Source organism: Paenibacillus sp. FSL P4-0176 (assembly GCF_037975265.1).
GTDB classification, from domain to species: domain Bacteria; phylum Bacillota; class Bacilli; order Paenibacillales; family Paenibacillaceae; genus Paenibacillus; species Paenibacillus amylolyticus.
Map to the genome: position 1 here is coordinate 6,743,211 of NZ_CP150242.1, position 115,343 is coordinate 6,858,553.

The 115,343-nt window shown below is 46.9% G+C and carries 104 protein-coding genes (2 of these 104 cut by a window edge); 44 read left to right on the plus strand and 60 right to left on the minus strand.

The features are described from left to right. From MKY95_RS30800 to MKY95_RS30855, 12 genes are all read right to left on the minus strand, one after another. A protein-coding gene (locus MKY95_RS30800) for an endospore germination permease (RefSeq protein ID WP_339195926.1) crosses the window boundary here: on the minus strand, positions 1-1,030 show its 5' portion. 173 nt of this gene lie to the left of the window's left edge; 1,030 of the gene's 1,203 nt are visible here — the first part of the coding sequence; the start codon lies at positions 1,028-1,030; its stop codon lies beyond the left edge, outside the window. 56 nt (positions 1,031-1,086) lie between these two features. After that, the gene (locus MKY95_RS30805) at positions 1,087-1,320 is read right to left on the minus strand and encodes a hypothetical protein (RefSeq protein WP_339195928.1); all 234 of its coding nucleotides are present in this window, start codon (positions 1,318-1,320) and stop codon (positions 1,087-1,089) included. Continuing rightward, on the minus strand, positions 1,301-2,500 hold the full coding sequence (locus tag MKY95_RS30810; RefSeq protein WP_051449524.1) for a Ger(x)C family spore germination protein: 1,200 nt from the start codon (positions 2,498-2,500) through the stop codon (positions 1,301-1,303). Before MKY95_RS30810 ends, MKY95_RS30805 begins: the two co-directional genes overlap by 20 nt. A gap of 4 nt (positions 2,501-2,504) precedes the next feature. Further along, positions 2,505-4,100 (minus strand): spore germination protein, encoded by a 1,596-nt coding sequence (locus MKY95_RS30815; protein ID WP_339195930.1) that lies wholly within the window; start codon positions 4,098-4,100, stop codon positions 2,505-2,507. A gap of 174 nt (positions 4,101-4,274) precedes the next feature. Beyond that, positions 4,275-4,610, minus strand: coding sequence for a hypothetical protein (locus MKY95_RS30820; RefSeq protein ID WP_036612792.1), 336 nt, complete (start codon positions 4,608-4,610; stop codon positions 4,275-4,277). A 48-nt stretch (positions 4,611-4,658) separates the two neighbouring features. Beyond that, on the minus strand, positions 4,659-5,360 hold the full coding sequence (locus MKY95_RS30825; protein ID WP_339195932.1) for a pirin family protein: 702 nt from the start codon (positions 5,358-5,360) through the stop codon (positions 4,659-4,661). A 295-nt stretch (positions 5,361-5,655) separates the two neighbouring features. After that, a complete protein-coding gene (locus tag MKY95_RS30830) occupies positions 5,656-6,069 on the minus strand; it encodes a DoxX family protein (protein WP_100528505.1) in 414 nt (137 codons plus the stop codon). A gap of 50 nt (positions 6,070-6,119) precedes the next feature. Continuing rightward, the gene (locus tag MKY95_RS30835) at positions 6,120-6,980 is read right to left on the minus strand and encodes a M56 family metallopeptidase (protein WP_339195934.1); all 861 of its coding nucleotides are present in this window, start codon (positions 6,978-6,980) and stop codon (positions 6,120-6,122) included. A 1-nt stretch (position 6,981) separates the two neighbouring features. Then, on the minus strand, positions 6,982-7,398 hold the full coding sequence (locus tag MKY95_RS30840) for a BlaI/MecI/CopY family transcriptional regulator (protein WP_017691824.1): 417 nt from the start codon (positions 7,396-7,398) through the stop codon (positions 6,982-6,984). A 208-nt stretch (positions 7,399-7,606) separates the two neighbouring features. Continuing rightward, positions 7,607-9,070: a catalase gene (locus MKY95_RS30845; RefSeq protein ID WP_047840780.1), complete on the minus strand. Its 1,464-nt coding sequence runs from the start codon at positions 9,068-9,070 to the stop codon at positions 7,607-7,609. 288 nt (positions 9,071-9,358) lie between these two features. Continuing rightward, the gene (locus MKY95_RS30850; RefSeq protein ID WP_036612804.1) at positions 9,359-10,165 is read right to left on the minus strand and encodes a winged-helix domain-containing protein; all 807 of its coding nucleotides are present in this window, start codon (positions 10,163-10,165) and stop codon (positions 9,359-9,361) included. Further along, positions 10,141-10,536: a transcriptional repressor gene (locus MKY95_RS30855; RefSeq protein WP_036612807.1), complete on the minus strand. Its 396-nt coding sequence runs from the start codon at positions 10,534-10,536 to the stop codon at positions 10,141-10,143. Before MKY95_RS30855 ends, MKY95_RS30850 begins: the two co-directional genes overlap by 25 nt. A gap of 272 nt (positions 10,537-10,808) precedes the next feature. Here MKY95_RS30855 and MKY95_RS30860 point away from each other — a divergent pair, with 272 nt between their 5' ends. Beyond that, positions 10,809-11,921: a diguanylate cyclase gene (locus MKY95_RS30860; protein WP_076319286.1), complete on the plus strand. Its 1,113-nt coding sequence runs from the start codon at positions 10,809-10,811 to the stop codon at positions 11,919-11,921. Positions 11,922-12,047: 126 nt separating this feature from the next. Here MKY95_RS30860 and MKY95_RS30865 read toward each other — a convergent pair whose 3' ends face one another. Continuing rightward, entirely contained in the window at positions 12,048-12,986 is a 939-nt protein-coding gene (locus MKY95_RS30865; protein ID WP_047840782.1) for an aldo/keto reductase family protein, read from the minus strand. 153 nt (positions 12,987-13,139) lie between these two features. Further along, on the minus strand, positions 13,140-14,777 hold the full coding sequence (locus MKY95_RS30870; protein WP_339195937.1) for a histidine kinase dimerization/phospho-acceptor domain-containing protein: 1,638 nt from the start codon (positions 14,775-14,777) through the stop codon (positions 13,140-13,142). A gap of 480 nt (positions 14,778-15,257) precedes the next feature. Between MKY95_RS30870 and MKY95_RS30875 the strand changes: the two genes are divergently transcribed. The 3 genes from MKY95_RS30875 (at position 15,258) to MKY95_RS30885 (ending at position 18,780) form a co-directional block, all read left to right on the plus strand. Then, positions 15,258-17,219: an anaerobic ribonucleoside triphosphate reductase gene (locus MKY95_RS30875; protein ID WP_339195939.1), complete on the plus strand. Its 1,962-nt coding sequence runs from the start codon at positions 15,258-15,260 to the stop codon at positions 17,217-17,219. After that, complete coding sequence (nrdG, locus tag MKY95_RS30880) at positions 17,216-17,725, plus strand: anaerobic ribonucleoside-triphosphate reductase activating protein (protein WP_339195941.1); 510 nt, start codon at positions 17,216-17,218, stop codon at positions 17,723-17,725. Before MKY95_RS30875 ends, nrdG begins: the two co-directional genes overlap by 4 nt. A 215-nt stretch (positions 17,726-17,940) precedes the next feature. Beyond that, entirely contained in the window at positions 17,941-18,780 is an 840-nt protein-coding gene (locus MKY95_RS30885) for a methyl-accepting chemotaxis protein (RefSeq protein WP_036612816.1), read from the plus strand. Between the two features lie 151 nt (positions 18,781-18,931). Here MKY95_RS30885 and MKY95_RS30890 read toward each other — a convergent pair whose 3' ends face one another. Then, positions 18,932-21,754, minus strand: a complete 2,823-nt coding sequence (locus MKY95_RS30890) for a glycoside hydrolase family 3 C-terminal domain-containing protein (protein WP_339195944.1) — start codon at positions 21,752-21,754, stop codon at positions 18,932-18,934. A 369-nt stretch (positions 21,755-22,123) separates the two neighbouring features. On the opposite strand from MKY95_RS30890, the gene MKY95_RS30895 reads away from it, so the two are divergent. From MKY95_RS30895 to MKY95_RS30915, 5 genes are all read left to right on the plus strand, one after another. Next, positions 22,124-23,668: an FAD-dependent oxidoreductase gene (locus tag MKY95_RS30895; protein ID WP_339195946.1), complete on the plus strand. Its 1,545-nt coding sequence runs from the start codon at positions 22,124-22,126 to the stop codon at positions 23,666-23,668. 295 nt (positions 23,669-23,963) lie between these two features. Beyond that, positions 23,964-24,293: a PadR family transcriptional regulator gene (locus tag MKY95_RS30900; protein WP_036612821.1), complete on the plus strand. Its 330-nt coding sequence runs from the start codon at positions 23,964-23,966 to the stop codon at positions 24,291-24,293. After that, positions 24,286-24,879, plus strand: a complete 594-nt coding sequence (locus MKY95_RS30905) for a DUF1700 domain-containing protein (RefSeq protein ID WP_253503882.1) — start codon at positions 24,286-24,288, stop codon at positions 24,877-24,879. The genes MKY95_RS30900 and MKY95_RS30905 overlap by 8 nt, the downstream gene beginning before the upstream one ends. Further along, positions 24,876-25,775, plus strand: a complete 900-nt coding sequence (locus MKY95_RS30910) for a DUF4097 family beta strand repeat-containing protein (RefSeq protein WP_036667854.1) — start codon at positions 24,876-24,878, stop codon at positions 25,773-25,775. The genes MKY95_RS30905 and MKY95_RS30910 overlap by 4 nt, the downstream gene beginning before the upstream one ends. A gap of 78 nt (positions 25,776-25,853) precedes the next feature. Next, positions 25,854-26,573 carry a 3-ketoacyl-ACP reductase gene (locus MKY95_RS30915; protein WP_036612827.1) on the plus strand — a complete coding sequence of 240 codons (720 nt, stop codon included), beginning with the start codon at positions 25,854-25,856 and terminating at the stop codon, positions 26,571-26,573. A gap of 292 nt (positions 26,574-26,865) precedes the next feature. Here the strand turns inward: MKY95_RS30915 and MKY95_RS30920 are convergent, their stop codons facing one another. Then, positions 26,866-27,405: an XRE family transcriptional regulator gene (locus tag MKY95_RS30920; RefSeq protein ID WP_339195950.1), complete on the minus strand. Its 540-nt coding sequence runs from the start codon at positions 27,403-27,405 to the stop codon at positions 26,866-26,868. Positions 27,406-27,468: 63 nt separating this feature from the next. Beyond that, positions 27,469-27,834, minus strand: coding sequence for a glyoxalase superfamily protein (locus MKY95_RS30925; protein WP_339195952.1), 366 nt, complete (start codon positions 27,832-27,834; stop codon positions 27,469-27,471). A 228-nt stretch (positions 27,835-28,062) separates the two neighbouring features. Between MKY95_RS30925 and MKY95_RS30930 the strand changes: the two genes are divergently transcribed. The 6 genes from MKY95_RS30930 to MKY95_RS30955 all read left to right on the plus strand — a co-directional run bounded on the left by MKY95_RS30930 (position 28,063) and on the right by MKY95_RS30955 (position 33,396). Beyond that, positions 28,063-28,737 carry an alpha/beta hydrolase-fold protein gene (locus tag MKY95_RS30930; RefSeq protein WP_339195954.1) on the plus strand — a complete coding sequence of 225 codons (675 nt, stop codon included), beginning with the start codon at positions 28,063-28,065 and terminating at the stop codon, positions 28,735-28,737. Then, positions 28,737-29,507 carry a class III extradiol ring-cleavage dioxygenase gene (locus tag MKY95_RS30935; RefSeq protein WP_339195956.1) on the plus strand — a complete coding sequence of 257 codons (771 nt, stop codon included), beginning with the start codon at positions 28,737-28,739 and terminating at the stop codon, positions 29,505-29,507. The genes MKY95_RS30930 and MKY95_RS30935 overlap by 1 nt, the downstream gene beginning before the upstream one ends. A gap of 324 nt (positions 29,508-29,831) precedes the next feature. Further along, positions 29,832-30,428, plus strand: coding sequence for an SMI1/KNR4 family protein (locus MKY95_RS30940; protein WP_339195958.1), 597 nt, complete (start codon positions 29,832-29,834; stop codon positions 30,426-30,428). 144 nt (positions 30,429-30,572) lie between these two features. Then, positions 30,573-31,574 carry a cation diffusion facilitator family transporter gene (locus MKY95_RS30945; protein ID WP_101313527.1) on the plus strand — a complete coding sequence of 334 codons (1,002 nt, stop codon included), beginning with the start codon at positions 30,573-30,575 and terminating at the stop codon, positions 31,572-31,574. Between the two features lie 172 nt (positions 31,575-31,746). Further along, a complete protein-coding gene (locus MKY95_RS30950; RefSeq protein ID WP_339195961.1) occupies positions 31,747-32,643 on the plus strand; it encodes an Abi family protein in 897 nt (298 codons plus the stop codon). Between the two features lie 252 nt (positions 32,644-32,895). Further along, on the plus strand, positions 32,896-33,396 hold the full coding sequence (locus MKY95_RS30955) for a hypothetical protein (RefSeq protein WP_036667859.1): 501 nt from the start codon (positions 32,896-32,898) through the stop codon (positions 33,394-33,396). A 375-nt stretch (positions 33,397-33,771) separates the two neighbouring features. On the opposite strand, the gene MKY95_RS30960 is transcribed toward MKY95_RS30955, so the two are convergent. The 4 genes from MKY95_RS30960 to MKY95_RS30975 are packed head-to-tail and all read right to left on the minus strand — an operon-like array spanning position 33,772 to position 37,558. After that, entirely contained in the window at positions 33,772-34,845 is a 1,074-nt protein-coding gene (locus tag MKY95_RS30960) for an ABC transporter substrate-binding protein (RefSeq protein ID WP_047840792.1), read from the minus strand. Continuing rightward, a complete protein-coding gene (locus MKY95_RS30965) occupies positions 34,842-35,651 on the minus strand; it encodes an ABC transporter permease (RefSeq protein WP_036612847.1) in 810 nt (269 codons plus the stop codon). The genes MKY95_RS30960 and MKY95_RS30965 overlap by 4 nt, the downstream gene beginning before the upstream one ends. Then, positions 35,626-36,459, minus strand: a complete 834-nt coding sequence (locus MKY95_RS30970) for an ABC transporter permease (protein WP_017691799.1) — start codon at positions 36,457-36,459, stop codon at positions 35,626-35,628. Before MKY95_RS30970 ends, MKY95_RS30965 begins: the two co-directional genes overlap by 26 nt. Continuing rightward, on the minus strand, positions 36,449-37,558 hold the full coding sequence (locus tag MKY95_RS30975; protein WP_036612848.1) for an ABC transporter ATP-binding protein: 1,110 nt from the start codon (positions 37,556-37,558) through the stop codon (positions 36,449-36,451). Before MKY95_RS30975 ends, MKY95_RS30970 begins: the two co-directional genes overlap by 11 nt. A gap of 255 nt (positions 37,559-37,813) precedes the next feature. Here MKY95_RS30975 and MKY95_RS30980 point away from each other — a divergent pair, with 255 nt between their 5' ends. Further along, entirely contained in the window at positions 37,814-39,172 is a 1,359-nt protein-coding gene (locus MKY95_RS30980; RefSeq protein WP_036612850.1) for an MFS transporter, read from the plus strand. 49 nt (positions 39,173-39,221) lie between these two features. Here the strand turns inward: MKY95_RS30980 and MKY95_RS30985 are convergent, their stop codons facing one another. From MKY95_RS30985 to MKY95_RS30995, 3 genes are all read right to left on the minus strand, one after another. After that, complete coding sequence (locus MKY95_RS30985) at positions 39,222-40,433, minus strand: nitric oxide synthase oxygenase (protein ID WP_036612852.1); 1,212 nt, start codon at positions 40,431-40,433, stop codon at positions 39,222-39,224. A 127-nt stretch (positions 40,434-40,560) separates the two neighbouring features. Continuing rightward, positions 40,561-41,040, minus strand: coding sequence for a Dps family protein (locus tag MKY95_RS30990; protein ID WP_179088680.1), 480 nt, complete (start codon positions 41,038-41,040; stop codon positions 40,561-40,563). Between the two features lie 382 nt (positions 41,041-41,422). Next, the gene (locus tag MKY95_RS30995; protein WP_339195964.1) at positions 41,423-42,160 is read right to left on the minus strand and encodes an HAD family hydrolase; all 738 of its coding nucleotides are present in this window, start codon (positions 42,158-42,160) and stop codon (positions 41,423-41,425) included. A 232-nt stretch (positions 42,161-42,392) separates the two neighbouring features. On the opposite strand from MKY95_RS30995, the gene MKY95_RS31000 reads away from it, so the two are divergent. Beyond that, on the plus strand, positions 42,393-42,578 hold the full coding sequence (locus tag MKY95_RS31000; RefSeq protein WP_047840795.1) for a hypothetical protein: 186 nt from the start codon (positions 42,393-42,395) through the stop codon (positions 42,576-42,578). 122 nt (positions 42,579-42,700) lie between these two features. On the opposite strand, the gene MKY95_RS31005 is transcribed toward MKY95_RS31000, so the two are convergent. The 7 genes from MKY95_RS31005 to MKY95_RS31035 form a co-directional block, all read right to left on the minus strand. Further along, positions 42,701-44,440 carry an adenine deaminase C-terminal domain-containing protein gene (locus MKY95_RS31005; RefSeq protein WP_339195967.1) on the minus strand — a complete coding sequence of 580 codons (1,740 nt, stop codon included), beginning with the start codon at positions 44,438-44,440 and terminating at the stop codon, positions 42,701-42,703. Between the two features lie 174 nt (positions 44,441-44,614). Then, complete coding sequence (locus MKY95_RS31010) at positions 44,615-45,673, minus strand: ABC transporter ATP-binding protein (protein ID WP_036612866.1); 1,059 nt, start codon at positions 45,671-45,673, stop codon at positions 44,615-44,617. Between the two features lie 18 nt (positions 45,674-45,691). Further along, positions 45,692-46,483, minus strand: coding sequence for an ABC transporter permease (locus MKY95_RS31015; protein WP_017691790.1), 792 nt, complete (start codon positions 46,481-46,483; stop codon positions 45,692-45,694). A 4-nt stretch (positions 46,484-46,487) separates the two neighbouring features. Continuing rightward, the gene (locus MKY95_RS31020) at positions 46,488-47,309 is read right to left on the minus strand and encodes an ABC transporter permease (protein ID WP_036612869.1); all 822 of its coding nucleotides are present in this window, start codon (positions 47,307-47,309) and stop codon (positions 46,488-46,490) included. Positions 47,310-47,513: 204 nt separating this feature from the next. Beyond that, positions 47,514-48,452, minus strand: coding sequence for a nucleoside hydrolase (locus MKY95_RS31025; protein WP_339195970.1), 939 nt, complete (start codon positions 48,450-48,452; stop codon positions 47,514-47,516). A gap of 305 nt (positions 48,453-48,757) precedes the next feature. Continuing rightward, entirely contained in the window at positions 48,758-49,828 is a 1,071-nt protein-coding gene (locus tag MKY95_RS31030; RefSeq protein ID WP_036613093.1) for an ABC transporter substrate-binding protein, read from the minus strand. Between the two features lie 249 nt (positions 49,829-50,077). Next, positions 50,078-50,422 (minus strand): Na-translocating system protein MpsC family protein, encoded by a 345-nt coding sequence (locus tag MKY95_RS31035; protein ID WP_017691786.1) that lies wholly within the window; start codon positions 50,420-50,422, stop codon positions 50,078-50,080. A 375-nt stretch (positions 50,423-50,797) separates the two neighbouring features. Here MKY95_RS31035 and MKY95_RS31040 point away from each other — a divergent pair, with 375 nt between their 5' ends. The 3 genes from MKY95_RS31040 to MKY95_RS31050 all read left to right on the plus strand — a co-directional run bounded on the left by MKY95_RS31040 (position 50,798) and on the right by MKY95_RS31050 (position 54,906). Beyond that, positions 50,798-51,715, plus strand: a complete 918-nt coding sequence (locus MKY95_RS31040) for a hypothetical protein (protein WP_338588991.1) — start codon at positions 50,798-50,800, stop codon at positions 51,713-51,715. A gap of 467 nt (positions 51,716-52,182) precedes the next feature. After that, positions 52,183-52,914 (plus strand): DUF3105 domain-containing protein, encoded by a 732-nt coding sequence (locus MKY95_RS31045; protein WP_339195972.1) that lies wholly within the window; start codon positions 52,183-52,185, stop codon positions 52,912-52,914. A 273-nt stretch (positions 52,915-53,187) separates the two neighbouring features. Continuing rightward, positions 53,188-54,906, plus strand: coding sequence for a methyl-accepting chemotaxis protein (locus MKY95_RS31050; RefSeq protein ID WP_339195974.1), 1,719 nt, complete (start codon positions 53,188-53,190; stop codon positions 54,904-54,906). 226 nt (positions 54,907-55,132) lie between these two features. Here the strand turns inward: MKY95_RS31050 and MKY95_RS31055 are convergent, their stop codons facing one another. Next, positions 55,133-56,086, minus strand: coding sequence for a nucleoside hydrolase (locus MKY95_RS31055; protein ID WP_017691781.1), 954 nt, complete (start codon positions 56,084-56,086; stop codon positions 55,133-55,135). Positions 56,087-56,355: 269 nt separating this feature from the next. Next, positions 56,356-58,587, minus strand: coding sequence for an MMPL family transporter (locus MKY95_RS31060; RefSeq protein ID WP_339195976.1), 2,232 nt, complete (start codon positions 58,585-58,587; stop codon positions 56,356-56,358). Positions 58,588-58,765: 178 nt separating this feature from the next. Between MKY95_RS31060 and MKY95_RS31065 the strand changes: the two genes are divergently transcribed. Next, positions 58,766-59,392: a TetR/AcrR family transcriptional regulator gene (locus MKY95_RS31065; protein ID WP_339195978.1), complete on the plus strand. Its 627-nt coding sequence runs from the start codon at positions 58,766-58,768 to the stop codon at positions 59,390-59,392. A gap of 154 nt (positions 59,393-59,546) precedes the next feature. On the opposite strand, the gene MKY95_RS31070 is transcribed toward MKY95_RS31065, so the two are convergent. Continuing rightward, on the minus strand, positions 59,547-60,344 hold the full coding sequence (locus MKY95_RS31070) for a hypothetical protein (protein WP_339195980.1): 798 nt from the start codon (positions 60,342-60,344) through the stop codon (positions 59,547-59,549). Positions 60,345-60,673: 329 nt separating this feature from the next. On the opposite strand from MKY95_RS31070, the gene MKY95_RS31075 reads away from it, so the two are divergent. Next, positions 60,674-61,279, plus strand: coding sequence for a GNAT family protein (locus tag MKY95_RS31075; protein ID WP_339195982.1), 606 nt, complete (start codon positions 60,674-60,676; stop codon positions 61,277-61,279). A gap of 23 nt (positions 61,280-61,302) precedes the next feature. Here the strand turns inward: MKY95_RS31075 and MKY95_RS31080 are convergent, their stop codons facing one another. After that, entirely contained in the window at positions 61,303-62,199 is an 897-nt protein-coding gene (locus MKY95_RS31080) for a diacylglycerol kinase family protein (protein WP_339195984.1), read from the minus strand. Positions 62,200-62,707: 508 nt separating this feature from the next. Between MKY95_RS31080 and MKY95_RS31085 the strand changes: the two genes are divergently transcribed. Further along, positions 62,708-63,301 (plus strand): YcjF family protein, encoded by a 594-nt coding sequence (locus MKY95_RS31085; protein WP_253503935.1) that lies wholly within the window; start codon positions 62,708-62,710, stop codon positions 63,299-63,301. Between the two features lie 648 nt (positions 63,302-63,949). On the opposite strand, the gene MKY95_RS31090 is transcribed toward MKY95_RS31085, so the two are convergent. The 4 genes from MKY95_RS31090 to uxaC form a co-directional block, all read right to left on the minus strand. Next, on the minus strand, positions 63,950-65,827 hold the full coding sequence (locus tag MKY95_RS31090) for an ABC transporter ATP-binding protein (protein ID WP_076319302.1): 1,878 nt from the start codon (positions 65,825-65,827) through the stop codon (positions 63,950-63,952). Further along, on the minus strand, positions 65,824-67,551 hold the full coding sequence (locus MKY95_RS31095; protein ID WP_036667885.1) for an ABC transporter ATP-binding protein: 1,728 nt from the start codon (positions 67,549-67,551) through the stop codon (positions 65,824-65,826). Before MKY95_RS31095 ends, MKY95_RS31090 begins: the two co-directional genes overlap by 4 nt. After that, positions 67,548-68,090, minus strand: a complete 543-nt coding sequence (locus tag MKY95_RS31100; protein ID WP_036612904.1) for a MarR family transcriptional regulator — start codon at positions 68,088-68,090, stop codon at positions 67,548-67,550. Before MKY95_RS31100 ends, MKY95_RS31095 begins: the two co-directional genes overlap by 4 nt. Before the next feature lie 399 nt (positions 68,091-68,489). Next, positions 68,490-69,932, minus strand: coding sequence for a glucuronate isomerase (uxaC, locus tag MKY95_RS31105; protein ID WP_076319303.1), 1,443 nt, complete (start codon positions 69,930-69,932; stop codon positions 68,490-68,492). A gap of 203 nt (positions 69,933-70,135) precedes the next feature. Between uxaC and MKY95_RS31110 the strand changes: the two genes are divergently transcribed. Both MKY95_RS31110 and MKY95_RS31115 read left to right on the plus strand, forming a co-directional pair. Then, positions 70,136-70,879: an MBL fold metallo-hydrolase gene (locus MKY95_RS31110; protein WP_076319304.1), complete on the plus strand. Its 744-nt coding sequence runs from the start codon at positions 70,136-70,138 to the stop codon at positions 70,877-70,879. Positions 70,880-70,942: 63 nt separating this feature from the next. After that, positions 70,943-71,221, plus strand: coding sequence for a hypothetical protein (locus tag MKY95_RS31115; RefSeq protein ID WP_036612914.1), 279 nt, complete (start codon positions 70,943-70,945; stop codon positions 71,219-71,221). Between the two features lie 78 nt (positions 71,222-71,299). On the opposite strand, the gene MKY95_RS31120 is transcribed toward MKY95_RS31115, so the two are convergent. The 3 genes from MKY95_RS31120 to MKY95_RS31130 form a co-directional block, all read right to left on the minus strand. Then, the gene (locus tag MKY95_RS31120; protein WP_036612917.1) at positions 71,300-71,932 is read right to left on the minus strand and encodes a hypothetical protein; all 633 of its coding nucleotides are present in this window, start codon (positions 71,930-71,932) and stop codon (positions 71,300-71,302) included. Between the two features lie 539 nt (positions 71,933-72,471). Further along, positions 72,472-73,953, minus strand: coding sequence for an alpha-amylase (locus MKY95_RS31125; protein WP_339195988.1), 1,482 nt, complete (start codon positions 73,951-73,953; stop codon positions 72,472-72,474). 365 nt (positions 73,954-74,318) lie between these two features. Then, positions 74,319-76,631, minus strand: coding sequence for an ATP-dependent DNA helicase (locus MKY95_RS31130; RefSeq protein WP_076253721.1), 2,313 nt, complete (start codon positions 76,629-76,631; stop codon positions 74,319-74,321). Positions 76,632-76,800: 169 nt separating this feature from the next. Here MKY95_RS31130 and MKY95_RS31135 point away from each other — a divergent pair, with 169 nt between their 5' ends. From MKY95_RS31135 to MKY95_RS31150, 4 genes are all read left to right on the plus strand, one after another. Beyond that, entirely contained in the window at positions 76,801-77,013 is a 213-nt protein-coding gene (locus MKY95_RS31135) for a helix-turn-helix transcriptional regulator (RefSeq protein WP_036612923.1), read from the plus strand. Next, entirely contained in the window at positions 77,003-77,317 is a 315-nt protein-coding gene (locus tag MKY95_RS31140; protein ID WP_051447287.1) for a hypothetical protein, read from the plus strand. The genes MKY95_RS31135 and MKY95_RS31140 overlap by 11 nt, the downstream gene beginning before the upstream one ends. Positions 77,318-77,408: 91 nt before the next feature. Beyond that, complete coding sequence (locus tag MKY95_RS31145; protein WP_076319306.1) at positions 77,409-77,906, plus strand: antibiotic biosynthesis monooxygenase; 498 nt, start codon at positions 77,409-77,411, stop codon at positions 77,904-77,906. Between the two features lie 171 nt (positions 77,907-78,077). Then, positions 78,078-80,060 (plus strand): LTA synthase family protein, encoded by a 1,983-nt coding sequence (locus MKY95_RS31150; protein WP_256721321.1) that lies wholly within the window; start codon positions 78,078-78,080, stop codon positions 80,058-80,060. Between the two features lie 184 nt (positions 80,061-80,244). Here MKY95_RS31150 and MKY95_RS31155 read toward each other — a convergent pair whose 3' ends face one another. Next, entirely contained in the window at positions 80,245-81,192 is a 948-nt protein-coding gene (locus tag MKY95_RS31155; RefSeq protein WP_338707249.1) for a LysR family transcriptional regulator, read from the minus strand. Between the two features lie 112 nt (positions 81,193-81,304). On the opposite strand from MKY95_RS31155, the gene MKY95_RS31160 reads away from it, so the two are divergent. After that, positions 81,305-82,162: an alpha/beta hydrolase gene (locus tag MKY95_RS31160; RefSeq protein WP_076319308.1), complete on the plus strand. Its 858-nt coding sequence runs from the start codon at positions 81,305-81,307 to the stop codon at positions 82,160-82,162. A gap of 159 nt (positions 82,163-82,321) precedes the next feature. On the opposite strand, the gene MKY95_RS31165 is transcribed toward MKY95_RS31160, so the two are convergent. From MKY95_RS31165 to MKY95_RS31180, 4 genes are all read right to left on the minus strand, one after another. Then, entirely contained in the window at positions 82,322-82,993 is a 672-nt protein-coding gene (locus tag MKY95_RS31165; protein WP_047840815.1) for a hypothetical protein, read from the minus strand. A gap of 46 nt (positions 82,994-83,039) precedes the next feature. Further along, complete coding sequence (locus tag MKY95_RS31170) at positions 83,040-83,714, minus strand: GNAT family N-acetyltransferase (RefSeq protein WP_036612936.1); 675 nt, start codon at positions 83,712-83,714, stop codon at positions 83,040-83,042. 254 nt (positions 83,715-83,968) lie between these two features. Next, the gene (locus tag MKY95_RS31175; RefSeq protein ID WP_036612939.1) at positions 83,969-84,826 is read right to left on the minus strand and encodes a carbon-nitrogen hydrolase family protein; all 858 of its coding nucleotides are present in this window, start codon (positions 84,824-84,826) and stop codon (positions 83,969-83,971) included. Positions 84,827-84,938: 112 nt separating this feature from the next. Further along, positions 84,939-85,823 (minus strand): LysR family transcriptional regulator, encoded by an 885-nt coding sequence (locus MKY95_RS31180; RefSeq protein ID WP_036612948.1) that lies wholly within the window; start codon positions 85,821-85,823, stop codon positions 84,939-84,941. A gap of 161 nt (positions 85,824-85,984) precedes the next feature. Here MKY95_RS31180 and MKY95_RS31185 point away from each other — a divergent pair, with 161 nt between their 5' ends. The 5 genes from MKY95_RS31185 to MKY95_RS31205 all read left to right on the plus strand — a co-directional run bounded on the left by MKY95_RS31185 (position 85,985) and on the right by MKY95_RS31205 (position 89,397). Further along, entirely contained in the window at positions 85,985-86,356 is a 372-nt protein-coding gene (locus tag MKY95_RS31185; RefSeq protein ID WP_017691758.1) for a CidA/LrgA family holin-like protein, read from the plus strand. Continuing rightward, positions 86,353-87,033 (plus strand): CidB/LrgB family autolysis modulator, encoded by a 681-nt coding sequence (locus MKY95_RS31190; protein ID WP_076251772.1) that lies wholly within the window; start codon positions 86,353-86,355, stop codon positions 87,031-87,033. The genes MKY95_RS31185 and MKY95_RS31190 overlap by 4 nt, the downstream gene beginning before the upstream one ends. Before the next feature lie 105 nt (positions 87,034-87,138). After that, a complete protein-coding gene (locus MKY95_RS31195; RefSeq protein WP_036612972.1) occupies positions 87,139-87,657 on the plus strand; it encodes an AbrB/MazE/SpoVT family DNA-binding domain-containing protein in 519 nt (172 codons plus the stop codon). 127 nt (positions 87,658-87,784) lie between these two features. Continuing rightward, positions 87,785-88,480, plus strand: coding sequence for a Crp/Fnr family transcriptional regulator (locus tag MKY95_RS31200; protein ID WP_076320317.1), 696 nt, complete (start codon positions 87,785-87,787; stop codon positions 88,478-88,480). A 77-nt stretch (positions 88,481-88,557) separates the two neighbouring features. After that, the gene (locus MKY95_RS31205) at positions 88,558-89,397 is read left to right on the plus strand and encodes a DNA alkylation repair protein (RefSeq protein ID WP_339195995.1); all 840 of its coding nucleotides are present in this window, start codon (positions 88,558-88,560) and stop codon (positions 89,395-89,397) included. A 125-nt stretch (positions 89,398-89,522) separates the two neighbouring features. Here the strand turns inward: MKY95_RS31205 and MKY95_RS31210 are convergent, their stop codons facing one another. Beyond that, positions 89,523-89,903 carry a DoxX family protein gene (locus tag MKY95_RS31210; protein ID WP_051447288.1) on the minus strand — a complete coding sequence of 127 codons (381 nt, stop codon included), beginning with the start codon at positions 89,901-89,903 and terminating at the stop codon, positions 89,523-89,525. Positions 89,904-90,326: 423 nt separating this feature from the next. Between MKY95_RS31210 and MKY95_RS31215 the strand changes: the two genes are divergently transcribed. Further along, positions 90,327-90,626 carry a helix-turn-helix domain-containing protein gene (locus MKY95_RS31215; protein ID WP_026081419.1) on the plus strand — a complete coding sequence of 100 codons (300 nt, stop codon included), beginning with the start codon at positions 90,327-90,329 and terminating at the stop codon, positions 90,624-90,626. A 104-nt stretch (positions 90,627-90,730) separates the two neighbouring features. Here MKY95_RS31215 and MKY95_RS31220 read toward each other — a convergent pair whose 3' ends face one another. The 5 genes from MKY95_RS31220 to MKY95_RS31240 all read right to left on the minus strand — a co-directional run bounded on the left by MKY95_RS31220 (position 90,731) and on the right by MKY95_RS31240 (position 96,904). Continuing rightward, positions 90,731-91,735 carry a Gfo/Idh/MocA family oxidoreductase gene (locus MKY95_RS31220; protein WP_076320318.1) on the minus strand — a complete coding sequence of 335 codons (1,005 nt, stop codon included), beginning with the start codon at positions 91,733-91,735 and terminating at the stop codon, positions 90,731-90,733. Between the two features lie 68 nt (positions 91,736-91,803). Further along, positions 91,804-93,462: an FAD-dependent oxidoreductase gene (locus MKY95_RS31225; protein ID WP_076320319.1), complete on the minus strand. Its 1,659-nt coding sequence runs from the start codon at positions 93,460-93,462 to the stop codon at positions 91,804-91,806. A 396-nt stretch (positions 93,463-93,858) separates the two neighbouring features. Beyond that, positions 93,859-95,346, minus strand: coding sequence for a glycerol kinase GlpK (glpK, locus tag MKY95_RS31230; RefSeq protein WP_036667919.1), 1,488 nt, complete (start codon positions 95,344-95,346; stop codon positions 93,859-93,861). Positions 95,347-95,374: 28 nt separating this feature from the next. Beyond that, entirely contained in the window at positions 95,375-95,944 is a 570-nt protein-coding gene (locus MKY95_RS31235; protein ID WP_076320321.1) for a glycerol-3-phosphate responsive antiterminator, read from the minus strand. A 192-nt stretch (positions 95,945-96,136) separates the two neighbouring features. Then, the gene (locus tag MKY95_RS31240; protein WP_076209656.1) at positions 96,137-96,904 is read right to left on the minus strand and encodes a GTP cyclohydrolase II; all 768 of its coding nucleotides are present in this window, start codon (positions 96,902-96,904) and stop codon (positions 96,137-96,139) included. Between the two features lie 362 nt (positions 96,905-97,266). Here MKY95_RS31240 and MKY95_RS31245 point away from each other — a divergent pair, with 362 nt between their 5' ends. The 4 genes from MKY95_RS31245 to gntK all read left to right on the plus strand — a co-directional run bounded on the left by MKY95_RS31245 (position 97,267) and on the right by gntK (position 102,161). Continuing rightward, positions 97,267-98,502: an ABC transporter substrate-binding protein gene (locus tag MKY95_RS31245; protein ID WP_047841063.1), complete on the plus strand. Its 1,236-nt coding sequence runs from the start codon at positions 97,267-97,269 to the stop codon at positions 98,500-98,502. A gap of 128 nt (positions 98,503-98,630) precedes the next feature. Further along, on the plus strand, positions 98,631-99,497 hold the full coding sequence (locus tag MKY95_RS31250) for a sugar ABC transporter permease (RefSeq protein WP_076320340.1): 867 nt from the start codon (positions 98,631-98,633) through the stop codon (positions 99,495-99,497). A gap of 20 nt (positions 99,498-99,517) precedes the next feature. After that, positions 99,518-100,345, plus strand: coding sequence for a carbohydrate ABC transporter permease (locus MKY95_RS31255; protein WP_036612996.1), 828 nt, complete (start codon positions 99,518-99,520; stop codon positions 100,343-100,345). Between the two features lie 265 nt (positions 100,346-100,610). After that, positions 100,611-102,161 carry a gluconokinase gene (gene gntK / locus MKY95_RS31260; RefSeq protein WP_339195999.1) on the plus strand — a complete coding sequence of 517 codons (1,551 nt, stop codon included), beginning with the start codon at positions 100,611-100,613 and terminating at the stop codon, positions 102,159-102,161. 394 nt (positions 102,162-102,555) lie between these two features. Here the strand turns inward: gntK and MKY95_RS31265 are convergent, their stop codons facing one another. Both MKY95_RS31265 and MKY95_RS31270 read right to left on the minus strand, forming a co-directional pair. Continuing rightward, the gene (locus tag MKY95_RS31265; RefSeq protein ID WP_076252204.1) at positions 102,556-103,050 is read right to left on the minus strand and encodes a hypothetical protein; all 495 of its coding nucleotides are present in this window, start codon (positions 103,048-103,050) and stop codon (positions 102,556-102,558) included. Positions 103,051-103,274: 224 nt separating this feature from the next. Further along, positions 103,275-103,664 (minus strand): nuclear transport factor 2 family protein, encoded by a 390-nt coding sequence (locus MKY95_RS31270; protein WP_076320325.1) that lies wholly within the window; start codon positions 103,662-103,664, stop codon positions 103,275-103,277. 392 nt (positions 103,665-104,056) lie between these two features. Between MKY95_RS31270 and MKY95_RS31275 the strand changes: the two genes are divergently transcribed. The 3 genes from MKY95_RS31275 (at position 104,057) to MKY95_RS31285 (ending at position 106,337) form a co-directional block, all read left to right on the plus strand. Further along, positions 104,057-104,374, plus strand: a complete 318-nt coding sequence (locus tag MKY95_RS31275) for a metalloregulator ArsR/SmtB family transcription factor (protein ID WP_047840829.1) — start codon at positions 104,057-104,059, stop codon at positions 104,372-104,374. A 69-nt stretch (positions 104,375-104,443) separates the two neighbouring features. Beyond that, entirely contained in the window at positions 104,444-105,256 is an 813-nt protein-coding gene (locus MKY95_RS31280; protein ID WP_076320326.1) for a hypothetical protein, read from the plus strand. Between the two features lie 121 nt (positions 105,257-105,377). Continuing rightward, entirely contained in the window at positions 105,378-106,337 is a 960-nt protein-coding gene (locus MKY95_RS31285; RefSeq protein WP_036613004.1) for an MraY family glycosyltransferase, read from the plus strand. Between the two features lie 121 nt (positions 106,338-106,458). Here the strand turns inward: MKY95_RS31285 and MKY95_RS31290 are convergent, their stop codons facing one another. The 3 genes from MKY95_RS31290 to MKY95_RS31300 form a co-directional block, all read right to left on the minus strand. Further along, positions 106,459-107,277 (minus strand): carbohydrate ABC transporter permease, encoded by an 819-nt coding sequence (locus tag MKY95_RS31290; RefSeq protein ID WP_036667927.1) that lies wholly within the window; start codon positions 107,275-107,277, stop codon positions 106,459-106,461. Further along, complete coding sequence (locus tag MKY95_RS31295) at positions 107,277-108,170, minus strand: sugar ABC transporter permease (RefSeq protein ID WP_076320327.1); 894 nt, start codon at positions 108,168-108,170, stop codon at positions 107,277-107,279. The genes MKY95_RS31290 and MKY95_RS31295 overlap by 1 nt, the downstream gene beginning before the upstream one ends. Positions 108,171-108,308: 138 nt before the next feature. After that, entirely contained in the window at positions 108,309-109,652 is a 1,344-nt protein-coding gene (locus MKY95_RS31300; protein WP_076320328.1) for an extracellular solute-binding protein, read from the minus strand. A 489-nt stretch (positions 109,653-110,141) separates the two neighbouring features. Between MKY95_RS31300 and MKY95_RS31305 the strand changes: the two genes are divergently transcribed. Then, positions 110,142-111,173 (plus strand): LacI family DNA-binding transcriptional regulator, encoded by a 1,032-nt coding sequence (locus MKY95_RS31305; protein ID WP_076320341.1) that lies wholly within the window; start codon positions 110,142-110,144, stop codon positions 111,171-111,173. 447 nt (positions 111,174-111,620) lie between these two features. Here the strand turns inward: MKY95_RS31305 and cydC are convergent, their stop codons facing one another. Continuing rightward, positions 111,621-113,558, minus strand: a complete 1,938-nt coding sequence (gene cydC, locus MKY95_RS31310) for a thiol reductant ABC exporter subunit CydC (RefSeq protein ID WP_076320329.1) — start codon at positions 113,556-113,558, stop codon at positions 111,621-111,623. 1 nt (position 113,559) lies between these two features. Beyond that, on the minus strand, positions 113,560-115,343 hold the 3' portion of the coding sequence (gene cydD / locus MKY95_RS31315; protein ID WP_076320330.1) for a thiol reductant ABC exporter subunit CydD. It continues 133 nt past the right edge of the window; the window shows 1,784 of its 1,917 coding nt (coding positions 134-1,917); its start codon lies beyond the right edge, outside the window; its stop codon occupies positions 113,560-113,562.

A 115,343-nucleotide genomic window follows, 5' to 3' on the forward strand; every position in this document is an offset into this window, starting at 1 on the left:
GTACGATAGGGAACAGTACTTCAAAAACAATGGCAATCCATGTCCATTCCCGAGTAAAACGATTGAGCTGAATGGCATTTCGGAAGAACCAGAATGCACAGACAAATCCGACGAGGGCAATCGGGCCTGTCAACACCTTTCCCGATACGTTCGGAATGATTCGCTTCAATCCCCAGCAGACAAAGTACAGGTCAAATGCAATCTTCGTGATCATAGTAGGCAAGGTTGCCGCTGCCAGCGCAAGGTCAAACCGATCCAAGAAATCACTGATTTGCAATTGTCTTGCCAGTTCATAGGAGGGATACACCAACCTTGAAGCGATAGGAACTCCAATGGAGGTAATGGTCTCCACAAGGATTAGCATCATCAGGAGTGCAGAGAGGATAATACCTGACACAACCGATTTATATCGAAAATCACTGCCTTTGATAACAAAAGGCAATGCAATCATCTCTCCGTAAAACGAAAATATGTACCAACTCCCCTTGCCCACTCCCGTAACATCAACGTGAAAATACGGCATCAAATTATCCATATTGATCTGTTGAATGAGCATGAAAGGCACAATCACGGAGTTTAAGAGAAACAATGTCACATACAACTCCGACATACCGATTAAGGAGCCGAGCCCACCTCTGACGATAAAAACTCCCATAACGATCAATGATAACACAATGATGGAGATGGGCGTGGTCTCTAACAAAGTTATGCTGATATAATCCCCCGTTAACCGGATATCCCTCGCAAACACAAAGAAAAAAAACAAAATGTACATCAATCCTGCGAGCCTTCCCAAAAAGGGGAATCGCCCAGCAAGGGCTTGAAATAGATCCTGATCCGGAAATCTCCGCTGGACCCGACTTAACATCCACATGGATACAAGCATCACTACGACTACAGGTATATACGAGAGATAAGCGTGTTGTTCCGCATAGTAGATAGCTTGCGCGTGAGGCTGAATTAACGTTCCTGAAATACTGAGCAGCAGCACGAGCAGGATCATCTGACGGTGTGTCACTCTCTGATTCATGATATACCTCCTTTCCCTCTCGCGATCTCGCAAACTTAATGCATCCTGTCCACAACCTAGGGCAGTGGCAGTAAGCGCTGGATAACGTGGCTTATCCATACCGACACAAATAAGGTTTTGCTTAGATTAGTCACATAGAACCAAATGCCTGTAGCCACTACTATCAAACTATAGGATAGCCAGCGATTAATGGCAGCTGCCTGTTTTAAATGTCTGAAATCCATCAAAATGACCACGATTACCATGGCCAGGAAGGTAAATAAGAGTGGTTTAATCATGTACAACTTCATCCTCTCCGACGCCAATTGGTTTATTGCTCACCCCAACGTTTTCAATAATGACATGGGGAGTAACCGTCACCTCGACTTCAGGGTATATGTCATCCCAGCGATCCTTCATCGTGTCCCACTTGGCCGGCAGATGTTGATGAATGGATCGACCGATTCCAAGAATGTCCGCATGATATTTCCCCTGAACCAACCGGACACCTTCCTCGATATCCAATTTTATTTTCTCGTGAATGGCTTCATTTATCTTCTGAATCTCATTCTCACGTCGGTCACCATAATTGGATTCGTTATCTACGAGAACTCCCTTGGCATATAATTCAATATTCACGGTGACCTTATCAGCCTTGATACTGGGATGTAGTGAAGCGTTGTTCTCGTTCAACTTGATGAACATATCTCCATCTCCGCCAGGAGCTTTAACCATAATCTCCGGCGCATTGGCTTCGCCCATAGCAAGAATGAGGGCATCAGCTGGAGCTTTGTCGATCATGCCAACCAGTTTATCTTTTTTGAAGATGGCCAATCCATCCAGCTTGATGTTTGTTTTGGCGTCCTTCCACCCTTTTGGAACATTGGTCACTTTCGAAGCCACCGGCAGGAATGGATCCACACCTTCACTAAGAATGGCATCTATAAACGTTTTAAGTGAACGTGGATTACGCATATTGAGGAAACACAGTTCCCGCACCATCTCGGATGGAAACTTCTCTATAGGTGCATCCGTATCCATGACCTCATATGCAGCACCTTTTGTGACCACTGGCAATGCAGAAAATCTGTTCAGCGGATACCGCGTAAACAGATCAAGCATGGAGGCCACACCATCCCGGGCAAGCTCCTCACCAATAAGCATCGTACGGCGATGCGCATAATAGATTCTTCGTGAGAGTTCCTTTTGACCTTCAATAGATGTACCATGCAATGATTTGGCTGTATTGGATAACATAAACCAGGATTTATCCCCACTCGTGCCGCCTCCGCCTCCTTCACTACCGGAAGAACCGGATTGTCCCGGCAGAGCAATCTGAAGACTGGATCTGTAATTGTCCCCCTCCTTATCAACAGCAATACCAATCACAAAGGCAACATCGTTAATCTCCTTACGATCCCAGCAACCTGAAATAAAAGTGGTACATAACAACAGCGCTATCACTGCCCGGTACTTATATATGAACTGCATGGGTTCACCACCCTTCCTCAGCTTCAGGGGAACCGTTGATCTTTTCGGTCATCCGTTTCTGATCCCGATGTACCGTAGAAGGACGATTGATCATTTTCCACCATGGCACACGAATGAGAATGTCTTTGGTATCTGTTTTACTGTACGGGCTAAGACCGGAAAGATATGGGACACCGAACGAAGTCATCTGTGTCAGATGCACCGAAATCAGGACCAAACCGATTACAATCCCGTATAGTCCGAGCATACCTGCCAGTAACATGATCGGAAATCGCAGCAGACGCACCGTAATCGCGAAGTTAAATCGCGGAATCGTGAAGGAAGCTATACCTGTCATGGATACGATAATAACCATCGGTGCGGATACAATCCCCGCTTGAACTGCGGCCTGTCCGATCACGAGTGCACCGAGGATACTGACAGCCTGACCCACTGTCTTGGGTAACCTGACCCCCGCTTCCCGGAGAGCTTCGAACGACAGCTCCATGATGAGGGCTTCCACCAAAGCCGGAAAAGGTATAGCCTCCCGTGCACCCGCAATACTCAGAATCAGCGTAGTTGGTAGCATGTCCTGATGAAATGTTGTAATAGAGATATACAAGGCTGGCAGGAACAGAGCGATGGCTACGAATAGGAAGCGAATCCACCGCACCAGATTACTGATGAAGAATCGCTCGTAATAATCCTCGCTGGCTTGCAGCATCTGCCACATCGTGACTGGAGCAATCAGCGAGAATGGGGTTCCATCTACCATAATGGCAAAGCGTCCTTCCAACAGATTGCCTGCAACGGTATCCGGCCGCTCCGAGTAGTGCATCTGAGGAAAAGGGGAATACGGATGATCTTCAATCAGTTCCTCGATATAACCCGTCTCCAGGATGCCATCAATATTGATTTTTTCCAGACGTTTCTTGACATCTTGAATCGTTTTTGGGTCAGCAATACCTTCCAGGTAGGTCAGCACAATATCTGTCTTGGTATCTGTGCCAAGAGTCATACTCACCATCTTGAGAGCAGGTGTTTTCAGCTTGAACCGCAATAAGGCCGTATTCACACGGAGCGTTTCGGTAAATCCCTCCCGCGGACCCCGAATGACGGATTCTGTCTGCGGTTCCTCCACACCACGTCTGACGCCACCTTTGACATTGAACATCCAGGCTTTGTTACTTCCATCGACCACCAGAAGGGCAGAGGATGCCAGCACCCCTTCTGTCGCAGCAGCCCAGGTATCCACTCGCTTCACCTGTGTTAGCTCAACGGTTGTATCATCCAGTGGAACATCAGGTTCATCTGTACGTTGCTGCACCAGCCCTCGAATAATCGGTCGCAGCATGTGTTCCTGGATATCAGCCGAATTGACAATACCTTCAATATAGACGAGAAGTCCTTTCACTTCAGGCGTAATCATGACGTTGCGAAAAACCACATCAGAACAATCGGAGAATATCTCCTTTACCGCCTTAATCTGAGTTTCATGTACTGCACTAATTGGCTGCCGAAGAAAAGGCGGGGACGGCAGTCCCAAAGGAATATGTTTTTTTTCTTCTGAAGCTCGTCCCGGTTGTCCGAACTTGTCTTTCCCAGATGTTTTGTCTGCCATATGCCGCCCCTCCGTTCTTGTTTTTATACAAGGTAGCTTGTGCCAGACAGCGGGGAATTATGTGGTCTTTTTTGCAAAATTACGATTAAATTCTCTGAGTTTTCAGACAGCAAAAAGGCCTCTGTATTTAACAGAGACCTCTGGGATGTTCCAAGTTCTATAGTTACTTATAAGTTAATCCGCAAAATAATCTTCAGGCACATAACGAATCTCCGACTTCGCATAGATGCTTAGCGTGTGACTCTCCCTGTCGTATACTACCCGTTCACCATCTACGTAGTACCAGTGTTTCAAAAGGGGCTGATCCTTGCGTTGGACGAATCGAAATACGTTCAGTTCCTGTCTAAGCTCCATAATCTGTTCCACAATCTGCTCGTCCAGACCCGTAACGGTAAATATGAAACTTGTACCCTCCTGTTGGAACCGATAGGACAGGGAATCTGTTTTGCTATTAGCTAATCCTCGTCCGGTCACCGCATGTTTGACCATAAACCATTCCTGTTGCGCCATACGTGTATATCCTCCTTCATCTTGGAGTTCATTCATTTCATCAGCCATCTACGGCAAATCAATAATCATATAGAACGTATCTTCGTTTCCTTGCAGTTCGATTGAATCCTGCTGTCCCACACGAGCCGTGTCGCCTTCGTTCAACAGGTACTCTCCATCCAATCCCAGCTTGCCTTCGATGGAGAAAATGTACATTCGGCGGCCTGCCTCCTGATTGAAGGTTAACGTTTCGTCTTTGGCTAATCGGCCAAGGTAGATCGTCATATCCTGATGAATGGTCGCAACTCTTGGTCCCCCATCTGGGGATACAATCGGCACGAGTGCTCCTGCCAATGCCGCTGGATCAAATGATGTCGTCTCATAGGAGGGCTCCAACCCTTTTGTCTGTGGCATGAACCAGAGCTGAAGCAAACGTACTTCTTCGGTATCGGATGCATTATGTTCGGTATGAATCATGCCACTGCCTGCTGACATCCGCTGGATACCGCCAAAGCCTGTAACGGCTACATTGCCCAGATTATCTTCATGTCGCAACTTGCCGTTCAGTACGATCGATACAATCTCCATATCACTATGCGGGTGAGCTCCAAAACCGCGACCAGGCGCAATCACATCGTCGTTCGCTACCCGCATCGGTCCAAACGCCGTATTCTCCGGGTCTTGGTATTCTCCGAAAGAAAAGCTGTGACTACCACGGAGCCAGCCTCGATCGAAGCTGGAGCGGGCATCGGATGGAATGACGTTAATCATAAAATGCATCCTCCTTATTTTTTCTTAGTAGCATACTTATTCTCATTGTAACAAACCATAGGCATGTCGTCCAAACAAGGTGAAACGGCTGTCGCGTCCTCTAGCGGCTCAGCGTGTTTCATTCCGAAGAAATATAGAGAAGGATGGTGAAATAACATAACTCCCTATATTTCGAAAAAAGTTCTCTACTGATCAGCCCGGTTCGCAAATCAATTCCCGAACCGGCTTGGCCAATAAAGAACCTCGTTACAGGACTCATCCTGCACTTCATTATTTTTAGCAATCGTTAGTCAATTCAAGCACTCACATTCTGGCGAGCATTCCCCTGTCTGGAGAACAGATAATCCACGGCCAGGAGGCGGCTTCCTGTGAAGAGCAGTGTCAGGGAACCCGCAAGCAGCAGGTAATCTAACTCGGTACCACTCAGGAACGGCTCACCCACTTTGGCTGTAAACAGAACGCCAACCATCACGATGGCAAACAGGGCAGCAAACACACGTGTTCCCAGACCCAGAATCATCGCTGCACCACCTACCAACTCAATGATGGCTACAACGGATGCAAGAAATCCGGGAATACCAATACTTTCGAAAAAACCTACCGTACCACTGATTCCACCTTCGAATTTACTCCAGCCGTGCAATACAAAGATCAAACCGATCATAATCCTTGAGAAAAGTAATCCAATCTCTACACTTTTATTATTCATGTTCATCTTCCTTCCTCATTATATTCGACTTCACATGTAGCCCAATTAATCTATCCGATGGACCAAACAAACAAGATAGACAGCAATAGAAAAACAGTAGCCGACATCAGAACAGCATAACGTGGCAACCTCAGCGTCACGTCCTGATCCGGGTCCAGCAGACGTGAAATGCGGACATTCACCGACGTATCCGCAAATGAGGATTGAACGGTCAGTTCTTTGGCCCCCCAAGGTTCAGGACAAGCACGGAGCAGCTTGAGCAAAGCACTGCCAATGCCTGCCACATTGCCTGTACGCTCTATGGCCTCATTGTCTGCCAGAATTTCTCTAACAATATTGTAATGTTTCGAAGTATGCTTCAATACAGGAATATACGGCATCATGATTGCAAATACCGATAACAGTGTTGTCTTCAGTGGGTCACGGTGCCACAGATGATGAACTTCGTGGTACACAACTGCAGTCTCCTCTTCTGCATCCAGCATCGTCAGAAGTCCCGTGGAGAGTACGATGCAAGGTCTCCATAAACCAATTGTAAATGCAACCGGAGAATGCTTGTCCACCACAATGAATCCCGGCTGTCCGAGATGGTGATACTTGGACTCCAGTTCACGAGACAATGCACGCACTTCCATGGAGCGAAGCTTACGTACGGCTGCTCTGGTTTTCATCATACGCACCATTAACAACCAACCTGTTCCCGCAAATGTCAGCAATACCAGTGCCAGCAGGAAATGTCCCACAGATAACCATCCCAGTCGACTCATCCAATGATTGCAGAGCCAGAGCAGGTTAAACGGGATATCCCAGCCAAAAATTTTGTACATCGCGTACATGAACATCTGCATGAACACGAGTAACGGAATGCCAAACCCGACGGCAAACAAAAGTTTCGAGCGGGTCTTCCACATCTTAATCGCTATCCTTTTTCCATTGTTTGATCTTCTGTTCCAAGCGTTCAATCAGACCCGCATCTGCTTCATCCAGCGCATCCAGCATATGATTCAATGCCAAAGCTCCGAATTCATCTACCAACTCATGTGACAGTTCCTTGGATTGGTCGTTCATAAACTCCTCCTTGCTCTGTACCGGTTGGTACAAAGATGTTCTGCCCTTTTGTGACTTTCCGAGAAGTCCCTTGTCTACGAGCCGGTTCATCACGGTCATGACTGTATTAAAATTGACGTCTTTGTCTTGTTCAAGTGCGGTCTGCACTTCACGGATGCTGCTGCCAGGACGAGCCCATAAAATGTCCATGATCTTGGCCTCCAGCGGACCGAAAAATCGGTTGAGCCCACGCTCACCCACTTTGAAATTGTGTATTCTCATTTTCTGACACCCCTCACACTACCCATTGTAGTGCCATCAAATGAGAAGTCAACCTCTATGTCAGCTATTTTATGTAAATTATTTGTAAATTTGTTTTCCATTTCAGTAAAAAAGGCCAAAGACCGGGAGTTCCGCACGTTCGCGGTTCTGCCCGGTCTTCAACGAATATTAGTCCGTATGATGTTGTAGAACATGGTCAAACTGTACTTTATTTTCCATCCTGTGACGGCATATGTGCAGAAATATCCACGCCGAGTCCATGAGCCAAACGTCCGCCAAGCTGTCCATCCGCTCGGAAGAAGTGGCACAGGGCACGCATTTGAATATCAACAGATACGCCCTTAAGGTCATTGATCAGATTATCAAGCAAATGCTGCTGCTCTACAGGAGTAAATGAACGGAAAAGCTCCCCTGACTGCGTATAATCATCCGTCTTCTCGATTTTCTCTCTTGTAACATGCCCTTGCAACGGAACCTGACTGTCCCGGTATGCCGGATCTTCTTGCGGGCTGTTTCCTGAACTGTTGGGTTCATAGTTCACCGGAGATGGGTCCTGATTCACATTCATGAGTCCATCACGCTGATGATTACGAACGGGTGCGTACGGGCAATTCACCGGAATTTGCAAATAGTTCGGTCCAAGCCGGTGACGCTGTGTATCTGGATAGGAGAATAGGCGTCCTTGCAACAATTTGTCTTCGGAAGGCTCAATTCCGGGTACAAGCGCACTAGGAGAAAAGGCCGCCTGCTCCACTTCAGCAAAGAAGTTTTGTGGATTCCGATTCAGGGTCATGGTCCCTACCGTATGGAACGGCAATACATCTTCAGGCCAAGTTTTGGTTGGGTCGAGTGGATCAAAAGCAAAATCATCCATTTGCTCCGGCTTCAAGAGCTGTACCTGAAGCTTCCACTGCGGGTATTGCCCGTTCTTGATATGTTCATGCAGGTCCCGGGTAGCATGATTAAAGTCCTGTCCTTGTACCTCGGCAGCTTCCTGACGAGAGAAGCCTCGCACGCCTTGTGCAGACTCCCATTTGTATTTCACATAGTGGACCTGTCCCTGTGCATTAATCCATTTGAAAGCATGTACGCTGAAACCATCCATCTCCCGATAACTTGCTGGTGTGCCCAGATCAGAGAACAACCAGGTCATCATATGTGTTGATTCCGGTGAGAGGGTCATAAAGTCCCAATATCGGGCAGGTTCCTGAATGTTTGTATCCGGAGCCGGCTTCAAGGAATGCACCATATCAGGGAACTTCATCGCATCACGAATGAAGAAAACGGGCAGATGATTACCGACAATATCATAGTTGCCTTCCCGTGTGTAGAATTTGACGGAAAATCCACGTGGATCTCGTGCAGTCTCTGGTGATCCCGTACCATGAATAACGGTTGAAAAACGAACCAGCACATCCGTCTCCGTACCTGGATCTTGTAGGAAGTCAGCTGTTGTATAAGCCTTCATACTCTGCTCCAGCGTGAATACACCATGAGCTCCGGCACCTCTCGCATGTACGACTCTTTCGGGAATACGTTCACGGTCAAAGTGGGCTATTTTCTCAATGAGATGGTAGTCTTCAAGCAGTGTCGGCCCTCTTCTGCCTGCTGTGCGGGAATTCTGGTTGTCACCTACAGGTGCTCCCTGATTCGTTGTCATACGTTCTGTCATCATGTCGTCCTCCTCTAATGGGTCTCACGGCTGTTATATATCTACTATTAAAATCATATTCGGCTTCGGTTTAAATATACATTTAGACTTGATCTAACTGTTAAATTGATTCTAACATGTCCCACTCTACTCTTGCATGAGGTTCACATGAGATTAAGATGAGGTTCTTCAACATTCATGAATGAACTATGAACATGTTTTAAGGGAATGATTCTGATCTGCCTCTCTATTAGGTAGTACCCGAAAAAGCATGAAGTGAAAGATAAAATTTGGGCAAAAAAAAGCGGACTAATCCGCAAGGCGGTAGCCCACTCCTCTTACTGTTACAATATATTGCGGCGAAGACGCATTATCGCCCAATTTTTTGCGCAAGCTTTTGATATGAACATCGACCACATTACTTCCACCCGTAAAGTCCGTCTCCCAGATATCGCTGAGCATTTCCTCACGGGAAATGACTGCACCTTTGGCATCAATCAGCTTGAGTAACAGATCATATTCGGTCTTGGTTAGATGAATCCGGTTATTATCGCGCTGTACACTCATCCGTTCACGATCGAGCCACAGATCTTTGAATCCGATACGGTGCCCTTCCTCAGGCAAAAAACCACGGTTGGGCAGAGCAGGGCTGTTGCCAATCATGCGCTGCACTCGGTAAAGTGCTTCCTGCGGGCGTGCAGGCCACACCAGCAATTCCTCCTGAAGCATCGGTCCACTTGCACTACCAATCATCTTCTCACCAACCAGATACAGACAAGGGGTTGTATGCTCAGCCTCACGATTTAATCGGCTGCTAATGCCGGCAAATGCATCGATAGTTCCGGCCACAGACAGATCATAGATCAACAGATCAAAGACAAGACGCTCATGCAGATCCGGTTCCCAGCGATGGAAGACCAGTACATCAAAGCAGCTATCCGTTAAGGCTTTTACCAGTTCATGAACCTGCCCCGGCATCGGGCTGATCAGAATAACACGCCGTGTAACAGGACAATTGTCCACAAGGGGTGTTGAGTCAGACAAGGCTGGTTTAACCCTTAGGGGTAAACGGCGGCCAGGCAGTTTTATTTTTACTTGATCCGTTTGTTTCTGCATTCCCCGCAGACACCTCCAAAGACCACATGAGCATGATCGATTGCATATCCGGTTTCTTCAGCTACCTGTTTCATCCATTGTGGAGGAACCTCTGTCATCACCTCGTCCACTTTGCCGCACACTTCACACATAATGTGCTGATGATCATCCATACGGGCATCGTACCGGCTTGCTGTCTCTCCGAGTTTAAGTTCCCGTATCAATTCTTTGTCCGTCAGATAACGAAGAGAATTATACACCGTACCATAGGCCAGATTATATCCTTGTTCCACGAGTCGGTTCATGACATCAGCAGCTGTCGGGTGATCCTCTGAATGGCGCACCACATCATATACTGCTTGCCGTTGTATCGTCAGATTTAAAGTTCTCACAACCATTTCTCCTTTATTATTGATCCATTTTATATGAAATCAGACACTGATCTTCTACTTATGATGTTCTTCCCAAAAAGAAGGAATACATTTTGATTTAGATTAAGTATAAATCTCATTGTATATTGAAGTCAATATCACTCTAACATCCTGTATATGCAAATAAAACATCTTTCCCAGCAATCCCCTCATAAATTTGGGATAATATGGTTCGCTACAGCACCGCTTTTCAGATAAAATGTAGGGATGTGCGTAAAAAGGGGGAATGTCGGTTGTTTAGCACTTTTTTCATTAATATCTGTGTCATGATTACGTTTATGTATGTGTCCGGGATCATCGCAAAGTTCTATAGTATCCGATTGCCATTTCCCTCGTTACGTGTTCAGTTGATCGGCGGCTTATTGTTCGGTATATATGGCACAGTACTCATGAACTATTCTTTCCCTCTGAACGAAACTACAATTGTAGATCTACGTCATCTGGCCATCGTTACCGCAGCGGTATATATGGGAGGATTGGCTTCGGTCGTTACGGGACTCATGATCTCGATCATTCGTATTCTGATGTTCGGCTTATCATCCTCTGCCATAGATGCAGGTTTTGTCATGACTCTGATCGGACTGTCCGGTGTATACTTCGCCTATGCTCCTTGGTCCAGACTGACCAAAATAATTACAATGAATCTGCTTGGCATGACATTAATCTTTATCATTCTTATGTTGAACACGGACAGCATGAATTCATTAATGAAGATATATCCGTTACAAATGACCATTTCTTTTGCCGGTGGAATATTTATCTATTTCATTGCAGAATTCATTAATAAATCCAATGAAATGTTATTTCTATTGGAAAAAAGAGCTTCTACCGATCATCTTACCAACCTGAGCAATCGACGACAGTTCGAAAAATCACTTCAACTGGAACTCCAGCGTGCGCGGGATTACCAACAGAAGCTTTCCTTGCTTGCCATTGATATTGACCGATTCAAAAAGGTAAACGACACCTATGGTCATTCCGCTGGCGATGCGGTCCTGAAGCAACTTGGACAACTGCTTGTTGAGCATGCACGTTCTGCTGATATCGTATCACGAAACGGTGGGGAAGAATTCGCCATTCTCTTGCTCGACTGTGGACACCGTCAGGCCGTGGCTACCGCCGAATCTATACGACAGGCTGTAGAGAAATACCATTTTGCTCTGCCCGACGGGCACACGACACGTCTAACCATCTCCATTGGTGTAGCCGTATATCCCGATCATTGTGATGATCATGACGATGACGACTTCTTCGAACAGGCCGATCGTGCTTTATATGAAGCCAAGAATACAGGGCGTAACCGTGTGTGTGCCTTAACTTTTCGTTCCTTGCCTCTTACGCTTTAAAGTAAGATCTAACCTTTCAACGTTCTCCAAAAAAGGGATGTCTCGTTCGCCTATTCAGGCGCACAGGACATCCCTTTCTTTATAGATCATTGCATATCATCTCAGCTTGTGTAAAATGACAGGAGATCAAGCAAGGATGCTCTCAATCTCCTCCACAATGGCAGCATCCAGCTTCACGCCAGATGCAGCCGCGTTCTCTTTTACCTGCTCGGGACGACTCGCCCCTACAAGTGCACTGGATACATTGTTCTGGCGCAGAATCCAAGCCAGGGCCAGTTGGCCAACCTTCAGATCCAGCTTGTCCGCCACTTCAATCAGTTGACGAACTTTCCCGATACGATCCGCATTGATCTTTCCTTCGTCCCATCCTAGCTTGGCAGCACGGCTATTCTCTGGGATATCGGAAACGGACGTATATTTCCCGGTCAATAGACCTTGAGCAAGCGGGGAATATACGACTTGTCCGATGCCTTTACGCTCACCGAGCGGGATAATTTCATTTTCGATATAACGGTCAAACATGTTGTACACCGGCTGATTAACCACGATACGATCCAGAAGCAGACGATCTGCTGTACCCAACGCAGCTTCCATCTGAGCCGCTGTCCACTGGCTGACGCCTACATATAACACTTTGCCTTGGCGTACCAGATCATCGAGCGCGCGGAGTGTTTCTTCAATTGGTGTTTCGGTATGATAACGATGGCAGTAATAGATATCCACATATTCAACGCCCAGGCGCTTCAAGCTGGCTTCACATTGCTCCTTGATATGTTTGCGAGACAGCCCTTGGTCATTCGGACCATCACCCATTTTGCCAAATACTTTGGTTGCAAGTACATAAGAGTCACGGGAATATGCTTTGAGCGTCTGCCCCAGCAGTTCTTCTGCTGCACCCCGTTCGTATACATTGGCAGTATCAAAAAAGTTAATGCCTTCATCAAATGCAGTTTCAATTGATTTCACCGCATTCTCACGTTCCACATACCCTCCGTACGTCAGCCAGCTTCCCAGGCTAATCTCGCTTACTTTCAGTCCGCTTCCACCTAATCTGCGATAATCCATTGATTGCATATCCTCCTCTGTTGGTTATAAAGATGAAGTTCACTTTCTATTGTAACGTAACCAGCTCGGAATAAAAGGGCTTTGGCTCAGAAAATGGAAAACGAAAAAAAGCGCACCTATAAGGTGCGCCGAATAAAGATCTATGATCATGATCTAAGGCAAAGTAATGCTCAATGCATTCAACAGATCAGCCTGTCTGACCGGCTTGGTCAGAACAGCATCAAAGGCTTCTGCTTCATGCAATTCAATGTGCATACCATAAGGAACAAGAACAATGACGGGCAGATTCTCCAGTCGCTGTTTCAGTTCATGTACAAAATCAACCGCGCCGCCTTCCATTAATCCCATATCCACAACGGCTACATCCGGCATGAATCCTTCCTTGATCCAATCATGCGCTAATGTCAAACCTGAGGTCATGTGTACATCCATCTCCCACCTACGCATCAGGGAAGAGACACCTTGCAAAATGTCAGGGTCCTTGGCAAGTAACACCTTTTTCCCTTTTAACCGCTGCTGAACACTTGCGAGCTGAGGTAACTCCCAGTATCTGCGTAACGGAAGTGAAATGTTGAATTCCGTCTCATTTTCCTTCACACTGCTCACCTGAATACGGCCATGCATGAGAATGGCAAGATTCTGGCTTACAGCTAAACCCAGATTGCTTCCAATCAGTTTTTGGATATTCAATTTTTCATCTTGGCTGTTAAAGGTTGGTGTCTTCTTGTCCGATAACATCTGACCCGTGTACTTCACCTTGAGCTGAAGTGTACCGGTCTCCTCCAATTCTTCTCCGTTCACCACTGCTGTGATCAGAACGGAACCTTCACGCGTTGAATCGAGAGCATATTGAATGACGTGTGCAAGCAACTGTCCAATCTTGACTTCATCACCAACGAACACTTGAGATACATTCAGTTCAAGATTTAATCCCAGCTCAATGTTCTTGCCCGTCGCAATCCCGGCATAGAGATACACGGTATTCTCAATGGTGCCTACCAGATCAAACGGATCATCATGTATAACCGTTTTACCTGCTTCATTAGTGTTGAAATTCATCATATTATTCAGCAAGGAAAGCAGAATATTGCCGCTTGTCTCAATCATGTTCACATATTCGGACTGCTCCTCAGGCATATCCGGTGTGCGCATCAGATCTGTCAGTCCCAAAATACCGTTCAAAGGATTGCGAATCTCGTGACTCATTAGCTTCAACATCTGTGTTTTGGTCATAGCCTCAGATTCGGCACGTTCTTTCTCTGCCTGGAGCTGTTCTTGCATTTGTTCCGAATCACTCAATTTCTGCTCCTGAACATGCAACGTGCTTTCCAGATCAACAACATAACCCAGGAATACAGCCATCGCCTTCAGTGTCTTCATATCGGTTTCGCTGATCACATAACCAGGATCATCCATCAGACAGATGGTGCCAAATGTTTCGCCCGATCTTCTCATAATAGGCACGCCCACGAAGAAGCGATTGCCAAGTCCGCTCGTAACGCCCATGGATCGTGTCATCGGATGTTCACATGTATCCGGGATCGTAAGCACGTTACCGTTGTCTCTTAATACCAGGCTGCAATATGAATCCGTAAATGGAAGTGCACTGCCTTTAACAACTAACTCTTCCGTACGATTAAAGGCCTCCAAAATGACATTGGTCACCCCGTCATTCGTGGCAACAAAGATGGTATTGACCTTCAATATACCGCTTAATACGTCTACGATATGGGCCGCAGCTTCCTTTATATCTTCATAGAAGCCTCTTGTAATGCCTTCTGCCGTCCCCATGATTCACCCCTCTTATCTTAGCTGCACTTTCAAATCTGTATTTCAGAATGTTTAATCACGTACAGGGGTCATCAAAAATCCGAATAGCTGTCACAATCTATACTTATATGATTAACACCGTAGAAGTATAAGAGAATCATACTCCCTGCCTATTGCCATTTGTGGACAAAAGCAGGTCTTAAACGGATGGTTTAACGACCGCGAATTCATTGCAACTCGCCTTTTCAGCTTGATTAAAGTCCATCTTGTCCGACTTCGGATATTATACTTGCAGAATAACTAGAAATTATACGCTTCCGCTCAGACTTTGGGAACCTTTATCCGCAGCAATTAAAGGAAAGTCCACTTTGTTCAGTAAGCTGTGTGATCATTATCACACCCAAAAAACCACATATAGTTTATAAATGGATAAGACGAATCTACATATAGTATTTAACGTGAATTAAATGATAACCAAAATCATTTTAGGAGGAACCTTACATGAACATGCTTGAGTATGCCACCCCACCGGCATCCGATCTATTATCCGACCTGGGAAGACGAATTATTGGCGCAGAAGACGCCGATACGCTGAGGGAAAATGCGAATCTGAACGGGGATTCCTTCAGTGGTAAGATGAGCAGGCTCGGTTCGGAGACCGCCAAGTGGCATGCTCTGCGTCATGTATTGCCGGAAGAGCTTGCCCAAGCTGTGGAGAATGGGGATCTGTATGTACACGATCTGGATCAGTATGCACTTGGAACGACCAACTGTATCTTTATCCCGTTTGACCGTCTCCTTGCTGCGGGTTTCAACACAGGTAACGGATCGGTTCGCACACCTCAGACGATCATGTCTGCCATGGCTCTGGTTGCGATCATCTTCCAATCCCAGCAGAACAGTCAATATGGCGGTGTATCGGCCAATAAAATTGACTGGGATCTGGCCCCTTATGTACAGCGATCGTTCCGCAAACACTACCGCAAAGGGCAACGGCTCTTTGGTGAAAATGTTCTGATCGGGGATGAACAGCTTCATCTGGATAGCATCGAAGCGAAGAATCAATGTCCGCGGGCATATGCCTTCGCCTATGAAGAGACTGAATTGGAGACAGGACAAGCTGCTGAATCACTGATTCATAACCTGAATACGATGAGCAGCCGGGCGGGTGGTCAGATTCCATTTACTTCACTGAACTATGGATTATGTACTTCTGCGGAAGGACGGTTGGTATCACGCTCGTTGCTGGAAGCAACCATTCGTGGTCTGGGCAACGGGGAGACTCCCGTGTTCCCTCAACATATTTTCCAATGTAAACAGGGGATCAATCAGGCTCAAGGAGAGCCGAACTATGATCTGTTCCGGCTCGCAGTCAGCTGTTCATCCCGGCGGATGTATCCTAACTTTGTCAATGTGGATGCCTCTTTCAATCTGCCTTTCTATCATCCGGAAGATCCGGATACGATCATCGCAACCATGGGATGCCGCACACGTACACTGGCTGACCGGTTTGGTCGCAATCGTCAAAGTGGTAAAGGTAATCTGTCCTTCAACACCATTAACCTCGTGAAGCTCGGCATCCGGTTTGGCATCTGCCAAGGTGCAAGAGCTGTCGCTGACCGAGCCGGATTCTATACTGCTTTGGAGTCAGTTATGCATAATGCCGCTTCCGGCCTGTTACACCGCTACCGAATTCAGACATTGCAGCCTGCCAAGGCATCGGACTTCATGATGCGGGAGGGTGTATGGGAAGGTGGAGAACAGCTTGGCCCGAACGAGCCGGTTGCCGAGCTGTTAAAGCATGGAACATTATCTCTTGGTTTTATCGGTCTCGCGGAATGTATGACAGCTCTCTATGGGCGCCATCATGGGCAGGACCCTCATGTACATCGCGAAGCGCTCAACATTATTCGGACCATGAGAGAGTTCTGTGACCGGATGAGCGAGCAGCATAACTTGAATATCACACTGTTTGCCACACCTGCTGAAGGGTTGTCCGGCAAATTCACGAAGATCGACAGAGAGCGTTATGGCATTATTCCCGGAGTGAATGATCGGGAGTATTATACGAATTCATTCCATATCCCGGTCTACCACACGCTTCCAGCATATCGGAAGATTGAACTGGAGGCCCCATTCCACACTTTATGTAACGCGGGTGCGATCTCCTATGTGGAGCTTGACGGAAACGTTCGGGCCAACACCGCAGCTTTCCTGCGAATTGTACAGTATGCACTGGCGCAGGATATCGGTTATTTCTCCATTAATCATCCAATTGATCGCTGCCCTGCATGTGGTTATGAAGGCGTCATTGGGGATGTATGCCCAAACTGTGGAGCCCACGAGAACCATGTACACTTCCAGCGGTTACGTCGCGTAACTGGCTATCTGACCGGAGATTACAAAGTACGCTTCAATGCTGCAAAGCAGGCCGAAGTGCGGGATCGGGTGAAACACCGGTGAATCTATATGGTTACATCCCGGAATCGGTAAATGAAGGGACCGGCCTGCGTGCCGTGTTGTTCATCAGCGGATGTCTTCACGCCTGTCCGGGCTGCTTCAGTCCGGATTCATGGAGCTTTCGAGCGGGTGAGCCCTTTACAGAGGAGCGGCAGCAGCAGATTCTGCATGAAGTGACGACCCATCCGTTACTGGATGGCGTTACGTTGTGTGGTGGTGATCCCTTTTTCTCGGCAGCAGAATGTACGTCTTGGGTCCAGCACCTCCGCGCTGCACGTCCTGATCTGACGGTATGGGCCTACACGGGATTCGAATTTGAAGAACTGATTACCGACCCTGCAAGAGCGGAGCTTGCCCGGTTGTGCGATGTGATTATTGACGGTCGATACGTTGAAGCGGAGCGTGATGTTTCCCTTCCCTTCCGCGGCAGCCGGAATCAGCGTTTGATTGATGTCCGTGCAACACTAGCCACTCGAACCATCGTTACAATGCAGCTCAGTATGCTGTAACATTGGTTTTATTCCCCTCACCAACTAACAAGGCACGGGTCCAAAGCGGACTCGTGTCTTGTTGGCGTATAGCGGTCTTCTTTAAGAAATAGGTTTTATCCATTCTCTCTATTTTCTTCTCTACTGCATGACGATATATAATATAGGTAGTTATTAAGTTAGCATTTAAAATTTAACCGTTTACATAAGGTAACCAGGGAGGAATCATCTTTTATATGGATATTGTTCAAGCATTAATTACATGTATGCCTTTCTTTCGAGATACGATTCGTCAGGATGTAACCCTCTCCGTGATTGATCATGAGAAATTCCTATATTTCTCAGCAGGGGAATCGTTAAAACAACTGAATTATCAACCCGGCGACCCTCTATTGGATGGAAATCGAAATTTTGCTGATCTCAACGGCGGTACAGTCAAACGATTCGACCACTACCCTAAAGATTTATTCGGTGTTCCTTTTGACGTGGCTTTTATCCCCATTAAAAATGAGAAAGGTGAAGTCATCGCCCTGTTTAACCTGCTCTACAGTATGGATGACCAGGATCAGCTGCAACAGCTCATGGATGCTACCGAAAATCTGACCAACCAGTTAATTGACAGTGTACAGCATGTAGCTGCACACTCCGAGGAACTCAGTGCCACAACCGAAGAGATCCGGAACAATTCCAAACAAGCCGTACAGAAATCAGGCAATGTCACTCAAGTCGCCAGTTTCATTCGTGAAATCTCCGAGCAAACCAATCTGCTCGGCTTGAATGCTGCCATTGAAGCTGCTCGTGTAGGGGAAGCTGGTGCAGGTTTTGGCGTTGTTGCCAAAGAAATTCGCAAACTGTCTGTCGATACCAAAGAAGCAACGGCCCGTATTGAAGATTCTCTTCTCTCGGTTCGGCAATCCATTCAAGGCATGGAGAATGAACTTGGTGAGATCACTGCAAGCTCCCAAGAGCAGGCTGAACTCGTAAACAATTTCATGAGCACAATTGAGCAACTGAATGAAACCAACAAACAATTGAAGCAATTTGTGCAAAAAATGATTACGTTTGACGGTAAATAAAAATACGTGCAATGGACAATAAAGCGCGGTTTATATCATAGAAATTTGCATAATTCGAATCCTACCGCTCAGGGGATTTATGCAAAATGGTCATTAAACAACAAACTAAGCCTCCGAATAAGTTCGGAGGCTTTTTCATGAGCTATTTGACTTAACGAATCTCAAAGTGACTGATGCGCACACCCGCAGACAACACAATGTATACATCCTGCGCACCTGATGCACCTGTGAGTTCCGCCTTCACGGTAGACCACTGCTGGGCTTCACCTTGTGCCAGTTCCACACGTCCTGCGAGCGTACCGTCTGGTGAACCGAGTCGAACTTCCAACACAGCGCCTGCTTTTTCCGCGGATACACGAGCTTCAATTGCTGCTGCCCCACTACCCAGATCGGCATCCTTAAAGGCAATCCATCCTTGCTCACCAACTACACGGACAGCACTTCCGCCCTCTTTGCTCTCATCCAGATCAACACCCAGGTAAGCATCATAATTCTCGGCACGAGTAGCCACACCCAGATTACGGGCAGGGATCGTCTCTCCTTCTACCGTCAGGTCTGCAACCAGCTGAACATCGGAGGATGACTTGGCAACCATAATAGAGTAAGTTCCACTTTCCACGACATACCGATCACGAGTTACATCCCAGATTGCCAGTTCCTGAACAGGCAAAGTAAAGCTGACCTTCGCTGTAGCTCCCGCTTCGATATGAAGACGACGGAATCCTTTTAACGTTTTGAGTGGACGTTTCACCCGGGATTTGCCTGCACGAACGTACAACTGTACAACCTCGTCGCTGGCAATTGAACCGGTATTGGTTACATCTACAGTTACCGTAACGTTGCCCTCTGTACCCACTTGAGCTGGGCTAAGTTTCAAATTGCTGTATTTAAATGTTGCATACGTCAGACCATGTCCAAACGGATACAATACATTGCCTTCAAAATATTGATACGTACGACCGGATTGAATGATATCGTAATCCTTGATGTCGGTCAGTTGATCTGCTGATTGTACCCATGTCATGTTCAAACGGCCTGCTGGCGCATAGTCGCCATAGAGTACGTCTGCTACTGCGTTACCCAGTTCCTGTCCTGCGTGTGAAGTATACAATACCGAAGGGATGTTATCCTGGACCCAATTCGATGTGAATGGATAACTGCCCACGATGACCACAACCGTATTCGGGTTCGCGGCATAGACCGCCTCAACCAGACGTTGCTGGGATTCGGCGAGATCCAGACTTGGACGGTCAATCTCTTCTTTCCCGTTTACAAGCGGATTATTACCAACAAAGACAATCGCCGTTTCCGCAGCCTTAGCCGCTGCTACCGCTTCCTTCAGTCCATTCACAACCACATCCTGCTTGAACGTCTCTGTAGCACCGAAGGTTTTCAGTTCTTCGGACACTTCAAATGCATCGTTTCCACCATTAGGTGCAGTCACCGTTTTGCCATTCCAAGTGGTCAGACCTACACTTCCGTCCTGTTGTGGCAACAGGTGGAATACTTCCTTCACAAACCAGCCGTACACTTCATCTGCGGAAGCCGTTACGGTCTCTTCATCTGTGGTCAGATATTTGCCGTTGCTTTCGGCCTGCAAGGTATAACTTCCGAAGCCCCAGTCGGACACCATAAACGTCTCCGCTTCTCCCGAAGCAATCACAGGTGATTTTTCACCTTCTGCCAGTCCAATTTTCTTCCCACTGGCTACGGAAGTTAACGTAATACGGTCATTACCATCCTTAAACGATACTTTATCGTTGCCTACTTTGCCACGGATCGCCTCAAGCGGGGATACGTTATACGGCATGGTGCCTGCATACCAGTCACGATAGACCGTTCCGCCCAATTGACCAATCACAGCCACTTTACCAGCTTTTGTTTTGTCCAGCGGGAGCGTGCCTTTGTCGTTTTTGAGCAATACCACTTGTTCTCTTGCGGCTCTGAGCGACAGTTCTTTTGCTTTCTCCGTCATCATGGACTCTTCACCAATAGCAGCGTACGGGTTGCCCTCTTCCGGATCGAACTCGCCCAGACGGAAACGCACACGGAACGTATTAAACAACGCTTTGTCGATGTCATCCATCGTGAGTGTGCCTTGTGCCAATCCTTCACGCAGTGCCTGTTTGGACAGCTCAGCATCATCGGTGATGCTATCAATTCCTGCCTTCACAGATTCTACGGTACCTGGTGTGTGGGAATCATAGTATTTATGATCATTCATGATGCCCATTACGTCACCTGCATCACTGACAATGAAACCATCCATGCCCCATTCACCTTTGACAATCTCGTTCACAAAAGGATGCAACAACGCTGGCGTACCATTAATGGAGTTGTACGCCGTCATCATGGACTGTGCGCCGCCTTCCTTAAATGGCTTCTCAAACGCCTTCAGATAATACTCACGCATGTTACGTGGATCAATGCTGGACGAACCGCTTCCACGATCAACTTCGTTATTATTCGCAAGAAAATGCTTCAAAGTAGCAACCGCTTTGTAATACTTCGGATGGTCGCCCTGAATTCCTTTCACCAATGCTGTTGTCAGCTCGGCTGTCAGTTCCGGATCTTCACCATACGCCTCTTCATTCCGTCCCCAACGCGGGTCACGTTCCATATCCACTGTAGGTGCCCACAGCGTAAGACCGTTCACTGCCGGATTTCGTTTATAAAATACACGCGCCTCGTCTCCGAGTACGGAGCCAATCTCCTTCATCAGGTCCGCATCCCATGTGCACGCAAGCCCCACCGGTTGTGGGAAAGATGTTGCTTCTCCAAGCCAGGCCAAGCCGTGGGCCGCTTCTGTGCCGTGTTTGTATGCAGGCACACCCAGGCGGTCTACTGCCGGTTGATATTGCAGCATGGATTCAATTTTTTCATCTTCCGTCAAGCGGGATACAAGGTCCTTCACCCGGGTGTCTAACTCTAGTGCTGTATCTTGAAACGGATATTTCGTTTGGTTGGTCGTCATATAGAATCTCCTTTGGTTATCGGTAGTTAATTAAAATGATAGCGAATACATATATTATAAGAAGATAGGGGTTAATTCGGATGAAATCTTTCTTCCGATAGATCAATTAATCCTTTTATAATCAACGTTTACAGGTATAAAACTTAATCTCCTTTTCAAAACCTAAAACGATTTCGGTAATCTTATCATATAGCATGTTTAACAAAAAAAACAGAGGTTCTGCGCAGGAAATTGTGAACATCCCTTCTGCAAAATCTGAACAACACCGTTTTTTCCTGGCATAGTCTGGCAATCATGAATAAGAGTACAACGATGTGCGCTGAACGACAATCGCATCAACCGAATGAAGATGATTAAGGAGGAAGACAAATGAACGACAATCAGCAGCCCAAGACGGGTCTGCCCCCGGTCCCCGAATCACTGTGGCGTGCTACGCATGAATTCGATAGCTATCCGAAACTGACAGAAGATATCACCGCTGATGTAGCGATTATTGGTGCCGGTATTGCCGGCATTACTACAGCCTATCTGCTCGCGCAGACGGGTATGCGTGTAGTCGTGCTGGAAGCTGGAAAAGTATTGGATGGCACAACCGGTCATACCACTGCCAAGGTATCTGCACAGCACGGCGTCATATTTGATGAAATTATGCATCACTTCGGACAAGAACAGGCTCGGATGTACTATGAAGGCAATGCCGATGCCGCTAATTGGATGCGCAATCTGGTGAAGGAAAAACGGATTGATTGCCAGTGGGCAGAGGAAGATGCCTACGTCTACATTCAATCGGAGGAAAACATCAAAAAACTGGAGATCGAGCTAACCGCCTATGGCAAACTCAATATCCCTGGTGAGTGGGTAGATCCACTCCCTATTCCAGTTCCCGCAAGGGCAGGTATTCGCATGCCGGGTCAGGCACGCTTTGATCCGTTGGCCTACCTGCACTACTTGCTCGATTCCGCTGTGAAACAAGGGGTTCGTATCTATGAGCATACCACCGTAACCGATGTGGAGGAGGATGCTTCCCTGCATGTCAGAACCTATGGAGATGGCCCATCCGTAACAGCGGAACATATTGTCGTGGCTTCTCATTTTCCCGTCTATGATCCCGGATTTTATTTCACACGATTACACGCCGAACGATCCTACGCTGTATTAGTCGAACCGGAGAAAGCCTATGCGGGTGGCATGTACATCTCGGACGATACACCGTACCGCTCCTTGCGTACCGTCTTACATGATGGTAAGGAACTTATCCTCTTTGGCGGTGAAAATCATAAAACTGGACAAGGCATCTGTACCTTTGGTCATTATGAACGCCTAGAGCAGTTCGCAGCGGAGACATTTGGCATTCGCAACATTCCTTTTCGCTGGTCAGCCCAGGATCTGATCTCCATTGACAAGGTGCCTTACATCGGACCGATTACCGGAAGACATGAACGAGTCTATGTGGCGACCGGGTTTGCCAAATGGGGAATGACAACTGGCACGATGGCAGGACACCTTCTTGCGGATCGCATCACTGGACGTGACAACCCTCATGCTGCCATATTCGATCCGGCAAGATTCAAGGCCGATCCTGGTATGAAACACTTTATTGTGGAAAATGTGAATGTAGCCAAGGAATTAATCTCCGGTAAAGTAGGCATTGTGCACAAAAAGGTTAGCGATATTGGTGAAGACGAAGGAGCCGTCGTTCGTCATAATGGCAAACGTGCTGGCGTCTACAAGGACACCAGTGGCAAGCTGTTTCTGGTGGATACCACCTGCACCCATCTGGGTTGCGAAGTCGAATGGAACGAGGGCGAACGTTCGTGGGATTGCCCATGCCATGGTTCCCGCTTTGATTATGCAGGCCATGTCATTGAGGGCCCTGCTGTGGAAGACCTTAAAGTCCTAGATGCACAAGAATAACCGACATTTAGCGATTAACCTGTAACCAAAGAAACAAAAGTTCATCTCACAGACCGGATCGGAATCCGCCTCCAGACGGAAGTAACCGATCCGGTTTTTGCGTATGCTGAATTATAGCTAAACAGACAGCTTCAGCTGATCATCAGTATTAAACGAACTTATTATCGATCAATCGTGATACGGAACTATTTTAAAGTCACTACCTTGCATTAAACAGTACTGGATGCTATGATGAATTCACCACTACTGAACAATATACAATAGCGATAAATGAAGCTACTAAGGAGGAACCTGTGTGAATGTGAACATCCAGTTCAAAAAAGGAGTATTAGAGCTGTGCGTCCTGGTATTAATTAACCGCCAGGATCGGTATGGCTACGAACTGGCTCAGGCGGTCTCCAAACATATCGAAGTTGCTGAAGGTGCACTGTATCCCTTGCTTCGCCGGCTTGTGAATGACGGTTACTGCACCACCTATCTTCAAGAATCAACTGAAGGCCCGCCGCGCAAGTATTACCGACTATCCGATACAGGTCGCGACTACATGACGGCACTGACGACAGAATGGAATGAATTTGTGCGCAATGTCGCAAATCTGATTGAGGAAGGAATCCCCAATGAATAGACAACAATTTATGAAAGCCATGGAAATTCATCTACGGCCGATGGACCCATTCGAACGGGCTGAGTTGCTCGCCGACTATGATCAACATTTCGAGCTTGGACTACGAGAAGGCAAGCTGGAAGAAGAGATCGCTCGGGAACTCGGACAGCCGGAAGAAATCGCCAAGGAAGCACTCGGTGATCGTTATGACATGCATACGCCGGGTTCAGATGCGTTCTATGCACCTACGTATCGCGAGATGCGGTCACCCAGAAACAACACCAGAGCCACTCGCAAATTTTTCACAGCCATCGGCCTGTTATTCCTGAATCTGATTCTTGGCATTCCTCTTGGTCTCACGCTATGGTCAGTATGGCTTACGCTCGCCAGCCTGTCCTTACTGGTATTGGCTCCTGTGGCAGCAGTTGTGGACTTTGTATTCCTGGGCCAACTCGATAAACCGGAAATTTTCGTTGCGATTGGCGCTTTCGGTGTCGGCATTTTGTTTGCCATCGCATCGAAGTATGTTTTTAGAGCCTTCAAAAACACTACTCTTCAATACATTCAATGGAATAAAAATATGATGAAAGGAGATGTTTCCGCATGAGTACCAAAAAATGGCTTGCGCTTGCCGTGATATGTATCGGAATAGGTTTGCTCGGGACATCCATCTATGGCGTTCAGTTCGGGGATGAACGGGAGCATTATTCCAAACGATGGGATTTCAAAGCAGATGAATTGCAGAACATTATCATGAATGCTAATTTCAGTGCAGATATTGAATTTGTCATAAGCCCCGATTCGAATGGTTATATCGAAGTGGATGGTAAATGGGACCCTACCGTAGTCAAAAGCTTCGAACAAGCCACTTTATCCAAAGGCACATTCCAACTGTCTCAGACAGCACGTGAACGATTGCAATTTTTCACCTTGTACTGGAATGATCAAGACTCCACAATAACGGTTGCTCTGCCTGAAGGACACCAATTAAATGAGGTTAAGCTGGACTCCTCTTCAAGTGACTGGGATCTGACAGGTCTGAATGCCAATCAGCTTGAGCTGAACAATACCTCAGGTTCCATACGTCTGGAAAATATTAAGGCGCCCAATATTGAATTGGTTCTAACTTCTGGTGACATTAACGCTTCCATGATTGATGGAGACATGACCGTGAAACAGACATCCGGAAGCTTCACTGCTGATCAGATAGTCGGTCAAGTCAACAGTGAGATTAAATCAGGAGATATTGAGATCACTGAATTGAATGGTGCGGCCGATGTTAAATTCACCTCGGGTAGCATTCATATTGAACAGTCCCATGCTGCGCCAATCAATGCATCCGGAACATCTGGAGATATTTTCATTCAAGCTGCACCTGATTTTGACGGAATCTATGATGCTAAGGCTACTTCCGGAAGTGTCGATGTACCTGAATCGCCAATGGTGAGCCGCGAAGTGATCAAGGCCCGTACTTCTTCTGGTAGCATCGAGATTACCAGATAGTGATGAAGCCAATTTCCGAACTGTGGGTAATAATAGTATAATTGAATGCTAGTCCATTTCTAAGGAGGAATTACCCACATGGAACTTAAAAATAAAACAGCGATCATCACAGGTGCCGGAAAAGGTATCGGCCGTGCGATCGCTGAAGCTCTTGCCAAAGAAGGAGTGCACCTCGGCCTTATTGCACGTACCGCTTCCGATCTTCAGGCTCTGCAACAGTCACTGAGTCAAGAATACGGTGTGAAAGTAACCAGTGCAGTAGCAGATATCTCGGATCGCACGCAGGCCGAAGCCGCTGTAGCAGCCATCGAGATGGAACTCGGTGCGGTGGATATCCTTATCAATAATGCGGGGATCGGAAAGTTCGGAACGTTCATGGAGATGGAGCCGGAAGAGTGGGAGCGCATCCTGCATGTTAACGTTATGGGTACATATTACGTTACACGCGCTGTCCTTCCGAGCATGATCAAGGAAAGTAGCGGCAGCATTATCAATATTGCTTCCACTGCAGGTGAGCGCGGATTCGCTACAGGTTCGGCATACTGCGCGTCCAAGTTTGCATTGCTTGGCATGACCGAATCTCTGATGCAGGAAGTGCGCAAGTCCAACATTCGTGTAACGGCACTGACTCCAAGCACCGTTAATACGGAGCTTGCGACCAATGCCGGACTGAAAATTGGCGACGAAGATCGCATGATGCAAGCGGAAGATGTAGCAGAACTTGCACTCGCAACGCTCAAGCTGTCCGACCGTGTCTTCGTTAAAACAGCAGGCATCTGGACGACTAATCCACAATAGACAGGTGCTTCTGACCTTTCTAAGGAATCTCTCGCACCTTATTGTACTCTTTTGCAGGAAATGAGAAACGTAACGAATCACTGTGAGGTTATCTCGCCAGAATTCTGTGGAGTGTAGCCAAATTACACACACAGCAGTGAAATAAAGCGCCTGAGATTCGTTACATCTCGAGATCTGCTTAGAATCATCTAATAGGGTTCGCTCAGTTCGTTAGAAATATAAAAGGACGTTTCCCATTGTACATGTATGCAGGTTCGCATGTTCATGACTTGGGAGCCGTCCTTTTTGTATTTTACAGATGATCCAGACCCAATTCTTTGGACACCGCAATGAGCACCACCGCAGGTTCCTCACCGATATTGGTCACTTCATGGGGCACGATTGCATTCCAGGTAAACGAATCCCCCACTTCAAGAACTTCCACATCTTCACCTTGTTGCGCACGAATCATGCCTTGCAATAAAAGATGACTCTCTTCTCCCGCGTGTTTGCTCACCCCGGTCGATGCACCTGGCGGCAACTCTACAATGGACATACGCATCGCACCTTTGGCTGTAAGATGCTGCACTTTGATCTGTCCGCTTCCGGCCGTTGTTTCCTTGCGCTCGTTCTTACGTACCACATTCATCCGTTGCTCCGGTGTCAGCAGCAAATAGGGAAGTGGCACTTCCAGATAATCTGCAATACTTTCAAGCGTAGCAATGGAAGGTGACGTTTTGTTGTTTTCCACGTTGCTGATAAAACCTTTGGACAACCCCGTTCCCTCGCACATCTGCATGATCGTAATCTGTTTCTGTTTGCGGATCGTACGAATAGCCAAGCCAATATCCATATCGCGTCCCTCCCTTCTATTGATTTTCAAACACTAGACGTCCGCTTCTCTTCTTCAGGTTATCTATTCGGCGCTTGTCTCAACAAATATAATCCGATTACCAAACGGATCTGTCACGGTCATTTCTCTTGATTGCCAAGGGGTCTCCTCTATACCGGGTCTCGCATTTTTGTACTCTTTCTGACGAAGTGCACCATGGAATGTATCCAAGTTATCTGTTTCCACGCGCAAGGCAGCTCCAGGTGTACAATCTCCATGATGTTCGGAGAGATGAATCACGATGGAATCGAGCGAAACCTGCATATATAAGGGCATTTCTTGCTCAAATCGATGTTCCCAATCCAATTGGAAACCCAGGTATTCAAGGTAAAACTCTCTAGCTTTATTTTCATCAAATATTCTCAAAATAGGCACGATACTCTTTAACATCCTGATCACGTCCTCGGGAATAAAATATGAACCATCCGCAACGACACTTCTTTTAAATCCATTCAAGGTTTCTTATAAACAACATATATTCATCATACAAAAAAAGTATTGACCCTACAATGAAACCATGATAAATTTTGTTCATAAATAAGAATATTTATTTCATATTGGTGAACTTTATTGTCAGAACGATATATTTAACTCATTCCTCTTCAGGTGGTGGTTTCAATGAATTCTCCTTATATACATGAAGTCCGATTACCGTCTCATTACAATCCAGATCAACGTTATCCCGTAATTTTCGCCTTACATGGCATGGGATCAGATGAGCAAGATATGCTTCGTTTAATGGAGCCTATGCAGTCTGATTTTATTATTGTTGCCATCCGTGGGCCTATCGTTCAGGGTAGTGGTTATGCTTATTTTCAGATCAAAAGCATTGGCAACCCTATCCGTGAATTGTATGATGCCTCCGTTCAGGGACTACAACAATTGATTGTTGAGCTGTCCGCCAAATATGCTATTGATCCCAAGCGGCGTTATATCGCCGGATTCAGCCAGGGCGCAATTATGGCGATGACTTTATCGCTGGTGATGGGAGATGCGATTAAAGGCATTGTAGCGATGAGTGGGTACATCCCGCAATTTGTGAAAGACGAGTACATGCTGCACCCCGATTCGGAGCTGTCTGTGTTCATCTCGCATGGAGATCAGGATCATCTATTCCCGCTGCAACTGGGCGAAGATAACGCCAATTTCTTCCGTCAACACACCAATCACGTCACATATGTACCTTACAACGGTGGACACCAGGTGACCCCCGATCTATATCAACAATTCCAACACTGGCTTCGGACGGATGCAAATCTGACTACCGAAGACCCGAAAGGACTGAATTCATAATGATGCCATCTCTTTTTATTGCTCACGGTGCCCCATCACTGGCACTGGAGGAGAATGCGTACACCGAATTTTTGCAAAAACTTGGACAGGAACTGCCGAAACCCAAAGCAATTGTGTTGTTCTCTGCTCACTGGGAATCCACAACTCAGCTTGTATCCTCGGTAGCCAACTACGAGACCATCTACGATTTCGGCGGTTTCCAGCCCGATCTGTATCAGATCAAGTACCCGGCTCAAGGACAGGCAGAGACCACAGCCGAGGTAGAACGTTTATTCACAGAAGCCGGGATTCCGGTACAGACCGATGACGTTCGTGGACTGGATCACGGCGCTTGGGTCGTTCTACGCCTGCTCTACCCAGATGCGGATATTCCTGTAATTGCCTTGTCCGTGAATCGCTATCTGACAGGTGAGCAGCAATATCAGGTCGGACAAGCGCTCGCTTCCTTGCGTGAGCAAGACATTCTTGTCATTGGTAGCGGAGGAACCGTCCACAATCTACGTCGATTGAACTGGGAAAGTAACGGCGTTGACCCGTGGGCATCAGAGTTCGACAACTGGCTGCATGACAAGCTGGTGAGCTGGGATACGGAGTCTCTCTTCTCCTATGATAAACTGGCACCTTCAGCTCAAGCCGCCGTGCCTACGCCGGAGCATTTTGTACCGCTGTTACTCGCCATGGGTGCGGGAGATCAGAACAAACGTGCATCGCTCCTGTTTAAAGCCTATCAGTATGGCAACCTGAGCTTGTCCTGTTGGAAGTTTGATTAAAGAGGACTATATAAAAGGTTAGTTTCACTTATATAGTAGATAAAAAATGTAGCGTGGGTTACAGGGATTACCCCTGTAACCCACGCTTATTTGTTGTTAGGAGTGACTTTCATGATGGTTGTACGTAATCGATTGGAATGGAGACAGGTGTGCTGATATGCAACAACCGCCTATAAATAATGAGACCATTGTATTACATAAGCAAGGTCTCCGGTTTCTTGTGTGCTTTTCCGGATTATAACTATAATATGAGGTGAAATTAGGCACAGTTTGCTCGCATATCACTCACCATATTATCTGAATAGCTCATACGGAGGGAATTGGATGCCAGAACAGCGTATATATGAATTGATGGAAGAACTGGATATGTTGCTGGAGGAGAAGGTACAGGATGAGGAAAACCGGGAGCTCTTGGAGGCATATCGCGAGTTTGAAGGCGTGACGGATGAGCAGCTCGACGCATTCGAGCAGGAACAAGGTATTCGATTACCTACTGATTTTCGTGCGTTTTATAAACGTAAAAATGGGAGTGGTTATGGCTTTCACGTCTTGTACCCAAGCCTTGAGGAAGGACGGGAATCCGAGCCATTTTACCTGTTATCCCTGGAAAAAATTCAAAAGGAGCAGTCCACGCTGGTGGAGAACCGCATGGATGATTATTTTACCGAAGAAGAGATCCGTGAGCTTGATCCCCGAATCAAACCCTACCTTTTTCAAAAGAAATGGATCACGTTTGGCATGCTTGGAGGTGGTTCGCTGTATCTGATGTTCGACTTTGATCCGACAGAGCAAGGAACGGTTGGACAGATTATTATGTACGTGCATGACCCGGATTTTGTATATTATGTCGCTGGGACGTTTACGGAACTATTGGAACAATCCAACCGCAATTTACGTGCCTTGGAAGCCATTGAGTACTGAAATGCGCATGATGATATGACCTTTTTTGCATAATGCTGGGATATGTCAAAGCGGTTATAATAACATTTAGTGGAAATGCACATGCTGTATAGATAAGACTGCCTTTTCTACACCTAATACATTGATCTGGGAGGAACATACGAAGTGGCTGAACAACCGAAGTCTGAGAGCTTTATGTCTCTCATCAAAAAAGGAAACACATCCTCCGCCGTAGCGATGGCAGGTAATGCTGTTCTTGCTGTATGCAAAGGGGGAGCCTTCCTATTCAGTGGCAGTGGTGCCATGTTCGCTTCGGCGATGCATTCACTCGCTGATGCCATTAACCAAGGGTTTGTCTTTGTCGGAAGTGTGTTGTCCGAGAAAAAACCTACACGCCGCTTCCCGACCGGATTCGGACGGGTCATTAACATTTTCTGTATGATCGCCGTTATTGTTGTTACCATTATGGCGTATGAAACGATCCATGAAGGCATCCATCTTTTGCAGCATCCTGTTGGTCATACCGGCGGTCTCTGGATTAACATCGGAGTGCTTGTTCTGAACATTCTGATCGACGGTGCCATTCTGATCAAAGCCATGAAGGAAATCCTCAAAGAAGCACGCGCACCCAAAGCCGCCGGATTTGCCTTGGTCCCTGCTGCCATTAAAAATGTAGGCCGTGCTGCGCCACCAACCCGTCTCGTATTCTACGAAGATGTTGTAGCAGTACTCGGTGCCCTGCTTGCGCTGATTTCCGTCGTGGTGATTGCCTTGACCAACTTTGCATTGCTCGATGGCATTGTGACAACGATTATTGGATGTCTGATGATCGCTGTAGCCTTCCGTGTCGGTTACGATAATATGATCGGATTGATCGGTGTTGCGGCTCCGCAGGATATTGAGGACAAAGTGTCCCAGACTATTCTCGCAGACACACACGTTGCTGACATTCAGATGATGCGTATCATTCAGGAAGGCCGTTATTATCATGTCGAAGGTCTGATTGAGTTGACCAAAGGACTCAGTCTTGCCGATGCGGATGACATCAAGTTCCGTATTCAGGAGAAACTGATGACAAACCCCGACATCGCCGACGCTGCCATCTCCATTATTGAGGATGACGGTGTGAACAGCTGGGGCAAGAAACATTCGGATGTGGTGAAATAACAAGCTTCGTTTTGGATGACTCAGCTTTACCATTCAGTAGTTGCTCAATTTAAGTTTAACTGTTGACTAAACAGTCAACGAATCGTATATTGTTAGTAACAGATCTCGCCCGCACCTCTGCTTATGCATGTGGAACAGGGCGAGACATTTTTGCGTTATGGGGGTATTTTCCTTGCCAGATGAGATTCAGCTACGTGAAATGAAAGCGCCTACTACATATGAAGAACAGCTCGAAAAGTTTAGAAACCGAAAAATGACAATTGAAAATGAAGTAGAAGCGATTACAATCCTGAAACGCATTCATTATTACAGGTTTACTGCATATGCCTTAACTTTTAAACAGGATACTTCGGATAACTACATTGAAGGAACGACTTTCAACAAAGTCTATAAGCATTATTTGTTTGATGCAGCCCTTAGAAATCACTTTATGAAGATTGTCGAGTACATCGAGATTGCCTTAAGATCACAAATTTCATACAAGCTCGCCCACAAGTACGGTGCTCTTGGATATACGAATGCCGCTAATTTTTCTAAAATTCAATTTCACCAACGCTTTATGGAGGATTTGCAAAAATGCATTCAAAAACAGCACAAAGAAGTGCTTATTGCTCATCATAGAGAGAATTACCAAGATAGATATCCTATCTGGGCAGCCTTTGAAGTCAGTACAATTTCTATGATGTCCTCACTCTATAAAAATTTAAAAACGTCTGACAAAAAATCTATTGATCGAGAATACTACCCTTCTCGAAACATAAGTTATAGGGAACTTGAGAACTGGTTCCACGTCTTAACTGTTTTTAGGAATAGATGTGCTCACTACAGCAGACTTTTTAATTATAGAATTCCTGTTACCATAAGATACACACGAAATGATGAATTATTAGGCTTAGACAAAGCCTTTCTTTTTGGAGCTATCTACAATGCGAAGTACCTGATAAAGGATAGAACAATCTGGGATAGTTGGGTGACTGAGCTATCTTCATTAATCGAAGCTTACACTATAGTTGATATATCCCTTTTGGGATTCCCTACAAACTGGGAGCATCTGCTACGAAAGCAATGATAATTCTCTCTTGCAACATGCAAGCCTAAATCACATTTTTCTGTGTAACTTGTTCACCACCGTTTGGCACGGATTGTTTGCATGAAAAAGCGGCTGAGCATCTTTCGAACCTAGACTTTGGTCTAGGTTCATTTTAACTCCAAAGGCGGAGGATATACTTTTCCAGTTCATGGTATGCTGTGAATAACGAAAGTAATTGCTCTACATACAACCGTTCGGAAAATTGATTTTGTATTGAGAAGGAGAGATATTATGGCTAAACGTACGATCCTTGCGCCTGTTCTCATTTTGCTGGGCGTGTACCTGATTCTGAACCAGGGAGGTTCTCTCGGTCCGGGTACGATCTTTGCGACTTTCTGGCCCACGTTATTCGTGATTCCACTAGGACTGTTCTTCCACTGGCTCTACTTCTCCATGATTGGCAGAGGTGTTGGACTACTGGTTCCTGGTGGCTTGTTGCTCACGGTTGGTATCGTCTGTCAGATCGCCATGCTGTTCAACAACTGGAGTACAATGTGGCCGGGCTTCATTCTGGCTGTTGCTGTTGGTTTGTTCGAATTGTATTGGTTCGGTGGTCGGAACAAATGGTTGCTGATCCCCATCAACATTCTAACAGTTATATCACTGCTGTTCTTCGCTGTGATGTCGATTGGCACGATGCTGAGCAGCTTGAGCTTTATCCAACCGTTCGTGGCGATTGTGCTGATTATGGGTGGGGCGTGGATCATGGTGGGTCGCAAAAAACGCATGTAGTGGCAATTATATAAGATGAATGGGGTGCGATTAACTGAGTCACTGCGGTGACAGCACAACTTCGGATCGCTGTTATCCCCGGATTTTTTTGAATCCCATCTAGCAATGGGAAAATCCGTTGATAAAGGCGACCGCTTCGCTTCCTTCGTTTGTTCTGTCCCCTCCGTTAACGTTTGATCTTAAATGTTCATCTTATATGGCACTTCAAGCGCTATTGCTCTGAAGTAAGTAATAAAAAAGGGTTGCTGCTTGTCATTCAAATGAAATGACGAGCAGCAACCCTTTTTGTTTTTTTTCAGAATCTAACGAACTGTTCACACGCTATTGACTCTACTTAATAAGCTACGGTGAATCGTTATCAGATGCTATTACCTCTTATTTGCTATGCATTTTAAACTCCAGGAATAGGTCGTTATAATGTGAGAGCATTTTTTTGCCCAGATTATCGTAGACCTCCAGCTTTCCTGTCAGTGTCTCGTCCGGGTAGAAACGTTCATCCTCCGAGATGTCCTCTGGCAGCAGCTTAAGCGCCTCGGCGTTCGGTGTGGAATACCCGACATACTCCGCATTACGAGCGGCATGATCCGGGTCCAACATGAAGTTGATAAACTGGTGAGCCCCTTCAATATTACTCGCTGTCTTCGGAATAACCATGTTATCGAACCAGAGGTTTGAGCCTTCTTCCGGCACCATGTAATCCAGCTTGTCGTTCTCATCCATAATCTCGGACGCATCTCCAGACCACACAAGTCCAACTGCTGCTTCCTCATTGGCGAGTAACATTTTGATCTCGTCTCCGACAATTGCTCTGACGTTTGGTGTCAATGTAGACAGCTTCTTCAGCGCTTCTTGCAGATGATTTTCGTTGGTATCGTTCAAGGAATACCCGAGACTGTTCAATCCCATCCCAATGACTTCGCGTGCGCCATCAAGGAGCAGGATTTGATTTTTCAGACGCGGGTCCCACAGGTCATTCCAGCTATCAAACGTTAATCCATCCACCAGTTCGGGATTGAACACAACCCCCACCGTTCCCCAGAAATAAGGGATGGAGTACTTGTTGCCTTCATCAAAGGACAAGTCCAAGAACCGCGGATCGATGTTGCTCAGGTTAGTCAATTTGCTGTGATCAATTGGAACGAGCAGGTCTTCCTCTTTCATTTTGCTAATCGCATATTCGGAAGGAATCGCCACATCAAACGTAGTACCGCCCTGCTCAATCTTGGTCAGCATCGCTTCATTGGAATCAAACGTCTGATAGATAACCTTAATACCTGTCTCGTCCTCAAATTCCTTGAGCAGATCGGGGTCGATATAATCGCCCCAGTTATAGATGGTCAGCGTGTTGCCGCCAGAATAACCCTGACTCTTATTCAGATACGAAGCCAGGATCATCAGGGCAAACGCGGCCACAAAAACAAGCGCAAATGTCCGTACCAGTTGCTTCATGGTCGCAGCCCCTTTCCTCCGGGAGGTATCCGTGTTGCACGGCGGTTAATGAAGTAATATCCGACTACCAGCAGCACCGTGAGCAGGAATAACAGGGTAGACAACGCATTGATGGACAAGGATACACCCTGCCTTGCTCTCGAGTATATTTCTACAGAGAGTGTAGAGTACCCATTACCCGTAACAAAGAATGTTACTGCGAAATCATCGAGCGAATACGTCAACGCCATGAAAAATCCGGCAAAAATACCTGGTTTCACGTATGGCAGCACCACACGCGTCAGAATCTGCCATGAACCAGCACCCAGATCGCGTGCCGCGTCCATCAGAGTTGGACTCATCTCCTGCAGCTTCGGCAGTACCATGATCACGACAATTGGTACGCTGAATGCAATATGAGACAGCAGAACCGAAGTGAAGCCCAGTTTGATACCAATCATGGTGAACAGAATCAGGAACGATGCACCAATGATGACATCCGGACTAACGATGAGCACGTTATTGAGTGACAGTAGCGTGTTCTTGGTCCGTTTGCGACGCACATGGTAGATCGCCAGTGCTCCTGCTACACCAAGGATCGTAGAGATCGCTGATGACAGGAGCGCAATGATAAATGTATTCAGCACAATGATGAGCAGCCGAGTATCAGCGAACACCTCTTTGTACCATTCAAGCGTGAATCCTTCGAAGCTGCGCATGTGGCCGCCACTATTGAAGGAATAGAAGATCAGATACGCAATCGGTGCGTACAATATGGCGAATACAACGGCTAGATAGACGTTAGACAGCTTTCCGTTTCTTCCCATTACGCACCTCCTTCTTGCCTGATCCAGTCAGGAACATAATAATCGCCATCGCAATAATCAAAAAGACGGCAATTGTTGAACCCATCCCCCAGTCCTGGGTGACGAGAAAATGCTGTTCGATCGCTGTTCCCAGCGTAATTACACGGTTCCCCGCAATGAGGCGGGTAATCATGAACAGAGACAGCGCAGGAATAAATACAGCCTGACAGCCTGATTTCACTCCACTAATCGTCAGTGGAAAGATAACTCGGCGGAATGTCAGCCACGATGAGGCTCCCAGATCACGCGCCGCATAGATCAACGATGGATTCATCTCTTCCAGCGCATTGAAGATCGGCAGGATCATGAATGGAATGAAGATGTACACCGAGACAAAAATAAAGCTGAAATCGGTGAACAAAATCTGCTGTGTACCAATACCCACCACTTCAAGCAGGGAGTTGGTCAGACCGTACGTTCCGAACAGGCCGATGAAGGCGTACGCTTTTAACAAGAGATTGATCCAGCTTGGCAGAATGATCAGCAGCAACCATAGCTGCTTGTGCTTCGTCCGGGTCAGCATATACGCCGTCGGGTAGGAGATAAGCAGTGAGAACGCCGTAATCAGAAATGCATACCAGAACGAACTGAGCGTCATCTGCAAGTACACAGGTGTGAAGAACCGGGCGTAGTTGCCAAACGTGAAGTTCCCTTCAACGTCGAAGAACGAATAATAGATGACCAGCAGAACCGGCGCCACAACAAACAACACCATCCATAATACATATGGAATCAGATACGCATTGCGTGTGCTGGCCTTAGTCTGCATGAGCGGCCTCTTGGTAGGCTTCGAGTCGTTTGTCGAACTCTTCTTCGGTCTCGTTAAAGCGCATGACGTGTACTGCTTCCGGGTCAAAATACAGTCCAATCCGTGCGCCGACAACGGCTTTCTTGGTTGAATGAACAAGCCACTCATTGCCCGCATCGTCGTACGTGGATATCTCGTAATGCACCCCGCGGAATAACTGGGAATCCACATTGACCTTGAGTTTGCCTTGGTCTTCGGTTGTAATCTCCAGATCCTCTGGGCGAATGACAATCTCTACCGGCTCGTCCCGCTGGAGACCCTGATCAACACACTCGTGCTGTGCGCCAGCGAATTCCACCACAAAGTCCTGCTTCATTTTGCCCGATACAATGTTCGATTCACCGATAAAGTCTGCTACAAAGCGGTTAATCGGCTCATCATAGATATCATTCGGTGTACCGCTCTGTTGAATCACGCCGCCATTCAGGACAAAAATCTCGTCGGACATCGCCAAGGCTTCTTCCTGATCATGCGTAACAAAGATAAACGTGATGCCCAGTCGCTGTTGCAGCTCCCGTAGCTCGTACTGCATTTCGGTCCGTAATTTCAGATCAAGTGCCGAAAGCGGCTCGTCCAGTAGCAGAATTTCAGGTTCGTTCACAATCGCGCGTGCAATCGCGACACGTTGTCGTTGTCCGCCGGACATTTCGCCAATTTCCCGGTTTTCATACCCGGATAGATTGACGAATTTGAGGGCTTCCAACACTTTGCTGCGAATTTCAGCCGTTTTCATCTTTTTGATCCGCAAACCAAAGGCTACGTTCTCAAATACATTCAAATGTGGAAATAACGCGTAATCCTGAAATACGGTATTCACCTGCCGTTGGTGGGCAGGCACTCGGTTGATGAGCGCACCGTTAAAATAAATACTGCCCTGTGTCGGCTCCGCAAAACCGGCAATCAGCCGCAATATCGTTGTTTTCCCGCAGCCCGATGGGCCGAGAAGCGTATAAAATTTACCCCGCTCAATCTCAAAGCTGACCGCCTTCAATACGGCTTCATCCTGATCGTATTGCTGAGTCACCGCTTCGAAGCGGATAATCGGTTGTTGTTCTGACATGCTTCACATCGCCCCCTTATACTTGAGGTACCTCTTAAGTCTGTACACTTTTCGTTCATGCATCCTTATAGATAACCCATCTATTATATATGATTCAGGTATATCCGCAATGGTTTTGATGTAAACGCCGCGTGTCATTTCTTCTTATTTTCAAAAATTCTGCATACATTACGGGTAATGTCGATAATACGTACCCATATGGAGTAAATGAAGGATTTTAGGATTCCATTTTATGTGTGAGAGGAGTCTTGGCTCTTGGATATTCGTCGTAACCTGCCTTTGCTGATGACCATTTGTTTCTTAAGTCAGATGGGCGGATTCATGATCCTGCCCCTATTTCCTTTGTTTATTGAAGAATTCGGCCTGTCCGGCTGGATGATGGGGGTTATTTTTGCACTCTTTTATGTGGGGAAAGTAATTGGTGGCGTTCCAGCAGCGGCAATTTATAAGAAACTAGGTGGTAAAAAGGCTCTCATCCTGATGCTAATCCTGCTGGCTGTCTGTATGGGCGGTTTCGCGCTGTCTACTGCTGCGGTGTTATTCGGCCTGCTCCGACTTCTACAGGGGCTCGCTTCCACGGGCCTTACCGTGGTCGTACGTTCCATCATCGGAGATGAGGGTAATGTAGACAACCGCGGCCTGTACAATGGATATATCAGCAGTAGTGAGGGCGGCGGCATGGTGCTCGGTCCGGTCATAAGTGGCTGGCTCGCGCTGCACTGGCCATTGTCGGTGCCTTTTTTACTCGTTACCGTATGTTGTCTGATGGCCGTGGTCGCTGCGATGGGGATGAAGACAACGGCACAAGCTAGAGCTAATCATGAGTCTGGGGATACGCTAAGTGATCCTCTGATGGAAGAGCCTTCAGCTGGCGTAAAGCAAGAACCTCTGGACAACTTAACACATTCACTTATCTCCACGGATGAAGTTGTTGTAGATTCCACCACAAGTGACTCCCACCCTGATACTACTGTATCAACTGCGCCTCCTTTATCTTCATCACCGTCTGATGCAAAGCATACTCAGGAGGTGCATACAGAGCTTACCCAGCGTCAACAGCTGATCGGCTACGGCACGGTACATTTTCTGGAGATGAGCGCCTATGCGGTGTTTCTCACCTATTTTGCACTGTATGCAGCTCACATCATGCATTGGGACCCGTTTGCAACCAGTCTCGCCTTCACCGTCTCAGGGATTTCTACGCTTGCCGCTGCTCCCTTTGTCGGTTACCTCTCTGACCGGTTAGGCGATCGTCTGTTGCTTTGCATGCTCGGCATGTTCCTAATTGGAATCGAAGTTGCTGTATTTCTAAGCACGTCCTCCCATCTATGGGTCTACGTCGGCATGTTGATTGGCGGGGTGGGCGGAGCATGTTACATGGATTCGTTCTTTGCTCATATTGGTGATCATGTCCCGGACGAGAATCGAAGTTCTGTCATAGGCAAAATTGTCTCTGCCGCTGAGATCGGCTCCATCTTGTCTCCACTGGTTGCTGCGTTGCTTACGGAAGTTGGATCGCTGTACTCCGTGTTTGTGTTCAATCTGGTGCTGATTGCTGCTGCCATTGTAGTTCAGGCCGTGATGCGCAGTCGATATCGATTGAAAGAGGGGTAGTTCTTCGTTTGATAAAAAAGGATCACAAAAAATAACCCGCCTGCACAATTTAATGTGCAAACGGGCATTTCATTGGTGCATCTCCGGCCTGCGGCTGGTGATTCTCTACCTGTGCATTCTGCTGCTCACTGCTTCGCAGTTCTGCGGCAGATGCCACGCCATCTTTCAGGGTATACGCCTGATCCTGATGGAAAAAGTTCGGCTTCACGATCTCATTACGATAGGAGCTGTGGAAAATATGTGTTGTCGCCGGGGACACTGGCGGAATCAGCCACACCCAATCTCCGGTCAGTTCACGCCCAGCCTTCTCTTCCCGCTGTTCAAATAAATCGAACTGCGTTGCCGCCGTGTGGTGATCTACAATGCTCACACCTGCTTTTTTGAACGAATGCAGCACAGCCACATTCAGCTCTACTAACGCACGATCCTTCCACAATGTCGTTTCACTCGACGTATTCAATCCAAACGCTTCCGCCACCGCAGGCAGCTTGTTATACCGGAACGTGTCCGCCAGATTACGGGCGCCGATCTCGGTACCCATATACCAACCATTAAACGGCGCTGCCGGATAAGATATGCCACCAATCTCAAGACGCATATCGGCGATCATCGGAACGCCGTACCAACGCATACCCAGCTCAGCAATCTCCTTCTGCTCCGGGTGCTCAATTATCACTTCCACAATCTCTTCTTCAGGTACAACATACCACTCTGGGGCTTGTCCTTGTGCCTGAATAATGAGCGGTAACACATCATAGGGGCTACCTGCCCCTTGCCAGCCAAGTGACATCGCCGCCTTGGTCAGCTCCACCGAAGCAGGATCTCCGATAATACCTTGCTCTGTCTCATATCCCGCATAACGAATAAGCTGATGATTCCAGAGGCGTACCGGAGTTCCATTCGGCCCATCCGCTGGAAGGATGGTAATCATCGGGATTACTTTGCCAGCGTTGGATGCCACATGGATATGATTCAGCACAGCTTCTGCTGCCGTTCCTGCCGTATCAGCGTGACGGGCGTCCACGATCCGCAATTTATCCCAAAACAGACGCCCGATGCAGCGGTTGCTGTTCCGCCATGCCATTTTACAACCCTGCTCCAATTCCTCTGTGGTATGCACATAAGTACCAGTTACTTCGATCTCTCCCATAACGGCAACAAGCCGGGCCTCTGCGTCTTCACGCGAATGGCCCAGCTCTTCATAACATGTATATATAAACCGTTCAGCTTCTTCCTGCAATTGTTCCAGGTCTGACCGCATCGTTCATTCCACCATTCTGTACATCTTGAATGCCATCATTATACGGCAAGCACACCGGATTTGTAAGCGAACGGACACTTTGTTCACGGACTCTACATATCGTTGTCAGGATGTAGGGTGACTTTGCTTATTTGCCCAGAAATGCGGTTAACATCCAGACCTCTTTATCCAGCGCAGCGGTGAATCCAATCAGCATATCTTCCGTTGCGTTATCTTCCGCTTCTCCTGCTTCGTGAATGCCTTGACGAATCACTTCCACCATCGTGTGCAAATCAGCAACCACCGACTCTACCATACGTTCAGCAGACAACCGGCCTTGTGCCTCTTCAATCGGAGAGAGACGTAGCTGTTCAGTCATCGTAGCTACCGGACGTCCACCAATAGCAAGCAAACGTTCTGCAACTTCGTCCATATTTGCCGTAGCCAAGTTATACAGTTCTTCGAATTTGGCATGTAGTGTGAAGAAATGAGGCCCTTGGACATACCAGTGGAAGTTATGCAGTTTCGTGTACAATACGGACCAACCTGCGATCTGACGGTTCAGGACCTCTTGAAGTGCGGTGGCATTGTTAGCAAAAGTGTTGTTTCTAGTTTGGATTGTGCTCATGGAATTTATCCCCTCTCGAATATAAAAATAGAATTTGAATTTTATAATGGATTGCTTTGATTCGCTTCTTTTAATTTAGACTTAATCTAAATCTTGTTTTAATTATAACACCGCATATCCTGTTTGGGAAGGATTTTGCCCTGTCTTGTACATGAAGATTCCATGAAGCTGAGCTTCATCCTATATCATTATAAAGAGTGGAGTTCACTGGCCACACGGCTGATTAATGAGGATCTGTAGTACTGCTTGCACCAGATCCCACTTTTTATTTATACCTTTAATTACGCTCACATACTGCGAATATTCTCACAGTGCAAATAACGCAAAAACAGCCCTTCATCTCCGTGAGATGATAGGACTGCATGAACCCACCTGTACAATTTTATTGCTTAACAAACTCAAAAGTCAGAATACGACTGATCTCTTCATAGCTTGATGCTACAAAATGAGGTTGATGATCGGACTCCGGCAGCGCCTCCCGATGGTTGAACCAGATGACTGTCCAACCTGCATCCACTGCACCTACCACATCATTACGCCACGAGTCGCCGATGTAATAGCTGGAACGGGCATCTGTCCCGGACTGTTTACTCACATATTCGAACAACCTGCGATCCGGCTTCGCATAACCAGTCGTACCGGAGATGAAAATCAGATGCTCGTCCACGAGACTGAGCACATCCAGTGCTTCAAGCTTGCGGCGCTGATGCTCTCCTTCTCCATTGGTGATTAGACCAACGATATGCCCTTCTGCCTGAAGCCTTCTGATTAACTCATACGCTCCTTCAAAAGGTACAATCTCAAACTGTCTGCTCAGATACTGTGCTTGCAGTTTTTCAGCCTGTCCCGATTGTAGGGGTAGTCCAAATTCCTCCATCGTCAACTCAAACCTCCGACGGCGCATTCGCTCTACTGCATCCGGCTCTGGTACAGCGGACAAATCTTCTTGTGCAGACAGCCAGTCACTATAATATCGAAAACGATGATAGGCCTCAGCATAAGGGAACTCATCCGGCAGGCCGAGAACGTCCTGCAACGCGCCACGAAGTGGCTGCAAGTGATCATATAACGTATCATCTACGTCGAAAAATATCGTTTTAGCATTATTTATTTCATTCATAATGGTTGTCTATCCTCCTGCTTTTGCATCCAAACATTCTTTTCTTACTACTATATATGTAATCCTATGCCTCGTCCAAACCATGAAACATCATGCTATGGAGATACATTAATTCCATGGGAGGATTAGCCCATTATTCAGCTGGCATATAGATGATTGCTTCATTCCATTTAATGGAATACAATTATCTAATAACACATTAAACACTAATTACTAAAAGGTGGAATACGCGATGAATACTTCTGAAAAGAAATGCACGGATTGCGGAGGCACGTCTTTCGTACAAGCCTCGGACTTCATCAATCTTCGTCCATTGGACAAGAAAATGGCACTAGGTTCGGAAAGAGTATTTACGGTTTGTTTAGATTGCGGTGAGGTTGTTTCAATAAAAGTAAAGAATCCAGAGAAATTATTATAATCATAAGCAAACGATATACGATATGAAGAGCAGCACACTTTATTGAAGGCATGCTGACGATTATTTTTAATACATTGAGAAACACCCCTGCTCACACTTGTGAGCAGGGGTGTTTTCTCAGATTAAACAATTAACGATACAACCTTACCTGCATTCACATCAATCAGGCCATAGTCCGTAATCTTCAGCGCGGGACTTACCGCAAGGGAGTGCGTGCTAATCGACATGATCGGATTGTAATGCACGTACCCAAGAGACAACATCGCTGCTCTCAGTTCCTTCACTTGATGGGATACCACTGCAAGTGGTTCCTCCGTCAAAATGCCACCTACAGGAAGTTCCAGATGGGACAACACCTTGCCGTCTTCCACCACACAGAAACCACCCTGGCTCGAAATCACTGTGTTAGCTGCCAATATCATATCTTCACGATTACGTCCTACAACCAGCAGGTTGTGATTGTCATGTGAATATGTCGTTGCAATAGCACCGCGTTTGATAGTGTCTCCACCGATCAGACCATGTGCACGATTGCCGTTCACACCATAACGTTCAAAGGTCGCGATCTGCGCATATCCGCTTTCTTCCCAGCGTAATTCACCTTCCGAGGACTGAACCGGTGCAATATGCTCTTCCACAAAGGTAGAACCATCCTTCACCATCATGACACGGCACTGGTGCTCACCTTCACCGGCGAGATCAACACCTGATCCATTGACTTTCGGGTCTGACAACTGAATTGCAAAATCTGCTACGCCCAGCTTCTCCAACTGTACACTCTTATAGAAATGAGGTGGGAACTGCCCGGTTATGCGTTCCTGCTTATACGGTTCGTAATCGTCATAAGCTTTGCGGCCGTTTTTGTACACCTGATCAATAGCGAGCTCCTCCAGGTTAGATAACAACACATAATCGGCTACTTTGCCCGGGGCCACGCTGCCACGATCGGTCATTTTCATCCGGGAAGCAGGGGTTGATGTTGCTGCATAAATCGCGTCTTCCGGACGCATCCCCATCTGAATAGCTTTACGTACGATATGATCCAGATGACCACGCTCCACCAGTGAATCCGGCATCACATCATCCGTTACAAAGCAGAAATGCTGCGCCACATCATGTTGAATCAGGTACTCCATGACTTCCGGGGTCATTGATTTCTCTTGAATTTCAATAAACATACCTGCCGCAATCCGCGCCTGTAATCCCTCAATGCTCTGATGAGTGTGGTCGGAATCGATGCCAGCGTAGATCAGTCGATGCAGATCAAGTCCAAGCAGTTTCGGTGTATGACCTTCGATCACCAGGTCGGGATAGTTTTTGCGAATATGCTGTAAAATCTGGTTTGTCTTGCACTCCGGATCACGGATGACATCGACATAGTTCATGATCTCGCCCAGACAGATGATCTCTCCAGTCGCGAGCAACACGTCCATATCTTCAATCTCAATCGAACCACCTGTTGTCTCCATCGGGGTTGCCGGAACGGAACTCGGGATCGCATAGAACATATCTACTGTCGTCTCCCGACTCACAGCCATCATCTCCTGCACACCCTCCAGCCCGAACACATTCGCCATCTCATGCGGTTCTGCGACAATGGACGTTACCCCGCAGCCAATCAGACCATGGGAGAAGGTTTCCGGCGTCACCATCGTACTTTCGATATGCAGATGGATATCGATCAAGCCAGGAATCATGTATCTTCCCCGCGCATCAATGGCTTCGTCTGCCTGAATCATCTCAGGTCCACCGGGTCCAACATATAGGAATCTGCCGTCCAATACAGCGACGTTGTTCATTTCAAACCGTTTATAATAACTGTTATACACATGTACATTCACAATCAGTTGATCTGCACGCATGGGGCATAATCTCCTTCTTCACAAGCATTTCACCACGATGCGAACCGGACAATGAACCTGCACTTTAATCAGTTATACTGCACTTGATTGCGTACCACTGCCTCGCCCGGAATCTTCGCATGAAATGCCTTCTTTGTTGCTCTTATTTCTTAATACTGTTCCTTACATTCACGACTACTCCACCAGTACAAGCTTGTCTTGTGGGAAGATCAGGCTAACACGTTGCCCGCTAAGGTATGGTGTTTCCATCTCTTGATTTGCTGTAAAGTCACCAAGTTCCGTCTCGATTACATATTGATAACTGCGTCCCAGATACGTGCTGACCTTGATAATCCCCGGCAAAGCATTCACCACATCCGCAGAAGTATCTCCACTAACGATCAGATCATCCGGGCGAATCGCACCTTTGCGTGCACCAGGACGTGCTGTTCCAGGATGTGCGGTTGCTGTAAATGTGCGTCCACCTGCACTCAGTGTGATTAATTCACCTGCATCACTGCGCTCCGCGAATTCAATGAAATTATGGAACCCGATGAATCGTGCTACAAACTCCGTTGCCGGATATTTGAAAATGGTTTCCGGGCGGTCGAGCTGCTCAACCACGCCTTTGTTCATAATCGCTACCTGATCCGAGATCGAGAAACACTCTTCCTGGTCATGAGAGACATACAGCGTTGTGATGCCCAACTCTTGCTGAATACGGCGAATCTCCACCCGCATGTTAAGGCGCAGGTTGGCATCCAGGTTACTGAGTGGTTCGTCGAACAAGAGCAGGTCAGGTTCAATGACCAATGCACGAGCAATGGCTACACGCTGACGCTGTCCACCGGACAGTTCTTGTGGAAAACGTTTCTCAAATCCATTCAGGTTAACGACTTCCAGGATTCGCATCACACGGGAAGAGATATCCTTGTCTTTCACCTTGCGCATCCGCAGGCCAAAGGCCACGTTGTCATAGACAGATAGATGCGGGAATAACGCATAACTCTGAAATACAAATCCGAAGTTCCGCTTGTTCGCCGGAACCTTCGTATAATCCTTGCCGCCGAACATAAACTTGCCCTGTGATGCTTCCAGAAATCCGGCGATGAGGCGCAGCGTAGTTGTTTTGCCGCAACCGCTCGGTCCGAGCAGGGAGAGCAGTTTACCTTTTTCCAGCTCCAACTGAAAATCCTTCAGGATTGTCTGCTTATCGTATGCCACGGATACGTGGTCTAATGTCAGCAATGCCATAGCGTTCTGCGCCTCCAATTAACGTTTAGTAAAGTATGAAAATCCGCCCATGATCCGTTCGATCACGAACATTAAGAGTCCGGTCAGTACCATCAATAGCACGGAAATCGCGGCAATCGTTGGGTCAAAATAATTCTCCACATACGTCAGCATCTGGATCGGTAATGTGCTTACCCCTGGTCCGGTCATGAACACCGAGATGTCCACGTTGTTGAAGGATTCCAAGAAGGCAATCAGCACGGCAGCGATAATTCCTGAGCGGATATTAGGCAGCACGATCGTGAAGAACGTTCTTACCCGTCCCGCACCAAGACTCAGCGCAGCTTCTTCCACTGCAAAGTCAAAGCTCGACAGACTCGACGCTATAACCCGAATGATAAATGGAAGCATGATAATCGTATGACCGATCAACAGTCCGAGATACATCGGCAGATGGTAGATTACGATCAGGTATTTCATCAATGTAAAACCAAGCACGATTCCCGGGATCAACACCGGGGACAGGAACAGTGCGTTCAGCACGGACTTGCCTTTGAAATCGTAACGACTAAGTGCATACGCAGCCGGAACTCCGAGCACCAGTGCCAACAAGTTCCCCAGTAAGGAAATGATGATGGACGTCTGGAATGTGCGGAGGAAACCGCCTGTGTTGAAAATATTCTCATACCAGCGGAAGGAGAAGCCTTCCGGCGGAAATTTGAGTACCGTTCCCGGTTCAAACGAAGTGACCGATATGATCAGAAGCGGGCCCAGCAGAAAGATAAAGACCAGCAGACTGAACAGGCCCAGCCCGATATGTTTCTCCCGCATATGTCTACCCCTTCGGATTTAAAGTTTTGGCCATTTTGTTCATGACACCGACCACGACAAATGTAATCACAATCATAATCGCGGCAACAACCGAGGCCAGATACCAGTCGTTGAGGGTCATGGCGTTTTGATACAGGAACGTAGCAATCACGCGCTGCTTGCCTCCAAGGAGGGCAGGTGTGGTATACGCCGTCAGGCTTCCGACAAAAACAAGCACAGCTCCGATCACAAGTCCTGGCACAGCCAGCGGGAACACAACCCGGCGGAATGCCGTAATACGCGATGCACCCAGACTTTGTGCTGCTTTGAGCAGGTCACCGTCAATGTTCTCAAGTACACCGACCAGAGAGATAATCATCAATGGCAGGAACAGGTGTGTCAGGCCGATCATCATCGCTGCCGGCGTGTACAGAATGTCCAGCGGCTTGTCCACGATACCCAGACCAACAAGGGTGTTATTGATCAGCCCTTTGCGTCCAAGGATAATCATCCAGCTAAACGAGCGCACGACCGGGCTCGTCAGCAGTGGGAAGATCGCCAGTGCCAGCAAAATGCCTTTGCGGCGCGGCGCTTTCTGCGAAATATAATAAGCTGTCGGGAATCCGAGCACCACACAGACGATGGTGGTGACCACGCTGACTTGCAGCGTCGTAAGCAATATTTTCAAAAAGTATGGGTCTCTGAAAAAATGCATGTATCCTTCAAACGTGAAGGAGTTTTCTTGGAAAAACGTCGACCCGATCGTCAGGACAATCGGAATGATCATAAATGCCGCCAAAAACACGAATCCCGGCAGCAATAGCCAGTAGATTACTGATTTCTTCATCGCGATACTCCTGACTTGTAAATTTAATTCGAGATTGATACTTGAATACTCCGATTGCAGTACCGTCCTTCGATCCCTGTTATCCCCCGATTTATTGATTCACTTTCATAGGTAAAAATCGGGGGATAAAGGGGAACGCTTCGCTTCTCCAGATCGGTTCTGCACTCTCCGCAATCGTATAAATATCTAATTGGGGCAGAGCAACTACGCGTTTAACGCGTTGATAAACAGTTCAAGGAAGCTTTCTGCGTCTACAGTTTCGCAGACGAGGGTGTTGGGCTGCTCGCCCAAACGGTTTTGGAAGTCACATACCATCTGACCATCGCACAGGCGGCTGGCGGTTTCGACATCCACGTAATACGATTTGCGTCCTACCAGTTCCGGGGCAAGGGCTACGCCCACGGCTAGTGGATCATGTAATGCGCAAGCGCGGGCGCCGTTCATTTGTTCGTAACGGTTGATGTAAATCTCCGTGCTTTGAGCAACGTATGCGCGCAGTGCAGGATCAGTGAGACGCTCAATCGTTGCTTCATTCAGCAATGTTTGACGCGTCACATCCAATCCGACTTGGGTAAGCTTCTCGATGCCTGCGTGCAGTACGATGCGTGCGGCCTCTGGATCAGCGTAGGTGTTGTACTCGGCGGTTGGTGTAATGTTGCCATGTCCACGAACTACGCCACCCATGAAGATGACTTCCTTCAATAAAGAAGGCAATTCAGGACACTTCATCAGCGCGAGTGCCAGGTTCGTTAAGGGTGCGGTCATGATTAATGTCAGTTCGCCCGGATATTGCTTGGCTTGTTCCACGATAAAGTCTGGCGCAAAACCTTCCTCGGCTTTCTTAGACACGGCCGGATCAGGCAGCGCACCGCCCAATCCGTCCTGTCCATGTACCCGGTGTTCATAATGCGACTTGCGAGTGAGCGGCCCAGCTGCTCCGGCAATGACCGGAATTTCAGGTGCACCCGCGAGTTCAAGAATTTTACATGTATTCTCTGTTGCCTGCTGGAGTGATACGTTCCCACAGACTGTGGTGATGCCGAGAATGTCCAACTTCCGACTTTTGACGGCCAGCAAAATCGCCAGTGCATCGTCAATCCCCGTGTCCACGTCCAGAATGATGCGATTTTGCGCTTCACTCATCCGTTCTCAACTCCTATGCGGTGATATGGTTGCTTGCTGCAAATGATAAGTTGAACTAAAGAATATTTACACTTACCACTCCGATGACAGAATAACCTTCCGATCGCTGTTATCCCCAGATTTTTTTGAATCCCTTCTTCAAGGGGAAAATCCGGGGATAGCGCGTGCTTCCGAAGCAGCTTTCTTTCAGAAAGCTTTTAGGCGAACGCTTCGCTTCTTCACGTTATTTCTGCCCTCTCCGTTCTCGTGTAAAAAGTTTAGTTAAACTATATAGGATCAAAGATAACTATTTAGTCGGTTACTTTTTATTGTGCAATCTCACGGTTCCAGCGATCTGTCCAGCCTTTAACCTGTTGATTCACGAATTCCATATCCAGCTTGTTCAGCTTCTCAACAACTTCAGCGCCGTATGTTACGCCTTCTGCTTCTTCAGCAGTCAGTTCAACCTTTGTGTTAACCGGGGAATCGACTTTGGCTTTAGCAGATTTTGCTTGTACATCCTGGCTGAGCTGCCAGTTGATGAACTCTTCAGCGAGTTCTTTGTTTTTGCTGCCCTTGACGACATTGATTGTGTTCATCACGGCATATGCACCTTCACTAGGTGTAACAAACTTCGCATTAGGCACGGCTGCTTTCAGATCTTTGAAATACATTTCCATGATCGGTCCGCCCGCAATCTCTTCTTGGGAGAACATATTCACGAATTCGGATGTTTGACTGTAGAATTTCACCACATTGCCGCTCAGTTTTTTCAGTTCAGCAAATGCCGCATCTTCATTAAACGTATCGTTTCCAGCTACACGGGAAGCTGCATCCACAACCATTGGGCCTGCTGTTGCCGTAATATTTGGAATGGTCAGGTTACCTTCGAACGCCGGGTCCCACAGGTCACTCCATGAAGTCACTTCTTTGGATACGAGATCCGGGTTATAAGCGATACCGAGCTGTCCAACCGTGTAGGCCGGGCCATAATCTTCACCAAGTGGTGCTTTGGCAATATCATAAATGTCATTTACATTTGGAATTTTGGAGCGGTCAATTTTCTCAAACAGACCTTCATCGATACCTTGTTGTGCATAGTAATCAGACAGGTAGATAACATCGACATTTGATGTTCCTTGACGAATTTTATTCAGACGTTCAGCATTATTGCCGACTTCGAGCACGATGTCTACATTATGTTCTTTTTCGAATGGACCAAATACTTCTTCATTAAAGAAATCTTCGGAGAAGCCCCAAGTGGAGATAACCAATTTGTTCGCTGCGGTTCCCCCACTGCCTGATCCGCCTGTTGCATCATCCGTGCTGCTGCCACAACCTGCAAGTAATACCGATGTCATTGCCACTGCTGCCAAACCGCTAATCCACTTTTTCATCATGATCCTGATTCCCCCTGATATATGTGATGTGTATGAAAAAACAAAAAGAAAAGTGCTCTTGTATAAACAAGAACACTTTTCTTCGTAAACAAAGGAAAGCGACACCCGCTGCCGGTACATCATCGGTTTCTGCTTCAGAATCAATCCAAAGACAGACGCCATCATATGAAATTGTACGGAACCTGATCATGAATCCGGGCCATAACCTCTGTATACATCAACAAGAATCAATCCTGCCGATCCATCCTAGGCCTGTTCCAGAATCACATTTGTGATCGCCCACTGAGTGGACGCATCATAATCCCGTAATATAGCTTCAATTGGCAAACCCATGTGTTGCTCGAGCTTCTCCCGGAATTTCTTCTTATATAAGACAGACATGCGGAAGTCCACTTCCAGCTTTAAGCCGGGGGCCTCCCCTTCCAGGGCGTCAGAGCGCGGTGAACGTCGGTGCTTCGCGTAGAAGGTCACAATATTCTGGTCAATGGTCACTCTCAGGAGAGTGGTGCCAAATCCGAACAGTTCCTTCGAAATTTCGTTATAATACTGGCACATCTTCTTCTTGCTCTCATTGCTGTCCAGTAGTTCCATGAACTCACCCACATCTCTTACTACCGTACATTCGACGTGTTAACACGATTGATTATACATAAATATACGATCATAGGCAACCCAAAAGATATAGTTAACATGAGAATAACACATAAAAGCGAACGATGAGACATTAACAGCCAAAAACAATTCGTCTTAAACCACAGTGAATTTACATTAATATGCCTGCATGTCATTCCTATACTATTGTTGCTTCTATACTCCGTTTTCATACACAGGATTCGAGGCCTTTGTTTCAACTTTCCCTAATTGGGTACTAATTCCTGCGAAACATAGACAAACTTCGTCATCAACCGTTAAAATGAGACACAATGTTGACATGTTTTTATTTTCTAGAAATTGGAGGCTTATACCATGAAATGTCCAGTATGTAATCATGAAAATGGAGATGCCCATTTTTGCGAGAGGTGCGGCTCTAATCTAACGCAAACAACCTCATCACCAACTCCTGTACCGAACCCGGAATCTGCTGCTGCTTCCGAACCCGAATATACCCGTTGGTCCAGCACACAGGCTACCTCTTCCCAGGCATCCGCTCCATCCAACACACCATCCGTATCCATTCACAAGGAACAGGCGAGAGAATCAACAGGTACCAATGACCATGCTTCTGCAGGAGACAATAGCTCCAATCAGTGGAATAATATTGTGCAGAATGAGAAAGTTCAGCAAGCCAAAGAAGTAAGCAAACAGTATCTATCCTATTTCCTCAGTGTATTGGCCCGTCCTTATCAGACGATGAAAACTGTTGGCGACCAGCATTCCCTAAACGGATGGCTAACGATGGCGCTGATTGCAGTTCTATCTTCTACATACTTCTTAATTACCTTTAGTCGCATAGGCATGGACGGCTTGTTCATTGGTGGATTTTTAAGACCGCTATTGTTCACCATCATTATTCTGATTGCCTCTATTGCACTGATGTACGCTATTCTGAAGATTGAAAAAATAACCTTCCGTCCCAAAACACTGGTTGCCCAGTTCGGTACATTGCTTGTTCCTGCTGTAGTATCCCTTGTTCTGGCGAATCTGTTTATTATCATCTCTTATTCCATCGCGATCTCCTTGCTTGCTGTCTCATATATCATTGTCTTTGTCGCTCTGAACTCGGTGCTGTTCCAATATCCACTGAATCGCACCAAAGCAGCCATCGACAGCATGTACAGCGTACTCATCGCCAATGCGGTCATATTCTTTATTCTGTATCGATTGCTCGGTGAGATTATTATTGGACTCATCAGTCTGATGCTTTCACCTTTTGGACGTCTGTAAAATAGTTCAGTTGGAATAAAGCTGTTTACACTCGTTACTTCGATGACAGAACAACCTTCCGATCGCTGTTATCTCCAGATTTTTTTATTCACTTTTACAAAGGTGAAAATCTGGAGATAAAGGCGAACGCTTCCGCTTCTTCAGGTTCTTTCTGTCCTCTACGTTTCGTGTAAATGGTTATTCCAATAAATAAAATTTTACTGACTCTTTAAATTTATATTTAGGCGTTCCCTGCTCACGCGGGGAACGCCTTTTTTTGGTTTTCCAAGGCAGCGTTGCGCCGAGCATGTACAATACACTATAATGTGTAGTGCAACAGGTATGTTCTTATTTACGTAATAAACCAATCCAGCAACTCTCGTTACGTAATAAGAGGATTTATCGTTGCCATCAACACTACATAATGTAGTGTATTAATTACTCATTTTACAAAGAAAGCAGAGGAACTCTCTATGGACATGACTCATATGAATCATATGCAAATGGAGCACGAGGCAGGTACATCCTACCTGTGGCTCATCGTAGGTGTGATTGTATTGCTGTTCTCCATCGCCGCCTATATCTGGGCATCACGCACACAGGGAAAAATCCTGGGCCACATGAAAAAGAAAGAGCGGGCGGACATCCAGAAAAAAAGTCGATCCCTTCGACTGGCTGCACATGTAATGATGGCAGTGTCGATTATTACGTTTGGTCTGTTCTTCATGCAAGGGGCAGGTAAAACCTATAATGTAGCTGATCTGGAATCCAATGCAACAATCAATGTGACGGACGATAAATATTACGGGGCTGACCATACGGAGGACCCTATTCAGTATGAGATGAAGATCCCGACTTCAGGGCCGCATAACCCGCATGATATCAAGTTTGGATTTTACACCGACTTCCCGGGTTACAATTACCTGGTACACAATCTGGAGCACGGGGATATCATCATCTATTATCGTGAGAACGCAAGCGAGGATTTGAAGGAACATCTGAAATACCTCGCTAAATTCCGCGAAGCCGGAGCAGGTATTCTGGCTGTACCCAACAAGGATATTCCCGAAGGCAGTGAAGTCGTGGTGACCGCATGGACCAAAACGATGAAGCTCGACCAATTCGATGATGCCAAGGTGGGTACTTTTATTAATAAATATATTAATCAGGGACCTGAAAAGATTCCTGCCTCTGTTCGCCAGGGCGGCGGAACAATGTAATCAGGTAATCACTAAGTTATATGAAGCCCCTCTAAGGAGTAACCATGAGGTTTCTTCCAATGATGGGCATGGTCAATATAGGATTGAAACAAAACTAGCTCCCGAATCAAATTGACTCGGGGGCTAATTCTTTATGGACCGGATGCCGATATTTCAAGTAGAAAACTGTATATCTGATATACAATACATACGAACCAAAGAAAAACGACAAACACCAAGTAAAGAGACAAAGAGAAGATTGATTCAACAGATCAAGGGGGAACACTTTTACCAATGAACAGTTTGTTTATGAGGATCTTTTTATTTTTTTCCTGTCTGATGCTGGCCGCGGGTGCGGTTCTTGGCATTACCATGTACCGTTCATCGGCCCAACTGGTCGAGCAATCCATGGGGATGCAGGCACAGGCTGTGGGTGAACGGGCAGCTGCATTAATTGACACCTCTCTGTATGCACCACTCAGTACCGGACAGGACCAGACAGCGTATTACGGCATATTGCGTGAGCAGCTCAGTCAGCTGCGCGAGGCCAATGGACTCAAGTATCTGTACACCCTTGGTACACGCGAAGAAAATGGAACAAATACATATTTCTACGTTGTGGATGGGGCTGCTGCCGATGTGGCAGAGGATGACTTCTCCCCTTACGGTTCCGCAGAAGAGACCCATTATGAAGGAATGCTGCAAGCTTTTGAACAGAATGAGCCTATTCGGGGCGAACTCACACAGGATGAATATGGCGCTACCATTACAGCATATGTGCCGATCCATGGGGCTGACGGGAAAGTACTAGGATTGGTCGGTGCAGATCTGGATTCCACTGCGGTCTATGAACTGATGTCCCGCAACCGTATGACCATGATCTGGACAGCCTTGGCTATTGTTCTGCTGAGTGTCTTGCTGGTGTATGGATTCGCCCATTACTTGACCCGACCATTGGTGAAGTTGAAGAAGTTAATTACCCAGGTAGGAAAAGGCGATCTGACCGTCAACGTTGAACTTAGTCGCAAGGACGAGGTGGGACAGCTCGCTTCCGAGTTCAAACATCTGGTTACAGGTACCCGTGATGTCATGACGGGCATCCGTCAAAGCTCCGATTCTCTGCTACAGGCTGCAGAAGGTGTATCCAAACATTCACAGGCAACTGCCGAAGCTAGTCAGCGTATTGCCGAGCATACGAATCATACGGCCAGTGGAGCTGCCGAACAGGTGGCTCGTGCAGGCGAAGTTACGGTAGCCATGGAAGAGATCACACGCAGCATGCAGCACATTGCGAATTCTTCTTCTATGGTCGCCGATGTATCACAGGAAACGACCAATAATGCGGTGCAAGGTCAAGCCAACATCAACACGGCAATTGACAGCATGGACAAAATTCATCAAGCAAATGTGCAGATGGTAGCCTCCACCTCCCAGCTGGAGCAGTACTCAGGTAAAATTGAGTCGGTGGCACATCTGATGAAAGGTATCGCTTCACAGACCAATCTGCTCGCACTTAATGCAAGTATTGAAGCCGCTCGTGCAGGAGAGTATGGCAGCGGGTTTGCGGTGGTTGCCTCAGAGGTTCGCAAGCTTGCGGGGGAATCAGAGCAATCGTCCCAGCATGTAACCGAACTGATCGCCGAGATGACACGCCAGACTGCCCTGTTGTCAGAACATATGTCTGCCAGCACATCAGCAGTCCAATCCGGTCTCGCTGTTGTTCAGGAGGCAGGCCGTTCATTCACATCCATTCATACCGGGATTGAGACGATGAATGAACGTCTGCACGAAGTATCCGCAGCATCTGAGCAGCTGTCTGCCAGTGCAGAAGAAGTGTCCGCTTCCGTCGAGGATATGGAACATATCTCACGCGAATCCTCTTCAAGTATCCAGAAGGTATCGCAAGCTACCGGTAGCCAGTTGCAATCCATGGATGAGATGAGTGCATCCGCCGAATCCCTGCGGGTATTGTCCAGTGAGTTAAACGGATTGATTAGTCGATTTAAAATATAGCGGGCAGCTAGATTACTATATAGATTGAACTAAAGAATATTTACACTTGCCACTTCGATGACAGAACAACCTTCCGATCGTTGTTATCAATCTATATAAATCAGCCCAAAACAAAAAGCCGCACGGCAGGGACGGGATCATGGGGTTCAACCCCATATCCAGACCACTGCCTGCGGCTTTATTTTTGTTGTACCTTTAAGGATGGCAAGCCCTGAGGCTGCCTGAATTAGTAGCGCTGCGGAGCAGCTTTTTTACCCAAATCCGTCATATACGTAAAGAACGCTTCCGGATCGGTATCATAGACCAGTTGTACTGGACGTCCGTCTGCTTGCTCCACCGTGCGGCCCTGGCTAGGACCATCCGGGATGACAATACAGTTCACGGTTTTCTTCTTCACGATGTCCTCGCGTCCAACGGAAGCCGTTGTCAGCACATCCCACAGATAGTATGTGGAATTTGTCTCACTGTACACCAGTGGCGGACAACCTGCGTAACAGTTACCCAGGAAGTCAACGCCTTCGAAGCGACGCTCTGCTGCCCAGCGGTTACGAACGGCTGGAGTCAGAGGTACTTTGTTCGTGCTTTCCAGTGCAACCAGATCAATCTGGATGCCACTTTGCCACACACGGTAAGCCGCTTCCGGGTCCCAGAATACGTTCCACTCAGCTGTGCCGTCATGCTCAGGCTCTTCTACGTTACCACGCTCGAATGTACCGCCCATCCATACCAGCTTGTCGATTTTCTCTTCAATGTCTGGTGCTTCGTCCAGTGCACGCGCAAGGTCAGTCAGTGGGCCTGTGAACAGGAGCAACGTTTTGCCTTCGGTATTGCGCACTTTCTCGATCAGATGCTGGTGTGCCGGAACGGCAGAGAGTGGTGCTTCCATTTTGCCGGACTCGTTCAGTACAGGAAGTGCATCTACATAGAAGGAATGCAGTCTCCACGCCGCAGGAAATGGATTTTTCCCTCTGGAGTTGGATTTGGATACCTCTACGGAATATGTACCGAAACGATCGATAATTTTACGGCTGGCATCTGTTGCTGGCTCCAGATATCCGTCTGCCGGAATAACCGATACGCCGGTTACATGTACATTGTCCATTTGCAGAAGCATGAACAGCGATACGAGGTCATCCACGCCGCCGTCATGGTTAAAATACACATTAAGTTGGTTCGTCATGCTTGCTTTCATCCTTCCCCTGGTTGTCCCATTGATGTTGATCATCCGTCTGCTCAAGGCCGACGCTCTCTCTATTATGTCCCATAACCCTTGGCTACGTAAACCTTCCCCATGCAAAGAAAACAAGGATCACGCCTCATCCTGCGGATATTTTACAGTTCCACCATTCCATCTCAGGAGGACAACTGGTAGAGGTCATCATCGTTCGGAAAATAAAGAAATGGACAGCAGGCTTGAAGCCCCGCCGTCCATCTCACCCAATCCATGCATTACATGGACTGGTTTTGTTTCTCCTCATTCTTCTCTGCAATCGGAACATACTTGCCTGGCCAGAAGGCCCATTTACCCAGCAATGCGGTGATCGCCGGTACCATGAACGGGCGAACCAGGAAGGTATCCAGCATCACACCAACGGCTGTGATTATACCAAACTGCACCAACACCTGAATTGGCAATGTAGCAAGTACCGCAAACGTTCCTGCCAAGATCAGACCTGCAGATGTAATAACAGAGCTTGTCTCGCCAACACCTTCTCTGATTGCTTGACGAAGCGGCATCGTTTTGCGTTTCTGCCAGATGCTAGAGATCATGAAGATGTTGTAGTCTTCACCCAGTGCCACGAGGAATACGAAGGAATACAGCGGAATCGCTCCCTGAATGGCATCTGCGCCAAGTCCGTAGTGAATGATGATCCAACCCAGACCCAGTGCAGAGAAATACGACAGAACAACAGTTGCAATCAGGTATGCTGTGGCTACGATTGAACGTAAGTACAACAGTAGTAACAATGTAATCATGCCGATGACCACCGGAATAATGATCTTGGCATCCCGTTCTCCGGTTACTTCAATGTCATACTGTTCAGCCGTCTGACCATCAATCCAGACTTGACTGTCCACATTAGCTACACCAGCATCTTGAAGCGCCTGTTCCGCAGTAGCCCGCAGATCTGGAATATGCTGCATTGCCTCCATGGAATATGGATTCAGATTAAATTCCACATCAAAGGCGGTAATGTTGGCATTCTCGGCACCCTGCTGAGCATCGCCTACTTTACTAATGTAATCCAGCGATTCGAGACGTTGCTTCAGATCAGTTTCTTTGCCTTCGGCATCAACAATCACTTTGACTGGAGCCAGCTCACCTTGGGAGAATTGTTCGCCGATGACGGTGAAACCTTCGCGGGAAGGCACATCCTCTGGGAATGAAGACAACAGATCATACGTGAATTTAACCTGAGTAGAGAATGCCGCCAGTCCTCCCAGCAATACCAACGTAATTGCAAGAACGGTCCATGGCTTTGTTACTACAACACGGCCAATCCAGCTTTCCTTCACTTTGCGCGGGGCAGGAGCCGGTTTTCCTTTTTTCTTCGCACGTTCCACTTCCATCTCATGTGTACGTGGTACGAACGGATAGAATGAACCCCGACCGAAGATCGCGAGGAGCGCCGGAACCAGTGTCAGACTTGCAATAAACATGATAAAGATGGACAGACTGAATGGTACGGCAAAGCGATGATATGCACCATATTCAGCCAGCAACAGCACCAGCAGTGCTGCAACGACCGTGAATCCACTCATGGCAATGGCGCCGGAAGATCCGGTAATTGCCTGGAAGATGGCTTTCTTTTTGTCCGGCTCATGATAGAGAATTTGGCGGTATCTGGAGATCATAAACAGACAGTAATCCGTACCTGCTCCAAATAACAAAACGGTCATGATTGAGATCGACTGTGCATCCACCGTAATCCAGCCTTGATCTGCCATGAATCCCAGAATCGGGCTTGTCACCATATACGCGAAACCAACAGCAATGATCGGAATAATTGCCAGTACAGGCGAGCGGTAAATCAACAGCAGCAGTACTAATACCAGTACAACCGTAGCGATCAGCAAGGATACATCGGCGGAGGAGAATAGCCCGCTCGCATCAATGGATATCCCTACTGGCCCTGTCACACGGGCAATCAGTGTATTGGTATCATCTATGGCTACATCGAACGGGTTTGCCCCGAAGATGTCTTGTGTTTTTTGCTCAAGTGCTTCAATAGCTTCCTTCAATTGTTCCGAATCGGCACCTTCATTGAAGAAAAGTGGCATAACCAAAGTACTTCCGTCTTCCGAAAGCTGGCCTTTCAATGCCTGCGGTGGTAATTGATAGAGTGGCACAACGGACTGCTGTTGTTCTACCGGATCTTGATCCAGTCGCTCCGTTAATGCCTGAATGTTCTGAATCTGCTCATCCGTCAGACCGCCGGCTTGACGCCATACGATCAGTGCGGGCAATCCTTCACCATCAGGGAATTCCTTCTCGGCAAGTGCAGCTGCCTGAACCGATGGTTTGGATTCACTCAGATCCTGTGCGTTATTGGTTTCACGATCACCTACAGCAGGCCATACCATGCCAAGCACAACGGCGATAATGATCCATACCAACAGCGTAATCCATTTGCTTCGTTTGCCGGCAACCCAACGGCCGTAACCCGAACCTTCCTGCATTGTCTCTTCATCTCCCTATTCTGTTTCTATGAAACCCCAATATATATGATGGTGTAGTAATGAACCACGGGTCATAGTATAATCGAGTTAATTATATATACCGGAAGGTTAATTTTGCAATGCCTAATTTTGTGAACACTTCTAACAAGCAATTAAATACGTAAAGAGGTATGTACTTATGAGCAAAAAAACAAACATTCCCCGTTCACCGGGTAGACCGAAAACTGGTGTGGATCAAGCGTCTGTTCAAACCAACATATTGATGACCGCGTCACGTCTGTTTATGGAATACGGGTATGAACCCGTCTCTCTCCAGCAGATTGCTTCATTATGCAATGTAACCAAAGCATCAATCTATTATCACTTCTCCAGCAAAGCAGATCTGTTCACCGTTGCCATTACCCGCATGATGGCGATGGGCATGCAGCAGACTTCACTCCGTCTGGATGAACCAGGTACGTTGCAAGAGCGGCTGATCAAGGTTGCGGAAGCAAAGATGCAACACTCCCATATTGAAACGGAGAGCATGATGCGAGAAGCCGAGAAACATCTGGACACGGAGCAACTCGCTCAGATTCGGGAAGCGGAGGTTCGTATTTTTGAAGTACTAGCTACCCATTTTCAGAAGGAGATGGACAATGGTTATTTGCGTGTCGGGAACCCCATGCTGCTTGCCCATGCGTTTACGTCACTGCTCATGCTCGCCAATCGCGAAGATGTACGCAACATGAATGGCGGCAGCATTGAGGAACTTGCGCAGGAACTGGTGGCCCTGTTTCTGGATGGAGCTGTTAGGCGAAACTAAATATATAGCTGTATCTCAAAAGCAGTTATGCCAAAAACCATCGGGCGATGCAATGAACACACCTACCGATGGTTTATTGGTTGAAATCTAATCATGATTATAGGACTCTGCTCCTGAAAGTTTTGAATTGATCCTGTAATTACTTACCTGTTACTTAATCGACAGTGATATAAATAGATATATTAGGGCCATCACTACTATTCTCCGTATAGAATTTACCTTCACCCGTTGGTCTTCCGTTTTTAAACATGCCCACATAGACTAACTTACCGTTTAAGTACCCTTTACCTTTGCCGGTAATAGCTCCATTTTTAGCCTGCCCATCATAGATGATTACACCATCTTCGTACAATTTAATTTTGCCAGAATACGTGGGTACTCCTTTATCAAATGCACCAACATAGGCAATTTCTCCATATTGATATGCTTTACCTTGTCCCTGTGGCAAACCATTCTTAAACGTACCCTGATAGAACATTTCACCATATTCTGTATACCACTTACCTTGACCATGAAACGAACCATTCAAAAAATCACCCTTATATTTAACCGTTCCATCTGGATAATATTCGGTACCCTTACCTGAAGGAAGCCATGTTTCCTTATCCACCTTACCAACATAATTAAACTTTCCATTTGGGTAATAAGTCTTTCCCTGTCCATTAGAAATATCCGAGTACAGCTTTCCATCTGCGTTATACCTTTTTCCTTCATGAGGCATTCCCGCTACAAACTTACCTTCAAAGCTCTTCTTCCCATTTGGAAAGTAGGATATTCCTTTACCATTAGGAACACCATTTTTGACTTCTCCCACATATCTGTGTTTCTCACCAGAAAGAGTAATATAGATTTCTTTTTTCGCTGCTAAGACCTGTCCAGGTGAAGTAAACAGCGGTGTAGCCAAAATTAAAAAAACAGTAAACCACTTCAAATAATTCTCTAACTTTCGCATTTCGTTAAATCCCCATTTCTATTATATAAAATCTATCGGCCTGCTAAGGTAAACTGATACGTCTCTTTAAGACTATGAATGTCTGGTTTACTACAACGCAGCTATGTATACAGTACAGCAAATCAAAATATGTAATTCGAGCAGAGTAATACGAATCTTCAAAAATAAGTTTCTCTTCGACTTAGCAAGCACGACAATACTTATATCGACCATTATAGCTACAAGCATGAGAAAATATGGTAAAGTGTTGTTAATTATCTATTTCCCGTTGATTAATACGATACATAACATGAATAATACTAGCCTGGAACCTATAGGAGGAAATAACCATGTCACATTCAAAACCATCCCCACGCATCCCTCGTCTGCTAGAAACGTCGCGCATATACCTGCGCCCTTTCGAGATTACAGATGTGGATGCTTACTTCCCTGGCCTGTTTGACGCCGAGATGCGCAGGCTGACAGGAACACAGAACAGTTTCACACGCGCTCAGGTTGAACGTTATGTTGAGAGCGCTGCACAAGATGACACCAGACTCATGCTACTTATTGCTTTACAGGAAAATGACCAGATCATCGGAGATGTCGTCCTGATGGACATGCATGCCAAGAATCGCAGTGCACATATTAGGGTTGCCATCGATCAGGCCGAGCATCAAGGAAAAGGCTACGGTAGCGAGGCGTTGCTACTTATGCTGGACTACGGCTTCGGCATCTGTAACTTGCATCGAATCGAGCTTGAGGTGTACGCCTTCAACGAGCGAGCCATTCGCACGTATGAGAAGCTTGGATTCCAGCGCGAGGGTGTGAAGCGGGATGTCTTGTTCTACAATCATCAATACCATGATGCCATTCAGATGAGCATGCTTGAGGATGAGTTCAGGCAACGTGATATGAGAGATCAGCCAGGGAATGTTAAGTTTTCGATCAACTAAAATCAAACTAAAAAACCGGGGATTTAATAACCCTCCCCGGTTAGAAACTTCAGATGACCCGTCAGCACCGACAGCTCGGCGGGTGTCTTCATATACAATTCGCCGTCCGTGTCAGCTGACATCGGCGCATCGGTCTTGACTTTTAACGTAGATGCCTTGAAGTATGAAATGCTCTCACTCTGAGGTTGCCATTCTCCCTCTGGCTTGTGCGACAGAATCTCTCGCAGCAGCGGAATGCCTGTCTCATGAATAATGAGCACGTCCAGTTCGCCATCCTGCAACGCATCCGGTGCAAAGGGTAATGCATTCGTTCCCAGAAAACGGCCATTGGCTGCATAGATCATCACCGCTTCGCCTTCCATTTCTTTCCCATCCGCCTCCAGTTGGTAACGAAATGGCTCTGTATGACTAATTGTCTGTAAAGTGCTGATAAAATAACTGAGCTTACCCAGCGCGCCTTTCAGATTCTCGTTAATATTCTGCGAAGCATCACTGATCAAGCCAATGCCGAAAAAGTTCGTGAACACCCGATCATTAGCCCGTCCAACATCAATGGATACCACCCGACCTACCAGCATTTCTTGTGCCGCAATCTCTGCATCCGGTGAAATGCCGAGCGAACGCGCAAAGTCATTACAGGTGCCTCCAGGCAATATACCAATCAACGGAGGATTTTGCAGATCGGCCAGTCCATTCACGCATTCATGCACCGTGCCATCCCCACCCAGGATAAACACCACATCGAATTGCTCCCCGCGCTCACGACACAGCTTCTCTCCTTCACCCGGTTCATCCGTACGCACAATGACGAGTTCATGGACAGCGGGAGCCAGCACACCAGCCACAAGGCCCACTGTATTCTCACGATTGGCCTTGCCCGAATGATGATGATGAATTAACAACGCTTTGTTAAACTCCATCCCTCTTCCTCCATTCCAATGCTTGTTACCCTTTACCCACAAAGGTTGAAGCCGTAAACAAACCCTTCGCTACGCACTCATCATGATTCCAAATAGGTTTCCCAATCAGGTATGCATCCTAATCCTCATTCATTCGTAATAGCTATATAAGTTCAACTTAAGAATATTCACACATGCCACTCCGATGCCAGAATAACCTTCCGATCGCTGTTATCCCCAGATTTTTCTGATTTACTTTTACAAAGGTGAAAATCTGGTGATAAAGGCGAACGCTTCGCTTCTTCAGGTTATTTCTGTCCTCTACGTTCTCGTGTAAATGTATAGTTAAACTTAAATAGATAACCCTTTTATCTAACTAGCCAATTCCTTTTTTAACCAGATTTATGCATGAGAATGAGGGTTTATCCGCACCTTAATGTCATAAGGCTGCAAATTTTGCTGGTGAGAACCCATTCAAATTGAGTCAAAACGGTTATATCTATACCATATACGAATGGAGGGATTCCCTATGATTCCGGCAACGTTGGAACAATTGGAGCAAGTTCGCAAGGAATGCCGTACCATGGTTCGCAAAAGAGCTACCGCATCTGCCGGTACAACACTCGTTCCGCTACCCGGTACAGACGTACTGGCTGATGTGGGGATGCTGATGCAGCTGTTGCCTGCCATTAACAATAAATTCGGATTATCACAAAAACAGCTGGACGGCATGGACCCCGAGACCAAATCCATGATCTATGGATTCGTGATGTCCATCGGAAGCAAAGTCATCGGTCGTATGATCACCAAGGAATTGGTGGTACAGGTTCTGAAAAGAGTCGGCGTACGCGTAGCCACCAAATCCGTCGCCAAATTTGTCCCATTTGCAGGACAGGGATTGGCTGCCGCACTCAGCTTCACAGCCATGCGCTATGTGGGTAACAAACATGTGGATGACTGTTATGAGGTTGTGAAACGCATGATTGAGCAGCGCGAATTAGTCCCGGGTGAACCCGCTCCGTCTGCGCTGGAGGAAGCCAACAGCGACGACGTGAAGGCAGAAGTAAAGTCGGTCTCTAGCAATGACACTGATGAACCTGCGAACGATTCTAAGGATCAGTAAAATGCGGGTCATGCTATGCCCAAACTGAGGCTTACAAAGTATCTCATGACCAATCTGGATTTCCCAATCGGTGATCTTATGCCCGTGTGGTTGTATCTCGATTGGTGTACGATGAATTCAAAATATAAACAAACGGGACAAAGCAGTGTAGTTACACCGCTTCGTCCCGTTTTTACTTTTGCAGCATGGCATATGTAAGACAATTATGACTACGGTTTATTTGAAAGTGTTTAACGAACTCAGCACACTCTAATAGGCACAATACCGGCGTTCTAACGAATCATAGACACTTTATTTCCTCATTCTACAGTTTATTTTACCGCTTTGTGCTGCTTATCCGAGAAATAACATGTCTCAAGTTCGTTAGAATTGGGAGTGCTTGATAATCCTCCATATAAGGTGTCTACGATTCGTTAGCATGGACGAAGGATGAACCCTCATCCTGTCTGCACTTCACGCAAACAACTGAAAGGCTGACGAGCACCACAACCCAATTACTATGCCAACGTTCCTTCATATCTTATAGATCCATCGTATCCAAACGAATCCAATCTGCTCCACATTAGAATCGACTCCTCTGGATACACGACAAATAGCCTGGAGCACCCCTAAGAGTGCTCCAGGCTATTCTAGTTAGTTACAGTATAATCAGATCGCCTGCGGTTGTTGCTCCGCAAACTGACTATTGTACAGATCGGCGTAGAAGCCCTGACTTGCCATCAATTCATCATGATTACCCTGTTCAATCACGTTACCATGATCCATAACCAGGATCAGATCGGCGCCGCGAATGGTAGACAAACGGTGTGCAATGACAAAGCTTGTGCGATCTTTCATCAGATCATTCATTGCTTTCTGGATAAATACTTCGGTCCGTGTATCCACGCTACTCGTCGCTTCATCCAGAATGAGGATGGCCGGGTTCGCCAGAATTGCTCTTGCAATGGTGAGCAACTGTTTCTGCCCTTGAGAGATGTTCGACGCCTCTTCATTCAGCACCGTATCATAACCATCAGGCAGTGTACGGATAAAGTGATCCGCATGTGCCGCAACGGCTGCCTTAATTACATCGTCTTCCGTAGAACCTTCTCGACCATAGGCGATGTTGTCCCGAATCGTTCCGTTGAACAACCAGGTATCCTGAAGCACCATGCCGAACAGACTGCGCAACTTGCCACGCTCCATGTCCTTAATGTCGGCACCGTCAATCGTAATCCGACCATCCTGAATTTCGTAGAAACGCATTAACAGGTTGATCAGGGTGGTTTTACCGGCTCCCGTTGGTCCAACAATGGCTACCGTCTGTCCCGGTTTTACATCAATATTCATGTTATGAATGAGCAGTTCATTTTCTTTATATCCAAAATTAACACCTTGGAATGCAACCGCACCTTTAGGCTGCTGTAGTTGCACGGGTTGTTTGGACTCCGGAACTTCTTCCTCTTCATCCAGCAACTCGAATACTCGTTCTGCCGAAGCAATCGTTGATTGAATGATATTGGAGATATTTGCAATCTGGTTAATCGGTTGTGTGAATTGACGGGAGTACTGTGTGAAGGCCAGAATATCCCCGATAGAGATCGATCCGCGTGTAACAAAAATCCCACCAACCACACAGATCAGCACATAACCCAAGTTACCTACGAAACTCATGAGCGGCATAATAATACCCGAGATAAACTGGGCTTTCCAGCCGGATTCATACAGTTCTTCATTGACCTTCTCAAATTGCTGTACGGATTGTTCTTCGCGTCCAAATGCTTTGACGACCTTGTGTCCCGTGTACATCTCTTCGACATGACCATTCAGTTCCCCAAGGGATTTCTGTTGACCCGCAAAGTGTTTTTGCGAACGAGATGCAACCAGCATGACAACAACTACACTGAGTGGCAACGTCAAAATCGTGATCAGCGTCATCCATGGACTAATCGTCAGCATCATGATAATTACGCCGACAATTGTGACGATGGACGTAATGAACTGTGCCAAACTTTGCTGAAGTGTATTACTGATATTGTCCACGTCATTCGTGGCACGGCTAAGTGTCTCCCCAGTTGTGCGGGAGTCAAAATATTTCAAAGGAAGACGTCCAACCTTCGCACTGATCTGCTCACGCATGTCATACACAACACGTTGGGCCACACCGGCCATCAGGTATTGCTGAACATACATAAATGCAGCACTGAACAGATAGAGTCCGCCAAGCAGGTATAACACTTTCATCAATGCAGGAAAATCAATCCCGGCTCCCTGTACACCCTGGAGGATGGCAATGGCGCCTTTACTGAGGATATCCGTTCCTTCTGCCATAACTTTTGGACTGATGATGCTGAATACGGTACTCAAAATGGCTGCAACCAGCACACCTAACAGACGAGAACTATGGGGCTGGAGATAACGAATCAAGCGCCGCAGTGTGCCTTTAAAATCTTTTGCTTTCTCAGCGGGAGGTCGCATGCCCATTCCGGGACCTGGACCTGGACCACCATGGGGACGAGGCGACTTGCGTTCTGTACGTTCACTCATGCGATCTCCTCCTCTGTCAGCTGGGAGGATACAATCTCGCGATACACTTCATTGTGCTCCAGCAGCTCTTTATGTGTTCCTGAACCGACAATTCGGCCCTCATCCATAACCAGAATGCGATCGGCATCCATTACTGTACTTACGCGTTGCGCAACAATTAGCACAGCCGCTTCTGTCGTTTCGGACTTCAGTGCAGCACGAAGTTTAGCATCCGTTTTGAAATCGAGAGCAGAGAAACTGTCATCAAAGATATAAACTTCCGGCCGGCGAACAAGTGCGCGAGCGATGGACAGACGTTGCTTTTGTCCACCAGATACGTTGTTACCACCTTGTGCGATAAGGCTGTCATATCCCTCTTTCATCTCGGTAATGAAGTTCTCCGCCTGAGCCGTACGGGCTGCATGAACAACTTCATCCATTGTGGCATCATCTTTCCCGTGACGAATATTCTCCGTAATCGTACCCGTAAAAAGGACTGCTTTTTGTGGTACAAAGCCAATTTTGGCACGCAGATCTTCCTGCCGAATTTCACGCACATCCGTACCATTTACCCGAACACTGCCTTCGGTCACATCATAAAATCGTGGAATAAGGCTGAGCAATGTCGATTTCCCAGAACCCGTACCACCGATAATGGCTGTTGTCTCACCTGAGCGAGCTGTGAAGGAGATATTGGACAAAGCTGGATTCTCTGCGCCTGGATAACGGAAAGTTACATTGTCAAACTCAATCATACCCTGCATGGATTTCATGCCACGAGGCTGCTCGGGATTGCTAAGATCCGGCTGCATATCGAGCACTTCGTTGATCCGTTCTGCTGATGCTGAAGCTCTTGGAATCATGACAAAGATCATCGAAACCATAATAAGTGAGAACATGATCTGCATTGCATATTGGATGAAGGCAATCAACGCACCGATGTTCATATTACCAGTGTCGATCCGCATTCCACCAAAATAAAGGATGGCAATCATCGAAAAGTTCATAACCAGCATCATCACAGGCATGATGGTCGCCATGAGCACATTAACTTTGATCGATGAATCTCTCAGTTCTGTATTAGCCCCGTTAAAGCGCACTTTCTCATGCTCCCCACGGTTAAAGGAACGAACAACCCGAATCCCTGTTAACTGCTCACGCAGCACCAGGTTGAGTCGGTCCAGCTTTTTCTGAATGGTTTTGAACAAAGGTAAACCCTTGGCACCAATCAGCGCAATAGCTCCACCGAGTACCGGAAGCACGACCAGGAAAATCGTAGATAATTTGGCGTCCTGAGATACCGCCATGAAGATACCCCCGATACACATGAGCGGAGCCATAATCATCATGCGCAGCATCATTGTAAGTACATTCTGTACCTGTGTGATGTCATTCGTCGTACGCGTAATCAGCGAAGCAGTACCCATCTTATCGAACTCTTGGAGAGAGAAGTTCTCCACATGGCGGAATACTCTGCTACGCAGTTGTTTGGCAAATCCACCCGCTGTTCGAGATGAGAGATAACTTGCAATCACCGAACACGCTGTTCCGCCAATCGCGATGACCAACATCCATCCACCAATCTGCCAGATATACGGGATATCCCCTTTAATGATGCCGTCATTCACAATATCTGCCATTAACGTAGGCAGGTACAATTCAGCAAGCGACTGAAACAGTACCAACACCAGAATAAAAATAATCGGAATTTGGTATGGCTTCAGCATGCGAAACAGTTTCATCATGGCTTATCATCTCCTCTTGTCGAATCATCCTTTTGCAAGGAAGTTAATGTATCAAAAAAGGTGTATACCTTTGTCAACAACTCAGCCAGCTGAGTACTGTCTTGCTCACCCAAATGCTCAACTAACTTATTGAATATTTCCATGCGTTCTTGGTGAGCAGCCCGAATAATTTCACGACCTGCTTCAGTAATCGTGATGCGGACAGCACGGCGATCCTCCGGGTCCATCGTCCGTTTGACCAGCCCCTCATCTTCAAGGCCACGAATAACAGGTGTAATGGTCGGTGACTTCACTCGTAGCAATGCGCTGATTTCCGAGACTTTCATCCCGGGGTGATTGGATTCGATCGTGTCATTGAAATCAGGCGGATTGTCCTGCCAGTTCAATTGTTCTCCCGGATGCATCCCGTGGAGTAAACAACCCAGCACCATAATTTCATTGTGATTGCGCCCATGAGGTTTATGTTGCCTCCATTTGCCTTTATTAAACTGCATAATGGAGTACAAAAGCTTCTGAGCGACCGGATCTATACCAGTCATAATGGGTCCCTCCTTCTTTCTTTATCATTCCATAGACATCCAACATCATAGGACATCTATTAAATAGCAATACAATTAAATAGATGCACAATTAATTAGGTGTACTAAGTATATTATCGCAAGAAGCCATTGTCAAACATCTAAAAATAACCAACATAAACCCATAACCAAGAGCATACACGCGCTTGATTATGGGTTTTGTCATATGGCCTCCATTGGAGCCCACTATAGTTATTATGTACAATTCATGAATTCAACTTATAAAGAAACTCCCGTTCATTACTCCGATGGATGATGGCCCGGAGGTAAGGAAGGGGAGCATTTTATTACGATTGAAAAGTAGACACAAAAGAATCTTCTTATTGCATAAATTGCATGATTAGGTGCGTTTGTTACTCATCAGGACTGTGAAGCAGAGACTGTTTTAGGCACTGAGGCAAACGGGAAATACTCTTTTGCATTGTTGTAGGCTATGCCCTGTACGATCTGGCCAAGCAGCTCCAGATCCTGCGGCGCCTCCCCTTGTTCGGCCCACTCACCGATGAGGTTGCAGACCAGACGACGGAAATACTCATGCCGCGTGTAGGACAAGAAGCTGCGTGAATCGGTCAGCATGCCAACAAAACGGCTGAGCAGACCAACATTCGCCAGGGCTTTCATCTGAGCGAGCATGCCATCCTTTGTATCATTGAACCACCAGGCGGCACCAAGCTGTATTTTGCCCGGAATACCCCCGCCCTGGAAGCTGCCGATGATCGCCGCGAGCACTTCGTTGTCCCTTGGATTCAGAGAATACAGAATTGTTTTGGGCAGTGCTTGTTGCTGTTCCAACGCGTCGAGCAATCCAATCATCGCTGCGGAAAGCGGCGTATCATTCACGGCATCGTAACCAGTATCCGGCCCAAGTTTGGCAAACATCCGTGTGTTGTTGTTACGGGCTGCATTAATGTGGAACTGCATCACCCAGCCCCGATCTGCATACAGTTTGCCAAGGAACGTCAGCGTTACCGTCTTGTACTTGTCCTCTTCCTCACGAGTTACCTTCTGACCCGCAAGTACCTTTGCAAAGATGGCAGCTGCTTCTTCGCGTGTAGCCACGCCGTAAGGAACATAATCAAGTGCATGGTCAGAGACTCTGCCGCCGACGGAATGGAAAAATTCCACACGTGACTCCAGCGCAGCAAGGAAGGATTCATAATCTGAAATGGCAGTGCCAGATGCCTGCGACAGCTTGCCCACCCATTCCACGAAGGTATCCCGGTTCAATTCCAAGCCTTTATCCGGGCGGAAAGAAGGTAATACCGCCGTATCAAAGCCTTCGATTTCCTGAATTTTCAGATGATACTCCAGAGAATCCGTTGGATCATCGGTTGTGCACACAACAGTGACATTGGATTTGGTAATCAGATCGCGTGCACCGAATCCGTCACTGTTCAGTTTGGCATTTACTTTTTCCCAGATGGCCGGTGCGCTTGTCTCATTCAATACTTCGTAGACGCCGAAATATCGCTGTAATTCCAGATGAGACCAGGCGTACAGTGGATTACCAATCATCATCGGTACCGTTTTGGCATAAGCCAGGAAACGATCGTAATCGGTTACTCCCTCGCCGCCGGTCACATATTGCTCTTCAATTCCGTTTGCGCGCATGAGCCGCCACTTATAGTGATCACCGTATAACCAAGCCTCTGTAAGATTGCCAAAGGTTTTGTTCTCGTAGATCTCCTGAGGACTGAGGTGGCAATGATAATCAATAATCGGCATGTCTTTGGCATAATCCTCATATAACTTGATCGCCGTTTCATTGTGCAGCAAAAATTGTTCATCCAGAAAAGATTTCATTCGCCTCGCACGCTCCCTTTAGGTGAGTTTACGTTCATATGGGTTCACTTCCCATCTTTACGCTACACTGTTTATCATCAAAGTTCAATATAAAATGATAGCGTTATCAAAAAAGGTTGATTTAGGCATATATTCGGGAACAAGGTATACTGGATTTAACGCAAGGATGCTGATCTGAAGATCACACAAGGAGATGAAATGAATTGAAAATTACTTTTCTCGGCACTGGAGATATGTTCAGCGTGGAGCAGCACCACAATAGTATGTTGGCTGAATTCGGAGACACGCATCTGGTCATTGATTTTCCAGAATCAAATGCTAAAGCACTCAAGGAATATGGATTCGCCATGACCGATATCCACAACGTGTTCATTACGCATCTACATGAAGATCATATTAATGGTGTACAGATGCTGGGTTATTACGCACAGATCGTAGGCGACCGCAAACCCCGTCTGTTCATACACGAACAATTGGTAGATCCGCTCTGGAACATTTTATCCCCCGGCATGCGCTACACAACGGATGGTGAACGTACCATGAGCGATTACTACGATGTCGTTCCCCTGCCAGATGGAGGCACATTTGAACTGGGCGGCGTGACGTTTGAGACGTTTCGGACGCAACATGTTCCCGGTATGGTGAGCACTGGGCTTCTCGCCAAACCTTACTTCTATTACAGTGCAGACAGTACACTCGACCAGGAACGTGTGGAGCAAGTTGCCGCTGATGTGCAGCTGATTTTCCATGAATGTCATATGCATGATCTGGTGATCAAATCCCATACCTCATTAAAGGATCTGGAGCAGTTACCCGCGGAAGTGAGACAGAAAACCGTACTGATGCATTATCATGATGAGTACGCGGATGCGGACAGACGGGATCAGTTCAACCGCGAGCATGATCTGCGGATGGTTGGCACGTTGGAATCATTTGAACTGGAGTAGGTACGGAGAGAGGGCATCGGATATTATCGTATTTGGACCTATATTCTAATGGAGGTCATTGCTATGGAATATCGAATTGAACAAGGTTACTTTCTGATATATTCTCCTGCAAGAAGCACCAGTAGTGGAGACATCATGGTGGTTAAATTACTGGAAAGACCCTTTAAGGACAGAATTGAATTCCTCATTAACAGCAAAAACTATGAGTGTACTACACACCATGAATACTTAAACTTTGAGCCAACTTCTCATCATAAACCTGAGAAGCCTGGAGCATTTTCAATGGAACGAAGTGAGTTCAATCGAATGTGGGATACGATGAATCAGTATTTTGAAAAGTAATAACCTTACTATCTCAAATAGATAACCGGCAGCGTCTACTCAGATTCCTCATACGGAACTGGTGGGCGTTGCTTTTTCCTATTTTTCTTTCTCCCATGACTTCATATGCTCAATTGTCCTCGGAGAGGGCTCGGCATGGATGTGAAAATAATCTTCCGTTCGCTGATCATTTGGGCCATAGGAAATTTTGATATACATATCTGCATAACACTGGAGGATATTGCTGTCGATCTCCGCCTTGGGCTTCAAGACGTAACTTCTGCTCAAACTCAATCCAAGCGGTTCCTTGTCAGACTCTAAACTAATCTCGTGTGTATTGCTCACATTGGAATGAAATAATTCTCCAGCATCTATTCGATTTATCATGTTGGGATCGAGGGTGAAGGACTGAATGACATTAACCATGGGCACCCGAGCCTCATTCACCAAAATCTCATAAGTAATCCGATCAACTCCGGATTCATGACTCACATCCACCGTTGCTGTCAAATTATAATCATCTGGCGAGTTCGTCTGAAAAGACTCAAGGTTCTTCGTAACCCGCTCATTCAAATCTCTTCGCTCCGAATTCAACGTATACTCATCGGTTCGCTTCGGTTCACCCGCTGGCCCCTGGTTTGGTCCCAAACTGCAAGCCCCCAGACACACGGCTATTACACATAGGTACATGACCAACGGGAAGAAACGGTTCATCTCTCTTTTGGGGCTCATGCCATCCCTCCTCTTCTCCATCTTCTGCAAAAAATATCGCTTATTACGTTCTCTCATTATGTTTTCTAATACTCCATATTTGGATTATTGTACCATGTATTAAGATGTGGGACCGAAGTGTTTCTTTCTCATTTCATGTTTTTACTTGTAGCAGTCATTCGTTTGCCTATGGCGGCGAGCCTCAACCCGCGTTAAGCTAACGAATCTGAGAAGCCTTATTCGGCTGAAATCCGAGTTACCAGTATTCTAACGAATCTCAGACGCGTTAATCTGGTGATGTTGCTCCAATTGGCGCTATTTCAATCGTTTTTGAGAGTAATAAGGTTACTGAGATTCGTTAGAATTCCAATAACGCTAATTCAGTGCAAATAAGGTGCCCTCGGTTCGTTAGGATGGAGTTTTAGTTGTACCTAGATAAATGCAAAAAACCACCTGGACACAGGTATACTCGCTCTCCTGTTCAGATGGTTTAACGATCTATCTATTTACTGTTTTTATGCGGTCGGTGTACCTTTTCTTATCCTGCCTGGCACATGCCGTTACTCAGCGTCAGCGCAGTCCTCATTCTGTTCAGGAAGAACCCATACCGAGACGCCTCCACCGCACACATGGAAGGTGGCCCAGCCGTCTTCCTCAATGGTAATCTGATCATCACAGCTCTTCGTCAGATCCACCCAGACTTCACCAGCACGATGCTCTCCGATGAACATTCTCTTCTCACCGTCATCCCCGTTGGAGATGACCACTGCACAACCGGAACCTTCGATTTCCTCTACGCCACGACGTACCCAGCCAATCGTATTGGCGTGATCGAAGTAATCTTCCTGCTCTCCATACGCCTTGTTGCAACGGGCAGACAGCAGAATGTCCAAAATCTCTTTTTTGCCATCCACAGGTTCAGGTCCACCAATACCATAATAATCCCCGTAAAATACAACCGGATAACCATCACGACGTAATAGCGTCAACGCATAAGCGCTCGGCTTAAACCAATCACCAATCCATGATTCCAACGCTTCATGAGGTTGGGAGTCATGATTATCTACGAAGGTTACCGCATGGGTAGGATGGGTATGCACCAAGGTGTCATCGAAAATTTTGGAGAGATCAAAGTCTCTACCTGCAAGCGAAGCCTCATGCAACTTGTAGTGAAGAGACACATCAAACAGGTCGATCTGATAGTCTACCGTATCAAGGAATTCACGACATGCATCCAGGTTCGAATTCCAGAACTCACCTACGATGTAGAAATCCTGACCTCGTTTGCGGATCATCTCTGCTGCGAACTCCTTAATGAATTCGTGGTTGATATGCTTAATCGCATCCAGCCGGAACCCACCACACTGGAGGGTATCGATCAGCCATTTCCCCCAATCGATCATCTCGCGCCGAACATCCGGGTGGTTATAATCTATATTGGCGAACATCAGATAGTCATAGTTGCCGAACTCATCATCGACATTCTCATTCCATTTTTTATTCTCTCCTGCGATGCGGAATACACCTGTTCGTTCTCCCTTGGCATCAAAGTCCGTGCCGTTGAAGTGTTCAGAGTTCCATTTAAAAGAGGAGTATTGATCCCCGCGACCCGGGAATGTGAATTTGGTCCAGCCCTCAATCTCAAACGGCTCAGAAATTTCCTTCGTTCGATCATTGGGATCAACCTCGATCACTTTGAACACTTCCGTCTCATCTGCTCCGGCCTTGTGATTCATAACCAGATCCACATAGACGGCAATGCCGTTCTTCTGACACTCAGCAATGGCCTCCACCAGTTCCTGCTTGGTGCCATATTTGGTCCGTACGGTACCCTTTTGATCAAATTCGCCCAGATCGTACAGATCATATACACCATAACCTGTATCTTCTGCTGACACTGCCTTGGTTACGGGTGGCACCCATACCGAGTCAATGCCTTTGGCTTTCAGTTCCGGGGCCATTTCAGCCAGTCGCTTCCAATGATCTCCGTCTGCAGCCAGGTGCCATTCAAAAAACTGCATCATGGTATGATTCCTCTTCATTATAACCGACCTCCTTGATTGCTTTCGAAGCGGACCGCGGAACGGATAGGGTAATCGCCGTTGTTCGTTCGTTGCTAACCAAGTTATAACCCTTTCACCCTACCCTTCAATCATATAAAGAAAAGAAAATCGAAAAATATATGCTATATATGTTGAACTAAAGATTATTTACACTGACACTACGATGACAGAATAACCTTCCAATCGCTGTTATCCCCAGATTTTTTGATTCCCTTTTTCGAAGGGGAAAATCCGAGGATAAAGGCGAACGCTTCGCTTTTTCAGGTTTTTTCTGTCCTCTCCGTTATCGTGTAAATGATTAGTTCAACTTATATACATGCATCATTTCATTCGTAGTTCGTTCATCAAATTCGTTTATAGTCCCGCCACTCCTCGGGCAACAGGGAACGATAAGGTTCTTGGATAAAACGATCGTCGACCAGCACCAGCACACCCCTGTCTTCTTCTGTCCGAATCAGCCGTCCACCCGCCTGCAGCACCTTATTCATACCCGGGAAAATATAGGCGTAATTGAATCCGTTGCGTCCTGTCCGATCATAATAATCACGTAATACGTTGTTCTCCAGACCAATCTGCGGCAGCCCCGCACCTACCACAACAACGCCATTCAAGCGGTCTCCCGGCAGATCGACACCTTCCGAGAATACGCCACCCATGACAGCAAATACCAATCGTGTTCGTTCAGGATTGGGTTGGAAACCATCCAAAAACTGCTCCCGTTCCAGTTCGTTCATGCCTTGCTTTTGTATAACCGTATCCGCTTCACTTGGAAGCTGTGCATAGGTCTCATATATCTCGCGCATATAAGGGTAGGAAGGGAAGAAGACCATCAGATTACTGCGCGGCCATTCACTTACCAGCTGTTGCAGCATCTCCGCAATGGGTCGCCGGGACTGTTCCCTGTCCTTATAACGTACGGATAAGGGCAGAAGTCTCACATCCAATTGTTCGCGCTGAAATGGTGATGGAATCTGCAATGTATAATCCTCTTCCTCTGCACCCAGCATATCCCGATAATAGCGAAGGGGTGACAATGTGGCCGAAAAATGAATGAGGGAGCGGAATCCTTTGGCCGTCTGACGAAGCAGTACCGAAGGATCGAGACAGAATAACTTCACTCTCACTTCACTTCGAACACACTCTGCATACGTAATAAAACGTTCATCATACAGCTTGGCAATACGCAGGAAATTCTGTGCCGTGAAGTAGGCATCCAACAGCAACTGATCCGTCTCGGCATTCCCTGAACCACCTTCAACAAGACATTGCTCCGCAACCATGACAAAAGGCTCCAGCCGTTCAATCAGTTCCTCCGGTGCTTCCTGCTGGATGATCTTTCCTTCTTCTCCACCGTTTTTCCGAAGGGTAATCAGATACTTATCAATGGCCCCGGTGTAGTCAACAATGGCTTTGGCAGCAGGCACACTGCTGTCCAGCGACTGGAACTCTCTTTTCACATCCAGAAATACTGCCTTCTCCAGCTCAGCGGAAAACATCATTCGGCCACGATCGACCAGATTATGAGCCTCGTCCACCAATAACACCGTCTTGCGTTTCTGCTCCTCCAACATTCTTTTCAGAGAGATCCTCGGATCGAAAATATAGTTATAATCGCAGATCACCGCATCGGCTGCATACGCCGCATCCAGGGAAAACTCAAACGGGCACACCCGATGTTTACGCGCATACTGCTCGATGACCGGACGTGTCATCAACGTCTCATGTTCCAGCATGTCCAGCACGGCCCCGTTAATACGGTCATAATATCCTTCACACATGCCGCATTGCCCCGTATCACAAGCTTCCTCTTCTTTAAAACATATCTTGTCCTTCGCGGTCAGACTGATCACATGCATCTTCAATCCTTCCGATTGCATCCGGGCAAAAGCTTCTTCTGCCGCCACCCGTGTCGTCGTCCTCGCGGTCAGATAGAACAATCGGCTCGCTTCGCCTTCGCCAATCGCTTTGACCGTGGGGAACAGTACGGACATCGTTTTACCAATGCCTGTTGGTGCTTTGGCCATCAATCCCTGACCCTCACGGATTGTTTTGTAAACGGCTCCTGCCAGCTTTCGCTGTCCCTCCCTGTATTTGCGAAAAGGAAACGGTAGCTCTTTCACACTGATATCACGCTTTTCTTCATATGCAGCGATCATCTCTGCATATGGCGCATAACCGGCAATCACTTCTGCCGCAAACTGCTCCAGTTCCTGTCGTTCTGCCATTCGGCGAAACCGTCTTTCTTCATGGGTAACCGAATGCACATACGTCAACTGCACTTGCATACGTGGTTCATCTTGCTGAACGGCGTACATGTAGGCATACATCATGGCCTGTGCCCAGTGTACGGGAAGACCTTCTCCCAGATCATCCAGATTGCCCGCAGTTGATTTGATCTCATCCACCGTCAACTGACCCTCCAACCGGATCAGGCCATCACACCGTCCCTCCACCACATAGGTCAGATCCCCATGTTGAATCTCAGCTTCGAGCACAATCTCTTTCAGATCCTCTTCGGTGTACTCCTTCTGTACCCGCTGGTGGATTCGAGTCCCCTCTTGCATCGAGGCATTGGTCCGGAACCCTGGACGTATGCTGCCACTGCGGTACACATACTCCACCAAAGGTCTAACCGATATCCGAATTGTTGTTGTCATACGATCACCCGTTCTGTTTGTAGTGATTATACTTTATCATGAAATATGCTTTTGGACACAGCACCACCTCGAAGAAGTGGAAAATATTATAAAGAGAGATTGACATTCCATCGTCGCATAAGTAAAGTTAACTTTACGTAAAGCGAACTTTACTTATGGGAGGATATACTTGCAAAATCTAATCAGAGACAAACGAATACATATGCACATCACACAGGAAGAACTGTCTCAACGGCTAAAGGTCTCCAGGCAGACCATCATATCGTTGGAATCCGGAAAGTACAAACCTTCTCTTGTGCTTGCTCACAAGCTTGCCCAATTATTTGGCTGTCAGATCGAGGAATTATTTATTTTTGAAGGAGATGAGAATATTGAGTTCTGAATTACTGAATCGGATGATCGGGATCGGTGGAATTGTAGCTGGTTTGTTATTTGCAATACTCATTATTTTTTTCACAAGGTTGATTGCAAAAAAGCAAAACGGACTGGATGAGCGGTACCTCTATTGTATCACGAGAGCAAAAGCCTTCTCCTGGAATGCGACCACTATCAGTCTTGCTCTGGCTTGGATCCTCGTAGTTATGCTAGACGGAATATCGCTTTCCTTTTTCATTATTACTGCAGTGTTTGTCATTCATTGTTTATCTTCTATTGCGGCAAACCTATACTACTCAGCTCGGAATTAGCCCACCTGTCCGATACATGTGAACCGATTGGACTCGCACAATCCCATATGCTATGTTGAGTTAGAATGTACTTAATAAGGAGGCCGCTTCTATGTATATCTATTTGGTTCCTTCACCGATTCCGGATGCACTTGCTGCATACCCGCATCTGACTTTGCGAAGCGAAGAGCACGTGCGTCTGGCTATTGAATCCGCAGAACGCCTGATGAATATTGAGTCTGATGATAAAGTAGCCGCATATGAAGCTTTTGATGCCGCAGGCTCCTGGACTGGCGGTGGTTACGCTGTTCTCAACAATATCCCTGTCACAGAGGATGGTCGTAACGACTTCGAAGAACGGTTTAAGAACCGTGCCCGCAAGGTAGAAGACGAGCCTGGCTTTGTTGGTATTCGTGTTCTTCGTCCTCTGAAGGATGACACATATGTCGTACTTACACTCTGGCAGTCGGAGGAACATTTCAAAGGCTGGCAGGAATCCCAAGCTTATAGTCACGCTCACCGTAACCGCAGTACTAGCGAAGGGCTGACCGCACAGAAGCCTACAATTTTCCCCAGACCTTCTTACGTCACAACGTACACTATAGACTAACGAAATTGGGTAGCATCTGGCTTTTATCGCAGTGGCCCATGTTTTTTCAAACCTCTTCCTGCATGGAAGAGGTTTTTTGCCGTCAATTGTAGAAGGCTCTCATTTTTGACACAGCCATGCTCAGATAGGATAATACTTGTTAAATGAAACTTCGGAAGGGAAGGCGGTACCTTGTCACGCAGTTCACTCACCCGATTTCTAAGCGGACCGTTTATATTCTTTACCATTATCATGATGATCAAAAGTTCATTGGCCTGGATTGTTATCTTCGATGACATCCCTGTCTGGAAACCACTGCTGACCGAATTGCCGCTCATCTGGATCGGCTTCTGTCTAATCGAGTGGTTTGCTGCCAAGCGGCGAATGTGGATATACCTTGCCATGAATTTGCTGCTCTCAGGGATTTTCTTTGCAGCCATCATGTACTACAAATACTATGGCGTAATCGTTAACTATCATGCGTTGGCACAGGTGAATCAGGTGACCTCGGTCAAGAGCAGCATGTTTTCTTTGCTTGACCCCTATTATTTGTTTATTTTTGCAGACGTTCTGATTATTGGGGGGATACTCATTCGTCGTCGGATCAAGCTCGGGAGTACAGAACGTCCGAACCGCATTCCGCTTGAACGACGTGCCAGAAGAAGGGTTGCCTCGGTCATACTGACCTTGTCCATGATCCTGTGCATGCTCAACATCTATCCCAATCGGGCCAGCATGAGTGAGCTTACACAAGCAGAACAGATGGGCATCCTCGGTTACGAGGCGTATACCATCCTGGATCGACCTGATAAACCTGTGCCCATCGCTCACATTGATCAGACTGACATCGACCAGCTGAAACAAACGACCGAACTGCCTGCAATTGTGGAGCAGGGTGCCGCGAGCGGACGCAACGTGATTATGCTCCAGTTGGAATCGTTTCAGAACTTTCTGATTGGATTAGAGGTAGATGGACAAGAGATTACGCCTAATCTGAATCAATTGGCTAGACAGAGCCTGTATTTTCCGAACTTTTATCAGCAAGTGGGACAGGGAAATACATCGGATGCAGAATTTGTTGTGAACACATCGTTCTACACCCCGCCGAACGGGGCAGCAACAACTGTATATGCGGATAAAGCTCTGCCGAGTCTACCCAAGCTGATGTCAGCAAACGGATATCAGACAGCCACATTCCATACAAATGATGTTCGTTTCTGGAATCGGGATCAGTTATACAAGGCGCTTGGATTCGACCAGTATTATGATATTGATTATTTCGGCATGCAGGACTCTATCGCCTTTTCGGCCTCGGATGAAGTCTTATATTCCAAAACACTGGATAAGCTGGAATCCATGCAGTCTTCGGGTGATCCCTTCTATGCCCATATCATCTCCATGTCAGCCCACCACCCGTACACTTTGCCTAAAAACAAGGTGAAGCTGACGCTGCCAGAGCGTTACAAGGATACGTTGCCCGGTAATTATCTGATATCACAGCATTATGCCGATCAGGCGGTTGGACAGTTGATTGCTGGATTGAAAGAACGGGGATTATGGGAAAATAGTTTGTTTGTCTTGTACGGGGATCACCTGGGACTTCCCATCTATTCACTGGATCGGGATGACAAAGTCCTTATGAAAGAGTTGTATGGTCGGGAATACACATCAGCAGATATGATTAATATTCCACTCATTATCTCGGCCCCAGGCGTTACCCCGGGTGTACAACTGGAACAGATCGGAGGCCAGGTAGACATTCTGCCAACGATTGCGGGACTCACCGGTGTATCGCTGAAGGACCAATTACACTTCGGACAGGATTTGTTACACGAAGGTGGAAATCTGCTACCCGAACGTTATTACCTTCCCTCCGGGTCAGTGCTAAACGATGCTTCTCTCTTCATTCCGGCGAAAGGATACGGGGACGGAACACATTATTCCCTAGCTGATGCGGGCAGACAAGATGAAGGGCAACAGCAGATGAATGTTCCTTCGGAAGAGATGCCGAAGAATTCAGGAGAAGAGGAATCTCCAACTATCGCCACACCCAATAACAGTGAGGTGTCTCCTTCGCGGTTTATAACCAAGGAACAATATGATCGAGCATTGGATCTTGCACACTTGTCCAACAGTTATTTGAGCCAGCTCCCGGATCGAAAGGACGCGAACTGATTTTATTTTTTTAATATTCTAAAAAGAGCTTCATAGTGAATCACCAAGTACTGAAGTTTCTTCAAGATTACACATCTATAACGCACATGATCCATCTTACGAGGATGAACATGTGCGTTATTTGAATTACACACAATCGGCATTCAACCTTTTTCCATTTCAGAAGGCTACAAGAGCTGATGGATCAATATTCTTTAAAATATTTCAGTAGTTCCGATTGGAAACTTTCAGCAGTAAAACTACGCTCTCGATTTTTGTGAACAATCAGACCATGCGTAAAGCTTATTTTAGAAGTAAAAGGAAGAATTTTTAATCTACCCATCTTTAGTTCGTTTTTGATCGCTATTTTAGGGACCAAGGCAAAACCTTTTCCACAGCATACAAGTTCCTTGATCATCTCAAGACTTGAAAGCTCTAACGCATCCTTAACCACAATCCCTTCATTCTTTAGAACATCTACAGCAGTCGTATGATACAAACAAGATGTGCCGTTACTGATAAACACCTCGTCATTTAGAATCTGCGCCCCTACACTTTCCACTTTCCGAACCAAATCCTCAGATGCAACAAAAACAATAGTCTCTTCCATAATCGGATAAAAGAGAATGTCATGTCGCTCAGGGTTTTGAGGAACAATGCCAAAATCCAGGGCATAATCCAGCACACTTTTTAGAATATCTTGATGCGCCCCTTGTTCAACACGTAAATTTACGCTTGGAAAGTTTCTCGTATATTCCTGTACAAATGGAAGCATGCGTGTAAGAAAAAAGGATTCCTGTAGTCTAATATTTATTGTTCCGCACGGCTGATTCATATCATTCATACTTTCTTTAAGGGATTCACTTAAGTGGACATACTGATAAGCATATTTGGAAAATACTTTTCCAGCTTCCGTAGGTTCCACCCCTCGTGGAAATCGATGAAACAACTTCTGTCCGCAGATCTTCTCCAGCTGTTGAATATGAGTTGTTACTGTGGACTGGACATAACCTAAGCGCTCCCCAGCTCGGCTGAAACTCTTCTCTTCAAGCAAAGCAATAAATGCCTGAAAAAAACGACCCTCTAAGGAATTTATCATATCTTTCACCCTTTTGTATTTCGATTTAAAATAGCTAGCATTCAATCTATTCATTATTCAAATAAATATATTAATTATACAATAAAAACACGTCATCACCAGTTGTACAGGTAAGTAAGAGAAATAATATTGGACTTCTTAATGAATCCAGAAGGAGATGTAAAAAATGAAGATTAGTTATCAGCACCAGAAAGTTGGAGATGTCGAAGTTTTTTACCGTGAAGCCGGGCCTAAGGATGGCCAAGTTATTTTACTATTACACGGGTTTCCATCCTCTAGTCATATGTTTCGCGACCTTATTCCCAAACTGGCAGAACAATACCGTGTCATTGCCCCTGATCTTGCTGGGTTTGGTCGTACAACAACTCCACCCCGTAGTCAGTTTGACTTCACATTTGACAGCCTGTTTCGAGTTATTGAAGGTTTCACTGAAGCATTAGCTCTTAAGAAATATGTAATGTATGTGTTTGATTATGGGGCGCCTGTCGGTTATCGCTTGGCAGTGGCTCACCCGGAACAAGTTCAAGCCATTATTAGTCAGAATGGCAACGCATATGTCGAAGGGTTTAGTGACGCATGGGGACCTTGGGAGATGTATTGGCACTCTCCAACACCTGAAAATCGTGAAGCATGTCGTGATTCCTTAACCCCCGAAACTATCCGTAACTTTCAGTATCTTCATGGAACTGATGCTAGCCTTGTTTCACCAGACGGATATTCACTGGATATTGCCTACATGTCACGCCCGGAAGCTGAAGAAATCCAACTGGATTTAATCCTCGATTATAGAACAAACGTGGATCTTTATCCTGAATTTCAGACTTATTTCCGCAATTATCAACCTCCTCTTCTAGCTGTATGGGGTAAAAATGATCCTGCTTTTCTTCCTGCTGGAGCTTTAGCTTATAAGCGTGATATCCCATCTGCAGAAGTACATTTACTTGATACTGGGCATTTTGCTCTCGAAACACATGTGACAGAGATCCATGAGCTCATTCACCACTTCTTAAAGAAAATATTTTAAACCCATCATACATTGGATCAATCTCAACCTTGAACTAAATAGAAAAAGCCCGTAGAAAGCAGGTCCAATAATGGCCTGTTCTACGGGCTTTTTGCATCTGTCATCATTCTTCAAGGTACTTGCAACGCCACTATGATCTAATGTTCTATCCCGTCCAGTTTACAATGGCAGTAGCGCAACCGACTTGCGAGCAGTCAATTGCTCTACCATGGCAAGCCATTCTTGTGGTTTGTTAGGAAGCACTGCATAATATCGATTCAGGAAATCAGCCACCAGGCTTGCTGGCAGTTCACCAAGCGACTCATCACCTGGCATGAAGCACAGGTCCAAGCCGCCAACCGCTTCACCGTCACCTTGCCAAGATGGATGAACATATGGGAAGTCCAGACGCTGATATCCCAGATGGGACAGAACTTCGCGACGCACATACGGGTCCATCGGCTTGATGCCGCCAAACTCATGATCCTGACTCAGATAAGGGTTATAGATTTCGGCAAACATACCGAACAATTCTTTCCCGTTTGCTGCAGCCAGCTTTTGCAGATCACGCTTGCGGTGATTCGCCAGGAAACTGCCGATCCCCAGACCTTCACGCCCAATAATCGTGAAGTCCGTCATGGCTACGTTCCAATCCTCGTAATAACGGTACTCTGTCGCTCCAACAACCTGTCCCTCATGCACAGCCACGAACACCCGAATACCCGGATCTTCCAGCGGTTCTTCCCACAGGGGGAAGTCAAGCACTTCTTCCCGCGGGAAAATCTCCTGCATCAACTTGTGCATTTGGGCAAACAATGGATCTTTAATGGATGTAATACGCGTGAATTCCATGAATAAATACCCCCTCGATTGATGATGTATTTCGTTTAACATTTCTTTATCTGAACGGATTCCGCCACTCCATCAGGGCTGCATAATTGCAGGATTCCTCATCGTCCAGATAGTCCGCTGTCACACCAACTGGCATGCGCCCACAACGAAGCAGGAACGATATCACCGGATCACGTCTTTCTCCCGCTGCCACCTGGTTCAGATATTCCTGCGCAGACAGTTGGTCTGCAACCAAATGATAACCGGGCATTCTACCAGCACCCAGTAACCGATCCATCCCCTGAGCGATGACAAGGTGGTACATCGCCTGCATCATAAGCTGAGCCAGTCCCCATTTGCGGTACTTTGGACGAACACAGAGATCAACAATATACAGCGTGTTGCCATCCGGCTGGTGGTTACGAATATAACCGTCATCCGTTACTTGGGCCCAGGTATGACTTGCTGGATGTGCAGGGTCCCACTGCATCCGTAGCGAGGTCATTGATCCAGCCAACTCTCCATCGACTTCAATACAGATGGCACCCTCCGGGTAATGCTGTACATGACTGGTGAGCTGCTCGTGACTCCAGAGCAGTTCTTCCGGATAAGGAGGAGGGAAACTCTCCGCCTGAATGCGAATGAGTTCCTCAAAGTCGGCAGTAACATAATTGCGAACGACTGCTTTTACCCTTTTGCCACTTCGCTCCGGGTCGGTAATCAGCATTTCTTTGGTATACATGTTGCCGGTTCACCCCTTTCCACTGACAAAATGAATTCCCTACTCTGTTTCGCTTCGGTTTTAATTATGTGTTCAAAAAGGTCGGTTTTCAGTACCGAGAAGATGGGATGAAGCTAGAAATGGAGTAGCGGAGCGTAGGGAAGACTACGTGAGCAACGGACATTTCGGCTGAATTCCATATTCGATGCTGATGATGCCACTAGGCATCCTTCGTAATCAAAAGCGGGCTTTTTGAACAACCTCTATAAGGTTGCCTACTCCCAATCGGTATACAGATCAGTACGGCGGTCACGCCAGGTCGTTACCGATCCACGTTCACGTACCTCATACAACAAGTCCAGATCCAGATCGGCGGTCACGATCATATCGTTGTTAATCTCACCCTCGGCCAGAATGCCACGTGGCGGGAACGGAATATCATTCGGCGTAATAATTGCAGCCTGTCCATAGTTGGCACGCATGAAATCAACGGTCGGCAGGTTACCCACTGTTCCGGTTAACACAACATACACCTGATTCTCTACCGCGCGGGCATGACTCGTATAACGCACACGGTAGAATCCGTGACGATCGTCCGTACAGGAAGGACAGAAAATTACGTCTGCGCCTTTGGCTTTGGCCATCCGTACAATTTCCGGAAATTCAATATCGTAACAAGTCAGCATCGCAATACGGCCTTTGTCCGTGTCGAACACCTCAAGTCCCTCTCCGGGAGCCATGTTCCATTCCTGGACTTCGGTTGGTGTAATGTGAATCTTGTCCTGCCGCGCGATGCGACCATCCGGGTAGAACATGTGGGCTGTATTATACAGCTTCCCTTCACGGCGAATGACGTGGGTTCCCCCGATGACGTGCATGCCGTACTTGGCAGCGAGTGACGTGAACAGTTGTTCATATTGCTCCGTAAAGTTTGGCAGATCCTCAATTGTCAGAGCATTGCCTTGTTTGTCCCCAATGGACATTAATTGCGTTGTGAAAAATTCAGGGAACAGCACAAATTCAGTTCCGTATTCGCTCGCTGTCCGTATGTAATGCTCAGCCTGAGCGGCGAACTGCTCAAACGAGCTGATTGTGTGCAATTGGTATTGTACAGCGGATACCCGCAGTTTCATGTTCGTACACCTCCATCAAGATTATGCTTCCATTGTAACAACGATCCGGGGTCAACAAAAGAGTATTTACACTGGGCACTACAATGACAGAATAACCTTCCGATCGCTTCCCTTACTCACCCAGCATCGACTGTGTGAATCCGATCCACTCTCTTGTGGCAAAAGACAGATAGCGGTCCTTCCGCCAGATCATGCCGAGCTGCCATGGAATCACCGGTTCCACCACGGGTATAATGCGCACGCGCATGTTGTCTACCTCACGACAGATCGTCTCCGGTAGCAAGGCTACTCCCAGATTGGCGGCAACCATCGCGCTGAGCAGATCCCACTGGGAGCTCTCATATACCACACGGGGCTGGAACCCAGCATGCTGACAGGCCACAATAATCCGGTCATGCAATGCAAAATCCTCCCGAAACAGCACAAAGGCGTCGTTTTCCAGTTCATGCAGGGCAACCGACTCTTTCCCTGCAAGTGGATGTGAAGGGTGTACAAGCAGGTTCAGCTTCTCTTTCACAAACACAAAATGATCCAACAGTTCATCCACGGTTGGCAGTACGGCAACGCCAATATCCAGTGCACCACTGATCACATCGGCCTCCACTTTTTTGGCACCATCCTCAAACAGCTGAATGGTCACCTGCGGGTAGGCTTTGTGAAATTCACCAATGATCATGGGGAAAAAGCTGGACCCCACCATTGGCGGCAAGCCAATCCGCAGATGGCCTTTCTTCAAGTTCATCAGATCGTCCAATTCGGACGACAGACTGCGGAATGATTTTTCAATCTCAAGTGCCTGCCGAAAAAACACATGGCCTGCATCGGTTAGTTCAACTTTCTTCCCATAACGGTCCAGTAAAGTGATACCCAATTCCTCTTCAAGACTCTTGACCGTCTTGCTGATCGTGGGCTGGGTGATATACAGGACTTCGGCGGCTTTAGTGAAGCTCTGCTGCCGGGCAACTTCCAGAAAATATTGCAAATGGCGGATATCCATCGGTTGATACTCACCTCTCATAGACAAATGGAATAGTAAACATTCTTAATATGCATTTTACTCATGAAAGAATGCCATGTAAAATTTGTGATATCAAATGAATCATTTTCATTTTCATAATAACTTAAACGATTACGTTGATTATACAAGGAGGGATTGAAGTGAAAAAATGGGGCCTTGGTATTGCACAAGTTGCGCTCTTAATGGTTTTTTCACTGCTCATGGACCTGCTGGCCCGTACTCTCCATCTTCCTGTACCGGGTTCAATACTCGGTATGGTTGTGTTATTCATTCTGCTTCAGACTCGTGTCGTGAAGCTGCGCTGGATTGAAGTTGGAGCTGCCTGGCTGCTCGGTGAACTATTGTTATTTTTTATCCCGTCAGCCGTTGGCATTATGAACTATATGCCCATGTTAGAGCATGACGGACTACAGATTTTATTCATCGTACTGCTTAGTACATTCCTGGTCATGTCCTGCACAGGCCTGGTTGCTACACGAATTGCCAAACGAAAGGAGCGTCACACCGGATGATTGGATTTCTCTGCCTGTTGTTAACCGTCGGTATCTATTGGGTTACCAAACGAATGTATCGCAATCTGCCTAAAGTATATCTGTCTCCGTTGCTCATTACACCGCTTCTTGTTGTTGGCATATTGCTTGCAACCGGAACGGATTATGCCACGTATAGCAGTGGTGGCAAATGGCTGAGTCTGCTTCTTCAACCGGCCACGGTGGCTTTTGCCGTACCGCTCTATACCTTTTTCCATGTACTCAAAAAACATATTTCCGAGATTGTCTTCAGTGTCATGACCGGTTCGGTCGTTGCCGTACTTTCTTCTGCCCTGCTCGCCAAATGGTTGCGCCTGGATTCCGGTCTCATTCATAGTCTGATCCCAAGATCGATCACCACCCCAATTGCCATGAACGTATCCGCCACTATCGGTGGCATACCCGCAGTGACAGCTGTTTTTGTTATTATGACTGGTCTGCTCGGAGTAATTATGGGCCCTTCCATCGTCAAAATGCTGCGCATCGATGGGGAGATTGCACGAGGCACACTGTTTGGAACCGGTGCCCATGGCACAGGGACATCCAAGGCGTTTGAACTGAGTTCCCTGACCGGTACCATCTCCAGCATCTCCATGGTGCTCGCTGCATTGTTCACTTTAGCGGTTGCACCCGTGCTTTCTAAACTTATTTTCCCATAATGGATGGAATTATCCACTTTTTTGAAATATTATTGTTGTATTAAAGCCCTTTCTTCCTTACAATAAGGACAGGTTTTTAATTGTGAATATTGCGGGGGAGATGCGATGAAAAGAACCGGAATGAAGAGATCTCTGGACCGTCTTGGACGAATTGTCCTTCCCAAAGAAATGCGGGATACGATGGAAATCCATATCGGCGATCCGCTTGAGTTTTTCATTGAAGGAAAAGAGTTGATTTTAAGAAAGTACAAATCAACATTATGTATTTTTTGCGGTGATGTAGATACGGAAATGTATTTCAAAGAACAATTCATCTGCCGGACTTGTGCAATTCAATTAAAACACCCGGATGACTCTCCCAACTGGTTCGTACCTCAGAACAAACAGGCTCCTGCACCCGTGGAGCGTCCTGCTTCCAAATCCGCCCCAGTCTCATCTCCCGCTAGGGAAGAAGGGACCACAGCTGACAACCAAGAATACCCGGACCTGCGGCCAAAGACGGCACGTATGCTGCAACAGATGAAAGAAATTGTTGAACAGAATCCCGGTTTGGCTCAACAGCAAATTGCGGAAAAGCTTGGCATCAGCCAAGGACGCGTCTCTCAATTAAAAAAGTTACTATAATCAAAATGGCATTTGATCATTTATAGTCAGAAGACCTTCCGATCAGGAAGTCCCGCTGCAAGAGAACCCGTTGTTTTTCGTGGGTTCTTCTTTTTTTTATATTCATATTGTAATGGAAAGGAGTTCTATGGATAAAATTCTGTATTTATCACAATTCGACCTCATGTCCTCCTTATCCGAGGCAGACCTGATTGAAATGGATGGGATGACTTCTATTACGACCATACCTAAAAACAGACAGATCCAGACACCCGATACGTTTACAGAAGGTTTCTATTTTGTAAAACGGGGAAAGGTTCGTTTATATACATTAAATCCGGAGGGCAAGCAGTTCACTCTCGATATTTTGACGGAAGGTAACGTGTTTGGAGAAATGAACGGAATATCACTCGGAACACGCGCCGTTTATATCGAAACGATGGAGGAGTGTGATATTTGCCTGATGAACAAACAACGTTTTGAACAGTTTCTGATTGAACATCCAGAATTTATGATGAGACTGATGAACGTACTAAGCGAGCGGATCAAACGAATGAGCGAGTTGACACAGACGCTTGCACTCGGAAACCTGCATGAAAAGGTGATACATAATCTCTTCCGGCTGGCTGTACAGATGGGATGGATCGAAGAAGATGAGTACTGCCGGATTCAACTCGGGCTTACCCATCAGGAGATTGCCTGGATGGCAGGAGCCACACGGGAATCGGTTACGATTGTCATGCAAGAGTTAGCAAGAGCTGGCCGTATTCGTACCGGATTCAAATCAGTCTCCCTTCATCGTGACGAAATCGCTAACCTCCGGAAAATCACTGACCACTTGTAAGATGCCTTACATCCCTGTTCTCCAGCAAGTTGTACTGTATAACTCATGATGTTATACAGCTAAGGAGGAATATACTGTTGAGTGCTAAGCCAGATCTATTTATCCCTGAAGACATTTTTCTTCGCAAAGGTGCCCGTAAAGCAACGGAAATTCCTGAGCATATCCGCAATTGGCTACAAGCAGGACATATCGAATCGGTCAATCTGACCGAATGGCTGGCTGTAGATCATGTTTCTCTTTTTCAGAAGGTTACCCATGAATGGGGAATGGATGTCGAAACCAGAGCAATTACAGAGCAGTTAACACAGATGGATGAGCAGCGGATCATGAAAATCATCCCGGCCATAGCCATGCAATGGCTTGATCTGTTGAAACGTCCATCAGTCAATGAAAAAACGAATCTCTTTTGTTCCATTGCAGAGCATCGTTCAGACAGTGTTCGCTGCTGGGCGGCTTATATCATTGGGCTAGATTCCGGTCTGAACCTGACTGAAAAGTTGGAGCATATTCGGCCCTTTGCAGCAGATCATCACTTTGGTGTAAGAGAAATCGCCTGGATGGCTGTACGGGAGTCCATCTCTGCCGAATTATCCTTAGCCTTGCAGCAGTTAATCCCATGGAGCGTTGACCCTGATCCACTGATCCGTCGATTTGCCATAGAATCAATCAGACCTCGTGGCGTCTGGGCCAAGCATATTCAGGAGTTAAAAGAAAATCCGGCCATGGCCCTTCCCTTGCTTGACGCAGTAAAATCCGATGCCCATAAGTATGTGCAGGATTCGGTAAGTAACTGGCTGAACGACGCCAGCAAGACCAATCCAGAGTGGGTGCGGCAGGTCTGTGCCACTTGGACTCAGCAGTCGGATACCCAACATACGCGGCGAATCGTTACACGTGCCACGCGAAGTCTTACATAAAAAAAGATGACCACCGCTTACTGGCAGTGGTCATCTTCTGCATAGGCATCCGCGTTTACATTCCTTTTGACAGGAATACCTTTTCCACGTTGAACAGCCCAATTACGTTCCCTCTTATCTTTAACTTACGCCTGAATCGCGTCCATCTGGCCTTCTTCTTCCGCTTCCAATCTGCGCATGCCCACAACCAAAACAATAATGTTAGCTACCAACAACACAGCCGGGAACGGAACAGCAGCGTATTGTGCATAGATCAGATGACTTCCCACGGCCCCAATCAGAATGAAGGTCAGTATGCCAGAAGCCAGGATGCGAGTCCGTGGAATCAGCAGTCCTACAGCACTAAGCAACTCCGCAGCGCCCAGCAGATACATCGTCCATGTCGGATAAGAGAAACTTTCGAATGTCTGAATCATCATGTCTGCCCCACTAATCTTGTTAAACCCCGTCATGACGAAAACACCTGCTAACACAACCAGAAAAACATAACCCAAAATTTTGTTCATATGTAGATCCTCCTATAACAAATTATATGTTCCTACTATGTAATGATTATTTTTGCTGCACATTGTAAAAAAAGAATCTATGTAAAAGTTCCCAAAGGTCACTCTGTTTTCAACCGTTCAGCCCAGTTCAATTTTCAGAATAGTACGCGTTCATATTATACGTATTATTTATCACCAACTTACTTTTGTGAAGTTAGTATATAATAATAATATAATTTCTTCAAGTAATTTTTCACTGTATGATGTATAATACATACAAAAGGTATGTTACAGTATATTTTGTAGTAACCCTCATTTACTTGGATGTCCTATATTCTTAAAGCGGCAGAAATCATGTCCTTTCATATACAACTTTGAAGAAAATCATTATGAATCGAGGTGAACACGTTGAAGCTGAAAAAAGTAAAATCACCAAGTCCCTGTATGATCACTCAAGCCATAGACATCATAGGCAAGAAGTGGGTACTGTTAATTATGTACCAACTGTTGTCCGGACCCAAGCGGTTTACGGAGCTTGAAGCAGAGATGGCGATCAGTGGACGACTTTTATCGGAGCGATTGAAGGAAATGGAGACGGAAGGTATCGTAACCCGACACATGTTTCCCGAGATACCTCCCCGTGTAGAGTATGAATTAACACCGAAAGGCAGAGCCATTGAACCTGTCATTGATCAGATCTACAGTTGGTCATCCGACTGGTTGAAACAGCAGAAATCCGAGTAGTTGAATTGCTACTTAATAATCTCTACTCAACACAAATACGCCTGAATCAGGCTGATCTGCGGATCATTCCCTGATTCAGGCGTATTTATATTACCTTCAACCTTTTAATGAGAGAGATGTTTTGAAGGCTGAAGCTGTACAGGCAGGCCGGAATCTGCCGATGCCAAGGCCGCCGTCGTAATCTCCTGTGTACGGCAGGCATCCGCATAATCGGACAGAATTCGTGAACGGTCTCCCGTACGCAGGGCGTGAATGAACGCTTCATTCTCACGCTCGTATGGATTATGTCCTGCCGGAATCTCCAGACCTGCCATCGCATGTGTTGCGGCACTTGGCAGAAGCAAACGTTCTGGCGTCCAATCCCACACACCTGCATCCGTGTAGAACTGGAGCCCTGCGCCGCCCTCTCCGTCTGGCAACAGACATGTATTGGCGATACTGGCAATCGCTCCACTTTCCAGCTTAAGCGTCACATTTGCCACATCGGCTACGGTCACATGTTCATGCTTCTCATGCATGCTTCGCTGAGCTGCTACAGCATATACCTCCGTAACTTCTCCTGCACAATACCGAAGCAAGTCTACAATATGTGTAGTCTGCTCTACGAATTGCCCTCCTGAACCGTCCTGACGCCGCCACCAGGCGACCCCTGGCATTCCGCCCATCCAGCGGCCAAGAGCCATGCCGACCGTCTGTTCTTCCATCGCTTGCTGCAGAACCTGCGCAGCCTCCTGATAACGGAAATGGTATCCTACAGAGGTTAACAATCCACTCTTTTGCACCTGATCCAACACCTGACGTGGAACGTCCATTCCAGTACTCAGCGGTTTCTCCACCAGGAATGGAATACCGCGGCGGATTAATTCGGACTCAATCGATCCATGAGACATGGGAGGCACACAGATATACACCGCATCCAGCTTCTCACCATCCAGCATATGTTCAAGTTCCCCGTAACCAACAGCATCATAAACGAAGGCCATAGCCTCTGCCTTTTCGAGCGAAGTTCCACAGACACTCGCAACACGAACACCTTCCATCCGTGCGAGAATATCCGCGTGTACCTTACTGAACCAGCCTGTTCCAATGATTCCGATCTGTAATGTCATGGATGTAATCCCCTCTCTATGTTACACGCTTACATGTTCCATTCGACTCTCGATCTTGAAATCCTGCCTTAGATTTTGCCGGATGCTTCCAGCAACAGCTGATCCAGTTCCTGTGTATGTTTAACCACTTCCTCTTCTGACCAGTCCAAACGACCTGCCATATACGAGATAACCGCTGCTTTATAGCGACGAACTTCATTAATACGGAAGAATAAATCACCTGTTCTTCGTACCAAAAAGTCAGATGGAGTTGCAGCCATCTCTTCATCAATCGCGTAATGTAGCATAAGCAATAACTCCTGTGGCATGCCATGAAGATCGGACTTGGTGCGTGGATCGGGCATTCGCTCATACAGTGCCTCCACATTGGAACCATACGTGCGAACCAGCCGCTCCGCAGCCGGTCGGGCAAGCCCGAGAGCAACACCGTCCTTGATCTTGCGCTCCGCATACGATACAAATCCAGCCGATCCCCCTACATCACCGCCGGAGATGGGCATCTTCTTTGTTACACAAGGGCCTATGGAATGCCCACTCTCCTGCTCCATCTGGCGTGCGACCAGATCAACAACCATCTCGGCCATTTTACGGTACCCGGTTAACTTGCCCCCGGCAATCGTAATCAGATTGGATTCGGATACCCAGACTTCATCTTTACGTGATATTTCGGAAGGATTCTTGCCTTCCTCATGAATTAGTGGCCGTACACCCGCCCATCCGGATTCCACGTCCTCGGTACCAATGTGTACATCTGGAAACATGCCATTAACTGCATCAATCACATAATCGCGATCCGCGTCGGAAATTTGCGGGTGTGCAGGATCGTCCTGATATACAGTGTCGGTTGTACCTACATAGGTTTTGCCATCACGTGGGACAGCAAATACCATTCGACCATCTGGTGTATCAAAATAGACGGCCTGTCTTAATGGGAATCGTTCACCATCAAAGACCAAATGAATGCCTTTGGTCATCTGCAGTGTTTTCCCCTGGCGCGAACCGTCCAATTCCCGCAGACCGTCCACCCATGGACCGGAAGCGTTGATCACCTTGCTCGCTTTCAGCATATATGCCTGACCGTCGATCTGATCCACGGCTTCAATACCTGTAATCTTGCCATTCTCCTTCAGGAAACCTTTCGCCTTAACGTAGTTCACTGCCTGTGCCCCACGTTTGACAGCTTCTTTCATAACTTCAATGGTGAGCCTGGCATCATCAGTCCGGTACTCCACATAGAGTCCACCACCCAACAACCCCTGTTTGCGTAACAGAGGTTCACTATCTGACACCGCTCCAGCATTCAACATTTGGCGCCGTTCACTGCGCTTCACCCCGGCAAGCCGATCGTACACCATCAGTCCAATGGATGTGCTGAAGCGGCCGAACGTGCCAGCCGTATAGATCGGTAACAACATCGGTTCCGGTGTTGTCACATGTGGCCCATTTTCATAAACTACAGCCCGCTCCCGTCCTACCTCAGCAACCATCTTCACTTCATATTGCTTCAAATAACGTAATCCGCCATGGACAAGTTTGGTCGAACGACTGGATGTACCTGCTGCAAAATCCTGCATTTCTACAAGTGCCGTCTTCAACCCACGCGAAGCCGCATCCAATGCAATCCCTGCGCCTGTAATCCCGCCGCCAATAATCAATACGTCAAAATGTGCATTCGCCATATTTTGCAAATATTCGGTCCGTTGTGCTGACGAGAACGTTTCTGTCATTCTTGAACCTCCCATTGATTTCCTTAATATTTCCGTAAAAAAACAAAAAAAGGACCACGTCATTCGCTCAGCAATTGCTGAGCGGCACGTGGTCCCTCCCGATCTCCAGACATCATTTTTTTAACTTGTGCCTTTATCCTATCACAGATTTTTGACGGCGTGAAGTCCTGAAATGACACATTATTCAAAAAAAATTCAAAAAGTTGTTCTGCCAAAGGATGGAATTTCAAATGAATCCACTAACCTTGTTTTTTTCCTTATAGTGGATATATATTTTGCCTTCTCCAGGAAGAATAACCCTGTAAATCATGCATCATTTTCCACCAGTAAATATCATTTATAACATATGTTTAGTTAAAAAGTACAAATACCCACACCAAGAAATATTCATTTCTTTTATTTAAAAGCCATTGCTGCATTCACTGCACGCTTCCAGCCTGTATACAGTTCTGTTCGTTGTTGCTCAGCCATAACAGGCTGGAAGACACGCTCCGTATTTTCATGATCCGTCAATTCATCCGCACTCGTCCAATATCCTACTGCCAATCCTGCCAGATAAGCCGCACCCAATGCAGTCGTTTCATTCACCGTTGGGCGTTCGACAGGAATGCCCAGAATATCACTCTGGAATTGCATGAGAAAATCATTGGCCGCCGCTCCTCCATCCACACGCAGAGCATGCACGGGAATACCCGAGTCGGATTCCATTGCCTCCAGTACATCTTTGGTCTGATACGCCAACGCCTCAAGCGTAGCACGGATAAAGTGTTCCTTTGTCGTGCCTCGGGTCAGGCCAAACACCGCACCCTTAACCTCACTATCCCAATACGGACTGCCCAGTCCCACAAATGCAGGTACCATATAAACGCCGTCTGTCGAAGGCACACGTGAGGCGTAATCCTCGCTATCTTTTGAAGAGCGAAGCATTCTTAATCCATCACGCAGCCACTGAACCGCTGAACCTGCAACAAAAATGCTACCTTCGAGCGCATATTCAACCTTGCCATTCATCCCCCAGGCAATCGTTGTAATCAGTCCGTGATTGGATTGTACCGGGTTCTCTCCCGTGTTCATAAGCATGAAACAACCGGTACCATATGTATTTTTCATACTACCCTTGGTGTAACAGCCCTGACCAAACATCGCTGCCTGTTGATCTCCTGCCGCTCCCGCAATCGGAATCCGATGACCGAAGAAATGATAGTCTGTTGTGTGTGCATACACCTCGGATGAACCTCGCACTTCTGGTAGCATAGCCTTGGGAATGTCGAGGATATCCAACAATTCGTCATCCCATTGCAGATCATAGATGTTATAGATCAGAGTACGTGAGGCATTGGATATATCCGTGACATGTGTACCCCCGCTCAGTTTCCAGATCAGCCAGCTATCAATCGTGCCAAACAGCAGTTCACCCTTCTCTGCCCGCTCCCGGGCACCAGGGACATGATCCAGAATCCACTTCACCTTTGTTCCCGAGAAGTAGGGATCGATCAGTAATCCTGTTTTACGGCGGAAAAGGTCCCCGAGACCCTGCGTCTTCAATTCTTCACAGATATCTGCGGTCTGTCTGGATTGCCATACCACTGCATTATAGATGGGTCTGCCTGTTTCTTTGTCCCATACCACAACGGTCTCCCGCTGATTTGTAATTCCAATTCCGGCAATCTGGACAGGCTTAATTCCGCTCTCTGCCAGACATGAAGCCATCACGGCAAGAATGGAACTCCAGATTTCGTTGGCATTCTGCTCTACCCAGCCCGGTTTGGGGAAATATTGAGGGAATTCCTGCTGTGCAATGTGCACAATCTCCCCGCCACGGTTAAATAGAATAGCTCGGGAGCTTGTTGTTCCCTGATCCAGAGCCAATATATATTTTTCCATACAGCCAACCTCCTGTTGTGGGTTCTTTTTAAGGTGTAAGCGATTTCTCGAAGTGTCGGATCAGATCTGCGTTGGATGTGGTCACTGCCGTAGCCCCGACGCCAAGCGCAAGTTCAACCTCTTCCGGTGAACGGATCAATCCCCCTGCAATAATGGGTATCCCTGTACGCACAGATACTTCCGCAATAATATGCGGAATGACGCCAGGTAATACTTCAATATAATCCGGTTGGGTTTTGGCCAGCAGCAGATAACTTTTCTCCAGTGCATGGGTATCGAGCAGAAAAATACGTTGAATCGCTGTAATGCCTTTCTGCTTTGCCTTCTGAATGACACTCGCTCGCGTAGAGATCAGTCCTGCCGGGCGAATCTGCTGACACAGATACTCTGCCGCATACTCATCATTCTTCAATCCTTGGACCAGATCTGCATGCAAAAGTATCTTTTTGTCGTACCGCCGAGCCTCGTCCATTACACTCTGAAGCTGTGCAATATGCGTTTCCAGCATCACCCCATAGGTATAAGGGCCTTCAATCATCGCTTCAAACTGCTTCATGCTCTTTGCAGCCGGCAATATACGTTGTCCCTCAAATGGCACCTTGGTTCCTCCCGCATTCATCAGATGACTATATTGTATAATCCGCACTGCGGGAACGGCAAGCCATTCCGTGAATCAGGAAAACCTGATCGCTACCCTATCATCCATAGCAAAAAGCCGCTGTTGTACTTCTCCATAACAGAGAGTACATCAACGGCTAGCCATCTATTCGTATACGTCTATAAATAATGATTAACCCTGCGCATGCGGAAGTAGCGTCTCTGCCCCAGCCCAACCATCACTTTCTGCCAAATGACCGGAACGGTTCACTTTCGTTTGCAGATATTTCTCGTTAAAAGCAGAGCGATCTCCCCATAGTGGCACACGTCCACCCACATTCAATCCCGCTTCCTGCAAGGCAGCCAGCTTCCGTGGATTGTTGGTGATCAATGTAACCGGTGCGGAGCGAAGCGCACGCAATACGGCAATCGCATCGTCATAATTGCGGGCATCGTCTGTGAATCCGAGCTGCAAGTTCGCATCTACCGTATCCAGACCTTCTTCTTGCAAAATGTACGCCATGGCTTTGCTGAACAGACCAATGCCACGTCCTTCATGGTTGGCAAGGTAGAACAGTGCGCCCGCTCCGTGAGCGGCGATCATTTTCATGGATTGCTCCAATTGGAAGCCACAATCACAGCGTTTGCTGCCAAAGATGTCGCCTGTATGACAGATGCTATGCATCCGAATCAGCGCTTCTTGTGCGTCGGCAAAGTCACCGTACACCAGAACACTGGATTGTTGGCGCTCTGCCAGTTCAGCCTCAGCAAGAGATTCGATTAACTCGCCGCTCTCCATCGCTTTGTCCGATTTCATCCAGCTATACCACTGGAATGTCTTGGTCTCCCCATCGAGGTTAACCGGGAGTTTGATTGGCCCCACCAGGTATATGAACTCTTTTCCACTCGGAAAAGTCTGAATTTTGGGGGCAAGCAGTTGAATAATATGTGAATTGATCATTGTCGTTCCTCCTGTTTAGGCCAACTTGTCTGTTGATTGATTCGCATCCAGCGTGAAATTGGATCACTTGGATGTTATATAGTACGTATCTATATTATTCTCATCATCATTAGTTACTTTATGTAAGTTAGTTTAGAATAAAAATTATAATGTGTCAAGTAACTTTTATTTTTAAAGTAACTACCCAATTTATGTTACGCAATCGACACAAATATGTGTTTCATTTCAGGAATATTGGGTATGAGTTTATAAACTGCTCATACACTAATGTTGTAGTCCAAAGCACTTCATGCCTCGAACTTAATGATGAGGGGGTAATACACATGATCCGCCGGAAAAGAACTTGCTGGACAGCCATACTGATGGTCTGCGTCCTGCTCATAAGCGGATGCTCCATCTGGCCCGGACAGGACGATTCAGCGAACAACAAAAAGGTAGCGCTTACATTATGGTACTGGAATCGTTCCATCGATGATAAGTTGATTGCCAGGGCTAAGGAAAAGTTCCCCAATATCGAACTGACAGCTCAGAAAATCGGCGGTGATTTCAAAGCAAAACTCAAAACAACACTCGCTGCACGCTCAGGTGAACCAGACATTGTAGCATTGAACGACTGGATCATGGAGCTATTTCCCAGTGAGGACCGTTTCTATAATCTGTATGATCTCGGTGCAGGAGATATTGAAGACCAATATCTGCCGTGGAAATGGAAGCAAGGCGTTACACCAAGCGGACAGATGATCGGTTTCCCGATGGATACGGGCCCAACAGCCCTCTTCTACCGAGAAGATCTGTTCAAGGAAGCCGGATTGCCATCTGATCCCGAAGACGTTACACGCCAGATCAACAGCTGGGATGCATATGCTGCTGCCGGAGAACAGCTCAAGGAAAAATTCGGAGGCAAGGTTTTTCTAACCGACAATATTGCAACCGTTTACAACCAAGTCATATCGCAGTCTGCGGAGCGTTATTTCCGGCCGGACGGGTCCTTTATCGGCATGGATTCCCCTATTGTGGGCAAGAGCTGGGATACAGCCGTTGCTTTCAAAGAGAAGGGACTGCTAGCCAATGCAGATGGCTGGACTCCAAGCTGGAACGCCGCGATGAATAATGGCGAAATCGCCTCTTTCGTGGGCGCTGTCTGGATGAAACAAGTTCTTCAGGAAGCCGCTCCGGATACCTCCGGGAAATGGCGGGTTGCTCGGGCACCAGGGGGAGATGGCAACAACGGAGGATCATTCCTGTCCATCCTGAAGTCGAGTGAACATCCTCAGGAAGCCTTTGAACTGGTTCGCTGGCTGCAAAGTCCCGAAAATCAACTGGAGCAATATCAGACACTGAACCTGTTCCCTTCTGCACCAGGTGTGTTTGATGATCCTGCCATGAAAGAAAAAGAACCTTTCTTCGGTGGACAGGCGACAGGGCCTGTATTTGCCGAATCGGCACAGGATGTACCGGATGCTTTCTTTGGCGAAAGATATCCATCCGTACACAACATTATCACCCGGCGGCTGAATGATGTCGCGAAGCAAAATGCCGATCCACAGCAGGTCTGGACGGATACGGTACACCGCGTCGAGCGGGAATTGCAGCGTTAACCTGAACAACGTGTGGTTTCGTTATCCGCAAAGGAGGAATTCATATGGCTGTAACTGAACCTCGTCTTACTCCCGATCCCCGAAATGCAAGACCTGATCTGGATCGGCAGAAGTCACTATGGGCGAGAATGTGGGAGCATCGTGCACTCTATGTTGCGATATCGCCGTTTTATATTCTGTTTGCGGTATTTGGGCTGTTCCCGATCGGATTCTCACTCTATCTGGCTTTTCATAAATGGGATGGCATCGGTATCATGACGTTTAACGGACTCAACAATTTCAAATACATGCTGACCGATGCCGAGTTCTGGCAAGCCGTGGGCAACACGTTCATGATCTGGATCTATTCGACGATTCCGATGCTCTTTTTCGCCCTGATTATTGCCTTTTTGCTGCATGCACCATTTGTGAAGTTCCGTACCCTGTTTCGGGTCGGTTATTTTCTGCCAAACGTCACATCCATCGTGGCGGTAGCCATTATCTTCGGTGCTTTATTTGCCAACAATTATGGCTTTCTCAATTATCTGTTGCAGTCGGTCGGGCTACCTGTTGTGGAGTGGCTTAATGCACCATGGGGCATTAAAGTCGCAATCTCCTCCATGGTGGTCTGGCGCTGGACCGGATATAACGCCGTCATCTATCTGGCCGGACTTCAGAGTATTCCGCAAACGTTATACGAAGCGGCCAAGATTGACGGCGCATCAGCGATACAGTCCTTTTTCCGAATTACAATTCCGATGCTGCGTCCTGTGATCCTGTTTACGGTCATTACATCAACGATTGGTGGTATGCAACTGTTCACCGAGCCACAAGTATTGGTAGGCAATGACGGTGGCGCAGGTGCAGCAGGCATGACGATTGTACTGTACCTCTACCGTGAATCCTTCATTAACAATTACTTCGGATATGGCGCTGCCGTTGGTTGGGGCATGTTCCTCATTATCGCCCTGTTCTCGATTGTGAACTGGAAGCTTGTTCAAGGCAAATCATCCTGATGTGATAAGGGGGAGCGCACATGGCGACCAAACACCTCAAATCGCTGGTGTTGTATACCGGTCTTATCGGGGGCATGCTCATATCCATGTTCCCGTTCTATTGGCTGATTGTAATGTCTACCCGGACAACGTCCGATATCTACAAGTTTCCACCCCAGCTCTGGTTCGGGGGCGAACTGTGGAATAATATTACGCGGGTGTTACAGCAGATTGACTTCTGGGGAGCTTTTCTGAATACGTTGTTTGTGTCGGGCCTCGTGACCATACTTGTACTGTTTTTTGACTCACTGGCGGGGTTTGCGTTTGCGAAGTTTGAATTTCCCGGCAAAAAGTGGCTCTTCATCTTGCTGCTCGCAACCATGATGGTACCTTCCCAGCTGTCGCTGGTGCCTTCCTTCGTACTCATGGCTACGTTCGGTTGGGTCGGTTCCTTCAAAGCTCTCATTATTCCGGGCATGGTGAACGCCTTCGGCATCTTCTGGATTCGCCAGTATGCCACGGAGTCCATTCCCAACGATCTGCTGGATGCGGGCCGCATCGACGGCTGTAATTTCTTCCGACTCTATTGGAACGTGGCGCTGCCAATTCTGCGACCTGCCTTTGCTTTCCTCGGCGCGTTCACCTTTATCGGCGTATGGAATGATTATCTGTGGCCTTTGATCGTCCTGACGGATGAACGCAAATACACGTTGCAGATTGCGTTGTCTCAATTAAACGGGTTGTATAACACAGACTATGCAATGGTTATCGCTGGTACGTTGCTTGCCGTCATTCCGCTCATCGTTATGTTCCTGTTCATCAGCCGCCAGTTTATTTCGGATATCGCGGCAGGGGCGGTGAAGGACTAAGATTGTGGCATTTTGATCCATCCCTCAAGTCTGATATTCTTATCTATAGATGAAATAACAGATGCCATATAAGTTGGATGAATAGCACCACGTGCACGAAGGGGACAGAAAGGGCCTGAATAAATGGAGTTAAAAGCTTTCCAGAGGAAAGCTACTTCGAAAGCATATGCTTCGCATTTACGCGATCGGAAGGCTTTCTGTACCCGAAGTGTTAACGTGTAACACATTCATTTCACTTATATATTTAAGAAAGAGGGATGACAAAATGGCTTCTTCACCCTATATGATCGGCGTAGATATCGGCACGACCTCCACCAAGGCCGTCTTGTTTGAACAGAACGGAACCATTGTGGCTCAAGGCAGTGCCGATTATCCGCTGCACACCCCCACACCTGCGATTGCGGAGCAGGATGCGGAAGATATTTTCAAAGCAGTCATCGAATCGGTTAAACAGGCTACTTCCAAAGCGGGAGTGAAGCCAGAGGAGATCCTGTTTGTATCGTTCAGTTCGGCCATGCACAGCATTCTGCCAGTCGATCAACACGGCAAACCGCTGATGCGGGCCATGACATGGGCAGATAATCGCAGTGCCGAGTGGACGGAAGTACTCAAATCCGAGATGAATGGTCACGAAATATACCTGAGAACAGGTACGCCGATTCATCCGATGTCCCCTCTCACCAAGATCATGTGGCTCACCCGGGATCAGCCTGAATTGTTCAGACAGACGCACAAATTCATATCCATGAAAGAATATGTTTTCTATAAATTATTTTCTGAATACGTCATTGATCACTCCATGGCCTCCGCAACCGGACTCATGAATCTGGAGAAACTCGACTGGGATGCTGAAGCGCTGCATGTAGCGGGCATTACGCCGGAACACTTGTCCCGATTGGTCCCAACCACACATGTGCTGAAACATGGGTTGCACCCGGAGTACGCCAAGGAGATGGGCATTGCGGTCACCACACCATTTGTCATCGGTGCAAGTGATGGTGTGCTCTCCAATCTGGGCGTGAACGCCATTGATCCGGGCGTCGTGGCCGTGACCATTGGTACCAGTGGAGCGATTCGTACAGTCGTAGATAAACCGGTGACCGATCCCAAAGGACGCTTCTTCTGTTATGCGCTCACGGAGGATGCCTGGGTCATTGGCGGACCGGTGAACAATGGCGGTGTTATTTTCCGCTGGATTCGGGACGAGTTTGCAGCTTCTGAGGTCGAGACCGCAAAACGACTTGGCATCGATCCATATGAAGTGCTCACTCGTGTCGCCGAAAATGTACCTCCGGGTTCGGAAGGTCTCTTGTTCCATCCGTACATGACAGGTGAGCGGGCTCCGCTCTGGAATCCGAACGCACGCGGCTCATTCTTCGGCCTGACGCTACATCATAAGAAAGAACATATGATTCGCGCCGCGCTCGAAGGTGTGTTGTTTAACCTGTACACGGTCATGCTGGCGATCGAAGAAAAGATCGGTCGTCCGAAAAAAATCCAGGCGACAGGCGGCTTCGCCCGCTCTGAGTTGTGGCGCCAGATGATGGCCGATATTTTCGATCAGGATGTCATCATTCCCGAAAGTATCGAAAGCTCCTGCCTCGGCGCAGCCGTACTGGGCTTGTATGCTCTTGGCCGCATTGATTCCCTGAGTGCCGTCTCCGGCATGATCGGATCAACGCATCGTCACCAGCCTGACCCGGACAGTGTCCGCGTCTACCGGGAGCTGCTCCCGATCTTCATCCGCATCTCCCGCAAATTCGAAGAAGAGTATGCGGATATCGCTGCTTTTCAGAACAAGACGATGCAGGGGTAGGGAAGGCGTGGGATGTTACACGTCGGAGATTCAAAAAGTCGAACATGGAATACGCTAACGAATCGTAGACGTCTTATTTGAAGCTTTTAGCATGTTTTCAAAATCTAACGAACCTGAGCCACCTTTTATCGGCTTACATGGGCACAAAACTGCTCTAGAACCTAATATGTAGCCAATTAACTTGTCTGTGGTTCGTTAGAAAATCACTTTTGCCAAATACCCTCCAATAGCATGTGTACAGTTCGTTAGAATTAATACGAGATACCGTAAGTTAAAGAGACCCACCCCGCCATGGTTATGTCCATATGGGAATGGGCTTTTTTTCATGCACAGACTATATAAATTCTATTTAGATTGGATCAAATTTATCTCTCATCATACTTGGAGCTTCCCTTTATGTTCTATTAAAGTATCCAGGGGCCGCCACAGCAACCGTCCTAAAATAGAAAAATCTCTTTTCCAGTTCCTGATTCTCTGGCGTAAACTCGGTCAGAAACTCAACTGAATTCATCATTTCTTCGGTCATCACGCTAGGTCTCCACAAAGCCAATTGGATGTCTTTGAAAATAAAAGAAAATCCCAACTCCGCATCGATGTCTCGAGTATATGGTGTCTTACTATCTATTAGCTTAACGAGATCATCAGCCTTTGTTCGAAAAACATCAATATTATCATATGTAAGGACAACATCAGATTCATCAGGTGGATAATCGTGTGGATTAGTTACTTCAATGAAATAGAGTTTATGTTCCGAATCATACTCCATTTGGTTGTAGAGCTGACTAATCTCTGGGGTGATGCACTCAATGATCTCTTCTACCTCTGATTTACTCATTCCCAACTTAAATGGTCCAATACCGACCATCGGTATGACCTCTAATGGTTCCATGACGTTTCGGTTCCCAAATTCGTTCATGTAGTTCACTCCTCTTTATTCCAACAAATAAGAATTATAACGTTCATCCCTTTATTCTAATCCTACCCTAAAAAGAATGATTGAGCATGTTGGGTATAACAAAACCCCACAGCATGAAAAAGCGGTGGAGTTAAGGTTTCCTATCTTTTTTTGATTCAGATTTCTAACAACTATAAAACTGAAATCCTAGATTTTAATTACTGATTATACTTGCTGAACGCATTCTGATCGGCCTGTACATTCTCCAGATACACAATCTGCCCTGCCTCATTTACACGTGCGATATCGATGCCTGCTTTGGCATATACCGTTCCGTCTGCCGCTTGTCCGCACACCGCCCAGTTCGTTTGGTAGCTGCCGTCGGGCTGTTGCACCCACGCGTCCCACATATGTTTTACATCCTTATTGTATTCGTAGAAAGCTTTCATAAAACCATCGAATCCTGTTCGGCTGGTGCCGTTAAGCACAATCTCTGCGTCCGGTGTAAACAGGGACAATAAGTCCTGCATGGCGCGCTCGTCTGTACGTGAAGCATCAAATAAACGGAAATAGTTGTTCAACAGTGTAGTGGTACTCATAGTACTCATTTATATTCCTCCTAGAATAAAAAGCCGTTTTCCAATCTTTCAGTTCGAATATTTTCGAACTAATTGAAAAGAAATGTATCATACTTCTTATACTGCCTGCAAGAAATATATAAGTTGAGACCAACTTTTACACTAACACGGAGAGTGCAGAACCAATCTGAAGAAGCGAAGCGTGCGCTTAAAGCTTTCTGAAAGAAAGCTACATCGGAAGCATACACTATCACCGGATTTTTCCCTTGGACCAAGGGAATAAAGAAAATCTGGGGATAAGAGCGATCGAAAGATGGTACTGCAATCGGAGTAAACAAGTGTAATAGTTACAAGTTCAACTTCTATAGTTCGAAATATTTCAAACATTGAAAGAGAAAGCCGAATATGCTAACGTCATAGATATGAGAACTCCAACGATACCTATGGCTTCGGAATTGAAGTTGACCACGGTCTGCAATGCATTGGGCGATCCAATCCGCATGAAAATTGCACACTGTCTGGCCAGTTCTGGCGAGAAAAACTGCTCCGCCTTCGAAGTTGACCATATTTCCAAATCCACGTTGTCCCATCACATCAAAATTTTACGTGAAGCTGGCGTGATCCAGCCACGCATTGAAGGTAAACAGCACTTTTATTCCCTACGAAAGGAAGAATTAAACGTACGTTTTCCAGGCCTCGTCGACATGATTCTGAATACAAACGAGGAATACGTAAATTAAAGTAAGCAGGTCTAAGATTGAAGAATCACAATGATCATAATCGCAATTCCCATAAAGGAGGCTAACCATATGGACAAAAAGGCGGCAAAGATACTGCTGAGCACCTTCTGGGGAGGTGGCGGCTGGAAAACAACCTCTCTACCCTTCTCTGGAGATGAATTTGAATATGCCAAAAGCAAAGGTGTTATGTTTGATCCACTCACGATCACGCATGACGAGATTGTCCAGCGTCTATACGACATGCATCAGGATGACTCGTTCAAGGAACGGGTGATTTCGGCCTTTCTACACAGTCTGTCCACCAAAAAAGTCTATCTGCGCAGCGCATTATCCAGCTGGGCTTTAACATCGAACGTGCCTTTACACACCTATGCGGAACGCCCTGCCCTTCACCCTAACACCAGTGCCTGTGGAGATTGTAACTTCCTGCGTTTGCAGTCAGACAAGGAATATTCCAACGTCGACTTAAACGTCCTGAACTTTGAACGGACCAAGTGGGGCGGCGTGCGTCATGGCTGGCTTATCTATTGCCTGATGGATCTGGAATTACTGCTTCAGGACAACGATGCAAACTATGAAGTAACTCCTGAAGACCAAGCCATCCTGGTCAACCTGCTTGAAGCAGCTCAGACGGAAGACCCCAAAGACAGTGCTCGCTCACTTGAGAAAAAGTGGAAGGATCTCTTTCCTTCCAGCAAACAGGAGCGCGATGCCCTGCTGGAAATCTGGGCGGCAGCCGGCATACTGGCTCCTGGAGATAAACCGAGAAAACGTAAAGGTGGTTCCAGTGATTTTGTCTTTGCAGCAACCTGGCAAGGTGATGATGGCTATCATACAGAAACCGTAAAACATTATTTCGGCTCCTATCTTCCTCAAATGTGATAAAACCTGAACTTTTGCTCACCTTTGCATACATCTGGTTACAATAATGACATCGACAGATTTCCTGTTTAACTCGTATAATAAGGGGAAATTGGTAGATGGGAGTGAAACAAGCGAGTTTATGGTATACATACTGGCTTTTATAGTGTCTTTTGCTGTCGTGGTTCTGCTTATTCCACCGCTTGGTCGATTGGCTCACCGGCTCGATTTTGTGGACAAGCCTCGGGAAGATGTGGAGCGTAAGCTACACAGGCAACCTATCCCGCTCACGGCGAGTTACGCGATATTTACTGGATTTTTCCTGACATACATTGCTCTGACGAAAGAAATCACATGGGAAACAGCGGCTCTGGTCGCTGGTGGTATGCTTCTGCTAACGATTGGTACCGTCGACGACTGGTACAAAACAAAAGGCAAAGATTTTCCTGCCCTGCCCAAAATGCTCGTACAGGTCTCTGCTGCAGTACTCGTATTTGCTTCTGGCATTGCGTTTACCGGATTCGTGAATCCCTTCAACGCGGAATATGTCATGCTTCCAATCTGGCTGCAATTCATTCTCACGATCCTGTGGATCTTCGGGGTGACAACAGTCATCAACTTCTCGGACGGCATGGACGGACTGGCTGGCGGATTATCGGCCATCTCGGCAATTACCCTGTTCATCGTGGCGCTTGCCAAAGGTCAAAGTGATTCCGCACTCATGTCGATCATTCTGGTCGGTGTAACGATTGGTTATCTGAAGTACAACAAAGCTCCTGCCAAAGTGTTCATGGGTGATGCAGGCGCTACGTTCCTTGGCTTCATTCTGGCGGTTATCGCTCTGGATGGTGCATTCAAACAAGCGACCATGTTGTCCATCTTCATTCCGATTCTGGCGCTGGGTGTACCGATCTTCGACAACATCTTTGTCGTTATCAAACGTTTCATTCAAGGTAAAGCGATCTATCAGGCCGATGCAAGTCAAGCTCATTATCGGTTGCTGCGTGCCGGATTGAATCAAAATCAGGTGGTGGGTGTGCTGTATCTAGTCAGCACATGTCTGTGTCTATCCTCCATTATTCTGATGTTAGTGGAGTTATAAAACCAAAATAACGATGAAAATAATAGAAGCCACCTTCATTGCGTTGAGGGTGGCTTTCTTATGATGTTTTTTTGGATCGCTTGCCTTTTTTTCGTTTCAGTTAAAGCGGAGTGATTCTAACTTACGATTTAACAGCCCCTGCCATAGCACCTCCAACAATGAAACGTTGCAAAGCAACATACAGGACAACCAGTGGCAAGGTAACAATCAGAATGCCACAGGCGAGCAACGGCCAGTTGTTCATGTACTGTCCATAAAATGTAAAGAGTCCTTTGGTTACCGGCTGATAATTCGGATCAGATAAATAAATGGTCGGCCCGATAATATCGTTCCATACACCAATCGCGGTAAGAATAATACCTGTTGCCAGGATCGGTTTCATTAACGGAACAAGGATAGTGAACAGATAACGTGTATATCCACTCCCGTCCATGGCTGCCGCCTCATCCAGTTCACGCGATATTGATTTGATATAACCCACAAACATGAGAAAGGCAATGCCCGTACCTGTCGTCTTCAATAAGATGTACCCGATTTGGGTGTTGTAAAGACCCAGATTATTGATCAGGGAAAACTGCGGAATGAGCGGGTTGGGAAGGTACATGGAAATTAGAAAGAAAATATAAATGATTGTGCTGAATTTAACATATCTGCGTGCGAGCGGGAATGCAGCAAATATAGATAAAATCAACGTCAGCAGGGTGGACATCCCTGTATAGAGCACACTGTTCCACATATACTGAGAGAAGTTCCCTTTGTTCCATGCTTCGGAAAAGTTCTCAAGCCGAATCCCTTCAGTAAGAGCTACAGGATCGAGCAGATACTCTGTCTGTGTCTTCATGGATACATTGAACAGATAGAATAGAGGGAAAACGTACAACGCAAGCATGAGCAGAACGATAACGTAGCTGACCATTCTGGACGTTTGGCTCTGTTTCATTACGCTTCCACCTCTCTTCTGCGAAGGTAAAATAAAGCGACCATCGATATGGTAAATACAAAGAGGAACTGAATCATCGCCACAGCAGAAGCCAAACCATAATCAGCCGTTCCTGTGCCAAATGCCGTAGCATAAACATCAAACGCAAGCGTCGTTGTATTGAACTTGCCGCCTGTAAGTACATAGATAATATCAAAGGTTTGCAATGCCCCTATGATAGACAAGAGCATGTTAACCGTGAATGCAGGAGCAATCATGGGGAATGTAATGTTCGTAAATGCTTTCCACCCCGAAGCACCATCCATGTAACCCGCCTCATACAGATCGCTTGGAATGGACTGCAGACCTGCAAGAAAAATCGTCATGGAGTAACCCATGTACATCCAGATCTGAACAAAAATAATCAATTCAAAGGCGATATTATAATCACCAAAAAAGTTGGAACTGGTACCAAAGAAATTCAGAAAGGACTGGGCTGGTCCGCCCAGCGGATTTGCAACGAGTTGCCAAATGAGTCCAGACACAGTAACCCCCAGCACCACTGGCAAAAAGAATACCGCGCGATATAATTTATCGCCTCTAAGCTTTTTATTGATCAAAATCGCTATAAACAAACCCACTGCATTTTGTATGATCACAACAGCAAACGCAAAGTATAAGGATCGCCCAATAGCATCCATTCGGTCTCCAGCATTGGATGCACCAAAAAATGTTTTATAGTTTTCAAAGCCGATAAAGCTCCATTCCTGGCCCCGAACACCAGTAGCATCTGTAAACGAAAACAGTATCGTCACAAGTGATGGACCGAAGCCAAACACGACATAAAGTAACAACGGAATGCTCAAATACAGATAAGGAATAAGTCTTGCCTTACCTTTCCCAAACGGATACATCGTCCTCACACCTTTCATGGGGTAAAACTAAGACATAAAAAAACCGGAATAACAGCCTTGTCTGGCCTGAAGGCTCAGACCCGAGCGCTATTCCGGCGCATGCGGCCAACTTGTGCCATGAATATGAATGATTATGAATTACTTTGGAGCAGCAGCATCCCAATCTGCTTGGGATTTACCTGCAAGCTCTTCCGGTGTTGCAATCGGTCCGGCTGGCTTGAGCATCTCTGCGTGAACGCTGGCCTCCGAAATGTACTGTCCTACATTCTGACGGTTAATGAACAACTGATCCCAAGAAAGTTTAAAGTCCTCCAGGTAAGGCTGAATGCCTTGGATAAACTCACTTGTCATCTCCACATCAGGCTGTGTAGGCAGGAAGCCGGCTGCATTCACAAATTCCGTGTAGTTCTCTTTCTCCGATAACATATCAAGCCATTTCATTGCGTAATCCTTGTTCGGTGAGTTATCCACCACCATCCAGGTCATATCGTATTTACCCGCCAGATTTTTGTTCTTGGCTGCATCATTGCTACCTGGAATTGGGAAATATCCAAACTTTAGATCAGGGTTGGCCGTTTGAATTGTTGTTGCATCCCAAGTGCCGTCAGCAATCATAGCCACCTTGCCTGTAGCGAACAAACTGGGCAATGTTCCGTAGTCAATACCCATGAAACCAGGCATTGCATTGTTCATCAGATCCTGAGATTTCTGCAAGACTTCAAGTTGAACCGGATCAGTCAGCTTGGTTTCACCAGTCCATAGACCTTTGATATAAGCAAGCTGATCTTCATGAATAGAGGCCTGAAGCCCTTGCACCGCAAGACCTATTGGCCATACATCTTTACCCGCCAGACCCAGCGCTTCGACACCATTGTCTTTGAACACTTTGATAACATGTTGCAATTCATCCCAGGTTGTAGGGATTTCCAGATTATATTTTGCGAAGAGTTCCTTATTGTAGAACAGTCCTGTGAATGCCACCTTGCCCATGTTTACACCGTACACCTTATCGTTATACGTCATTGCGTTCTGTACATCCGCTTCATTGTAGTTTTTGATAAAAGATTGATCAGACAGATCACTGATTAACCCGGCATCGATCCATTGCTTCCACATCGGATCAGCAGCACCACTGGACCATTCCTGCGGAGCGCCTACAAAGCTTGATTTGAGTGGAATGATATCTACGTCCCCATTACTTCCGGCGTTCATCCGTGTTTGCATCAACTGATCGTATGTCGCGTCTGCCGGAACCGTAGTATATTCCACCTTTACGTCCGGATATTTCGCTTCAAATTTCGTATTAAACTCTTTGATGTAGTTGTTAATATTCTCTTGCTGCCAGTGAATGATCTTCAAGGTAACTTTTTTGCTGCTGTCTGTAGCCTGAGTTCCTTCTGATTCCGAAGAGCTGTTACTACAAGCGGCGAGCACACATAATAAAGCGGTTACAAGTACAATGGTTAAAGTCATTTTCTTCATTTTCGTTGTCCCCCAAATTTTTGAATTAAATCTACGAAATCAGTTTCGTTAATTCCACCCTTATTATGACTTCAGATCTTTATTTTGTAAATAGTCATTTTGTTTTTTTGATTTCCATGCTTTAACACGCTTGATAAAAGCTTTATTTATTGCTGTATACGTTGAAATCAAGGTACCCTTTACGATAGTCACGAAAGTTACGAAACACAGCACATGACATAATTTCATTTAAGCCCCAGACAACCCGGCATTCCTTTAAATGGACTCAAAATCTGTAAAATAATTAAGATTACGAGCTAAAATTCGTCCTTATTTTCGCGACAAACCTCCTTGATCACTTCAAACCTATGGATGCATATCATTTCAAGTGTGAAACCCTCTCTCTGCTGTTGACTCTCCGGTCTATGTAGCATAGAATACTTGCAAGAAAGCGAAAAAACCGATACAGCCCCAGTTTACGAAACCAGTTTAGGAATTCGAGGGATGTTTATGAATATCAAAACGATAGCGAGTTTAGCCGGCGTGTCTGTAGCCACGGTGTCCAAGATTATCAATAACTATCCAGATATTAGCGAGGAAACGCGCCAGCGTGTGCTTAAAATTATGGAAGAGACAGGCTATCGTCCATCTTCTTCAGCCAAAACACTGGCAACCAAAAAATCCAGCCTCGTTGGCGTTGTGTTTGCAGGGAAGCTGAACGTGGATTTCAGCCACCCTTTCTTCGTACAGGTTATCAATGCGTTTAAGAAACAAATTGGCTTGCTTGGATACGATCTACTCTTCTTCTCGAATGAGAAGTTTCTGGATCAGGGTGAGGACTACTTGGCGAGATCCAAGTATTTTCAAGTGGATGGCTGTATTATTATTGCGGGGGATGAGGTCGAGAGCAGCATATTCGACCTGGATGCCAGCCCGATTCCTTGTATCGGAATAGATATCGAGCTAACAGGACAAAGCTCCTGTTACATCATGTCCGATAACGATAAGATCTCAACCAAAGTTGTAGAACAATTTTATATGAACGGTTATCGAGATGTTGGTTTTATCGGGCTGGAGCGCGCCTCTCTTGTGATGCAACAGAGAGAGATGGCTTTCAAACGTTCACTAAATCAGTTTAGTCTTGATGAAAAGTCCGAGTGGGTTGTATACAGCAAAGATTATGCCGCAGCGGATGGATACGAAGCGGCCAAGAAAATGCTCGCCTGCAAGACTCTGCCACGTGCCGTGTTTGCAGCCACAGATCTACTTGCCTTTGGAGCTATTCGTGCCTTTAAGGAAGTGGGGTTACGCATTCCAGAAGATATAGCTGTGGCAGGTTGTGACGACATCGAAGCCTGTCGTTATACCGATCCACCGCTAACAACCGTCAAGCAGGATACGGATAAAATTGGACGCCTTGCTGCCATGATTCTGTTTGATCTGATGAACAAACAAATGGATAATCGTTGCATTAAAGTAGAGCCGGAACTGGTTGTGCGTCAATCCTGTGGTACAGCCATGCTGCTGGCACAGGAAATCTGAGCGTTAAGTCTTTGGGACTGGCTGCTGCAGATCAATTCACATCATAGACATAGCGATTTTTCATAAAACTCCACACCAAAAAGCAAAAAGGGGATGTCCCATAAGTCATGAATATGACAGAGGACATCCCTTGTTCGTGTTATTTTGTTTTAATGAACCTGAGACACGCTATTCGCTCCCATTTGCCCAGATCTGAGATCTAACAAATTACAGAGACGTTATTTCGTCGATTCGGTCGATTTTTTAGGTTTTGACAACGTTTTATGACGTAATAGCGTTACTGAGATTCGTTAAATCTTGCAAGCGTTGATGTTCTGCCTTTTAAGGTGCGGCAGGTTCGTTAGCGCTTGGAGCGAAGCGGAATTCCTTTTGAGACAGCCCCATTTGCGATGCTGAGTGAACGGACAGTCCTGCTCTGAGATCATGGTTATATCGAGAAAGTTCCTGCTATCTGGAAGCGGCAGTAGGCAGCTTGCCCTCTACTGTCTGCAAGTCAGACCATCCGGGTCGATCAAGTTCAATGAGACGGCGGTATCGCTCTTCCCCAGCCAGCAATTGTTCGTGAGAACCCTGCATGGCAATCTTTCCATTTTCCATAAAAATAAGTTCGTCCATCTGTTCCGCACCAATCAGGTGATGGGTGACCCAGATCATCGTTTTGCCTTGCAAGCTATCCAGAATGGTTCGCATCAACTCGCGTTCAGTCACAGGATCAAGCCCAACGGTTGGTTCATCCAATATAATAACAGGTGTCTCCCGGAGCAGTACCCGGGCCAGTGCAATTCGTTGCCTTTCCCCACCGGAGAAACGCAGACCTGTCTCCAGCATCGGCGTATCATATCCCTGCGGCAAGGATTCGATCAGACCGGATAAACCTACTTGGGCGGCCACCTGACGAATCTGCTCATCTGTTGCATGCGGACGTCCAATCCGCAAATTATTGGCTACCGTGGTGTCGAACAGGTGTGGGCTTTGATTCAGCACCGCAATGACATCAGTGACACTCTCACCCAAGGTTTGCACAGGCATATTATTGATCAGAACTTTCCCCGCAGACGGAAGTAATGCCCCCTGAATCAGCTTCAACAAGGTTGATTTGCCGCCGCCGCTTCGTCCAAGAATGGCTAATCGTTTGCCTTGTGGCAGATGAAGAGATACGTCCTGTACGGCGTAGGAATCATCCGCTGCATAACGGTAACTTACGCGATTAATCTCGATGTCTGCTCTGAGTTTGGGTGGAATGCGAAGACGAATTCGTCTGTCCGGCATATCATTCGCAGCTGGCAAGCACTCGAATGGCTGTCCAGCCATCACGTTGCCGTTTTTTACTACAGAGATCGATTCGCCCGTTCCATCCGCATCACCGGCTCCATTCTGCAACGGAAGATAATCTTTCCCTTCGAGCTGCTTCAAGCGATCCAGTGATTCCCGGTACTGTGGAAGATGCTCCACTGCATCCCCTACAGGCAGAAGTGATTCCGTAAGTGGAAATAACACCAGCACAAAAGCAGCAATCATCACGGCAGGCAATTGCCCGATAGAAGCGGCATTTCCGGCCCATAACGTAACCGATACCACCAGCAGGCCAATGACAGTCTGAGCCATCAGATCACGCCAGCGTGTCCAGCGCCGCAACTTGCGACGAATCACGTCGACCTGTTCCTCCGCTTCTTCCTGCTGCTGAACAAATTCGGCCGCTCGTCCACTTGCAAGCCAATCTCCCAGTCCAAGTACACCGTCGGTCAGACGGGTATACAACCTGCTGTTTTCCTTTTTCAGCCGTACACGCCATTTCCACGTCACTTTCAGGGAGATCGCAGGTAACACGGCAACGAGAAATAACATATACAAGCCCATCCACACCGCAAATCCCAGATCAACACTGCCAAAGGCAATCACAGCCCCACCGTACATTACAAGTGCGGTAACGGCGGGAAAAACAGTACGCAGATAAATATCCTGTAACCGCTCCACATCATCGGCGAGTGCTCCAAGTACATCCCCGGTCTGCATACGAGAACGCAGGAACAAGGCCTGTGGCTCCAGAATGCGATATAATTTCACCCGTTGATCGGCCAACACCCGCAGTACGGCATCATGTCCTGCCAATCGCTCGATATATCGAAACACGGCGCGGAATATCCCAAATGCACGTACACCAACAATAGGTACATACACCATCAAAATATTTTCAGGACGCAGCGCAGACTTGGAGATCAGAAATCCGGAGGTAAACAGCAGCAGTACCGCACACAGTGTAGCGCATGTACCTAGCGCAATGACTGCGATGAATCTCCAGCGGTACTGTGCCACATACGGAGCAATCCAGCTATTTTTTTCTTTTCCGTTACGGACGTTCTCCATATGTTCATATCCGGACTTCATTTTATATCGCCTCCATCTGGGCCTGAATCATCTGATAATATACACCTTGTCGTGCCAGCAATTCCTGATGTGTTCCCGTCTCTGCCACTGTGCCGCCATCCATGACAATAATTCGATCCATATGTGGCATCCAGTGCAGACGATGGGTAGCCAAAAATACAAGTTTTCCTTCAAATAGCGGCAGCATCGTCTGTTTCAGTTCATACTCTGTTTCCACATCCAGATGTGCTGTCGGTTCATCAAGCAGCAGGATGTTTCGTTTACTAAGCAAAGCTCTTGCTAGCGCCACCCGTTGCTCCTGCCCACCACTGAGCTGTCTACCACCAGCCCCAATAGGCTCATGCAACCCACTGGATAATGAGGTCAGAAGCTTGGTTAATCCAGCTGCGCTAACGGCCTTCGCCACTTCCGCATCCGATGCCTCCGGCATATAGAAACGAACGTTATCGGCCAGGCTTCCACTAAAGATATACGGATGCTGCGGGATAGCTGCTGTCTGTCTTCGCCAGGATTCAAGCATATCCTGTGACACAGGCTGTCCGTTGGCTAATACTTGGCCTGAAGTAGGAAGCTGAAATCCAGCCAATACATCAATCAACGTGGACTTGCCTGCTCCGCTGGTGCCAATAATACCGATTTTGCCAAGACCCGTGATCTGAAATGTGACATCCTTTAGCGAATAAGGACCTTCATCATCATGCCGTACCTGTACATCCGTTAGAGCCAATCTGCTATGCTCATTCCAAGAGAACACTGAGGAAGAAACAAGCTCAGGAGTAGTAGAAACAGAAGCAGAAACAGAAGCAGGAGCAAGATGCCCCGCAGCCGTTTTATCATTCAACACGACACGTATGGTCGAAGTAGCGACTTTCCTTTTACCCAAAGATAATGATGATGCGGATCCCGTCCCATCCTCTGCCATGTCCGCATGCGCAACAACATTTGCATAGGCTTCTTTTTGTTTCTGTTCAGCAGCTTTCCCCCGTTCAATCACTTGGTTGATAGCCGCTCCAGCTTCCTTACCGTCCAATGTGGCATGATAATCAGCGCCGAGCATACGTACAGGCAGGAAATATTCGGGTGCCAAGATCAGTACCGTCAGCGCAGGGCCAAGTAGCATATGCCCTTCTGTCAGACGTAATCCCAGACCAACTGCTACGGAAGCAACGGACAACATCGTAAAGAAATCGAGTGCAAACGAAGAAAGAAAAGCCATGCGCAGAGTAGACATCGTTGCTTTCCGATACCGCTGACTGACCCGCAGAATGGACCCTTCATGTGTTTTGCTCTGTCCCAATGTTTTTAGCGTTTCCAGCCCCCGCAGGGTATCGACAAAATGGTTAGCGAGTGCTTTGTAGGATCTGAATTGTCCGTCTATCTTACGCTGAGCTGCGAGGCCAATCAGAATCATGAACACGATCAGAATCGGGAGTGTCAGCATCAGAATAACCCCGGACATCAGATCCAGCTTGAACACATACAGCAGAATGACGATAGGTGTGAATCCTATGCCCAGCATGCGAGGAATGAATAGTTCAAGATACGTCTTGTATTGAGCTGTCCCCTCACGTGCCAGCGTGACCAGATGGCCTGTGCCCTCCGTCTTCGCATAACGCGGTCCAAGTCTGAACCACTGCTCCACCATCTTTCTGCGCAGATCGGTCCCTGTCCTCTCCGCATATCGCGAAGTCACGAGTTGTAACCAGAAGGATAGGGCGTAGCGGGCGGCAAAAGCAGCCAGGAACAGCAGCAGTACAGGGTACTGCTCCGTTACGGATGAACCTT

Coding starts and splice junctions, on each gene's coding strand:
- MKY95_RS31015 (WP_017691790.1), bottom strand. CDS start 46,483: ATGCGGGAGAAACATATCGGGCTGGGCCTGTTCAGTCTGCTGGTCTTT.
- MKY95_RS30990 (WP_179088680.1), bottom strand. CDS start 41,040: ATGAGCACAATCCAAACTAGAAACAACACTTTTGCTAACAATGCCACC.
- MKY95_RS30820 (WP_036612792.1), bottom strand. CDS start 4,610: ATGGCGCAACAGGAATGGTTTATGGTCAAACATGCGGTGACCGGACGA.
- MKY95_RS31010 (WP_036612866.1), bottom strand. CDS start 45,673: ATGGCATTGCTGACATTAGACCACGTATCCGTGGCATACGATAAGCAG.
- MKY95_RS30940 (WP_339195958.1), top strand. CDS start 29,832: ATGCCAGAACAGCGTATATATGAATTGATGGAAGAACTGGATATGTTG.
- MKY95_RS31090 (WP_076319302.1), bottom strand. CDS start 65,827: ATGAGTGAACGTACAGAACGCAAGTCGCCTCGTCCCCATGGTGGTCCA.
- MKY95_RS30865 (WP_047840782.1), bottom strand. CDS start 12,986: ATGGATTATCGCAGATTAGGTGGAAGCGGACTGAAAGTAAGCGAGATT.
- MKY95_RS31115 (WP_036612914.1), top strand. CDS start 70,943: ATGGAATATCGAATTGAACAAGGTTACTTTCTGATATATTCTCCTGCA.
- MKY95_RS30930 (WP_339195954.1), top strand. CDS start 28,063: ATGAATTCTCCTTATATACATGAAGTCCGATTACCGTCTCATTACAAT.
- MKY95_RS31005 (WP_339195967.1), bottom strand. CDS start 44,440: ATGCGTGCAGATCAACTGATTGTGAATGTACATGTGTATAACAGTTAT.
- MKY95_RS30920 (WP_339195950.1), bottom strand. CDS start 27,405: ATGGATATTGGCTTGGCTATTCGTACGATCCGCAAACAGAAACAGATT.
- MKY95_RS31080 (WP_339195984.1), bottom strand. CDS start 62,199: ATGGAGTTTAACAAAGCGTTGTTAATTCATCATCATCATTCGGGCAAG.
- MKY95_RS30850 (WP_036612804.1), bottom strand. CDS start 10,165: ATGCAGAAACAAACGGATCAAGTAAAAATAAAACTGCCTGGCCGCCGT.
- MKY95_RS31210 (WP_051447288.1), bottom strand. CDS start 89,903: ATGAACAAAATTTTGGGTTATGTTTTTCTGGTTGTGTTAGCAGGTGTT.
- uxaC (WP_076319303.1), bottom strand. CDS start 69,932: ATGAAATCTTTTCTGGATGAACAATTTTTGCTGCACAATGAAACGGCG.
- MKY95_RS31220 (WP_076320318.1), bottom strand. CDS start 91,735: ATGACATTACAGATCGGAATCATTGGAACAGGCTGGTTCAGTAAGGTA.
- MKY95_RS31300 (WP_076320328.1), bottom strand. CDS start 109,652: ATGAAGAAAATGACTTTAACCATTGTACTTGTAACCGCTTTATTATGT.
- cydC (WP_076320329.1), bottom strand. CDS start 113,558: ATGAAGTCCGGATATGAACATATGGAGAACGTCCGTAACGGAAAAGAA.
- MKY95_RS31145 (WP_076319306.1), top strand. CDS start 77,409: ATGTATATCTATTTGGTTCCTTCACCGATTCCGGATGCACTTGCTGCA.
- MKY95_RS30805 (WP_339195928.1), bottom strand. CDS start 1,320: ATGAAGTTGTACATGATTAAACCACTCTTATTTACCTTCCTGGCCATG.
- MKY95_RS30840 (WP_017691824.1), bottom strand. CDS start 7,398: ATGAGAATACACAATTTCAAAGTGGGTGAGCGTGGGCTCAACCGATTT.
- MKY95_RS31045 (WP_339195972.1), top strand. CDS start 52,183: ATGAATCATATGCAAATGGAGCACGAGGCAGGTACATCCTACCTGTGG.
- MKY95_RS31020 (WP_036612869.1), bottom strand. CDS start 47,309: ATGAAGAAATCAGTAATCTACTGGCTATTGCTGCCGGGATTCGTGTTT.
- MKY95_RS31065 (WP_339195978.1), top strand. CDS start 58,766: ATGAGCAAAAAAACAAACATTCCCCGTTCACCGGGTAGACCGAAAACT.
- MKY95_RS31305 (WP_076320341.1), top strand. CDS start 110,142: ATGAATATCAAAACGATAGCGAGTTTAGCCGGCGTGTCTGTAGCCACG.
- MKY95_RS31070 (WP_339195980.1), bottom strand. CDS start 60,344: ATGCGAAAGTTAGAGAATTATTTGAAGTGGTTTACTGTTTTTTTAATT.
- MKY95_RS31225 (WP_076320319.1), bottom strand. CDS start 93,462: ATGACAGAAACGTTCTCGTCAGCACAACGGACCGAATATTTGCAAAAT.
- MKY95_RS31250 (WP_076320340.1), top strand. CDS start 98,631: ATGTGGGAGCATCGTGCACTCTATGTTGCGATATCGCCGTTTTATATT.
- MKY95_RS31285 (WP_036613004.1), top strand. CDS start 105,378: ATGGTATACATACTGGCTTTTATAGTGTCTTTTGCTGTCGTGGTTCTG.
- MKY95_RS30915 (WP_036612827.1), top strand. CDS start 25,854: ATGGAACTTAAAAATAAAACAGCGATCATCACAGGTGCCGGAAAAGGT.
- MKY95_RS31000 (WP_047840795.1), top strand. CDS start 42,393: ATGAATACTTCTGAAAAGAAATGCACGGATTGCGGAGGCACGTCTTTC.
- MKY95_RS31055 (WP_017691781.1), bottom strand. CDS start 56,086: ATGACGAACCAACTTAATGTGTATTTTAACCATGACGGCGGCGTGGAT.
- MKY95_RS30975 (WP_036612848.1), bottom strand. CDS start 37,558: ATGTCAGAACAACAACCGATTATCCGCTTCGAAGCGGTGACTCAGCAA.
- MKY95_RS31085 (WP_253503935.1), top strand. CDS start 62,708: ATGATTCCGGCAACGTTGGAACAATTGGAGCAAGTTCGCAAGGAATGC.
- MKY95_RS31215 (WP_026081419.1), top strand. CDS start 90,327: ATGATCACTCAAGCCATAGACATCATAGGCAAGAAGTGGGTACTGTTA.
- glpK (WP_036667919.1), bottom strand. CDS start 95,346: ATGGAAAAATATATATTGGCTCTGGATCAGGGAACAACAAGCTCCCGA.
- MKY95_RS30925 (WP_339195952.1), bottom strand. CDS start 27,834: ATGTTAAAGAGTATCGTGCCTATTTTGAGAATATTTGATGAAAATAAA.
- MKY95_RS31155 (WP_338707249.1), bottom strand. CDS start 81,192: ATGAATAGATTGAATGCTAGCTATTTTAAATCGAAATACAAAAGGGTG.
- MKY95_RS31060 (WP_339195976.1), bottom strand. CDS start 58,587: ATGCAGGAAGGTTCGGGTTACGGCCGTTGGGTTGCCGGCAAACGAAGC.
- MKY95_RS31170 (WP_036612936.1), bottom strand. CDS start 83,714: ATGTATACCAAAGAAATGCTGATTACCGACCCGGAGCGAAGTGGCAAA.
- MKY95_RS30970 (WP_017691799.1), bottom strand. CDS start 36,459: ATGCAGACTAAGGCCAGCACACGCAATGCGTATCTGATTCCATATGTA.
- MKY95_RS30955 (WP_036667859.1), top strand. CDS start 32,896: ATGGCTAAACGTACGATCCTTGCGCCTGTTCTCATTTTGCTGGGCGTG.
- MKY95_RS30995 (WP_339195964.1), bottom strand. CDS start 42,160: ATGAATGAAATAAATAATGCTAAAACGATATTTTTCGACGTAGATGAT.
- MKY95_RS31125 (WP_339195988.1), bottom strand. CDS start 73,953: ATGAAGAGGAATCATACCATGATGCAGTTTTTTGAATGGCACCTGGCT.
- MKY95_RS30810 (WP_051449524.1), bottom strand. CDS start 2,500: ATGCAGTTCATATATAAGTACCGGGCAGTGATAGCGCTGTTGTTATGT.
- MKY95_RS30960 (WP_047840792.1), bottom strand. CDS start 34,845: ATGAAGCAACTGGTACGGACATTTGCGCTTGTTTTTGTGGCCGCGTTT.
- MKY95_RS31290 (WP_036667927.1), bottom strand. CDS start 107,277: ATGAAACAGAGCCAAACGTCCAGAATGGTCAGCTACGTTATCGTTCTG.
- gntK (WP_339195999.1), top strand. CDS start 100,611: ATGGCTTCTTCACCCTATATGATCGGCGTAGATATCGGCACGACCTCC.
- MKY95_RS31035 (WP_017691786.1), bottom strand. CDS start 50,422: ATGGAACTACTGGACAGCAATGAGAGCAAGAAGAAGATGTGCCAGTAT.
- MKY95_RS31240 (WP_076209656.1), bottom strand. CDS start 96,904: ATGATCAATTCACATATTATTCAACTGCTTGCCCCCAAAATTCAGACT.
- MKY95_RS31165 (WP_047840815.1), bottom strand. CDS start 82,993: ATGGAATTCACGCGTATTACATCCATTAAAGATCCATTGTTTGCCCAA.
- MKY95_RS31030 (WP_036613093.1), bottom strand. CDS start 49,828: ATGAAAAAGTGGATTAGCGGTTTGGCAGCAGTGGCAATGACATCGGTA.
- MKY95_RS31050 (WP_339195974.1), top strand. CDS start 53,188: ATGAACAGTTTGTTTATGAGGATCTTTTTATTTTTTTCCTGTCTGATG.
- MKY95_RS31270 (WP_076320325.1), bottom strand. CDS start 103,664: ATGAGTACTATGAGTACCACTACACTGTTGAACAACTATTTCCGTTTA.
- MKY95_RS30875 (WP_339195939.1), top strand. CDS start 15,258: ATGAACATGCTTGAGTATGCCACCCCACCGGCATCCGATCTATTATCC.
- MKY95_RS31100 (WP_036612904.1), bottom strand. CDS start 68,090: ATGACTGGTATAGATCCGGTCGCTCAGAAGCTTTTGTACTCCATTATG.
- MKY95_RS30965 (WP_036612847.1), bottom strand. CDS start 35,651: ATGGGAAGAAACGGAAAGCTGTCTAACGTCTATCTAGCCGTTGTATTC.
- MKY95_RS31075 (WP_339195982.1), top strand. CDS start 60,674: ATGTCACATTCAAAACCATCCCCACGCATCCCTCGTCTGCTAGAAACG.
- MKY95_RS31095 (WP_036667885.1), bottom strand. CDS start 67,551: ATGATGAAACTGTTTCGCATGCTGAAGCCATACCAAATTCCGATTATT.
- MKY95_RS31275 (WP_047840829.1), top strand. CDS start 104,057: ATGAGAACTCCAACGATACCTATGGCTTCGGAATTGAAGTTGACCACG.
- MKY95_RS31040 (WP_338588991.1), top strand. CDS start 50,798: ATGAAATGTCCAGTATGTAATCATGAAAATGGAGATGCCCATTTTTGC.
- MKY95_RS31025 (WP_339195970.1), bottom strand. CDS start 48,452: ATGAGTGAAGCGCAAAATCGCATCATTCTGGACGTGGACACGGGGATT.
- MKY95_RS31200 (WP_076320317.1), top strand. CDS start 87,785: ATGGATAAAATTCTGTATTTATCACAATTCGACCTCATGTCCTCCTTA.
- MKY95_RS31160 (WP_076319308.1), top strand. CDS start 81,305: ATGAAGATTAGTTATCAGCACCAGAAAGTTGGAGATGTCGAAGTTTTT.
- MKY95_RS31180 (WP_036612948.1), bottom strand. CDS start 85,823: ATGGATATCCGCCATTTGCAATATTTTCTGGAAGTTGCCCGGCAGCAG.
- MKY95_RS31295 (WP_076320327.1), bottom strand. CDS start 108,170: ATGTATCCGTTTGGGAAAGGTAAGGCAAGACTTATTCCTTATCTGTAT.
- MKY95_RS30870 (WP_339195937.1), bottom strand. CDS start 14,777: ATGGGGACGGCAGAAGGCATTACAAGAGGCTTCTATGAAGATATAAAG.
- MKY95_RS30895 (WP_339195946.1), top strand. CDS start 22,124: ATGAACGACAATCAGCAGCCCAAGACGGGTCTGCCCCCGGTCCCCGAA.
- MKY95_RS31130 (WP_076253721.1), bottom strand. CDS start 76,631: ATGACAACAACAATTCGGATATCGGTTAGACCTTTGGTGGAGTATGTG.
- MKY95_RS30830 (WP_100528505.1), bottom strand. CDS start 6,069: ATGAATAATAAAAGTGTAGAGATTGGATTACTTTTCTCAAGGATTATG.
- MKY95_RS30815 (WP_339195930.1), bottom strand. CDS start 4,100: ATGGCAGACAAAACATCTGGGAAAGACAAGTTCGGACAACCGGGACGA.
- MKY95_RS31120 (WP_036612917.1), bottom strand. CDS start 71,932: ATGAGCCCCAAAAGAGAGATGAACCGTTTCTTCCCGTTGGTCATGTAC.
- MKY95_RS31190 (WP_076251772.1), top strand. CDS start 86,353: ATGATTGGATTTCTCTGCCTGTTGTTAACCGTCGGTATCTATTGGGTT.
- MKY95_RS30835 (WP_339195934.1), bottom strand. CDS start 6,980: ATGTGGAAGACCCGCTCGAAACTTTTGTTTGCCGTCGGGTTTGGCATT.
- MKY95_RS31255 (WP_036612996.1), top strand. CDS start 99,518: ATGGCGACCAAACACCTCAAATCGCTGGTGTTGTATACCGGTCTTATC.
- MKY95_RS31280 (WP_076320326.1), top strand. CDS start 104,444: ATGGACAAAAAGGCGGCAAAGATACTGCTGAGCACCTTCTGGGGAGGT.
- MKY95_RS30825 (WP_339195932.1), bottom strand. CDS start 5,360: ATGATTAACGTCATTCCATCCGATGCCCGCTCCAGCTTCGATCGAGGC.
- MKY95_RS30935 (WP_339195956.1), top strand. CDS start 28,737: ATGATGCCATCTCTTTTTATTGCTCACGGTGCCCCATCACTGGCACTG.
- MKY95_RS31195 (WP_036612972.1), top strand. CDS start 87,139: ATGAAAAGAACCGGAATGAAGAGATCTCTGGACCGTCTTGGACGAATT.
- MKY95_RS31245 (WP_047841063.1), top strand. CDS start 97,267: ATGGTCTGCGTCCTGCTCATAAGCGGATGCTCCATCTGGCCCGGACAG.
- MKY95_RS31175 (WP_036612939.1), bottom strand. CDS start 84,826: ATGAAACTGCGGGTATCCGCTGTACAATACCAATTGCACACAATCAGC.
- MKY95_RS30910 (WP_036667854.1), top strand. CDS start 24,876: ATGAGTACCAAAAAATGGCTTGCGCTTGCCGTGATATGTATCGGAATA.
- MKY95_RS30890 (WP_339195944.1), bottom strand. CDS start 21,754: ATGACGACCAACCAAACGAAATATCCGTTTCAAGATACAGCACTAGAG.
- MKY95_RS30885 (WP_036612816.1), top strand. CDS start 17,941: ATGGATATTGTTCAAGCATTAATTACATGTATGCCTTTCTTTCGAGAT.
- MKY95_RS30985 (WP_036612852.1), bottom strand. CDS start 40,433: ATGCGGTCAGACCTGGAACAATTGCAGGAAGAAGCTGAACGGTTTATA.
- MKY95_RS31265 (WP_076252204.1), bottom strand. CDS start 103,050: ATGGAACCATTAGAGGTCATACCGATGGTCGGTATTGGACCATTTAAG.
- MKY95_RS30905 (WP_253503882.1), top strand. CDS start 24,286: ATGAATAGACAACAATTTATGAAAGCCATGGAAATTCATCTACGGCCG.
- MKY95_RS30845 (WP_047840780.1), bottom strand. CDS start 9,070: ATGACAGAACGTATGACAACGAATCAGGGAGCACCTGTAGGTGACAAC.